General features: G+C 62.1%; 110 protein-coding genes, 1 rRNA gene, 1 other RNA gene and 1 pseudogene (1 of these 113 running past the window's edge). 47 read left to right on the top strand and 66 right to left on the bottom strand.

Features of this window, described 5'->3' with window-relative positions; genetic code table 11:
• Together rrf and JF545_RS00010 are read left to right on the top strand one after the other, a co-directional pair.
• Positions 1–114: ribosomal RNA gene (gene rrf, locus JF545_RS00005) — 5S ribosomal RNA — on the top strand; the annotation flags it as partial.
• Between the two features lie 980 nt (positions 115–1,094).
• Entirely contained in the window at positions 1,095–1,583 is a 489-nt protein-coding gene (locus JF545_RS00010; RefSeq protein WP_206936860.1) for a DUF2938 domain-containing protein, read from the top strand.
• On the opposite strand, the gene JF545_RS00015 is transcribed toward JF545_RS00010, so the two are convergent.
• Both JF545_RS00015 and JF545_RS00020 read right to left on the bottom strand, forming a co-directional pair.
• Positions 1,576–2,319 (bottom strand): hypothetical protein, encoded by a 744-nt coding sequence (locus JF545_RS00015; protein ID WP_206936862.1) that lies wholly within the window; start codon positions 2,317–2,319, stop codon positions 1,576–1,578. The two genes, JF545_RS00010 and JF545_RS00015, sit on opposite strands and share 8 nt — an antisense overlap.
• Before the next feature lie 119 nt (positions 2,320–2,438).
• Positions 2,439–3,386 (bottom strand): LysR family transcriptional regulator, encoded by a 948-nt coding sequence (locus JF545_RS00020; RefSeq protein WP_206936863.1) that lies wholly within the window; start codon positions 3,384–3,386, stop codon positions 2,439–2,441.
• A gap of 246 nt (positions 3,387–3,632) precedes the next feature.
• Between JF545_RS00020 and rhmD the strand changes: the two genes are divergently transcribed.
• The 8 genes from rhmD to JF545_RS00060 all read left to right on the top strand — a co-directional run bounded on the left by rhmD (position 3,633) and on the right by JF545_RS00060 (position 11,456).
• Positions 3,633–4,817 carry an L-rhamnonate dehydratase gene (gene rhmD, locus JF545_RS00025; protein ID WP_206936865.1) on the top strand — a complete coding sequence of 395 codons (1,185 nt, stop codon included), beginning with the start codon at positions 3,633–3,635 and terminating at the stop codon, positions 4,815–4,817.
• Positions 4,818–4,841: 24 nt separating this feature from the next.
• Complete coding sequence (rhaM, locus tag JF545_RS00030; RefSeq protein WP_206936866.1) at positions 4,842–5,171, top strand: L-rhamnose mutarotase; 330 nt, start codon at positions 4,842–4,844, stop codon at positions 5,169–5,171.
• Entirely contained in the window at positions 5,168–6,064 is an 897-nt protein-coding gene (locus JF545_RS00035) for an amidohydrolase family protein (protein WP_206936868.1), read from the top strand. The genes rhaM and JF545_RS00035 overlap by 4 nt, the downstream gene beginning before the upstream one ends.
• Positions 6,065–6,131: 67 nt before the next feature.
• A complete protein-coding gene (locus JF545_RS00040; protein WP_206936869.1) occupies positions 6,132–6,902 on the top strand; it encodes an SDR family NAD(P)-dependent oxidoreductase in 771 nt (256 codons plus the stop codon).
• Between the two features lie 71 nt (positions 6,903–6,973).
• The gene (locus JF545_RS00045; RefSeq protein WP_206936871.1) at positions 6,974–7,783 is read left to right on the top strand and encodes an aldolase/citrate lyase family protein; all 810 of its coding nucleotides are present in this window, start codon (positions 6,974–6,976) and stop codon (positions 7,781–7,783) included.
• 52 nt (positions 7,784–7,835) lie between these two features.
• Positions 7,836–9,272: an aldehyde dehydrogenase gene (aldA, locus tag JF545_RS00050; RefSeq protein WP_206936873.1), complete on the top strand. Its 1,437-nt coding sequence runs from the start codon at positions 7,836–7,838 to the stop codon at positions 9,270–9,272.
• 130 nt (positions 9,273–9,402) lie between these two features.
• On the top strand, positions 9,403–10,758 hold the full coding sequence (locus JF545_RS00055) for a GntP family permease (protein WP_206936875.1): 1,356 nt from the start codon (positions 9,403–9,405) through the stop codon (positions 10,756–10,758).
• Positions 10,759–11,015: 257 nt separating this feature from the next.
• Complete coding sequence (locus JF545_RS00060; protein WP_206936877.1) at positions 11,016–11,456, top strand: hemerythrin domain-containing protein; 441 nt, start codon at positions 11,016–11,018, stop codon at positions 11,454–11,456.
• Between the two features lie 116 nt (positions 11,457–11,572).
• On the opposite strand, the gene cysK is transcribed toward JF545_RS00060, so the two are convergent.
• Together cysK and JF545_RS00070 are read right to left on the bottom strand one after the other, a co-directional pair.
• A complete protein-coding gene (gene cysK, locus JF545_RS00065) occupies positions 11,573–12,544 on the bottom strand; it encodes a cysteine synthase A (RefSeq protein ID WP_206936878.1) in 972 nt (323 codons plus the stop codon).
• Between the two features lie 248 nt (positions 12,545–12,792).
• Positions 12,793–13,731, bottom strand: a complete 939-nt coding sequence (locus JF545_RS00070; RefSeq protein WP_206936880.1) for an alpha/beta fold hydrolase — start codon at positions 13,729–13,731, stop codon at positions 12,793–12,795.
• 394 nt (positions 13,732–14,125) lie between these two features.
• On the opposite strand from JF545_RS00070, the gene JF545_RS00075 reads away from it, so the two are divergent.
• Positions 14,126–14,995 (top strand): oxidoreductase, encoded by an 870-nt coding sequence (locus JF545_RS00075; RefSeq protein WP_206936881.1) that lies wholly within the window; start codon positions 14,126–14,128, stop codon positions 14,993–14,995.
• 136 nt (positions 14,996–15,131) lie between these two features.
• Here the strand turns inward: JF545_RS00075 and JF545_RS00080 are convergent, their stop codons facing one another.
• The 8 genes from JF545_RS00080 to JF545_RS00115 all read right to left on the bottom strand — a co-directional run bounded on the left by JF545_RS00080 (position 15,132) and on the right by JF545_RS00115 (position 23,718).
• Complete coding sequence (locus JF545_RS00080) at positions 15,132–15,938, bottom strand: transporter substrate-binding domain-containing protein (RefSeq protein WP_206936883.1); 807 nt, start codon at positions 15,936–15,938, stop codon at positions 15,132–15,134.
• Positions 15,939–16,061: 123 nt separating this feature from the next.
• Positions 16,062–17,561, bottom strand: a complete 1,500-nt coding sequence (locus JF545_RS00085) for a tripartite tricarboxylate transporter permease (RefSeq protein WP_242520544.1) — start codon at positions 17,559–17,561, stop codon at positions 16,062–16,064.
• Between the two features lie 30 nt (positions 17,562–17,591).
• Positions 17,592–18,155 (bottom strand): tripartite tricarboxylate transporter TctB family protein, encoded by a 564-nt coding sequence (locus JF545_RS00090; protein WP_206936885.1) that lies wholly within the window; start codon positions 18,153–18,155, stop codon positions 17,592–17,594.
• Positions 18,152–19,123, bottom strand: coding sequence for a Bug family tripartite tricarboxylate transporter substrate binding protein (locus JF545_RS00095; protein WP_206936886.1), 972 nt, complete (start codon positions 19,121–19,123; stop codon positions 18,152–18,154). The genes JF545_RS00090 and JF545_RS00095 overlap by 4 nt, the downstream gene beginning before the upstream one ends.
• 100 nt (positions 19,124–19,223) lie before the next feature.
• On the bottom strand, positions 19,224–19,754 hold the full coding sequence (locus tag JF545_RS00100) for a chromate transporter (RefSeq protein ID WP_206936888.1): 531 nt from the start codon (positions 19,752–19,754) through the stop codon (positions 19,224–19,226).
• The gene (locus JF545_RS00105; RefSeq protein WP_206936890.1) at positions 19,751–20,320 is read right to left on the bottom strand and encodes a chromate transporter; all 570 of its coding nucleotides are present in this window, start codon (positions 20,318–20,320) and stop codon (positions 19,751–19,753) included. Before JF545_RS00105 ends, JF545_RS00100 begins: the two co-directional genes overlap by 4 nt.
• A 3-nt stretch (positions 20,321–20,323) precedes the next feature.
• A complete protein-coding gene (locus tag JF545_RS00110) occupies positions 20,324–21,886 on the bottom strand; it encodes a gamma-glutamyltransferase family protein (protein WP_242520583.1) in 1,563 nt (520 codons plus the stop codon).
• A gap of 329 nt (positions 21,887–22,215) precedes the next feature.
• Positions 22,216–23,718 carry a Na+/H+ antiporter NhaC family protein gene (locus JF545_RS00115; protein ID WP_206936893.1) on the bottom strand — a complete coding sequence of 501 codons (1,503 nt, stop codon included), beginning with the start codon at positions 23,716–23,718 and terminating at the stop codon, positions 22,216–22,218.
• 377 nt (positions 23,719–24,095) lie between these two features.
• Here JF545_RS00115 and JF545_RS00120 point away from each other — a divergent pair, with 377 nt between their 5' ends.
• On the top strand, positions 24,096–24,773 hold the full coding sequence (locus JF545_RS00120) for a GntR family transcriptional regulator (protein ID WP_206936895.1): 678 nt from the start codon (positions 24,096–24,098) through the stop codon (positions 24,771–24,773).
• Between the two features lie 52 nt (positions 24,774–24,825).
• On the opposite strand, the gene JF545_RS00125 is transcribed toward JF545_RS00120, so the two are convergent.
• Positions 24,826–25,518, bottom strand: coding sequence for a GntR family transcriptional regulator (locus JF545_RS00125; protein ID WP_206936897.1), 693 nt, complete (start codon positions 25,516–25,518; stop codon positions 24,826–24,828).
• Between the two features lie 124 nt (positions 25,519–25,642).
• Positions 25,643–27,418, bottom strand: coding sequence for an IlvD/Edd family dehydratase (locus JF545_RS00130; protein ID WP_206936898.1), 1,776 nt, complete (start codon positions 27,416–27,418; stop codon positions 25,643–25,645).
• A gap of 339 nt (positions 27,419–27,757) precedes the next feature.
• Here JF545_RS00130 and JF545_RS00135 point away from each other — a divergent pair, with 339 nt between their 5' ends.
• From JF545_RS00135 to JF545_RS00165, 7 genes are all read left to right on the top strand, one after another.
• A complete protein-coding gene (locus JF545_RS00135; protein ID WP_206936900.1) occupies positions 27,758–28,729 on the top strand; it encodes a tripartite tricarboxylate transporter substrate binding protein in 972 nt (323 codons plus the stop codon).
• 59 nt (positions 28,730–28,788) lie between these two features.
• Complete coding sequence (locus JF545_RS00140) at positions 28,789–29,349, top strand: tripartite tricarboxylate transporter TctB family protein (RefSeq protein ID WP_206936902.1); 561 nt, start codon at positions 28,789–28,791, stop codon at positions 29,347–29,349.
• 77 nt (positions 29,350–29,426) lie between these two features.
• The gene (locus JF545_RS00145) at positions 29,427–30,944 is read left to right on the top strand and encodes a tripartite tricarboxylate transporter permease (RefSeq protein ID WP_242520545.1); all 1,518 of its coding nucleotides are present in this window, start codon (positions 29,427–29,429) and stop codon (positions 30,942–30,944) included.
• 164 nt (positions 30,945–31,108) lie between these two features.
• A complete protein-coding gene (locus JF545_RS00150) occupies positions 31,109–32,230 on the top strand; it encodes a mandelate racemase/muconate lactonizing enzyme family protein (protein ID WP_206936904.1) in 1,122 nt (373 codons plus the stop codon).
• 115 nt (positions 32,231–32,345) lie between these two features.
• Entirely contained in the window at positions 32,346–33,284 is a 939-nt protein-coding gene (locus tag JF545_RS00155; protein ID WP_206936905.1) for a dihydrodipicolinate synthase family protein, read from the top strand.
• A gap of 26 nt (positions 33,285–33,310) precedes the next feature.
• Positions 33,311–34,318 carry a 2-hydroxyacid dehydrogenase gene (locus JF545_RS00160; RefSeq protein WP_242520546.1) on the top strand — a complete coding sequence of 336 codons (1,008 nt, stop codon included), beginning with the start codon at positions 33,311–33,313 and terminating at the stop codon, positions 34,316–34,318.
• Positions 34,319–34,341: 23 nt separating this feature from the next.
• On the top strand, positions 34,342–35,502 hold the full coding sequence (locus JF545_RS00165) for an alpha-hydroxy acid oxidase (RefSeq protein ID WP_206936907.1): 1,161 nt from the start codon (positions 34,342–34,344) through the stop codon (positions 35,500–35,502).
• A 135-nt stretch (positions 35,503–35,637) separates the two neighbouring features.
• Here JF545_RS00165 and JF545_RS00170 read toward each other — a convergent pair whose 3' ends face one another.
• Complete coding sequence (locus tag JF545_RS00170; RefSeq protein ID WP_206936909.1) at positions 35,638–36,069, bottom strand: STAS/SEC14 domain-containing protein; 432 nt, start codon at positions 36,067–36,069, stop codon at positions 35,638–35,640.
• Between the two features lie 232 nt (positions 36,070–36,301).
• On the opposite strand from JF545_RS00170, the gene JF545_RS00175 reads away from it, so the two are divergent.
• On the top strand, positions 36,302–36,820 hold the full coding sequence (locus tag JF545_RS00175) for a hypothetical protein (RefSeq protein ID WP_206936910.1): 519 nt from the start codon (positions 36,302–36,304) through the stop codon (positions 36,818–36,820).
• Between the two features lie 201 nt (positions 36,821–37,021).
• Positions 37,022–37,471, top strand: coding sequence for a VOC family protein (locus JF545_RS00180; protein ID WP_242520547.1), 450 nt, complete (start codon positions 37,022–37,024; stop codon positions 37,469–37,471).
• A gap of 105 nt (positions 37,472–37,576) precedes the next feature.
• On the opposite strand, the gene JF545_RS00185 is transcribed toward JF545_RS00180, so the two are convergent.
• Both JF545_RS00185 and JF545_RS00190 read right to left on the bottom strand, forming a co-directional pair.
• Positions 37,577–40,690, bottom strand: coding sequence for an efflux RND transporter permease subunit (locus JF545_RS00185; protein WP_206936912.1), 3,114 nt, complete (start codon positions 40,688–40,690; stop codon positions 37,577–37,579).
• Entirely contained in the window at positions 40,690–41,856 is a 1,167-nt protein-coding gene (locus tag JF545_RS00190) for an efflux RND transporter periplasmic adaptor subunit (protein ID WP_206936914.1), read from the bottom strand. Before JF545_RS00190 ends, JF545_RS00185 begins: the two co-directional genes overlap by 1 nt.
• 330 nt (positions 41,857–42,186) lie before the next feature.
• Between JF545_RS00190 and JF545_RS00195 the strand changes: the two genes are divergently transcribed.
• A complete protein-coding gene (locus JF545_RS00195) occupies positions 42,187–43,362 on the top strand; it encodes an NAD(P)/FAD-dependent oxidoreductase (protein ID WP_206936916.1) in 1,176 nt (391 codons plus the stop codon).
• Between the two features lie 9 nt (positions 43,363–43,371).
• On the opposite strand, the gene JF545_RS00200 is transcribed toward JF545_RS00195, so the two are convergent.
• Positions 43,372–44,274, bottom strand: coding sequence for a LysR family transcriptional regulator (locus JF545_RS00200; protein ID WP_206936918.1), 903 nt, complete (start codon positions 44,272–44,274; stop codon positions 43,372–43,374).
• A gap of 125 nt (positions 44,275–44,399) precedes the next feature.
• Here JF545_RS00200 and JF545_RS00205 point away from each other — a divergent pair, with 125 nt between their 5' ends.
• From JF545_RS00205 to JF545_RS00230, 6 genes are all read left to right on the top strand, one after another.
• On the top strand, positions 44,400–45,464 hold the full coding sequence (locus tag JF545_RS00205) for a tartrate dehydrogenase (RefSeq protein WP_206936919.1): 1,065 nt from the start codon (positions 44,400–44,402) through the stop codon (positions 45,462–45,464).
• A 165-nt stretch (positions 45,465–45,629) separates the two neighbouring features.
• Entirely contained in the window at positions 45,630–46,604 is a 975-nt protein-coding gene (locus JF545_RS00210) for a TAXI family TRAP transporter solute-binding subunit (RefSeq protein ID WP_206936921.1), read from the top strand.
• A 95-nt stretch (positions 46,605–46,699) separates the two neighbouring features.
• On the top strand, positions 46,700–48,898 hold the full coding sequence (locus JF545_RS00215; RefSeq protein ID WP_206936923.1) for a TRAP transporter permease: 2,199 nt from the start codon (positions 46,700–46,702) through the stop codon (positions 48,896–48,898).
• 297 nt (positions 48,899–49,195) lie between these two features.
• Positions 49,196–49,759, top strand: a complete 564-nt coding sequence (locus JF545_RS00220) for an RNA polymerase sigma factor (RefSeq protein WP_206936925.1) — start codon at positions 49,196–49,198, stop codon at positions 49,757–49,759.
• 206 nt (positions 49,760–49,965) lie between these two features.
• On the top strand, positions 49,966–51,753 hold the full coding sequence (locus JF545_RS00225) for a vWA domain-containing protein (RefSeq protein ID WP_206936926.1): 1,788 nt from the start codon (positions 49,966–49,968) through the stop codon (positions 51,751–51,753).
• A gap of 51 nt (positions 51,754–51,804) precedes the next feature.
• Positions 51,805–52,821, top strand: a complete 1,017-nt coding sequence (locus tag JF545_RS00230; protein WP_206936928.1) for a CHAD domain-containing protein — start codon at positions 51,805–51,807, stop codon at positions 52,819–52,821.
• A 39-nt stretch (positions 52,822–52,860) separates the two neighbouring features.
• On the opposite strand, the gene JF545_RS00235 is transcribed toward JF545_RS00230, so the two are convergent.
• The 5 genes from JF545_RS00235 to JF545_RS00255 form a co-directional block, all read right to left on the bottom strand.
• On the bottom strand, positions 52,861–53,595 hold the full coding sequence (locus JF545_RS00235) for a ParA family protein (RefSeq protein ID WP_206936929.1): 735 nt from the start codon (positions 53,593–53,595) through the stop codon (positions 52,861–52,863).
• Positions 53,596–53,882: 287 nt separating this feature from the next.
• Complete coding sequence (locus JF545_RS00240) at positions 53,883–54,176, bottom strand: YqjK-like family protein (RefSeq protein ID WP_206936931.1); 294 nt, start codon at positions 54,174–54,176, stop codon at positions 53,883–53,885.
• Positions 54,173–54,604, bottom strand: coding sequence for a phage holin family protein (locus tag JF545_RS00245; protein ID WP_206936932.1), 432 nt, complete (start codon positions 54,602–54,604; stop codon positions 54,173–54,175). Before JF545_RS00245 ends, JF545_RS00240 begins: the two co-directional genes overlap by 4 nt.
• On the bottom strand, positions 54,604–54,984 hold the full coding sequence (locus JF545_RS00250) for a DUF883 family protein (RefSeq protein ID WP_206936934.1): 381 nt from the start codon (positions 54,982–54,984) through the stop codon (positions 54,604–54,606). Before JF545_RS00250 ends, JF545_RS00245 begins: the two co-directional genes overlap by 1 nt.
• Before the next feature lie 152 nt (positions 54,985–55,136).
• The gene (locus tag JF545_RS00255; RefSeq protein ID WP_206936936.1) at positions 55,137–56,237 is read right to left on the bottom strand and encodes a phospholipase A; all 1,101 of its coding nucleotides are present in this window, start codon (positions 56,235–56,237) and stop codon (positions 55,137–55,139) included.
• 151 nt (positions 56,238–56,388) lie between these two features.
• Here JF545_RS00255 and mscK point away from each other — a divergent pair, with 151 nt between their 5' ends.
• Positions 56,389–59,811: a mechanosensitive channel MscK gene (gene mscK, locus JF545_RS00260; protein WP_206936937.1), complete on the top strand. Its 3,423-nt coding sequence runs from the start codon at positions 56,389–56,391 to the stop codon at positions 59,809–59,811.
• A 35-nt stretch (positions 59,812–59,846) separates the two neighbouring features.
• On the opposite strand, the gene JF545_RS00265 is transcribed toward mscK, so the two are convergent.
• The 3 genes from JF545_RS00265 to JF545_RS00275 form a co-directional block, all read right to left on the bottom strand.
• Positions 59,847–60,605 (bottom strand): TlyA family RNA methyltransferase, encoded by a 759-nt coding sequence (locus JF545_RS00265; RefSeq protein WP_206936939.1) that lies wholly within the window; start codon positions 60,603–60,605, stop codon positions 59,847–59,849.
• 167 nt (positions 60,606–60,772) lie between these two features.
• Complete coding sequence (locus JF545_RS00270; protein WP_206936940.1) at positions 60,773–62,800, bottom strand: hypothetical protein; 2,028 nt, start codon at positions 62,798–62,800, stop codon at positions 60,773–60,775.
• 180 nt (positions 62,801–62,980) lie between these two features.
• Complete coding sequence (locus tag JF545_RS00275; RefSeq protein WP_206936942.1) at positions 62,981–64,204, bottom strand: ATP-grasp domain-containing protein; 1,224 nt, start codon at positions 64,202–64,204, stop codon at positions 62,981–62,983.
• 373 nt (positions 64,205–64,577) lie between these two features.
• Between JF545_RS00275 and ffs the strand changes: the two genes are divergently transcribed.
• Both ffs and JF545_RS20175 read left to right on the top strand, forming a co-directional pair.
• An RNA gene (gene ffs, locus JF545_RS00280) (signal recognition particle sRNA small type) lies at positions 64,578–64,674 on the top strand.
• Between the two features lie 227 nt (positions 64,675–64,901).
• A pseudogene (locus JF545_RS20175) lies at positions 64,902–65,144 on the top strand (DUF6538 domain-containing protein); the annotation flags it as partial.
• Here the strand turns inward: JF545_RS20175 and JF545_RS00285 are convergent.
• Positions 65,101–66,063 carry a hypothetical protein gene (locus JF545_RS00285; RefSeq protein ID WP_206936943.1) on the bottom strand — a complete coding sequence of 321 codons (963 nt, stop codon included), beginning with the start codon at positions 66,061–66,063 and terminating at the stop codon, positions 65,101–65,103. The pseudogene JF545_RS20175 and the gene JF545_RS00285 sit on opposite strands and share 44 nt — an antisense overlap.
• Positions 66,064–66,289: 226 nt before the next feature.
• On the opposite strand from JF545_RS00285, the gene JF545_RS00290 reads away from it, so the two are divergent.
• The 4 genes from JF545_RS00290 to JF545_RS00305 all read left to right on the top strand — a co-directional run bounded on the left by JF545_RS00290 (position 66,290) and on the right by JF545_RS00305 (position 71,295).
• Positions 66,290–67,300 (top strand): aldo/keto reductase, encoded by a 1,011-nt coding sequence (locus JF545_RS00290; RefSeq protein WP_206936945.1) that lies wholly within the window; start codon positions 66,290–66,292, stop codon positions 67,298–67,300.
• A gap of 271 nt (positions 67,301–67,571) precedes the next feature.
• Positions 67,572–68,942, top strand: coding sequence for an NAD-dependent succinate-semialdehyde dehydrogenase (locus JF545_RS00295; RefSeq protein ID WP_206936946.1), 1,371 nt, complete (start codon positions 67,572–67,574; stop codon positions 68,940–68,942).
• A 422-nt stretch (positions 68,943–69,364) separates the two neighbouring features.
• Entirely contained in the window at positions 69,365–70,090 is a 726-nt protein-coding gene (locus tag JF545_RS00300) for a tellurite resistance TerB family protein (RefSeq protein ID WP_206936948.1), read from the top strand.
• Between the two features lie 173 nt (positions 70,091–70,263).
• Positions 70,264–71,295: a histone deacetylase family protein gene (locus JF545_RS00305; RefSeq protein WP_206936950.1), complete on the top strand. Its 1,032-nt coding sequence runs from the start codon at positions 70,264–70,266 to the stop codon at positions 71,293–71,295.
• Positions 71,296–71,402: 107 nt separating this feature from the next.
• On the opposite strand, the gene JF545_RS00310 is transcribed toward JF545_RS00305, so the two are convergent.
• Positions 71,403–72,647, bottom strand: coding sequence for a hypothetical protein (locus tag JF545_RS00310; RefSeq protein ID WP_206936952.1), 1,245 nt, complete (start codon positions 72,645–72,647; stop codon positions 71,403–71,405).
• Positions 72,648–72,902: 255 nt separating this feature from the next.
• Here JF545_RS00310 and dnaX point away from each other — a divergent pair, with 255 nt between their 5' ends.
• The 6 genes from dnaX to JF545_RS00340 all read left to right on the top strand — a co-directional run bounded on the left by dnaX (position 72,903) and on the right by JF545_RS00340 (position 78,372).
• Entirely contained in the window at positions 72,903–75,137 is a 2,235-nt protein-coding gene (gene dnaX / locus JF545_RS00315) for a DNA polymerase III subunit gamma/tau (RefSeq protein ID WP_206936954.1), read from the top strand.
• A 121-nt stretch (positions 75,138–75,258) separates the two neighbouring features.
• Positions 75,259–75,585, top strand: a complete 327-nt coding sequence (locus tag JF545_RS00320; RefSeq protein WP_045993209.1) for a YbaB/EbfC family nucleoid-associated protein — start codon at positions 75,259–75,261, stop codon at positions 75,583–75,585.
• Between the two features lie 95 nt (positions 75,586–75,680).
• Positions 75,681–76,286 carry a recombination mediator RecR gene (gene recR, locus JF545_RS00325; RefSeq protein ID WP_206936955.1) on the top strand — a complete coding sequence of 202 codons (606 nt, stop codon included), beginning with the start codon at positions 75,681–75,683 and terminating at the stop codon, positions 76,284–76,286.
• 36 nt (positions 76,287–76,322) lie between these two features.
• The gene (gene rnd, locus JF545_RS00330; RefSeq protein WP_206936957.1) at positions 76,323–77,456 is read left to right on the top strand and encodes a ribonuclease D; all 1,134 of its coding nucleotides are present in this window, start codon (positions 76,323–76,325) and stop codon (positions 77,454–77,456) included.
• A gap of 115 nt (positions 77,457–77,571) precedes the next feature.
• The gene (locus tag JF545_RS00335; RefSeq protein WP_224908739.1) at positions 77,572–77,874 is read left to right on the top strand and encodes a YcgL domain-containing protein; all 303 of its coding nucleotides are present in this window, start codon (positions 77,572–77,574) and stop codon (positions 77,872–77,874) included.
• A 36-nt stretch (positions 77,875–77,910) separates the two neighbouring features.
• Positions 77,911–78,372 carry a YcgN family cysteine cluster protein gene (locus tag JF545_RS00340; protein WP_206936959.1) on the top strand — a complete coding sequence of 154 codons (462 nt, stop codon included), beginning with the start codon at positions 77,911–77,913 and terminating at the stop codon, positions 78,370–78,372.
• Between the two features lie 24 nt (positions 78,373–78,396).
• Here JF545_RS00340 and JF545_RS00345 read toward each other — a convergent pair whose 3' ends face one another.
• Together JF545_RS00345 and JF545_RS00350 are read right to left on the bottom strand one after the other, a co-directional pair.
• Positions 78,397–79,197, bottom strand: coding sequence for a hypothetical protein (locus tag JF545_RS00345; protein WP_206936961.1), 801 nt, complete (start codon positions 79,195–79,197; stop codon positions 78,397–78,399).
• 76 nt (positions 79,198–79,273) lie between these two features.
• The gene (locus JF545_RS00350) at positions 79,274–81,409 is read right to left on the bottom strand and encodes a S9 family peptidase (RefSeq protein WP_206936962.1); all 2,136 of its coding nucleotides are present in this window, start codon (positions 81,407–81,409) and stop codon (positions 79,274–79,276) included.
• Positions 81,410–81,625: 216 nt separating this feature from the next.
• Between JF545_RS00350 and JF545_RS00355 the strand changes: the two genes are divergently transcribed.
• From JF545_RS00355 to JF545_RS00375, 5 genes are all read left to right on the top strand, one after another.
• Positions 81,626–82,063 carry a hypothetical protein gene (locus JF545_RS00355; RefSeq protein WP_206936964.1) on the top strand — a complete coding sequence of 146 codons (438 nt, stop codon included), beginning with the start codon at positions 81,626–81,628 and terminating at the stop codon, positions 82,061–82,063.
• Positions 82,064–82,157: 94 nt separating this feature from the next.
• On the top strand, positions 82,158–84,011 hold the full coding sequence (locus tag JF545_RS00360; RefSeq protein ID WP_206936966.1) for a VWA domain-containing protein: 1,854 nt from the start codon (positions 82,158–82,160) through the stop codon (positions 84,009–84,011).
• A gap of 235 nt (positions 84,012–84,246) precedes the next feature.
• Complete coding sequence (locus JF545_RS00365) at positions 84,247–84,459, top strand: hypothetical protein (RefSeq protein ID WP_206936967.1); 213 nt, start codon at positions 84,247–84,249, stop codon at positions 84,457–84,459.
• Positions 84,460–84,467: 8 nt separating this feature from the next.
• Positions 84,468–84,764, top strand: a complete 297-nt coding sequence (locus tag JF545_RS00370; protein ID WP_206936969.1) for a hypothetical protein — start codon at positions 84,468–84,470, stop codon at positions 84,762–84,764.
• Positions 84,765–84,813: 49 nt separating this feature from the next.
• Positions 84,814–85,308: a hypothetical protein gene (locus tag JF545_RS00375; RefSeq protein WP_206936971.1), complete on the top strand. Its 495-nt coding sequence runs from the start codon at positions 84,814–84,816 to the stop codon at positions 85,306–85,308.
• A 136-nt stretch (positions 85,309–85,444) separates the two neighbouring features.
• Here the strand turns inward: JF545_RS00375 and JF545_RS20110 are convergent, their stop codons facing one another.
• The 36 genes from JF545_RS20110 to JF545_RS00555 form a co-directional block, all read right to left on the bottom strand.
• Positions 85,445–88,099, bottom strand: a complete 2,655-nt coding sequence (locus JF545_RS20110; RefSeq protein ID WP_206936972.1) for a host specificity factor TipJ family phage tail protein — start codon at positions 88,097–88,099, stop codon at positions 85,445–85,447.
• Positions 88,096–88,491: a phage tail protein gene (locus tag JF545_RS00385; RefSeq protein WP_206936974.1), complete on the bottom strand. Its 396-nt coding sequence runs from the start codon at positions 88,489–88,491 to the stop codon at positions 88,096–88,098. Before JF545_RS00385 ends, JF545_RS20110 begins: the two co-directional genes overlap by 4 nt.
• Before the next feature lie 37 nt (positions 88,492–88,528).
• On the bottom strand, positions 88,529–89,017 hold the full coding sequence (locus tag JF545_RS00390; protein WP_206936976.1) for a DUF1833 family protein: 489 nt from the start codon (positions 89,015–89,017) through the stop codon (positions 88,529–88,531).
• Between the two features lie 21 nt (positions 89,018–89,038).
• Positions 89,039–91,252, bottom strand: a complete 2,214-nt coding sequence (locus JF545_RS00395; protein ID WP_206936977.1) for a hypothetical protein — start codon at positions 91,250–91,252, stop codon at positions 89,039–89,041.
• A gap of 45 nt (positions 91,253–91,297) precedes the next feature.
• On the bottom strand, positions 91,298–91,759 hold the full coding sequence (locus JF545_RS00400; RefSeq protein ID WP_206936979.1) for a hypothetical protein: 462 nt from the start codon (positions 91,757–91,759) through the stop codon (positions 91,298–91,300).
• Entirely contained in the window at positions 91,759–94,122 is a 2,364-nt protein-coding gene (locus tag JF545_RS00405; RefSeq protein WP_206936981.1) for a hypothetical protein, read from the bottom strand. The genes JF545_RS00400 and JF545_RS00405 overlap by 1 nt, the downstream gene beginning before the upstream one ends.
• Before the next feature lie 45 nt (positions 94,123–94,167).
• Entirely contained in the window at positions 94,168–94,425 is a 258-nt protein-coding gene (locus JF545_RS00410) for a phage tail assembly protein T (protein WP_206936982.1), read from the bottom strand.
• Positions 94,425–94,814, bottom strand: a complete 390-nt coding sequence (locus tag JF545_RS00415; protein WP_206936984.1) for a phage tail assembly chaperone family protein, TAC — start codon at positions 94,812–94,814, stop codon at positions 94,425–94,427. Before JF545_RS00415 ends, JF545_RS00410 begins: the two co-directional genes overlap by 1 nt.
• The gene (locus tag JF545_RS00420) at positions 94,811–95,287 is read right to left on the bottom strand and encodes a phage tail tube protein (RefSeq protein ID WP_206936985.1); all 477 of its coding nucleotides are present in this window, start codon (positions 95,285–95,287) and stop codon (positions 94,811–94,813) included. The genes JF545_RS00415 and JF545_RS00420 overlap by 4 nt, the downstream gene beginning before the upstream one ends.
• Positions 95,288–95,397: 110 nt before the next feature.
• Entirely contained in the window at positions 95,398–95,763 is a 366-nt protein-coding gene (locus JF545_RS00425) for a DUF3168 domain-containing protein (protein ID WP_206936987.1), read from the bottom strand.
• Positions 95,763–96,236, bottom strand: a complete 474-nt coding sequence (locus JF545_RS00430; RefSeq protein WP_206936989.1) for an HK97-gp10 family putative phage morphogenesis protein — start codon at positions 96,234–96,236, stop codon at positions 95,763–95,765. Before JF545_RS00430 ends, JF545_RS00425 begins: the two co-directional genes overlap by 1 nt.
• Positions 96,229–96,561, bottom strand: a complete 333-nt coding sequence (locus JF545_RS00435; protein WP_206936991.1) for a phage head closure protein — start codon at positions 96,559–96,561, stop codon at positions 96,229–96,231. The genes JF545_RS00430 and JF545_RS00435 overlap by 8 nt, the downstream gene beginning before the upstream one ends.
• The gene (locus tag JF545_RS00440) at positions 96,558–96,881 is read right to left on the bottom strand and encodes a head-tail connector protein (protein WP_206936992.1); all 324 of its coding nucleotides are present in this window, start codon (positions 96,879–96,881) and stop codon (positions 96,558–96,560) included. Before JF545_RS00440 ends, JF545_RS00435 begins: the two co-directional genes overlap by 4 nt.
• Positions 96,882–96,895: 14 nt before the next feature.
• On the bottom strand, positions 96,896–97,072 hold the full coding sequence (locus JF545_RS00445; RefSeq protein WP_156088606.1) for a hypothetical protein: 177 nt from the start codon (positions 97,070–97,072) through the stop codon (positions 96,896–96,898).
• A 48-nt stretch (positions 97,073–97,120) separates the two neighbouring features.
• Positions 97,121–98,332: a phage major capsid protein gene (locus JF545_RS00450; protein ID WP_206936994.1), complete on the bottom strand. Its 1,212-nt coding sequence runs from the start codon at positions 98,330–98,332 to the stop codon at positions 97,121–97,123.
• Entirely contained in the window at positions 98,325–99,212 is an 888-nt protein-coding gene (locus tag JF545_RS00455) for a head maturation protease, ClpP-related (RefSeq protein WP_206936996.1), read from the bottom strand. The genes JF545_RS00450 and JF545_RS00455 overlap by 8 nt, the downstream gene beginning before the upstream one ends.
• Before the next feature lie 15 nt (positions 99,213–99,227).
• Positions 99,228–100,508 carry a phage portal protein gene (locus JF545_RS00460; RefSeq protein ID WP_206936998.1) on the bottom strand — a complete coding sequence of 427 codons (1,281 nt, stop codon included), beginning with the start codon at positions 100,506–100,508 and terminating at the stop codon, positions 99,228–99,230.
• A complete protein-coding gene (locus tag JF545_RS00465) occupies positions 100,508–102,025 on the bottom strand; it encodes a terminase large subunit (protein WP_206936999.1) in 1,518 nt (505 codons plus the stop codon). The genes JF545_RS00460 and JF545_RS00465 overlap by 1 nt, the downstream gene beginning before the upstream one ends.
• Positions 102,026–102,032: 7 nt before the next feature.
• Positions 102,033–102,509, bottom strand: coding sequence for a hypothetical protein (locus JF545_RS00470; RefSeq protein ID WP_206937001.1), 477 nt, complete (start codon positions 102,507–102,509; stop codon positions 102,033–102,035).
• A gap of 104 nt (positions 102,510–102,613) precedes the next feature.
• Positions 102,614–103,411: an HNH endonuclease gene (locus JF545_RS20180; protein WP_431606252.1), complete on the bottom strand. Its 798-nt coding sequence runs from the start codon at positions 103,409–103,411 to the stop codon at positions 102,614–102,616.
• A 78-nt stretch (positions 103,412–103,489) separates the two neighbouring features.
• The gene (locus JF545_RS00480; RefSeq protein WP_206937013.1) at positions 103,490–103,801 is read right to left on the bottom strand and encodes an HNH endonuclease; all 312 of its coding nucleotides are present in this window, start codon (positions 103,799–103,801) and stop codon (positions 103,490–103,492) included.
• 2 nt (positions 103,802–103,803) lie between these two features.
• On the bottom strand, positions 103,804–103,956 hold the full coding sequence (locus JF545_RS00485; RefSeq protein ID WP_206937014.1) for a hypothetical protein: 153 nt from the start codon (positions 103,954–103,956) through the stop codon (positions 103,804–103,806).
• 179 nt (positions 103,957–104,135) lie between these two features.
• Positions 104,136–104,642: a hypothetical protein gene (locus JF545_RS00490; RefSeq protein WP_206937016.1), complete on the bottom strand. Its 507-nt coding sequence runs from the start codon at positions 104,640–104,642 to the stop codon at positions 104,136–104,138.
• An 80-nt stretch (positions 104,643–104,722) separates the two neighbouring features.
• Positions 104,723–105,037, bottom strand: coding sequence for a hypothetical protein (locus tag JF545_RS00495; protein WP_206937018.1), 315 nt, complete (start codon positions 105,035–105,037; stop codon positions 104,723–104,725).
• Positions 105,038–105,074: 37 nt separating this feature from the next.
• The gene (locus JF545_RS00500) at positions 105,075–105,578 is read right to left on the bottom strand and encodes a lysozyme (protein WP_206937019.1); all 504 of its coding nucleotides are present in this window, start codon (positions 105,576–105,578) and stop codon (positions 105,075–105,077) included.
• Between the two features lie 263 nt (positions 105,579–105,841).
• Complete coding sequence (locus tag JF545_RS00505; RefSeq protein ID WP_206937021.1) at positions 105,842–106,456, bottom strand: hypothetical protein; 615 nt, start codon at positions 106,454–106,456, stop codon at positions 105,842–105,844.
• Between the two features lie 231 nt (positions 106,457–106,687).
• The gene (locus JF545_RS00510; RefSeq protein ID WP_206937022.1) at positions 106,688–107,041 is read right to left on the bottom strand and encodes a RusA family crossover junction endodeoxyribonuclease; all 354 of its coding nucleotides are present in this window, start codon (positions 107,039–107,041) and stop codon (positions 106,688–106,690) included.
• On the bottom strand, positions 107,038–107,448 hold the full coding sequence (locus JF545_RS20040; protein WP_206937024.1) for a dATP/dGTP diphosphohydrolase domain-containing protein: 411 nt from the start codon (positions 107,446–107,448) through the stop codon (positions 107,038–107,040). Before JF545_RS20040 ends, JF545_RS00510 begins: the two co-directional genes overlap by 4 nt.
• The gene (locus JF545_RS00520) at positions 107,445–107,735 is read right to left on the bottom strand and encodes a hypothetical protein (protein WP_206937025.1); all 291 of its coding nucleotides are present in this window, start codon (positions 107,733–107,735) and stop codon (positions 107,445–107,447) included. Before JF545_RS00520 ends, JF545_RS20040 begins: the two co-directional genes overlap by 4 nt.
• Positions 107,732–107,881 carry a hypothetical protein gene (locus JF545_RS00525; RefSeq protein ID WP_206937027.1) on the bottom strand — a complete coding sequence of 50 codons (150 nt, stop codon included), beginning with the start codon at positions 107,879–107,881 and terminating at the stop codon, positions 107,732–107,734. The genes JF545_RS00520 and JF545_RS00525 overlap by 4 nt, the downstream gene beginning before the upstream one ends.
• Positions 107,878–108,336: a hypothetical protein gene (locus JF545_RS00530; protein ID WP_206937029.1), complete on the bottom strand. Its 459-nt coding sequence runs from the start codon at positions 108,334–108,336 to the stop codon at positions 107,878–107,880. Before JF545_RS00530 ends, JF545_RS00525 begins: the two co-directional genes overlap by 4 nt.
• Before the next feature lie 76 nt (positions 108,337–108,412).
• Complete coding sequence (locus JF545_RS00535) at positions 108,413–108,595, bottom strand: hypothetical protein (protein ID WP_206937031.1); 183 nt, start codon at positions 108,593–108,595, stop codon at positions 108,413–108,415.
• Positions 108,592–109,266, bottom strand: coding sequence for a hypothetical protein (locus JF545_RS00540; protein WP_206937032.1), 675 nt, complete (start codon positions 109,264–109,266; stop codon positions 108,592–108,594). Before JF545_RS00540 ends, JF545_RS00535 begins: the two co-directional genes overlap by 4 nt.
• Positions 109,250–110,587, bottom strand: coding sequence for a replicative DNA helicase (locus JF545_RS00545; RefSeq protein ID WP_206937051.1), 1,338 nt, complete (start codon positions 110,585–110,587; stop codon positions 109,250–109,252). The genes JF545_RS00540 and JF545_RS00545 overlap by 17 nt, the downstream gene beginning before the upstream one ends.
• Entirely contained in the window at positions 110,584–111,696 is a 1,113-nt protein-coding gene (locus tag JF545_RS00550; RefSeq protein ID WP_206937053.1) for a replication protein, read from the bottom strand. Before JF545_RS00550 ends, JF545_RS00545 begins: the two co-directional genes overlap by 4 nt.
• Before the next feature lie 64 nt (positions 111,697–111,760).
• Positions 111,761–112,360 (bottom strand): phage regulatory CII family protein, encoded by a 600-nt coding sequence (locus JF545_RS00555; protein ID WP_206937056.1) that lies wholly within the window; start codon positions 112,358–112,360, stop codon positions 111,761–111,763.
• Positions 112,361–112,485: 125 nt separating this feature from the next.
• On the opposite strand from JF545_RS00555, the gene JF545_RS00560 reads away from it, so the two are divergent.
• Positions 112,486–113,168, top strand: partial view of a LexA family protein gene (locus tag JF545_RS00560; protein ID WP_242520548.1) — the 5' portion only. 103 nt of this gene lie beyond the right edge of the window; the window shows 683 of its 786 coding nt (coding positions 1–683); it begins with the start codon at positions 112,486–112,488; the stop codon falls past the right edge of the window.

Genomic DNA, 113,168 nt, shown 5'->3' on the forward strand with positions numbered 1-113,168 from the left:
TGACGACCATAGCGAGTGGGAACCACCTGATCCCTTGCCGAACTCAGAAGTGAAACCGCTCAGCGCCGATGGTAGTGTGGGGTCTCCCCATGCGAGAGTAGGTCATCGTCAGGCATTTACATAAGCAAAAACCCCCGACTCCGAAGGAGTTGGGGGTTTTTGCTTATGTCTGACCGATGACCCTTCCTCGTATGCGAGAGTAGGGTGAGAGCCGCCCGGACAATGCAACGCATTGTCAGGCTCGAACGGGCGAGGGATGTAAAGCCGCTTGCGGCGCCCCGAGCCCAGGCTCAAGGCCACGAAGTGGCCGCAGAGGCGTCAGGCATTTATTCAGAAGAAGCCCGGTTATCGAGAGATAATCGGGCTTTCTTTTGTGTAAAAAGCCGCATGCATGGGCTCTTGATACGTTCAGCCGCTCTTTATTTGTGGGGCCGCGCCGATAACCCCCTCGGCGCGGTCCGGCCGCTCGCAAGCTCGCGTCGTTCGCCACCCCTTGCAGCTTCGCTGCAAAAGCTTGGGGTGACTCACCCCCATGCGAGAGGCAAGCTGCCTGGTTGCTAGTGCCACTGCGGATATCGGGATTTTCCACAAGGTCAAGATCGTTGCCCATAGATGAGTGCGGGTCGATGGCTCCCTCGGCGTGGTCCGGCCTGGCTCTTCTCAAGGGCGGGCTCGTGGCGTTCGCCACCCTTTGCAGCTTCGCTGGAGCCGTTGTAAAGAGCGCCAGGGTGGCTCACCCCCATGCGTGAGTAGGCGGAAGGCCGCCCCGACGTCAGGCATTTATTTAGAAAAGCCCAATTCCGAAAGGAGTTGGGCTTTCTTTATTTAAGAGCCGCATGCATGGACTCTCTATACGTTCAGCCATTTGCTACACGTGGGCGCGCTTAAGCACTATCCGCTGCGCTCCAGTTCGTCGTGATGAGGGGCTGGGCGTCTATGTCCCGGCCTTAGCGCAGCGATCACGGGAGATCCACCCAAAAGAGCATTGTGGAAATGTGTCGACCTATTCGATAGTAGAGCGAACAGGGATGGGCCTAGTGGCTTTTCTCTACTGGATCATCAGGGGGCACGAGTGCCCCGGCAGGGAGGCGAACATGCTGGAAACCTTGGGACTTGCGGTATTGATCGGGCTTGGTGGCACTGCGCTACTCGATGTATGGAACCTGCTGCTGAACAGGACGTTGGGTCAGCCGCTACCGCCCTGGCACCTGATCGGCCGCTGGTTCGCTGGCCTGCCGCGAGGTCAGCTGGTTCATCGTCAAGGTATCTCCTCGTCGGCACCTGTCCGAGGTGAGCTGGCCATCGGATGGTGCATGCACTACGTGGTAGGAATCAGTTTCGCGCTGGTACTTCTGCTGATTTGGGGCCTTGAATGGGCCGCTATGCCGACGTTTGGTCCGGCTCTGCTGGTGGGGCTGGTGACCGTTGGGGCCGGCTGGTTCATCCTGCAGCCGGGACTGGGGGTTGGCGTGGCTTGTTCCAATGCACCGAACCCTGGTCTCGCACGCATGAATAATGTGGTAGGTCATGTGGTGTTCGCGCTCGGCATGTATCTGGCGGCTCGACTCTTTACTGCTATCTGAGCGGCGCTCTGATCAGTGATGCAGGGGTGAAGTGTGGCTCCAGGTAGACCGTGTTGGCGCTAAGGGGCATGCCTTGCAGCGCTGCGGTGAGTGACGATCGAGTAAGATCCGGTGCTGCCAAGGCTACCGCTTCGCCGAGCAGGATGCCCAGGGCATAGCCTCTTAGGGACTCTGGCCCTTGCTCATGGGCAGCGGCCCAGCTGAGTGCTTGCGGATGAGGAATGGCGAGAATCACATCATGTCCGTTGGCGGCCAAGGCTGCGGCGTGATTGCCCAGATGACCAAGGCATCCTGCCAAGGTACGTGGCGTCTGCCGTCGCTCACCGTCTTCCAGCTCTGCCACGATGTCCTCGCTGGTGACCAGTGCAACGTCGGGCGCTGCCGTCACCGGTAATATCATGGTCAGCAGGCGAAAGCGGAACTCATCGCCATCTTGCCCCAGTAGGCCGACCTGCTCGGCGCTGATGCGGCGCACCTCAGCCAAGGCTGCCAGGAGGCAGGCGGTTTTCAGGCGCTCTTTCAACATGGTGTCCAGCTCCACCAGGGTGAACAGGGCATCCTGTCGTGTGGTCATTTCAATCCGATGTGACGAAGGACCCTGCTGGTTGTGGCGGGAAATGGCGGCGCTAAAGCCGATATCAAGATCGGAGCTGCCGGAGATACCGATCAAGACACGCTGATCGTCGGCAGCCGGAGCGGCATTCGCCGCGTAGCTCGGGTGACTGGGGTGACTCAATAGGACAACGCACCCTGCCAGAAGCAGGCTTCGAAGGACGGCTCTCAATAGGAAGGTCCTTGTCGCATGTTGTATTAGCAAACCACCAATAGCGCGAGTGATCAAGCCAGGGATGACTGTCAGCGGGACCCATGCTTGAGCGTTGCGGCCTCTTGCCGCAAGCGTTCCGCCAGGGCGCGAGCCGGCTCGCTCAGTAAGCTGTCTTTGCGAGTGATCAGGCCGAAGGGAGCCAAGGTTCTTGCCAGAGTGACCGGTAGGCGCTGCACGCGCTCCATCTCGAGGTGCTCTCTCAGCACACTTTCTGACATCACCATCAAGCCATCGCTGCGCTGTACCAGCTGCAAGGCAGCAAAGATCGAGCTGCATTCGATCACGTCCCGAGGCGATACCACTCCCAAGGTCTCGAAGGCTTTTTCCAGGGCCTGGCGCGCCGGTGTGCTCATCGGCTGCAGGATCCACGGCCATTCATCCAGCAGGGCCGTCAGTGGCGGAAGGTCGTGTTCCAGTAGCGGATGTCCGCACCGTACTACCGTCAACAGGGTTTCCTCGCCGAGAGGCTCGAAATCAAAGGCATTGTGCTGCAGGACGGAGGTATAGCGTGCGATAGCCAGTTCAATCTTGCCCTGTTCCAGTAGTTCGGCTAGCTGGTCGCTGGTCTCGCCCATCAGGCGTATCTGCAGCAACGGTCGGTCACGTTTGAGGGCGATGATGGCACCAGCGACCAGGTCGGGTGCTGCACCCATGATGGCTCCCACAGCCAGCTGCCCTTGGCCGCCTAGTTGATGACGGCGAACTTCCTCGGCGCAGCGGTCGAGTCGAGCCAGAGCGTTGTCCGCGAAGTCGATCAGCATCTCACCCACGCTGGTGGGCAACATCCCTCTGGACGTTCGCGTGAACAACTGGCTAGCGAAGGTCCGCTCGATTTCGCTCAGCATTCGCGTTGCTGCTGGCTGAGACATGTGCATGGCATCGGCTGTCTGATGGAGATTTCGACGCCGCCCCAGCGTCGAGATCATCATCAGGTGCTTGTAGCGCAAGCGAGACAACAGGGCGTGATGGGTGTCCATCCTGGCTCCCGGAATGCAATGTGATACCCGGAGATTATGGGGTGGCGCGACCAAGTTGATGTTAGACATTGGTCTGTATTACCAAGTTAGGCTTTATCAGGCCAGTACCGACAAACCCCCGCCCATGGGACTTTACGCACTCTGATAATAAAAAGGTATCGCGCAAGCCGGCTTTTTGATTGGTGAGGCTATGCCCGGATTGGCTAGAAAGGTGTCAGTCCAAGTGCATAAGCGAGGAAGCGCTACATGAGTGCGGTCACCATCAAGCAGGTTCGTGCCTTCACCGTTCGCGGTGGGGGTGCCGACTACCACGATCAGGCCGAAGGTCACTGGATCGACGGGCAGATATCCACGCCCATGAGCAAGTATCCCGAATACCGAATGAATCGCCGCAGCTTCGGGCTCAACGTACTGGGCACCCTGGTGGTGGAGGTGGAGGCCAGCGATGGCACGGTAGGTTTTGCTGTGACCACTGCCGGCGATATCGGTGCCTTTATCGTCGAGCGGCACTTGGCGAGGTTTCTCGAGGGTCGCAAGATCACCGAGATCGAGAAGATGTGGGATCAGATGTTCAACGCCACGTTGTTCTATGGGCGCAAGGGCATCGTGATCAATACCATCTCCGGGGTCGACCTGGCCCTCTGGGATCTGCTCGGCAAGGTGCGCGGCGAGCCGGTACATGAACTGCTGGGAGGGGCCGTGCGCGATGAGCTGCAGTTCTACGCCACCGGAGCACGCCCGGACCTGGCCAAGGACATGGGCTTTATAGGTGGCAAGATGCCGCTTGTTCATGGCCCCGCCGAGGGCAATCAGGGGCTGGCCCGCAACCTTGAACATCTGGCCGAGATGCGCTCCCGGGTCGGTGACGACTTCTGGCTGATGTATGACTGCTGGATGAGCCTGGACGTGAACTACGCCACGCGATTGGCTCAGGGGGCTAGCGAGCTTGGCCTCAAGTGGATCGAGGAGGCCCTGCCGCCAGACGATTACTGGGGGTACGCCGAACTCAAGCGCAATGTGCCCAAAGGCATGTTGGTCAACACCGGTGAGCACGAGGCCACTCGCTGGGGCTTCCGCCTGCTGATGGAGATGGACTGCTGTGACGTCATTCAGCCCGACGTGGGCTGGTGTGGTGGGGTGACTGAGCTGATCAAGATCTCCGCGCTGGCCGACGCTCACAACAAGCTGGTCGTGCCGCACGGCTCCTCGGTCTACAGCTATCACTTTGTGATTACCCGCCATAACAGCCCCTTCGCCGAGTTCCTGATGATGGCCCCGAAAGCCGACGAGGTGGTGCCAATGTTCCATCCGTTGCTGCTGGATGAGCCGGTGCCAAGCCAGGGCCGCATGTCGGTATCGGCGCTGGACAAGCCGGGCTTCGGGGTACGCCTCAATCCCGAGTGTGAACTTGCACGCCCATATACTCACTGACGTCGAACGCCTCGAGGAAGCCCTATGGAACTTAGAGCCTTCCGTATGACCCTGAGTCCCGGTCAGCAAGCCGAGTATCGGCGCCGTCACGATGCGCTATGGCCCGAGCTGGGCCAGGCACTGGCTGAGGCCGGAGTGATCGACTATCGCATCTACGTGGACAGCGAACGGAACGCTCTTTTTGCGGTGATGCAGCTGGCCGAGGGGCACACCGTCGATGACTTGCCAAAGCTCCCTGTCATGCGGCGGTGGTGGACGCACATGGCCGATATCATGCAGACCCATCCCGATGATTCGCCGGTGGTGGTGGATCTCGAGGAAGTCTTTACCTTCGGTCCGGGAGCGACGTCATGAGCGTGTTATCGGTCGTTGATCCTCATCTGCATTACTGGTCCCTGGCGAACGGTATCCAGCCATGGTTGAACCGTCCAAAGCCCAACCTACTGGGCGACTACACGCCGATGGCGAAAGATCATCTGCCGAGGGACCTTGAGCGTGCCCGAGGCGCGATCGACATCGAGGCCTGTGTTCATGTGGAAGCCGATGCTGTTGATCCGGTAGCGGAGACTCGCTGGCTGACGCAGGTGGTCGATAGCGGAGCGCCACTGGCACCTGATGCCCTGGTGGTCGGCCTGGATCTGTCGCGACAGGACGTGGAGGCGCGACTCGATGCCCAGAGGGCGATGAGCGACAGGGTTCGCGGCGTGCGCCAGATCCTCAATGTGCATCATGATCCGCTTTACGACTATGTCGGTCGTGACTACCTGAGCGACCCTGTGTGGCGCCGAAATCTGGCGCTGCTGGCCGGCCGAGGACTGTCCTTCGATCTCCAGATCTACCCGAGCCAGATGGCCCAGGCGGCAGCGTTGGCGCGTGAATACGACGACATCCTTTTCGTGCTCAATCACGCGGGCATGTACGTGGACCGCCAGCTTCTCGATGGCTGGCGCCTGTGGAGAGACGGACTGCGTGAGCTGGCGGCCTGCGACAACGTCATGATCAAGCTCAGTGGATTCGGCATGCTCGACCACCAGTGGACGCGTGACTCCCTGACACCACTGGTATGGGAAGCCATCGATGCCTTCGGCGTCGAACGCGCCATGTTCGCCTCCAACTTTCCGGTGGATGGCCTGTACGCCGGTTATGAAGACATCTGGCGAACGTACCTCGAGATCGTGGCTGGCGCTTCTGCGAGTGAACGTGATGCCCTGTTTCGCGACAACGCCAGACGCTGCTATCGGCTGTAAGGGGGCGTCTCGCCGGTGGCCCCAGGCCCGTGGAAACGCTACGTCCCCTCTATTTCAGGAGAACGCGATGTTGCTCAACGACAAGACCGTCATCATTACCGGTGCGTCTCGCGGTATCGGTGCAGCAGCTGCATTGGAATGCGCTCGTCAGGGCGCCAACCTGGTCATCGGCTACAGCGGTAGTCCCACCAGCAAGGGCCAGGTCGATGAGTTGATTCAGCAGATCGAAGCGCAGGGGCGCAAGGCCGTCGCCGTAGGCGCCCCGGCGGAAGATCCTGACACCGGCGCGGCGCTGGTGGCCGCAGCGGTGGAGCACTTCTCCGGGGTCGACGTGTTCGTCAACAATGCCGGCATTTGCCCCTTCCACAGCTTTCTCGACATGCCCCGTGAGACCTACTTGAAGACCGTGGATACCAATCTCAACGGGGCCTACTTCGCGGTCCAGGCGGCGGCCAATCAAATGAAGGAACAGGGCCGAGGTGGAGCCATCATCGCGGTCAGCTCGATCAGCGCCCTGGTGGGGGGCGCCATGCAGACCCACTACACGCCCACAAAGGCTGGCCTGCTGTCGTTGATGCAGTCCTGCGCGGTGGCGCTCGGGCCCTACGGTATTCGCTGCAATGCCGTCCTGCCCGGCACCATCGAGACCGACATCAACCGAGACGATTTGAGCGATACCGACAAACGTCAGTACATGGAGTCGCGCACTCCGCTGGGTCGTCTTGGGCGCCCGGACGACCTGGCCGGTCCTATCGTCTTTCTGGCCTCTGACATGGCCCGCTATGTCACCGGCGCATCGCTGCTGGTGGATGGCGGCATGTTCGTCAACCTGCAGTAGAGCCCGTCCTGACCCTGCATCGTGAGCCCACACCGCGATGCCTTATCCGACCTTGAAGGTGGAGTCTGATCATGCAACTTCCCGACAACCGTTTTCGCGCCGGTCTTGAGCGCGACGCCGTGCAGTACGGTCTCTGGTCTGGCTTTGCCAGCGGCTACTGCGCCGAAATTGAAGCAGGACTTGGCTACGACTGGATGTTGATCGACGGCGAACATGCGCCCAACACGGTGCCGCAGATTCTGGCCCAGCTGCAGGCGGTAGCCGCCTATCCGGTGGCACCGGTGGTGCGCTCAGTCAACCATGACCCCGCCTTGATCAAGCAGCTGCTCGATATCGGGGCCCAGACACTGATGGTGCCGATGGTGGAAACCGAGGCCCAGGCCCGCGCGCTGGTGGCGGCCATGCGCTACCCGCCCCATGGCAAGCGAGGTGTCGGTGGTGGCCTGGTGCGAGCCACGCGCTGGGACGACGTCGACGACTACCTGGCGGTGGCCCACCAGGAGCTATGCCTGATCGTACAGATTGAATCCGTCGCCGGCGTTGATAATGCCGCTGCAATTGCCGCGGTGGAAGGAGTGGACGCGGTGTTCATCGGCCCCGCAGATCTATCGTCGGCGCTGGGACACCCTGGAAACCCGGGGCATCCCCATGTGCAGAAGGCGATTGCCGCCACCATCGAGACCGTCAAGGCGACAGGCAAGGCGGTGGGAATTCTCGCTCCTCAGGAAGATGACGCCCGTCGCTACATTGGCCTTGGCTGTGATTTCGCCGCCGTGTCGATTGACGTCAGCCTGCTGCGCCAGGCGGCGCGAGCATCGCTGGCGAGGTTTGACGAGGCGGCGGGAACCCACTCGACGACTGGCGCGTCACGTACTTACTGATGCGGCTGTGCCCCAGCACAGCATCCGACAACGACAAGACAGGAACACAGACATGAGCCAGATTCCGATTCACCAGAACTATATCAACGGCGCCTTCGTCGACTCGCAAGATCATCTGGAGGTGTTCAACCCGGCCAATGGCGAGCTGCTGTCGCGCATCCCCGAATCCGCCAGTAAGCAGGTCGAGGATGCCATCGCTGCGGCTCGCGCTGCCCAGAAGGGCTGGGCGGCCTTGCCGGCGATCGAGCGGGCCGGCTACCTGCGCCGAATCGCCGAGCGCATTCGCCAGGACGTGCCGCGACTAGCTCGCATGATCACCGAGGAGCAGGGCAAGGTGAGCGGCCTGGCCGAGGTGGAGGTGAACTTCACTGCAGATTACCTGGATTACATGGCCGAGTGGGCGCGGCGCATTGAAGGCGAGGTGATCGAGAGCGATCGGGCCAACGAGACCATCCTGATGCTGCGCAAGCCACTGGGGGTGGTGGCCGGGATACTGCCCTGGAACTTCCCGTTCTTCTTGATCGCCCGCAAGATGGCACCGGCCCTGGTGACCGGCAACACCATCGTCATCAAGCCCAGCGAAGAGACGCCCAACAACTGTTTTGCCTTTGCCCGCATCGTCGAGGAGGTGGGGCTGCCTCGGGGCGTGTTCAACGTGGTCAGTGGCACCGGCGGCAGCGTTGGACAGGCGCTCAGCGATAGTGCACGAGTGGACCTGATCAGCTTTACCGGCAGTGTCGCTACCGGTTCACACATCATGCAAAGCGCCTCGCGCCACCTGACCAAGCTCAATCTTGAACTGGGAGGCAAGGCGCCGGCCATCGTCCTCGGTGACGCCGATCTTGAGCTGGCGGTGAAGGCCATTCGCGCCTCGCGCATTATCAATACCGGCCAGGTCTGCAACTGTGCCGAACGGGTTTACGTCGAGCGCGGCGTGGCCGACGAGTTTATCGAGCGGATGTCCCGGGCGATGGATGCCACCACCTATGGTGATCCTCTGGCCCAGCCTGACGTGGAGATGGGGCCGTTGATCAATCAGGCAGGCCTGACCAAGGTCGATGCCATGGTCAGGCAGGCGGTAGCAGAGGGCGCCGAGGTGATCAGCGGTGGCAGCGTCGCCGATCTGGGCAAAGGACATCATTATCGACCCACGGTACTGGCCGGTTGCCGCGACGACATGGCCATCATGCGTCAGGAGATCTTCGGCCCGGTGCTGCCCATTCAGGTGGTGGAGGACATGGACGAGGCCATCGCCTTGGCCAATGACTCCGAGTACGGCCTGACCTCTTCGATCTATACCCGCAGCCTGACCAACGCCATGCGCGCCTGCCGCGAGATCGATTACGGCGAGACCTACATCAACCGCGAAAACTTCGAGGCCATGCAGGGCTTCCACGCAGGTGTGCGCAAGTCAGGCATTGGTGGTGCCGATGGCAAGCACGGCCTCTACGAGTACACCCACACTCAGGTGGTCTATCTGGAGGCCTGAGGCCTCTCTGCCATCTGTCATCACCCGAGATCGTTACATCCAAGATCTCCGCCAGGGCGGAGGTCAGGGAAGTCGTGTCCCTGTGGCCCCGCTGGAGGGCCTTCAGAGTCCAGAGTGTGAAGGAGTCTTCATGGAAGTGTTGCATCTAGCCGTCGCCATTGGGCTGGTTCTTGGCCTTATTCTCTATGCCAAACTTAATCCGGCCATCGGCCTGGTGATCGGCAGCCTGTATCTCGGGCTTGCCATGGACCTGGGACTGACGTCGACGGTCGATGCCATCGGCGCGGGCTTTGGCGGCATCATGGCGGCCATCGGCCTACCCATAGGTTTTGGTGTAATCATCGGTCAGTTGATGAGCGATTCCCGCGCTGCCCATCGTATCGCTCATAGCCTGGTGGCCGCTGCTCCCAGAGGAATGGGGCTGTACGTGCTTGGCTTGACCGGTTTTCTGTTGTCTATACCGGTATTTTTCGACGTCACCTTCGTGATCTTGATTCCTCTTGGGGTGGCCTTGGCGAAGACCCTCGGCAAGCCCTTGCCCTACGCCGTCGGGGCACTGGTCATCGGTGCAGCCACGTCCCACACCATCGTGCCGCCGACACCTAACCCGCTCGCAGCAGCGTCCATCCTGGGCTTTGATATCGGTCTTATGACCTTCGCTGGACTGACAGTGGGGCTGGCTACCGCGCTGGTGGTGATGAAGCTCTACTTCACGATTCTGGACCTGGGGATCTGGAATCCGGCCAAGGACCAACAGGCGGTGGTAGCAGCAGAGTGCGGTGAGCCTGAACAGACCCCGTCCCAGAGAATTTCCCTGGGTCTGGCGCTGACACCCGTAGCGGTGCTCATTGTGCTGATCCTGTCGGGCACTCTGTATGACTACTTCCAGCAGATTGGTGTGCTGGGGGGAGAGGAGTTACCGCCATTGGTGGCCTTCTTGAGCGACCGTATCGTGGCGCTGATGGCGGGTGCGCTAATGGCTTACGCCGTGGCGTCGCGGGAGATGGATCGCCACGCTCGCGATGAGAGTGCGACGCGGGGGCTGCAGACCGCAGGATTGGTGCTGCTGGTCACCGGCGCGGGAGGGTCGCTTGGCAAGGTGATTCAAGAAACACAGATCGGCAAGATGCTGGTCGACAGCCTGTTTCAAGACAGTCAGTCCGCGCTTGGCACGGTACTGCTGGCCTACGCTCTGGCGGCGGTTTTTCGTATCGCTCAAGGCTCGGGCACGGTCGCCGGCATCACTGCGATGACGATCATGGCAGGTGCCGCCAGCACCGGTGTGGTGGACCCACTGTGGATCGCACTGGCAGCGCTCTCCGGTGGCATCAGTATTGGCCACGTCAATGACAGTGGCTTCTGGATCACTTCTCAACTCGCTGGCTTCACCGTTCGAGGTGGCTTCAAGACCTACACCTTGGGGGAGGCGCTGGTGTCGCTGATGATCCTGGCATTGGCTCTCGTAGGAGCTGTGCTATGGCCTTAGCTTCCTTCTCCTCACTTCTCAACCGGAGCAAGACGCCAACGTAGATGTCGTCGGTGCGGATAGCGCCGTCAGCTCGGTAGACTTCGGCCTCGGCAGGCAGTTGGTTGCAGTTTTCGATCTATGCGTCCATTCTTGTACAAGTTTGGTACATGATGTGGTGCGTTTTGCTACGCACAGTTCGGACCGTGATGTTGCCGGTAATCAGACGCCGCCCACGGCGCGATGCGGGCATCGCTTCAACAAGGAGGAAGAGACCTGTGACCATCTTTGAAGCCCTGCGCGAGAGCCACGATAAACAGCGCCGACTGCTGGAACTGCTGGTGGAGACGGAAGGTAACAGCGAAGGGCGTGACGAGCTGTTCAAGCGACTCAAGGAAGAGCTCGAGAATCATGCCGGTGCGGAAGAGCGAGCGCTGTACGTGCCGATGATGGAATATGACATGACCCAGGAGAAGGCGCGCCATAGCGTGGCCGAGCACCACGAAATCGATGAATTGATCGAGACACTGGAGTCCACGGACTATAGCTCACCAGGCTGGCTGGCCAATGCCAAGAAACTGCAGCATCTGGTCACCCATCATCTGGAAGAAGAAGAGCAGGAGGTCTTTCAGCTGGCAGGCCGTGTATTTGATGATGCCACCAAGGCCAACCTGGCCGAGGAGTACCATCAGGACATGCAGGATCGCGAGGCAGGATAGCGCGGCCTGTCGGGTCCACAGGACTCGTCTGGTGGGAGAGCGAAAGTACGACAGTACAGTGAAGGCGTCGGAGCGAGACTCCGACGCCTTTGTTGTTGAGCGCCGTCTGGCGGAGCTTACTGATTCAGTTCCTGTTCGGTGAACAGTTCCGTGAACAGCGCGGAGGTAAGGTAGCGTTCGGCGCTATCCGGCAGTATCACCACGATGTTCTTGCCGGCGAATTCCGGCAGCTTGGCGATACGAGTGGCGGCCGCAACCGCTGCACCGCACGAGATACCGCACAGGATGCCTTCTTCACGCATCAGCCGGTGGGCCATCTCCATGGCATCATCATTGGTGACCGTTTCGATGCGATCCACCAGACTCATGTCCAGGTTATCCGGGACAAAGCCTGCTCCGATGCCCTGAATCTTGTGGGGGGCAGGAGAGAGAGACTCGCCGTCGCGGGTCTGGGTCAGGATGGGGGAGTCGCTGGGCTCCACCGCCACCGTGGTGATGGCCTTGCCCTGGGTGTTCTTGATATAGCGTGAGACCCCAGTGAGGGTGCCTCCAGTGCCGACACCAGCGACGAAGACGTCGATGGCGCCATCGGTATCCTGCCAGATTTCTGGCCCGGTGGTGGTTTCGTGGATACGCGGGTTGGCCGGATTGGAGAACTGCTGCGGCAGGAAGTAACGCTCGGGGTCCGACTTGGCCAGTTCCTCGGCCTTGGCAATGGCGCCCGGCATGCCCCTGGCAGGATCGGTCAGCACCAGCTCTGCGCCCAGGGCCTTCAGCACCTTGCGCCGCTCCAGACTCATCGAGGCCGGCATGGTCAGCGTCAACGGATAGCCCTTGGCGGCGGCCACGTAGGCCAGGGCAATCCCGGTGTTGCCGCTGGTGGGCTCGATGATGGTCATGCCCGGCTTGAGCACGCCGCGCTCCTCCGCGTCCCAGATCATCGCTGCGCCGATTCGGCACTTGACGCTGTAGGCCGGGTTGCGGCCCTCAATCTTGGCCCAGATGGTAGCGCCTTCATTGACCCGATTCAGTCGTACCAGAGGGGTGTTGCCGATGGCCGTGGCGTTGTCTTCATAGATCCGTGCCATATCAGGGCTCCTTCGCTTGAGGCCCGCCGTCCAGCGCTGTAGCGGAGACCGCCTGTCGCGTGCGGGCTGGGGTGGTCGAGGTATAAGGCGTCTAGGTGTTCTCACTATGCATCAGTATGGCCTCTATCACGAGAGAGCGAGGACTCGCTAACCTTTCAAAGCTATCAGCGCGAGGAAAAGAGCACGCCCGCGCAGGGCGGGCGTGAGGTCGGTGGCGGGAGCCAAGTGCGTGCGTAAGACGCGTGCGCTCACTCACGGTCCCAGCGAACAAAGGCGTCGACCACCTCCTGGGGACGTTCCAGCGGATAGAAATGGCTGGCGTCCAGGTACTCCCAGGTCGCGTGAGGCATGATCCGGGCCAGGGCAACGCCTGAGACGTAGGGGGGCTGGAAGGGATCATGGATCCCCCACAGCAGCATCGCAGGCTTGTTCCACATCACCATCTGGGGGGAGGCTTCAAGGGTCAGGCGATGGTCCATGGCCTTCAAATATTCAATGAAGTGACGCCGGGTGGAGGCGTTCTCTGCATAGTTGCCGTAAAGGTCGTTGAGTATCTCGTCTGTCAGGGTCTCGTCGGGATTCAACAGCCCCGCAGACGCGAAATTCCTGACGATGTCCCGCACATTTTCTTCGTTGAAGATATCTTCCGCCTCATCTGACTTGGCCTTGGCGATAGCCGCGTTGGCCTCAGGGACCGGCCACATGTCCAGCACGGCGGAGTTGCCGATGACGATCTTGCGTACCGCGTTGTGATCTTTCAGCTCAGGATCGGTCACCATGATTTGAGCGATACCACCGCCAAGGTCGTGGCCGAACAGAATATAGGGGCCTGGCATCACCTGATTGGCAAAGGCCGTCATGATCTCTGCCTGGCCCTTGAGGGAATGGTCGGCGTCCATGGGTCCGTCGGTGTAGCTGAGGCCGAGCTGGCCCGGCGCGAACACATGGTAGCCCTGATCTGCCAGCAGCGGACCGACCTTGGAAAACAGCACGCTGTTGAGGGGGATGCCATGGATGAGCATGACAGCAGGATCACCTTCCTGCCCCCACTCCCGATAGGCGACACGGTAGTCGCCCACATCTGCATACTGGCGGCCGGGCATTTCATCGGCCGCGGCGATCTGGGAACCTGCTGCCAGGGGCAGGCAGAGGGCAACAGCAAGAGCGATAGCAGGGATCGTGCGCATCAATTGGCGACTCCTTCAGGGGCGTGGTCTCTTGTGACGCGGGACGAGGTGACGTTGGTCTGCCAGTCCTGAGGGCGTGAGCGGCAGCGTTGGGGCCTCCACTGCCAGCAGTACAGACGCCGTTCGATAGCACCCGGCTTATGCCGTCTGGAGCCCGCGCAGAGAGCACCCAGCGAACGGTTTGTCAGGGACGCTCCAAGTCAGGACCCATCCACGTCAAGAAAAGGCAGTTCATACTCTAGATCAGCGTATGTCGTTTGAGAGTGGGCCTTGCCTATCAGAAGCATGTTTGAGCATAACGTGATGGAAGCAGGCTGATTTCTGCCAAGTGCCAGCTGAGCACAACCGCAACAGGCATGGCGCACTGGCCATCACGAATCAAGGAATCTTGCATATGACCGAGCAATATCAAGCGTCGCCTGGAAAAGGCAGTGTACTGGTGACAGGAGCCTCATCCGGCATCGGCGATGCCATCAGTCGAGCGCTGCTCGAGGAGGGCTTCACCGTCTACGCCGTTGCCAGGCGTACCGAGCGCATGCAGGCATTGGCACAGCAAGGCGCCCACGTCATGGCGCTCGATATCGCCGATGGAGACAGTATTGCCAGGCTGGTAAAGACGCTGAGTGATGACGGAGTGGTACTCGAGGGACTCGTCAATAATGCCGGCTATGGCAGCTATGGGGTGCTGGAAGAAGTCCCCATCGAGGAAGCCCGGCGTCAGTTCGAGGTCAATGTCTTCGGACTGATGGCCTTGACCCAGGCGTTGCTGCCCGGCATGCGCCAGCGTGGCCGTGGTCGCATCGTCAATATCGGTTCCATGGCGGGACGACTATGGATGCCCGTGGGCGGCTGGTATCACGCCACCAAGTTTGCGCTCGAGGCCCTGAGCGATGCGTTGAGGGTCGAGCTGCGACCCTTCGGGATCAAGGTGAGCCTGGTCCAGCCCGGAATGATACGTAGCGAGTGGGCAGACATCGCACGCGCATCCCTGGAGGAGGATACCGCAGGCGCACCCTATGCTCGCATCAAGCGTGGCATGTCCAGGGTGCTGGCCGATCAGCGCCAGGCCGGCGAGCCTGAGCAGATTGCCAGAGTCGTGCTGCACGCGTTGACTTCAGCGCGACCGCGTCGGCGTTACCTGTTGCCGCTGCACGCCAAGATCCTGGTGGGATTGCACTGGTTGCTGCCCACCTGGCTTTACGAACGCTGTGTTCGCGCACTGCTGGCGCGGCAGGGAGCTTCCACGCGAGATCGTCGATCTTAGGAACTCGATTGCCTAACGTCGCTACGTACCGGCACGTGAGGGTGGCATACCCCTGAATGCGACACGCCCCCAGCCGCAAGGTGGGGGCGCGTTTCGTTACGGGCCGACGGTCATGTCAGGCGCCACTCTAAGCGGTTTACAGTCGGCTGGCGGGACGCAGATCGTAGTCGAAGTACTGCTCCATCAGGCGCTCAAAGGTGCCGTCGGCATAGACCTCGTCGAGGGCCTCATTGAAGGTTGCAGCCAGGGCCTCGTCCCGGGGGCGTACGGCGATGGCGTTGCCCCTGCCAAAGATCGACTCCGGTGAATTGATGCGCTCGCCGACTTGGGTGAAGTCGCCGTCTTCCTGCTGGATGGAGAGCGCCTCTATGGCCACCGGGTAGTTGATGAAGGCGAGATCCAGGCGCCCGCTTTCCATATCCAGGGCCACCTCATCGGCGGTGGCGTAGCGCCGGATGTCCAGCACCTCACGATAGCGACCGGTGATGTAGGTGTCCTGGGTGGTGCCGCGCTGCACGCCGACGGTCATGCCCTCGAGGCTTGCCAGATCTTCGGGATCGACCACGGCGTCTCGGCGAGCCACCCAGACCTTGGGTGACATGGCGTAGGGCTCACTGAAGCGCACCTGGCGCTCGCGGGCCTCGGTGATGCGCATGGATGACAGGATGGCGTCGTACTTGCGTGCCAGCAGCCCAGGAATGATGCCGTCCCAGCCTTGCACGATCCATTCGCAGTCGAGTTCAGCGCGGCGGCAAAGCTCGTTGCCCAGATCAATTTCGAAGCCGGCGAGTTCACCGTTGGCATCGCGATATTCAAACGGAGGGTAGGGCACATCCACGGCAATGCGCACCTGGCGGGACTCATCGGCGAGGGAGGGGGCTGCCGCCGCCACCGCGCAGGTAAGGGCAAGGGGAGACAGCAAATACTTGGAGAATGAGCGCATGGAAGACCTTGTCTTGTCGTCGGGGGAGTCTTGATGACGTTGTCGTTATGTGGATCACGGGGGGCTGCTTGCGCCCCCCATGGTCTGTCGGGTGTCGTCTGTCGGGTGTCGTCCGCGCCGGGGTCAGGCCGGCTGCAGGCGTCGGGAGCGACGGTGGTGGCGTATCGCCAGCACAATGGACAGTGCCGCCAGCAACAGCAGTCCTAGTGAGATGGGGCGCGTGAAGAACAGCGTCCAGTTCTCATCGGACATCAGCGCCCGGCGCAGGTTGGTCTCGGCGATGGGGCCCAGGATCACACCCAGCACCAGCGGAGCCAGAGGATAGTCGAGCTTGCTCAGCAGGTAGCCGAAGATGCCGACGCCCAACAGCAGGTAGACGTCAGTGACGCGGTTGTTGAGGGCAAAGGCACCAATCACGCAGCACACCAGCACAACCGGAACAATGATCGACTTGGGCACCTCGGTGACGCGCAGGAACCAGCGCATGCTGAACAGGCACACCACGAGCACCATCACGGCGGCCACCAGCATCGCCATGAACATGCCGTAGACCAGGTCGCCATGGTCCATGATCAGCCGGGGGCCGACGCCGATACCATGCACCATCAACGAGGCCATCAGTACGGCGTCCACGGCACTGCCGGGGATGCCGAGTGCAATCATCGGAATCAGGCCGCCGCCTGAGGTGGCGGAGTTACCGGATTCCGAGGCGATGACCCCCTCGGGGGTGCCCGTTCCGAAGGCTTCCGGTGTCTTGGAGGCACGCTTGGCCTGGTCGTAGGCGAGCAGGTTGGCGATGCTGCCTCCGGCACCGGGAACAGCACCAATGAAGACGCCGACCAGCGAAGAGCGCAGCAGGTTGATCGGATAGCTGATGGTTTCCTTCAACGCCGTGAGCGGGCTGAAGCTGACGCTCTCCGGCATCAACGCCTTACCATGCTTGATGCCGTCTGCGTCCTCTACCTCGGACAGCAGCTGGCTGACCGCAAAGATGCCAATCAGCACCACCAGGAAGGGAAAGCCGTTGGCGAGCAGGTCAGAGTCAAAGGTGAAGCGAGCCACGCCCATCATCGGATCGGAGCCGACAGTCGCGATCAACAGCCCCAGTAGACCAGTCATCAGGCCCTTCAGCATGGACTTGCCGACCAGGCTGGCGACCACCGTCATGGCGAAGATGATCAGGGAGAAGTATTCCCAGGCACCGAGCTTGACGGCGATGATCGCCAGCGGCGGGGCGGCGATGATCAACACCACCACGCTGACCAGGGCTCCGAAGAAGGAGGCCCAGATACCCAGTGCCAAGGCACGACCCGGCTCGCCCTTGCGCGCCATGGGGAAGGCGTCGAAGGTGGTCGCAACCGATGACGGCGTGCCGGGAATGCCGAGCAATGCGGCCGAGATCAGACCGCCGCTGTAGCCGCCGACATACACCGCCAGCATGGTGGCCACGCCTTGCAGCGGCTCCATGGTGAAGGTGAGAGGCAGGGTCAGGACGATGGCCATGGTAATGGTGAAGCCGGGAATGGCCGACGCAATCACACCGGCGATGACACCCAGCAGCATGGCGATCATGGTTGAAACGGTAAAAAGCTGATCCATACCGGACAGCAGCGTATCCATCATGAGAAGTTTCCTCGAGACGTCGTTGCCGGTTTAGCCGAACAGGCCGCGGGGCAGGCTGATGACGAAGACGTCACGGAACAGAGTGTCCACGCCTAGCGAAAAGATCACCGCGATCACCACGGCGATGGCCACCGGCTTTGCGGTGCGGGCACCCAGCATCCATTGACCTGCCAGCAGGAAGCCGAAGGACGCGAGACTAAAGCCCAGCCAGGGCAGCGTGATGATGTAGACCGCAAAGAGTCCTAACACGGCAAAGGCCAGTCGATGCCGCCATATCCAGGTGCCGGCCTGGCCGCGAGCCGCAGCGGGCTGGGCCATGAAGCGGCGGCCTTCCTTGACGGTAATGGCCAGGTTGAGAACGACTAGCGCCGCCAGCACCAGACGCGGGAAACTGCCGGACCCCAGTGGCTCCCACATCGAGGAGGGCAGGTCACGGGCCTGCACATAGAGACCGGTGAACAGCGCCGCCAACCCCAGGTTCAGAAGCACGTGGGCCAGGTGGTCGCCACGTCCCTGGGCGTCCGGCCCCCCCTGGGGGGAGCCGGCTGATGGAGCGGTTGCAGGGGACAGGGTGTCGTCGTGGGAAGCACTCATCGCGCCAGCTTCCCTGATAGACGCTCGATGGTGGCATCGCTGGTCTCGAGGTATTCGGCGAAGGCGTCGGGGCCTTCAAAAACCACGCTGGCGCCAGCGTTGTGCACGGCCTGGGCGAAGGCTTCATCCTGGCTCATGGATTCGAAGGCGGCGGCCAGCACGTCGATACGTTCCTCGGGTGTGCCCTTGGGCGCCAGGATGCCGCGGATGATGTTGAGCTTCAGCTCCGGGTGTCCCAGTTCGGCGAAGGTGGGCACGTCCGGCGCTTCTGGCTGGCGCTCCTCGCTGCCGACGGCCAGGAAGCGCAAGTCACCGTTCTTGACGAATTCGCCGCTGGAAGAGATATCCCCGATGGCGGCATCAATATGACCGCCTACCAGCGCGCGAATGCGAGGGCCGGTGCCTTCGAAGCCGACATAGCGAAACTGCAGGTCCTCGGCTTCCTCCATCATCGCGGCGTGGATATGTGGCACGCCACCCAGGGTCACGCCGAAGCGCACCTCGCCGGGATGCTGCTTGGCGTAGTCGACGAACTCGTCAAAGGTGCTGTAGGGAGCATCGCCGGGCACGGTCAGGTACTGAGGGGACTGAGTGACGGCGGCTACCGCCTCGAAGTCATCGTAGTTCAGAGGAGTGAGGCCGGTGTGGCTGGCGACCATCAGGCCCTCGTGCACCTGCCCGATGGTGTAGCCGTCCGCATCGCGCCGTGAGAGTTCCTTGAGACCGGTAGTCCCGCTGACGCCGGGCATATTGATGACCGGCAGGGGTTGGCCAAGGTAGGTTTCCGCGTGGTTCGCCACCAGCCGCATCAGGGTGTCGCTGCCGCCGCCGGGGGACCAAGGCACGATGAACTCGACGGGGTCTTCTGGAAACGCCTCCTGGGCCATGGCCTGGGGAACAATGGCCATGGAAGCAGCTGCCACGGCAAGGGCGAGGGAGGTAGCGCAACGGCGATGTACAGTGGTCATGTTGATGTCCTGAGCAAGTGATCGTTGTTGATGATTGTTGTGAATGAAGCGTCGGTTGTTATGTGTCGTGGTGTTCACGTCTGTCGTCGGCGTGAGCGGATCAGCCCAGCAGCAAGGCCCCGTAGGCGAGGCCGAAACACACCACTAGGGCCGGATGTACCTTGGTCTTGAGCAGCAGGAAGGCGGCCACTGCGGCGATGATGGCCGTGTGCAGCAGGCCTGACGTCGCCATTCCTTCGCGCAGGAAACTCACCGTCAGATAGGCCATGAGCACCATGACAACAGGTCGGACCCATTGGCTCATGGACTTGACCTTGATCGAATCTCGGTAGCGATACAGGGTGCCCAGGGCGGCCAGCATCAGCAGCAGCGAGGGACCAACGGTGGCCAGCACCGCGACAATGGCACCGCCGGCGCCGGCCACGTCGTAGCCGATGTAGCCTGCCATCTTGGTCGCGATGGGGCTGGGCAGGGCATTGCCCAGAGCGAGAGTCTCGGCAAAGGCCTGATGGGTCATCCAGCCGTAGTGGCCGACGACCTCGTTCTCGATCAGCGGGATGATGGCCGGTCCACCGCCATAGCCGACGATGTTGGGAATGAAGAAGGCCAGAAAGAGCTGCCAGTAGATCATGCAGAGGGCCCTCCCTGAGATGCCTTGCGGCTGGCCTCGGGCCGCAGCAGGGCGGCGACGAGAAGGGCGCCGATGACCAGACCTGGATGTACGCCGAGGCCGTAGATCAGCCCGCCGGCGACCCCGCCAAGCACCAGGGTGGCGATAACGCCGAGACCTGCACGAGACTTGTTGAAGAAGTCAAAGGTCAGCTGGGCCATCATCACCATGACCACCGGTACCACCCCGAGGCCCATGCCCTGGACCCAGCGTTGATCGCCGTAGCGACTGTAGAGCCCAAGCAGGGCGATCATCGCGAAGATCACCGGCACGATGACGGCAACGACGGCGTTGATGGCGCCCAGCACGCCACCGACACGGAAGCCGATATAGCCGGCCATCTTGGTGGCAATCGGGCCCGGTAGGGTATTGCCGATCGCCAGCACATCGGCGAAGGCGTCGTCGTCCATCCAGGCGTGGCGCTTGACCACCTCCTGGTGGACCAGTGGGATCATCGACGGTCCACCGCCGAAGCCGAAGATACCGATGCGAAAGAACGCGGCGAACAGTGAGGCGTGTTGTCCCATGGCTTAGAGCACCGCAATGCTGGAGTCGGTACGCGGCTCGGTACCGCCGCAATAGATGCCGGTGTTCGGGTCTCGCAGGATCATCTGTCCGCGGCCATAGCTGCGGCTGTCGGTGTCGACCTGCATCCGGTGGCCGCGCGCTGCCATGGCGCGAACCAGCGGCGCAGCATAGCTGTGTTCGATACCGATGGTGCGTTCGCCCAGCCACTGCCAGCGTGGGGCATCCAGTGCTGCCTGGGGATTGAGCCCGAAGTCGACCAGATTCATCACGACCTGCACGTGGCCCTGGGGCTGCATGAAGCCGCCCATGACGCCGAACGGCCCCAGCGCCTTGCCATGACGGGTGAGGAAGCCGGGAATAATGGTATGGAACGTCTTCTTGCCAGGCTTGAGGACGTTGTCATGATGCTCGTCCAGGCTGAAATCATGGCCGCGGTTCTGCAAGGAGATACCGGTACCCGGGACCACGATCCCCGAGCCGAAGCCGTGATAGTTGCTCTGAATGAACGACACCATGTTGCCATCGGCGTCGGCCGTGGCCAGGTAGACAGTGCCGCCGGCCTTGGGGTCACCAGGCTCGGGGTCGATGGCCGAGTCGCCAATCAGCGCGCGGCGTGCGTCGGTGTAGTGGTCGGACAGCAGCTCCTCGACCGAGTAGGTCATCGCCTCGGGCTCACTGATGTGCGTCTTGCCGTCGGTGTAGGCCAGTTTCATGGCCTCGAGCTGGCGATGCAGCAGTTCAGGATCGTCGCGATGGGACGGTGCAAAACCGTCGAGCAGGCGCAGCGCCATCAAGGCCACAAGACCCTGCCCATTGGGCGGTATCTCCCACACATCCACGTCACGATAGCGGGCAGAAATGGGGGTGACCCACTCGGGCTGATAGCTCGCCAGATCTTCCTTGTGCAGATAGCCACCGGTACGGCGTGAAAATGCGTCGATGGCCTCAGCCAGCTCACCGCGATAGAAGCTCTCCCCATGGGACGCAGCGATCGCCTCCAAGGTGTCGGCCTGACCGGGGTTGGTAAACCATTCACCCGCCTGCGGGGCACGCCCGTCGAAGGTGAAGGTATCGAACCAGCCCTGGGTGGCCTCACCTTCGAGGTGGCGCTTGAAGGTGGCCGTGTCGCGCTGCCACAGGCTGGCGATAACGGGCGAGACCGGAAACCCTTCCCGGGCCAGGCGAATGGCGGGTGCCAGCAGGCTTGCGAAGTCCAGCTTGCCGAAGCGGCGCGACAGTTCCGCCCAGGCGGACGGCGTACCGGGGACCGTGACAGGGGTCCAGCCGTATAGCGGCACCTTGTCATGACCCGCCTCGACCAGCATCTCTCGAGTCAGCGCCTGGGGGGCGACACCGCTGGCGTTGAGTCCGTGCAGCTCGCCGTTGCCGTTGTCATCGCTGGCGATCCAGACCAGGGCAAAGGCGTCGCCGCCGATGCCGCAACCGGTCGGCTCGACGACCGTCAGTGCCGCTGCCGTGGCGATAGCGGCATCGACTGCATTGCCTCCGCGGGCCAGTACGTCGCGCCCCACCTGGGCCGCCTGGGGCTGCGAAGTGGCCACCATGCCGTGGCGAGAATACGTGGGGCTGCGTCGAGACGGGAAGGGCGTGGCATCGGGATAGGGCGTGGACAGGTGACCGCAAACGGTTGCGGAAGCAGTGCCAGGGATATCGCGCTGGGAAGACATGGCGTCTCTCGTCGAAAGAAAAGGTGGTAATCGGTATTGTGTTTAAAAATCGATTTTGTGCTTTGACTATGCCGTGCGCTGCAGCGAGCGTCAATCCCTGGGCAGGCGACTGACGTCAGTGCCGTGCGGGCTCTCTCCAACCACCGCCCCTGGGCAAGACAGCAGGGGCGCTGGCAACCGGGCTATGGCAACAGAGCTATCGCTTGTCAGCGCAGGGTAGCGGGGTGCTGTTGCGGGAGCTCGTCACTCTCGTGGCCCAGGGTCCAACCGGTCAGGACATACAGCAGGGAAAAGGCGATAGCGCCGTAGCAGAGGATGGCGTAGACAAAGAAGTCCGCCGTGGCGACGCCCAGGGTGGCGGCGGTAAAGGCCCCGGTGACACCCCAGGGCACCAGCGGCGACAGCGTTGTACCGGTATCCTCGAGGATGCGTGACAGGTTCTTGGTAGGGCTGCCGCTGCTGGCGACCAAGGGGCGTAGCAGCGGGCCGAGCAGAGAGAATGTCACGTAGTAGCTGCCGGTCAGCAGAAAGGCCAGGCTGTGCAGTGCCATCGATCCTCCCAATACCTGGCGGCGCGCGGCGGGGCGGCGGGCCAACCAGGCAATGGCGGCGTCCAGGGTGCCGGCGCTCTTGAACGGTGCTCCCAGCACCGCCGCCGCAATCAGCACCGCCACGGTGGACATCATGCCCTGCAGCCCCCCACGAGAGAGCATCTTGTCCACCATCGCCACGCCAGTATCGGCAACAAAGCCTGCGTTCATGGCACTACCGATCTCGGCGAGGCTGGCGCCTTGCAACACCACGGCGATCAGCGCAGCGCTGACGATACCCAGCATGAAGGCGGGCAGCACCGGCTTCTTGGCCAGGATGCAGCCGAACACGACCAGCGGCGGAAGCAGTGTGAGTAGATTGTCGCTGAAGGTAGCGGCCAGGGTGTCGATGATGGCTTGGGTCTGGTCCGACATGCCGTCCGTCGTCATCGCCGCACCGGCTTCGGCGACACCATTGCCGAGCCATGCATAGACGACCAGGGCGATCAGGTACGCCGGTAGGGTCGAATAGAGCATGTGGCGAATGTGACTGATGATGTTGACCTCGCACACCGCTGAGGCCATGACGGTGGTGTCCGACAGGGGCGACAGCTTGTCGCCGAAGAAGGTGCCGGTGACGATGGCTCCTGCGGCGTAGGCGGGCGGAATACCCAGTCCCAGCGCGACGCCCATCAAGGCCACACCGATGGTGCTGAGGGTGCCCCAGGAAGTACCGGCCATGACCGACATCAAGGAGCACGAGAGACACGCCACCACCAGGAACAAACCCGGCGTCAGTGACTCCAGGCCTAATGTCACCATGGCCGGGATGGTGCCGGACAGCATCCAGACCCCCACCATCATGCCGACACTCATCAGGATCAGGATAGGCACCAGCATCGCCTGGATCCCCTTGAGCAGGTCGGCTTCGAGGCGTGACCAGGCGATACCCCACACCAGACACAGGGTCATGGCGATGGCGCCGGCGACGATCAATGCCACCGCCGTGGGAATACCGAGGCCCATGATGCCGACCAGCAGGCTGCCGATGGCGGCCACCAGCAGCAGCGCGTGGCGACGGCCAGAAAGGGAAGCCGCTGGTTCCTGGGCGTCTTCGGGGTGAGAGGGACCACCCGTGGAGGGGGCACGTTCAGCCGCTGAAGAGGAGTGTTGGGACATAGGGCGCTCCAAGGCAAGTTGTTATGGTTGTGTTGTCGAGATCGACGTTTAGAGAGCTGTTCAGATAGCCCTTCAGATAGCCCTTAGGGCCGCTCTTTACGACAGCTCTCTTCACGCAGACCGCCTGGTGACCGTCCCTGCTGAAGGTTCGCGAAGGCTCCAGGTCTGGTTCGGCCTGGACGATGGCGACTGAAGCGTGGCCGAAGGCTGGCTGACGTGCGGTCGATCTCTGATGTTTCTTGGTTGATGTCGCAATTGATGTAAGAAATATCGTCATATGGTGGTAAAATCGATATTTCGGCAAAAGCTATGCCCCGGCGCTTGGCGAACGTCAATTGCCGACGTACCCTGCATCTCTGTCCTTCACGAGTCCTGTCATGACCACGTCCCAACCGGCCGAGGCGGCCACCAGCGGCGAGACCGCCGCCAGCCAGGTATTCCATGCCCTCAAGGTGGATTTGATTCGCGGTCGCTTTGCCGCCGGGGAGAAACTCGCCATCAGCGCCCTGAAGGACCGCTATGAGGTGGGCTTGAGCCCCCTGCGGGAGGCGTTGAACCGGCTTGCCGCCTACGGTTTGTTGGAACAGCACAATCAGCGGGGTTTTCGCGTGCCGCCGCTGTCAGCGGATGAGCTTGAAGACATCGCCAGGCTGCGGGTGCAGCTGGAATGCATGGCACTGACCCAGGCGTTTCAAGAAGGGGATGCGGAGTGGGAGTCACAGCTGCTCGCCGCCAGTCACCGGCTGACGCGTGCCAACAAGGTTCAGGGCGAGGTGGAACAGTGGGAGCAGGCCCACCAGCGATTTCATCGCACCTTGCTGGCGCCCTGTGGCTCTCATTGGCTGCTCCGCTTCATCGAACAACTGCACGATCAGTTCGACCGCTATCGCCGTCTGGCCCCGGGCAATCCTGAGATTCGCGAGCGCCTGGACGCCCAGCACGGTGAATTGGTGACGCTGGCGCTGGAGCGCCGCATTCATGATGCCCGGCATCTGCTGGAGGACCACATCCGTCAGTCCTGGGAAGTGGCCAAGGGCGCCTGCGCTGCCCGCTGATATTGCCCAGGCAGCGCCCTGGTAGCGCCTAAATACGGCCAGTGGTCCAGTGTCAGCGGCGGGTTGGATGCAGCTGAAGGTAGCGATTTTTCGACGGGAGCAGGTGCTGGCGACACAGCTCGCGAAGGGCGTCGCGATCTTGATGGCGGATGGCGTCGATCATCGCTTGGTGCTCATGCCGTGCCCTGGAGAGACTGTCACTATCGGCGATCGCGATAAAGCGAATGCCGTGTGCTTTCTGGGCGAATTCATTGATCGTGTCAGCCAGGTAGGGATTGCCGGTCGCCGCAAACAGGGCCCGATGAAAGGCGATGTTGAGGTGAAAGACACGGCGCAGGTCCTGCGCGTCCACCGCAGCGCTGTAGCGCTGGTGCAGTTCGCTGAGCTCGTCAAGCCATGAGCTCGGAGCCGGCAAGGGCAGGGCGTCGACGCCGGCCAGCTCAAGAATCTCGCGCATGGCGTAGAGGTGTTCCACTTCCTCCGGCGTATAGGCCTTGACGAAGGCGCCGCGATTGCGGATGCGCTCGACCAGTCCGATATCCTCGAGCTGGAACAGCGCCTGACGCACGACATGCCGCTTGCAGTCGAAGCGTTCAATCAGATCCTCTTCCACCAGACGTTCTTTCGGGTGCAGGCGCCCCAGAACAATGTCTTCTTCTACACTGCCGACTATCTCCTCAGCCACACTGGCGGCACTGGGCCGAGTCTCGAGGTCGTCAGCATCCTGCACACTAGATCGGCTCATCTCGCGTCCCCTGCGATGGTGGTGGCGGTCGAGCATCGGCGCGAGGACGATGCTCGTCTAGTCTACCAATAGCGGCGAGCGCCTTCACCGCTGGTCTGGCATTGTCACCGCTGGTCTGGCATTGTCACCGCTGGTCAGGCGTCTGGGCACTGCGGCGCGGCACGCGACAGTGGAGTTCAGGGCGACACACGGCAAAATCACAGCCCTGGTCAGCCTGCAGGATCTGCTCCATGAACAGCCGACGATAGCCGAGCAAAGCGCCCGTGTCCGCAGCGGCTGAGCTGTGCTGCTGACGACGGCTTTCCAGGGTCTGCTCATCGACCTCGAGCGCCAGCCGGTTGGCGGCCACGTCGAGGGTGATGATATCGCCATCGCGCACCAGCCCAAGGGGGCCTCCCTCGGCAGCCTCCGGCGACACATGCAGGACAATAGTGCCGGCGGCGGTGCCACTCATGCGCCCGTCGGAGATCCGTACCATGTCCTTGACCCCTTGGGCGGCAAGCTTTTTTGGAATCGGTATATAGCCCGCCTCCGGCATTCCCGGCGCTCCCTTGGGGCCAATGTTGGCCAGCACCAGCACGTCGTCCGGATTGACGTCGAGCTCAGGGTCATCAATGCGTTGGGCCAGGTCTTCCAGCGAGTGAAACACTACCGCTCGTCCGCGATGCTGCATCAGGCTGGCAGACGCCGCAGACTGCTTGATGATGGCGCCGCTGGGGGCGAGGTTGCCACGCAAGACGGCGATGCCGCCCTGGGCATAGATGGGGCGCGAGCGAGGGCGAACCACCGGCTGATCGATCAGGTGCACGGCCGCCTCGATGTTTTCGCCTAGCGTACGACCGTTGATGGTCGGTGCGTCCAGGTGCAGCAGCGGCCCCAGCTCACGCAGCAAGGTGGGCAAGCCACCCGCCCGGTGAAGGTCTTCCATGTAGCCCTCGCCAGAGGGCTTCAGGTCCACCAGCACGGGGGTCTGCGCGCTCATCTGATCGAAGGCCTCCAGATCGATGTCGATGCCCAGGCGTCCGGCAATGGCCGTCAGGTGAATCAGGGCATTGGTCGAACCACCCAGTGACAGCAGCACCCGCAGGGCATTCTCGAAGGCCTCGGGGGTGAGAATCTGCGATGGCGTGATGCCTTCCTTGGCGAGCCGCACGGCCTCGGCCCCCGACTGCTCCGCGATTCGCTGACGGTCAGCGTAGACCGCCGGAGCGGTCGCACTATTGGGCAGCATCATGCCCATGGTCTCGGCCAGACACGCCATGGTACTGGCGGTCCCCATCACCGAGCAGGTCCCCACCGTCGGCACCAGCTTGTCGTTCACCTCGCTGATTTCCGCATCGTCGATGTCCTGTCCACGGTAGGCCGCCCAGTAACGCCGGCAATCGGTGCAGGCGCCGACACGAGTGCCACGATGGGAGCCGGACAGCATCGGGCCTGTTACCAGCTGGACGGTGGGAATGTCGGCGCTGGCGGCGGCCATCAGCTGGGCCGGCACGGTCTTGTCACAACCACCGATCAGTACGACAGCGTCCATCGGTTGGGCGCGGATCATTTCCTCGGTATCCAGTGCCATCAGGTTGCGCAAGTACATGCTGGTGGGATGGGCAAAGGACTCGTGCAGGGTAATGGTGGGGAACTCCACGGGCAGTCCTCCGGCCAGCATGACCCCGCGCTTGACGCTCTCGACCAGCCCAGGGACGTTGCCGTGGCAGGCGTTGTAGCCGCTGTAGGTATTGGCGATGCCGATAACCGGCCGGGACAGCGCGTCGTCGGTGTAGCCCATGCCCTTGATGAAGGCCTTGCGCAGGAAGAGCGAGAAGTCGGCATCGCCATAATTGGTCAAGCGGTTGGACATGCCCAGGGTGGCACTCTTGTGGTTGTTGTCGGAGTCCTGGCTCATGGTGGGGTCCTCACAGTTCTGGGTGCTGACGGGTGAGCGATAGCGTGCGTTTATCTTGGCGTTGTTATCGCTCCCGAAGGGAGGTGACAGGGAAGGGGGTCACTGGTCCTTCCCGCCTCTCGTTGCAGCAAGATTAGGACGAGAAAAGATGGTTAACAAGATTATTGACAATTTTATTGGCAACCTACTACGTTGATGTTGGCAATCACGATGTGCTCGATGCCGGACCCGATAACACCCAGCGCCCCAGGGCGTGACCAATGCTCGACATCGAACCGCACGCAACAACAAGCGCAACAACAAGCGCAACACAATGACAACAGCACGTGAGGTGCAGCCATGAACAAGCGTGGAGCATACGCCGCCATTCTCCTCTCGACCCTGCTCTTGCCTGGCGCCGCCATGGCGGACTATTCCGCCGGCGACGAGATCAAGGTACTTCAGGGCTTCAAGGCGGGCGGGGGGAGCGATGCCCTGGCCCAGTTGACGCAGCCTTTCCTGCGCGAGCAGCTCGGGGTCGACTTCGTCAACGAGTATCTGCCGGGGGCGACCGGGGCCATCGCCTGGACGCGTCTGGCCAAGCAGACCGAGGCCGACGGCACGACCATCAGTATCACCAATACGCCGATGCTGATGACCAACTACATCATGAACGACAGCATCACCTATTCGATTGATGAGCTGACGCCCATCGCCAACGTCGTGACCGACCCCGGCATCATCGTGGTGCCGGCCGACAGCCCCTACCAGAGCGTTGAGGACTTTCTCGCCGCCGCTGAGCAGAGTCCCGGCGCCATCACGGTCGGCAATTCCGGTGTTGGTGGAGACGACTTTTTCTCGACCATCCTGATCGAGCAGGCCACCGGGCTGAGTTTCCAGAAGGTGCCCTTCCAGGGCGATGGCCCATCGGCCACGGCGGCCATGGGCGGGCAGATCGACGCCAGTTTCAACAATCTTGGCAACGTCTACGGGCATATCCAGTCTGGCAGCCTGCGCCCGCTGGCCGTGTTCTCTCGTGAACGTCTGTCGATGCTGCCGGACGTGCCCACCCTGAGCGAGAAGGGCATCGAGGTGGTGGCCGGGTCGTCGCGAGGCTACAGCGCGCCCGCCGGTATTCCTGACGAGGCACGCCAGCAGCTGATCGATGCCTTCGAGGCGCTCAAGACCAACGACGAGTTCAAGCAGGTCGCCGAGGAGCGCGCCATGAACCTGGATATCCAGACCGGTGACGACTACCAGCGGATGATCGAGGAGATGGAAGGTCAGTTCGAGCAGATCTGGGCCAGCGTCAAGGATGACGTCAACGGTTGATGGCAGGGGGGGAGAGGTCGAGCGCCTCTCCCCCCTCGACATCATCGGGAGAAGACAAGATGAAACTTAGCCGTCTGCTGTTTGGCCTGCTGGCGCTCGGTGTTGCCGCGCTGTTTGGCGTCACCTCGCTGGGATATCCCAGCGCTGCGGCAAGAATGCCGCTGATCTATGCAGTGGTGGTGGCAGCCTTTGCTTTGGCGATGATCGCTCAGGAAGTGCTCGGAGCCAGGCGCGCAAGGACCGCCGAGGCCAGTCATCGACCGACGCGAGAAGGCAGTCAGTTGCAAGATGTGAAGGCCCATGACCCCGCCGCCGTACCAGGTGAAGCTGATACCGCCGACGCTATCGATTCCGCGGGCCTTGCTCAGACCCAGACACCGCCCGCCAAGCCGGTCAAGGCGCTGATGGTGTTCGCGCTGGCTGTCGTCTACGTCCAGGCCATCAACTATCTGGGCTACGTGATCGCGACGGCGGCCTTCATGGGCCTGGCGCTGGTTCTGGTCCGCCACGTATCGCTGCGCTTCAGCCTGATCGGTATCGCAGCGCTGATCACGGTGGTGTGCCTGGTGTTCATCGGCTTTCTGGGCCTGCCCGTGCCGCTGCTGCCGTCGCTGTCATGAGCCGGATAGTGTCCTGCCACTGTGATCCGCTTCGCCGGAGCCTTCAGCGTATCTGAGCGAACCTGGAGCCTGACCCTATGAACGAAAATCTCGTCATGGTGGGGTTGAGCAATGTGCTCACCCTGACCAATGTGTCACTGATCCTCGGCGGTACCTTGCTGGGGCTGTTTGTCGGCGCCATGCCTGGGCTATCCGCCACCATGGCATTGGCCTTGCTGCTGCCACTGACCTTTACCATGGACCCGGCGACCGGGCTTAGCATGCTGGCCTCGTTGTACGTCGGCGCCTCCTACGGTGGCTCCATCGCCGCCATCTTGCTGCGTACCCCTGGCACCCCTTCGGCTGCCGCGACCGTGCTGGACGGATTTCCGCTGTCCCAGCAGGGGCAAGCGGGCAAGGCGCTGGGGATTTCGCTGTTTGCCTCCTTCTTAGGGGGCTTGATGAGCGGCGTCGCGCTGTTGACGGCGGCACCGCTGCTCGGCGTGCTGGTACTCAAGTTCGGCCCGGTCGAGCTGTTTGCCATTGCCGTGCTTGGCATCACCATCATTGGTTCCTTGTCCCAGGGCTCCATCGTCAGCGGCCTGCTGTCGGGGGTGATGGGGCTTCTGCTCAGTACCGTGGGCATGGACCTGATCACCGGCACCCCACGCATGACCTTCGGCAACATCAACCTGTTTTCAGGCATCGAGTTCACGGTGGCGCTGATTGGGCTGTTCTCGATTCCCCAGGCATTGATCCTGCTGGAGAACGCCCACGACAACGATAAGGTGGCAAGCAAGATCACCGACCGTCTGGTACCGCGGTTCAGGGAGCTGCGCCAATTGATGCCGAACATTCTGCGCTCAGGCGGTATCGGGATCGTGACTGGCTTGATCCCAGGCACGGGGGGCGATACCGCCAGCTGGTTTGCCTACAACGAGGCCAAGCGCTTCGCCAAGGACAAGAGCCGTTTCGGCAAGGGTGACATCGCGGGGGTCGCGGCCCCGGAGTCCGCCAACAATGCTGTTGTCGGCGGTGCTCTGATTCCCACCATCGCCCTGGGCATTCCAGGCAGTTCTTCCACCGCGATTCTGCTCGGCGCGCTGATGGTTCAGGGCATTCTGCCTGGCCCCAACCTGCTGACCGACTACGGCGACGTGACCTACACCCTGATCTGGGCGGTGATTCTGGCCAATGTGGGCCTGCTGGCGGTCGGCCTGGCCTTCACCCGTGTCTGCGTGGGCGTGACCAAGGTGCCGGACAGCTTCGTCGCCTGCGCCATCATCACGCTCTGCGTGATCGGCGCCTTCGCGATCAACAACAGTCTGTTCGAGGTAGGGCTGATGCTGGGGTTCGGGCTGTTCGGCTACTGGATGAACAAGGCCGGTATCTCGCCAGCTCCGATGGTCATTGGCCTGATCCTGGGGCCGGTAATGGAAACCAGCTTTCAGCAGTCGATGCTGATTGGTCAAAACAGTCCCGTGATTTTCCTCAACAGTCCCATTGCCATGGTGCTGCTGGGTATCGCGGTGCTGTCGATCCTTCAGGCAACGCCCTTCTTCCGCTGGCTGCGGGGACGACTGACCGGCGCCTCACGCCGGGGCCGCACGGGCTAGCGCCAGAACGTGGCTAGAGCGCCGGGGCACAGTGCCCACCCCCGGCGTTCGTCCTCCAGGGTGGATCGCCGGGTATCGACCCTAGGCACGTTTGAAATAGACACGTCTGAAATAGACACGCCCGAAACAGACAGATCCAACAACAATGTCTCAAGGAGTTCGCCATGACCCGTATTACCGATGTTCGTGCTCGTACCGTCAGCGTTCCATTGGATCACCCCACCAGTTTCTCCAACCGCCAGGTGTTCAAGCGTGACTATGCACTGGTCGAGGTCGAAGGCGATGACGGAGTGGTGGGTATCGGCTTCTGCTACGGCGGCAATAACGCCGGCGCACTGGTGTCACAGGCGGTGCGTGAGTTGCTAAGACCGGTGCTGTTGGGGGCCGACGCCCACGCCACGGAAGGCGTGTGGCAGGCCATGTATCAGGAGTCGTTGCTGCATGGTCGAAGTGGCTCGGTGATGCGAGCCATCAGCATCCTGGATACAGCACTGTGGGACCGCAATGCCCGTGCCGCCGGGCTGCCCTTGTTCAAGTATCTGGGGGCCAGCGACAGCGAGTCGGTCCCGGCCTATGCCAGCGGTGGCTATTACCTGGAGGGCAAGACGCCCGCCTTGCTGGCCGAGGAGATGGCCGGCTATGTGGCGCAGGGTTTCAAGGCGGTGAAGATGAAGGTGGGGCGCGACGATCTCGCCGGCGAGGAGGCCCGACTGGCAGCGGTGCGCGAAGCGGTGGGGCCGAACGTGGCGGTCATGCTCGATGCCAACAATGCCTGGCGAGACCTGCCGTCGGCGCTGGCCTTTATGCGCATGGCGGAGCCCTATGCCCCTTACTGGATCGAGGAACCGTTCAGCCCTGATGACATCGACAACCATCGCCGCCTGGCAGAGCGGACGCCGGTGCCGGTCGCCACCGGCGAGATCGAGGCCGGGCGGTGGCGCTTCAAGGAGCTGCTGGAGCAGGACGCGGCGATGATCCTGCAGACCGACGCCGCCGTCTGTGGCGGCATCACCGAGTTTCGTCGAATCACTGCGACGGCGGCGAGCTTTGGCGTCGAGGTCTATCCCCATTGGTTCCATGACTTGCATGTCCATCTGGTGGCGTCGGCCCCGAACGCGCGCATGGTGGAATTCTTTGCCGACGATCAGGTGCTCAACTTCCGCCGCCTGGTCGATACCCAGCTGGAGTTTGCCGACGGCAACCTGCTGCTGCCCAAGACCCCTGGGCTCGGCTTCAACTTCTGCAGCGATGCGCTGGAGCGTTACGCCAGCGAGCCATGGTCGTGAGACCGGTTCTTGAGACCCGCTCTTGAGGCCCGCTTTTGAGGCACGGTCTAGCCATGGAATAGCGGCATGTGACGTCGTCAATCTGCCGCCCTGTACAGCGTGAGGAATCCACATCATGAACGCGAACCATCCTGAACGCCGGGGCAGCGCCTGGGCGCCGGTCATTACTCCCTTTACATCGTCGCTGAGCGTGGATACGCCGAGGCTGATCGACCACTGTCGTTGGCTCCAGTCCCACGGTGTGGGGCTGGCGGTGTTTGGCACCAACTCCGAGGCCAACTCCCTGAGCGTCACCGAGAAGCGCGACCTTTTAAGCCGTCTGGAGCGAGCCGGGCTGAATCCGGCGCGGATGATGCCTGGTACAGGCCACTGCGCCATCGATGACAGTGTGGCGCTGACCCGTGATGCCGTGCAGATGGGGGCCGCTGGGGTGCTGATGTTGCCTCCGTTCTACTACAAGGGGGTCAGTGATGAAGGGCTGTTTCGTTACTACGCCGAGGTCATCGAGCGGGTCGGCGATTCCCGCTTGAAGATGTACCTCTACCATATTCCGCCGGTGGCGCAGGTCCCGCTGTCGCTGGGGTTGATCGAACGTCTGCGTGAGGCCTTCCCGCAGACGGTGGTCGGCATCAAGGACAGCAGTGGGGACTGGGCTCATACCCTGAACCTGATCGAGCGCTTTGCCGCTGACGGCTTCGAGGTATATGCGGGCAGTGAACGTTTCCTGCTCGATACCTTGCGGGCAGGGGGAGCCGGCTGCATCAGTGCCACGGCCAACGTCAATCCTGCGGCCATCGCAGCGCTTGCCGGTGCGTGGCAAGACGCCGACGCCGACCAGCGTCAGGCTGGCCTCAACCAGGTGCGTGACCTGTTCGAAAGCTACCCGGTGATTCCCGCCATGAAGGCCGCCAAGGCGAGCTTCTCGGGTGTCGACGACTGGCACTGGCTGCGGCCGCCGTTGGTCGAGCTGGATAGCCAGCGCCGGCAGTCCTTGCTGGCGGCGCTCGAGGCTCAGGGGTTCAGCATGCCGGACAGCGAACGTGTGTCCCACTAACAGGATGCGTGAAGGAGGGCATCAACATGGCACACACTATGGCACAACACGACCTCAGGATTGTGGCCCTGCGCAGATTGAGCGAGGCGCACCTGGCCGCGCTGCAGGCGGTGGCCCAGGTCGACTACTTTGATGAGCTGCATGACGGCAATCGTGCCGAGTATGACGCCGCGCTCGCCAGGGCCCATGGCCTGATTGGCGGCAAGCTGGAGCTGGATGACGCGGCACTTGAGCGCGCACCGCAGCTGAAGGTGGTGTCGACCATTTCGGTGGGTTACGACAATCTGCCGCTGGCGGCGATGAATCGTCGCGGTATCCTGCTGTGCAACACGCCGGATGTGCTGACGGAAACCACCGCGGATACAGCGTTCGCCCTGATCATGGCCACCCAACGGCGGCTGGTGGAGCTATCCTGCATGGTGCGCGAGGGGCGCTGGCAGAACCATGTTGGCCCCCATCAATTCGGCCATGACGTGCACGGTAAGGTGCTGGGCATTGTTGGCGCCGGCCGTATCGGGGCGGCCATCGCCAGGCGCGCCGCGCTGGGGTTCAACATGCCGGTCCTGTATGCCGCGTCCACCCCCAAGCCGTCTCTGGAGCAGCAGCTGGGGGCCGAGCGTTGCTCGCTGGACGAGCTGCTGGCGCGTGCCGATATCGTCTGCTTGAGCGTCCCGTATCGGGAGGACACCCACCACCTGATCGACGCCGACGCGCTGGCGCGCATGCAGCCATCGGCCGCCTTGATCAATGTGGCCAGGGGCAAGGTGGTGGACGAGCAGGCGTTGATCGATGCGCTGCAGCGTGGCGTGATTCGCGCGGCTGGGCTGGATGTGTTTGAGCAGGAGCCGCTGAACCCCGACTCACCCCTATGCCGAATGGACAATGTGGTGGTGTTGCCGCACATTGGCTCGGCGACCCATGAGACGCGTGCCGCCATGGCTGGGCGCGCGGTCGCCAATCTGATCAATGCTCTGACGGGACGCGGAGAGGTGGACGCGGTCAATGGCGGTGTCCTGGCCGACGACCCTCGGTGAATAACAAGGAAGGGAGAGAGCGAATGAAGCGGTGTCTCGATGACATCTACAGCCTTGATGACTTCGAGCGGGTGGCCCGTCGTCACTTGCCGCGTCCGCTGTTTGGCTATGTGGCCAGCGTCGCGGAAGAGGGTGCCACGGCGCGTGCCAGTCGCGAGGCCTTCGATCGTTATCAGTGGCTGCCGCGAGCGCTGGTGAATGTCTCGACGACCTCCACCGAAGTGGAGTTGCTGGGACAGCGCTATTCCCAGCCCTTCGGGATTGCCCCGATGGGCATCAGTGCCCTGACTGCCTATCAGGGCGACCGGGTGCTGGCCGATGAAGCCCGCCGAGCAGGGATTCCGATGATCGTCAGCGGCTCGTCGCTGATTCCCATGGAAGCGCTCGCTGAGTCACACGGTGCCGAGTGGTTCCAGGCCTATCTGCCAGGCACCCTGGAAGGCATCGACGCCTTGCTAGAGCGGGTCATACAGGCGGGCTATACCCGTCTGGTGGTCACGGTGGACTATGCGGTGCCGCCCAATCCGGAAAACCACCGCAGAGCGGGCTTCTCCAGCCCCTTGAAGCCCAGTGTCAGGCTCGCCTGGGATGGGGTGACGCGGCCTCGCTGGCTGTTCGGCACCTTCCTGCGAACGCTGTATCGCCATGGCGTGCCTCACTTTGAAAACAACTTTGCCACCCGTGGCGTACCGGTACTGGCCAAGCATGCGGCCCGTGATTTTGCCGGGCGTCGTCATCTTGACTGGTCGACCCTGGAGCACGTGCGCTCACGCTTCCCGGGCAAACTGGTGGTCAAGGGGATTCTGCATCCCGATGATGCGCGTCGGGCGCGGGACATCGGTGCCGATGGGCTGATCGTTTCCAATCACGGAGGGCGCCAGCTGGATGCCACGGTGGCGCCCCTGACCATGCTTCCTGAAGTGCTCGAGGCGACCGAGGGCGCTATCCCGGTCATGATCGATGGCAGCTTTCGGCGCGGTGGCCAGGTGCTGAAAGCACTGGCGCTGGGGGCTGACTTTGTCTTTATCGGCCGCCCCTACAACTACGCCGCCAGCGTCGCAGGACATGCTGGTGTGGCCCACGCCACACGCCTGTTGAGCGAGGAAATCGAGCGCAACATGGCGCTGCTAGGCATCACCCGGCTCGACCAGCTGGGGCTCCACTCATTGAGAGAGAGCGGCTGAACAGGAGATTGTTCCTGTAGTCGGCGGGAAGGCGTAGCGATACAGATACAGTGACAGGGGCGCTCGGCTGAGCGCCCCTGTCCGTTCTGCCTGCTATCTCGAGTAGGCACGGAGCTGGTGTCGGGAGCCGGGCCGTCAGGCGCCGTGATAGCCATCTCGTTCCGGCTCATCCTCGCTTGCTGCGTCAGCGCCTGGCGGCAGCGCAGCGACCCAGGCCATGGCGGCGTCCCGCTCCTTGTGTGAAAAGGTGCGGATCTCGATCTTCTTCACCAGCCGATCTTCCAGATGGGCGACGTGCTTGATCCACTCCTTGTCGGTGATCACGGCGGCGCGATGATAGTGGTCGAGCTCCCCAATCTGCGTCAGCCCGTAGCCAAGGTCTCGCAGCAGCGCGGTCAGCGTCATCCAACGCAGGTCATCAAGCTCGGCCACCATGCTGACCTTGGGGCAGCGCTTCTTGGCGGCTTCGATGAGGTCGATGGCCTGCTGCAGTTCCTGAGCGGTCACGGTGCCACCGGCACGAATGGCCACCACATGATCAGCGGGATGTGGAATCTGCTCGAGCATCGGAAATCTCCTTGTCGGGGGACGGTGGGGGGGCGTAGCCAGGTCGCGGGAGCAAACCTTGAGCACCATGTTCAGCATAGTCGCTGCTGGCCGCGACGGGCGCTGCGCGGGCTTACGTTGGCAAGGCCTGACGTTGTACCTGTAAGGCCCCTTGGTCGGTTGGCGACGACGATGGAGCAGGGCGAAGGCCTCTTGCCTCGCCTTCATCATCATGCAAACGAGGGTGGCCTTTATGCAAGCTCGGGCAATCAGTGTTCACGGCGGCAACAGAGGGTGGTGGGCGAGTTGGGCGTTGGCGCTCGGGTTGGCCGGGACGATCGGCTGGACGGCTCCCGCCCAGGCCGCTGAGTCCCACGCCGCGTCTCCCAGGGTAATCGAGCTGACCCAGGTGGGCTGTCAATTCCTGGAAAGTGAAAACGGCACCCACCATGGTGTCCAACCACGCAGCAAGGCTGACTGCGAGGCCTTTAATGATGAGACGGGCGAGGCACGTCTGACCGCGTCCAAGGTGATCCACCTGCCCCCCGGCGACTACGTCTTTCGGGTCAAGAACGAAGGTGTCCCCTACGAACTTGGCTTTTGGCTGCGCGGGGATGGGCTGGTCAACCGTGCGCGTCTGCCCAGCGTATCAGGGGGCGGGTTGGCCGCCGGACAGACCAAGGACTTTGCCATCAGTCTGGAGCCCGGTGAGTACGTCTATTCCTGCCCGCTGAACCCGACCCTGGACTACACCCTGGTCGTTGAAGGCTGAGCCTGTTTTCAGCACCCAGCCAGGCCGCCGACGGGACCACAGATAATGGCCTAGCCAGACGGCGAAAAACTGAACCACACCGATACCCGACAGATACCCGCTGTGTCATTTCGGCACGGTGGGTGTTTACGCATCCAGCATGCAAGGTTTCCCGTCTAGGCTCTCAGCATGGCGTGTAACGCGTCAGCAATGGAGAGTCGAATGATGCCAAAGGTCGAACCCCGCCCACCGGAGCCACGTATCGGGCTGATTACCCTCGGGGTCCAATCGCTTGATCGTGCCATCGAGTTTTATCAGCACGGACTATGTTGGCCACGTCTAGAGGAGGATGACGCCAAGATCGCTTTCTTCACCCTGCAAGGCACGTGGCTGGCCCTCTATGGCTGGAACGCGCTTGCCGAGGATGTGATGGTCAATGCCGGTGGCGAGGGCTTTCGTGGCGTGACCCTGGCCTATATGGCTCGCGACATTGATGAGGTGAATGCGGTGCTGGCCCAGGCCAAAGCAGCGGGCGGCACGCTGCTCAAACCGGGTCAACAGGTGGTCTGGGGAGGCTACTCGGGCTACTTTGCCGACCCCGACGGACACCTCTGGGAAGTGGCCCATCATCCCTCCTTCTGGCCAGGCCCATCCGGCAAACCGGGTCCGTGAATGCCGCGCCCCCGGGTGCCCTGGCTGCCCACGGATATCCAGGGTGTCGATGCCCTGGAGCGCCTGGCGGGCTGTCTTGAGCAAGCGGGCCTGTGACGCTCTGCTTCAGTGGGCTTCCGGCGATTGTTCCATTTCGCGTTCCAGCTTGCGCGCCACATCCCCGGGAGACCCAGTGCGCCGAGCCAACAGGTCGTAGGCCACCGGTACCACGAACAGCGTAAAGAAAGTGGCGGCGGCGACGCCGGTGAAGATCACCGTGCCGATGACCATTCGGGTCTCGGCGCCGGCGCCGCTGGACAGGATCAGCGGTACGCTGCCGGCAATGGTGGTCACCGAGGTCATCACGATGGGCCGCAAGCGCGTCATGGCGGCTCGCATCAGCGCTTCACGGAAGGCGATGCCTTCATCTCTCAGCTGATTGGCGAATTCGACGATCAGGATACCGTTCTTGGCCGCCAGCCCCACCAGCATGACCAGCCCTACCTGACTGTAGATATTGAGGGACTGTCCCGTCAGCCACAGCCCGAGCAGGGCGCCGCCGATGGCCAGCGGTACTGTCAGCATGATCACCAGGGGGTGGATAAAGCTCTCGAACTGGGCCGCCAGGACCAGGAATACCACCAGCGTCCCGAGCACCAGCAGGAAAGTGGTCGCGCCCGTTGACTCCCGATAGTCACGGGCCGCCCCTTTGACGTCGGTCTGTACGCCCGCTGGCAGCACCTCGTTGACGGCATTTTCGAGATAGTCGAGGGCCTCGCCCATGGAGTAACCGTCGGCCAGGTCGGCCTGAAGCGTCACCGCACGCAGCCGGTTGTAGCGATTGAGCTGGCTGGGGCCGGCGAAGGCTTCCACGGTGACCAGACTTGAGAGCGGAATTAGCTCGCCGCTACGATCGGAGCGCACCCGCACGTTGTCCAGTGAACTGGGGGTAGGGTTGGAGCCGCGTTCACCCTCGAGGATAACGTCGTACTCCTCGCCCTGATCGGTGAAACGGGTCACTGTGCGCCCGCCGAGCAGGGTCTCCAGGGTGCGGCCAATCTCGCTGACGGTGACGCCAAGGTCCGCCGCCCGGGTGTAGTCGATATTGACGTTGAGCTGGGGCTGATTCTCCTCGTAGTCACTTTCCAGGTTGAGCAGGTTGGGGTTGGTCTGGCGGATATGGTCCATCAATGCATCGCGCCAGGTGGCCAGCTGTTCATAGCTGCCGCCGCCCAGCACGAACTGCAGGCCCTGTTCGGTACCCCCACCGAAGCCTTGGCGCATGACCGGGAAGGCACGAATGCCTGGCAGTTCTGCCAGGGATTGGCGAACTTCATTCATGATCGGCCAGGCGGGGCGTCGTTCGGCCCAGTCCGACAGGCCAACGATGCTGAAGCCGGAATTGAAGTTCTCGGTATTGCCGCGGCCCTGGGGGGCGATGATCAACACGCGCTCGACTTCTCCACTGTCGCGCAGCGGAAGCAGTCGGGCCTCCACCTCGTCCATGTAGTCCTCCATATAGGAGAAGGTGGCGCCAGGGGGACCGCTGATGATGACGAAGAAGGTGCCGCGGTCCTCTCTGGGCGTGTACTCGGCGGGTAGCTGGGGGTAGAGCCAGGCGATGCCGGCGAGCATGGCGACGAAGCAGGCCACCACCAGCCAGCGCGCTTTCAGGACCGCCTCGAGGCAGCGCCGATAGACCCCCTGGGCACGCTGCAAGCCTTGATCGACAAGGTGAGCCAGGCGCCCTTCGTGGAGACTCGATGACAGGATCTTGGAGGCCATCATCGGTGTCAGGGTCAGCGCCAGCAGGGTGGAAATGGCCACCGCCGCCGACAGTGTCAGGGCAAATTCGGTGAACAGCTTGCCGACGTCTCCCTGAATGAAGCTCAGCGGCACAAATACGGCGATCAGCACCAGGCTGGTGGCAATCACCGCAAAGGCCAGCTGGCGGGCGCCACGGAAGGCAGCCACCAAGGGCGTTTCGCCGTACAGGTGCATGCGCCTGTGGATGTTCTCGAGCACTACGATGGCGTCGTCCACCACCAGGCCGATGGCCAGCACCAGGGCGAGCAACGTCAGCAGGTTGATGGTAAAGCCCATGGCGGCCAGGGCCGCAAAGGTGCCGATCAGGGTAACCGGCACGGTGACCGCAGGGACCAGGGTGGTGCGCAGGTTGCCGAGAAACACGAAGATCGCCACCACCACCAGGCCAATGGCGATCAACAGGGTACTGACCACCTCGCGGATGGCGCCGGAAACGAAGGTCGAGGCGTCATAGTTGAGCGACAGGCTCATGCCATCGGGCAGGCGAGGGGAGAGGCGCTCCATCTCGGCGCGCACGGCACTGGACAGGGCCATGACGTTGGCGGTGGACTGCTTGACCATGCCGAGCCCCACCACCGTGTTGCCGTTGCCGCGAAACAGCGAGCGCTCCTCCACGGTGCCAAGCTCTACCCGGGCGACATCGGACAGCCTGACCAGATAGCCGCCTTCGCCGCGGTCCAGTACCAGCGCACGGAAGTCTTCCGGGGTCGAGAAGCTGCGCGGCAGGCGTACCATGAACTGGCGATCCTGGGATTCCACCGCGCCCCCGGGCAGCTCCACGTTCTCTGCCCGCAGGGCCGACTCCACGTCGCTGACGGTCAGCCCGCGGGCGGCCAGGGCATCGTTGTCGAGCCACACCCGCATGGCGTATTCCTTGGCGCCGCCGACGAACACCCCGGACACGCCTTCCTGGACAGAAAAGCTGTCCACCAGATAGCGTTCGGCGTAGTCGGTCAGCTCTGCCGTGGTGTAGCCCTCGCCAGACAGCATCAGCCACATCACCACCTCGGAGCTGGTGTCTTCCTTGCGCACCTCCGGTGGGTCGGCTTCATCGGGCAAGTTGTCGGCGGCGCCAGAGATCCGGTCGCGCATGTCGTTGGCGGCGGCGTCGATATCGGTGGACAGGCTGAACTCGACGTTGATGTTCGAATTGCCGTCGGTGGAGGTAGAGGAAATGACCTCGATCCCGGCGATGCCGGCGATACGCTCCTCCAGTACTTGGGTAATGCGGGTCTCGACCACATCGGCTGAGGCGCCAGGGTAAGCGGTGCGAATGCTGACGATGGGCGGGTCGATGGTGGGATATTCCTGCAGCGGCAGGCGGGTCAGGGCAAGCAGGCCAAAGGCGACAATCAGTGCGGCCATGACGGTGGCCAGCACCGGTCGCTGGACGGACACATCGGACAGGCGCATCAGCGGTCGCCCTCCTGGCGCTGCTCAAGCAGGATGTCGCTGACGCTGGTGGTTTCGTCCTCGATGCCGATCAGCTCGACCCGGGAAGCCTCGTGCAGTCGATCGTTGCCGTGGGTCACGACCAGCTCTCCAGCCTCGAGTCCGTCGATGACCTCGACGTCGCCCTCGCGGCGAGAGCCGACTTCGATATCTCGCTGCACCACGTCGCTGTCCTCCCGTGAGGGCAACACCCAGACCCGCTGGCGCTGGCCTTCGGGGACCAGGGCCGACTCGGGAATGACCAGCGCCTGGCGGGGGCTTCGGGCAATGGTCACACGCATCAGCATTCCTGGTCGCAGCAGTCGTTCGTCGTTGTCGAGCAGAGCGCGCACGGTGATGCTGCGACTCACCGGGTCCACTCGAGAATCGATGGTGGCGATCTCGCCCTCGAATACACGCTCTGGATAGGCGGCGGTCGTGGCGGACAGACTAAGACCACGCGATAGCGACCCCAGCTGCACCTCAGGAACGTCGAAGTCGAGCTTCATGCGCGAGATGTCGTCGAGGGTGGTCAGCTCGGTGCCCGGCGTGACCAGGGTACCCACGCTGATATCGCGTACCCCGACCACGCCGTCGAAGGGCGCGCGGACGCGGTAGTTGTCGAGCATGGCTTCGAACCCGGCGATGGTGGCATCCACCTGCTGCAGCTGGGCACGACTGTCTTCTACATCGGCTCGCGGCGCCAGGTTGCGGCTTTGCAGTTGGGCGAACCGGTTGACTGCGTTCTGGCGCTCGGTACGCAAGGCCTGGGCCTCGCGCAGGGCCGCACGCTCTTCGGTATCGGATAGCTCTACCAGAATATCGCCCTGGCTAACTTCTTCACCGCCCTCGAAATTGATCGCCGACACCGTGTCCGTCACCGTGGCCGATAGGGTGACACTCTCATTGGCGGACAGCGTGCCCAGAGATTCCAGCGGGTCTGACCAGTCGTCTAGCACCACCTCTGCAGCGATGATCGGGGTCGGCGGTGGTCCTTGCGGTGTGGCTCCGGGGGCCTGCTGAGCGTGGGAGGGGGTAGCAAAGAGAGCGAGTGCCGGGAGCAGGGCGTTGGCCCATGCCAGGCAGCCTTTCCGGTGCCGTGATGCAGTTTTCGGCAAGAAAGGTGACCGTGGTAAGCGTAGTGGCATGGTAATCGTCCTGATAAACATGGGCGAAGCAGCGGCGTCGACACCCGGCAGCCCTTCGGCGGAGCGTGACAACGAAACGGGTGGGTCACCTTGAGTGACAGAATGTCCGAGTATAGCGACAGCATGCCGGAGACATGGCGTTGATAGCCCGGGCCTGGTGCACTTGCACATTGTTTTCGCAAGTCGTTCGCCGGATAACAACAGAGCGTTGCACACGCCCGTTTCACCCGCGAGACGGCAGAGCGTGACGTCAGGGCGTCGAAGCTGGGCGATTCATGGCGCACTGTTTGCTAGTATTGGCGGCTTTGCCAGGGTGTGGAGAGCAGTCGGATGAAGGTGGATGTGGTCATCATTGGCGCGGGTGCCGCGGGGTTAATGTGTGCGCTCACGGCCGGCTACGCCGGTCGCTCGGTCATGCTGATCGATCACGCCAACAAGCCGGGCAAGAAAATCCTGATGTCAGGCGGCGGCCGCTGCAACTTCACCAATATGGCGACCTCCGCTGCCAACTTCTTTTCCGCGAACCCGCACTTTTGTATTTCGGCTCTCAAGCGCTATCGCCCCGACCATTTTGTCGAGCTGGTAGAGCGGCATGGTCTGGAGTACGTAGAAAAGGCCCCCGGTCAGCTGTTCTGCGCCGACTCCGCCAAGGATCTGCTCAACGTGCTGTTGACCGAGTGTGACTGGGCCGGTGTCGAGCTGTGCTTGAAGACCCGCGTCGAGCGCATCGAACGCCAGGGGGAAGGCATACGCCTGACGACCTCGGCCGGTCGCATCGAGGCGGGAGCCGTGGTCATCGCCACAGGAGGCCTGTCGATTCCGACCATGGGTGCCAGTGGCTTTGGCTACGATATTGCCCGCCAGTTTGGGCTTGAGGTCACCGAGACACGGGCGGCCCTGGTGCCGTTCACCCTGACATCGCAATGGAAGGAGCGGGCTTCGGCGCTGTCGGGTCTGTCGACAGATGTCGTCGCCCGCTGTCGCGGTGGCGAGTACCGCGAGCCGCTGCTGTTCACCCATCGCGGGCTGTCGGGCCCTGCCATGCTGCAGATATCAAGCTATTGGCAGCCCGGCGATGACCTAGAGATTGACCTGCTCCCCGGTGAAGACGCCTTTGAGGCGCTGTGTATCGCCCGCCGAGAGACGCCGAAGCGGCGCTTGTCGACCTGGCTGTCCGAGCGCTACCCGAAGCGCCTGGCTCAGGCGCTGGTGGAGTGGCACGGGGATGATGGCGTGCTGGCCGAGCGTTCCAACGCAAGCCTCGCGTCCTGGGCCGAATCCCTCAACCGCTGGCGCATCAAGCCCGCCGGCACTGAAGGCTGGCGCACAGCGGAAGTGACCATGGGGGGCGTGGCGGTCGACGCCATCTCCTCGAAGACCTTCGAGGTCCAGGGCCTGCCGCAGCTGCGCTTTATCGGTGAGGTCCTGGATGTGACCGGCGAGCTTGGCGGCTACAACTTCCAGTGGGCATGGGCCAGTGCCGTCGCCTGCGGGCAGTCGCTGTAGGCAATCAGCTCAAGTAGCACAGGGCAGAGCTTCCATCTCGCTGACCAGGTGGTCGATAAAGCGACGAATGCGGGTGGGCAGGTGGTCGGCGTAGGGATAGACGGCGTAGATGTCGGCGTTGGGAAGCTGGTAGTCGGGCAGTACCTGTACCAGTCGTCCCTGCGCCAGATGCTCGTGCACGTCCCACTCTGCCCTTACGGCGATGCCGTGTCCGCGCATCGCCCAGGTCAGGACGCTCTCACCGTCGTTGGCGGACAGGTTGCCGCGGACCTTGATCTGATGGTGGCGCTCGCCGCGGGTAAAGCGCCAGTTGCCATAGGTGTCGTCGTTTTGCCTGAGCACGATGCAGTTGTGATCGCTGAGTTCCTCCGGTGTTCGGGGATGGCCGTGTCGGTCCAGATAGGCTGGCGAGGCGCACAGCAGGCGGCGATGTGAGGCGATCTTGCGCGCATGCAGTCCTGAGTCAGGCAGGCTGCCGAAGCGAATGCCGATGTCGAAGGCATTGGCCACCAGGTTGAGCGGGTGGTCCGATAGCTGAAGCTGGCAGTCGATACCGGGATATTGTTCGACAAACGTCGCAACAAAAGGGGCGATATGTCGGCGGCCAAACCCGAAAGGCGCGTTGATCCGAATCTGTCCCGAGGTGTCGTCGGAATTGACCTTCAGGGCGCGTTGTAGTGATGCCATATCGGCCAGCATCCGCTTGGCATAGCGCAGCATCACCACCCCATCCGGCGTCACACTCATCGCACGCGGGGTGCGATAAAACAGCTGAGTCTCCAGCGCTTTCTCCATGTTTGCCAATCGCTTGCTGGCCGCAGCAGGGGTTATGTCCAGGTCCTTGGCGGCGCGGGACAGGCTGCCGGCTTCGCACAGGTAGACAAAGAATTCGAGATCGGCAATGGATTTCATGGTTAACCCTAGGGTCAAGGTAGCTTCAACCGCCAGTCTATTGCCGCTATTTCCTGCTGTCACTTAGCCTTCGTTGACACCATCAATGACCAGGTTTTCTGGTACGTCAACGAGGTCCAAGACAGATGAGAACACACAAGGTAGCGATCATGCCCGGCGATGGGATCGGGCTGGAAGTCATCGAAGCGGGCAAGCAAGTACTGCAGGCTCTGGCCAAGAAAAGTGGCGACTTCGGCTTCGAATTTGAAGACTTTGACTGGAGCTCCAAGCGCTACCTGGAGCAGGGGCAGTACATTCCCGACGGTGGACTGGAGCGTCTGAAGGGCTTCGATGCCATCTATTTCGGTGCTGTGGGCAGCGAAGACGTGCCCGACCACGTGTCACTGTGGGAGCTGCGCCTGGCGATCTGCCAAGGGTTCGATCAGTACGCCAATGTACGTCCGGCCAGAGTGCTGCCGGGGGTCAAGAGTCGCCTGCAAGGCGCCGACAAGATCGACTGGGTGATCGTCCGTGAAAACAGTGAGGGTGAGTATTCCGGCAACGGCGGCCGGGTGCATCAGGGGTTGCCTGACGAGATTGGCACTGAGCTCTCCATCTTTTCGCGCAAGGGCATCGAGCGTATCCATCGCTTTGCCTTCGAGCTGGCCCAGAGCCGCCCGCGCAAGAAGCTGACGCTGGTGACCAAGTCCAATGCCCAGCGTCACGGCATGGTGCTTTGGGACCAGCTGTTCTTCGAAGTGGCCAAGGACTTTCCCGAGGTCGAGATCGACCGGGAGCTGGTGGATGCGGTGACCACCCGCATGGTGCTCAAGCCTGAGACCCTTGACGTGGTGGTGGCCACCAACCTGCACGCTGACATTCTGTCTGATCTGGCGGCGGCGCTGTCCGGCAGCCTGGGCATCGCCCCGACCGCCAACCTGAACCCGGAACGCAACTTTCCATCGATGTTCGAGCCGATCCACGGCTCCGCCTTTGATATCGCAGGCCAAGGCATTGCCAACCCGGTGGGGTCGTTCTGGACGGCCGCGATGATGCTTGAACACCTCGGCGAAACCACTGCCGCAGAACGCCTGATGGCAGCCATCGAACGACTGACAGCCTCCGGCATGCAGACCAGGGATCTGGGCGGTGACGCCACTACCCGAGACGTGACCGCCGCCATCTGTGCAGATATTGAAGCCCAGGGATAAGCCTGACTCCCCCTGGTGCCGTGGCGTCGGGGGGCGATGACGTGACTCGCGCAGCGTCATGTCCACCTGCGTGAGTCTCTGGGGAGTCGGAGACCATCGGCTCTCCGCTCCACAAGCCCAGCAAGAGGCTTGCCAGCAACAATCACAATATCGAGGAGCAACGCCATGAACACCACACCGCTTATTGTCAGCGCACTGATCGCTGCCGCCGCCAGCCCGGTCTTCGCCTCCGACGACTCGGCAGACTGGCCGCAGAGCGTCACCATCGGTACCGGCAGCCAGGGTGCCACCTATTACATCTACGGCAGCGGCTGGGGCAACCTGGTCGGCGAGCGCACGGGCATTTCGTTTGGTGCCGAGGTCACCGGTGGCCCGGTGCAGAACGTCACCATGGTGCAGATGGGCGAGCATGAGTTCGGCATGGTCACCATGGGACCCGCCTATCAGGCCTGGCAAGGCAACAGCCAGCTGGCGCCAGGGGTTGAGCACACCGACGTGCGGGCGGTCTTCCCGATGTACCAGACCGCACTGCAGGTCATTGCGCTCAAGGATTCGGGCATCGATTCTATCGCTGACCTGGACGGCAAGACCATCGGCATCGGGCCTGCCGGTGGAACCGGTGATCTCTACTTCCCGCAGATCTTCGACAAACTGGGTATCGAGGTCGACACCCGCAATGGCGGCGCCGCCGATCAGGCGGGGCAGGTCCAGGATGGCCTGCTCGATGCCTTTGCCTTCGCTTCCGGTATACCGGTTTCCGCGTTCAGTCAGCTCGAGGCGCAAGCCGACGTCAATATCTTCTCGTTCTCCCCGGAGGAAAGCGCGCAGTTCCTGGAGGACTTCCCTGCGTTAAGCGCTTCGTCGATTCCGGCGAGTGCCTATCAGTCGCTGGAACAACCGACCCCAGCCGTGTCGATCTGGAACTTTGCCATCACCCACAAGGACATGCCCGAAGGGCTGGTGTATGAGGTGACAAAGACGGTGATGGAAGAGCACGAGCGCATGCTCAAGGTGCACGGCTCGGCCAAGGAAACCCTGCCGGAGAACGCTTCCCAGAACAGCTTCATGCCCTGGCATCCGGGAGCGGTCCGTTGGTTCGAGGAAAACGGCTACGACATCCCGGACAACCTGGAAGGCTGATGCGCATGGGCCGGCCGATGTAGCGGCTGGCCTTGATGCCCTTGCGCCGAGGCCCTGGGTGGGTCTCGGCGTTGGTGATCTGAGGGACAACTAACATGACCACGACAAGACAAGCGGAGCCCGCTGGCGAGGTGGCTCCTCTGCACACGGTGGTGGCTGAGGGCGCCGACGACCTGCCCCGTGCCCATAATGAGCGCGTGCTTGACGGCCTGGTCGGCCGTACGGTGATGCTGGGGTGCGTGCTGTTTACGGCGATGCATCTCTATGCGCTGAACATTGCGCCGATCGAAACCTGGACCTTTCGCATTCTTCACGTGGCAGGCGGCCTGCTGGTGGGGTTCGCGATCACCGCGGCGATGTCGGTAGACCCTGATGCGGTGACAAGCGGAGCGCGCCGGCCGTCTGGCGCCGAGCGGGCGATGGCCACGCTGACCCTGGCAGCGAGCCTGTATGCGGCGGGTTGTGCCCTGGTGCTGTGGGGACTCAGCGATGCCCGTGGCGCCGCCTTTCACCCTGCTTTACCGGTGCATCTGGCCGTCTCGCTGACGCTTTCCAGTACGCTCGGCGTGCTCGCAAGCTGGGCCTTCTGCCGGGCGCCGAGCAGTCGAGGGGACCGGATTCACTGGCCGGACCTGGCGTTGATGGTGTCGGCACTGGTGGTGGCCGCTTACCTGATCTTTGTCTTGGGCCGTTGGCGCATGGCGGCGGGAACACCATTGGTCGGCACCGCTGAGTGGCTGGTCGCGGCCAGCGGTATCCTGCTGATCATGGAGCTTACGCGGCGTATCGCGGGACTGGCGCTGATCGTCATCACTAGCGTCTTTCTGGTCTATGCCTTCGCCGGCCCCTACCTGCCCGGCATCCTGGCCCACGACGGCTACACCGCCAAGCGCTTCTTCACTTATCTGTACACCGACAGTGGGGTGCTTGGGCCGACCACGGCGGTATCGTCGACCTACATCATTCTGTTCATCACCTTTGCCGCCTTCTTGCAGGCGTCCAAGGTGGGCGACTACTTCGTCAACTTTGCCTTTGCCATGGCCGGGCGCTCCAGGGGTGGGCCCGCCAAGGTAGCCGTCTTTGCCTCGGGGCTGATGGGCATGATCAACGGCACCTCTGCCGGCAATGTGGTGGCGACCGGGTCGCTGACCATTCCGCTGATGAAGCGGGTCGGCTATCACCCGCTGAGTGCCGGGGGAATCGAGGCGGCGGCCTCCACCGGTGGCCAGATCGTGCCGCCGATCATGGGTGCCGGGGCCTTCATCATGGCCGAGATTACCGGTATCCCGTATACCGAGATTGCCTTTGCCGCGCTGATTCCGGCGGCGTTGTACTTCCTCGCCATCTACCTGATGGTCGACCTGGAAGCGCGCCGGGATGGCATGCAGGGCCTGCCCAGGGAGCAGCTGCCCCAGGTGGGGGAGATGGTCAAGCGGGTCTACCTGTTCCTGCCGATCATCATCCTGATCGCCACGCTGTTCATGGGGTATTCGGTCATCCGTGCGGGCACGCTGGCCATGGTCAGCGCCGCCGTGGTGTCCTGGCTGACGCCGCACTGGATGGGGCCGAAGGCCTTGCTCAGGGCGCTGGAGCTGGGCGCGCGGATGTCGGTGCCGTTGATCGCGGTGTGTGCCTGCGCCGGGATTATCGTCGGCGTCATCTCGCTGACCGGGGTGGGCGCGCGCTTTGCGTCCATGCTGCTGGGAATTGCCGATACCAGCCATTTCCTGGCGCTGTTCTTCGCCATGTGCATCTCGATCCTGCTGGGCATGGGCATGCCCACCACGGCAGCGTACGCGGTGGCCGCCTCGGTGGTGGCGCCAGGACTTCAGCAGATTGGCATCTCACCGCTGGTGTCCCATTTCTTCGTGTTCTACTACGCGGTGTTGTCGGCGATCACGCCGCCAGTGGCGTTGGCGGGCTACGCGGCGGCAGCGATCTCCAACACCAATGCGCTGAAGACCGCGGCCACCTCATTCAAGTTCGGCCTGGCCGCCTTTATCGTGCCTTTCATGTTCTTCTACAGCCCTGCGCTGCTGATGCAAGGAGCCTGGTGGGAGATCGTCAGGGTGGCGGTCACCGCCAGCATCGGTATCTATCTGCTGGCGGCGGCGCTTCAGGGCTACTTCCTGGCAGCACCTGTGGGCTTGGTGGCAAGGCTGGTACTGGGAGTGGCTGCCCTGGCGATGATTGCTGGCGGACTGGTGACCGATCTGGTGGGGCTGGGGCTCGGTGCGACGATCTGGGGCGCCCAACGCTTGCGCCACAAGAGCGCCGGCACGCTGCCCTCCTGAGTCGCTACGCTGCCCTGTCAAGAACGGCAAGGCAGCGAAGACAGGGCGCAGCGATACCTGGCGTCTTGAAGCAGAGCGCAAGCCCGGGTGGCAAAGCGCGGGGAGGCGGCCTACGGGCCGCCTCTTTTTTATGCTACTACCTTGCACAGACGTGGAGGCTTCCTGTTCAAGGGATGCTGCCTGCGGTTTTTTTTCTCGGCCGCCCAAGGATCAGGGCATCAGCGACGTCTTTACATGAAGACGCCCCCCTGTGGGGTGATGTGATTTTCCGAGAGTCCGACCGCGAGGAGCGGCCACTTGTCGATTCAACAGCCCGAAGCCCGGGTACCAACGGATATAGAACTGGTGAAGGGCGCTGCCGGAGGCGAGCGTGAGGCCTTCGCGCGCCTGCTGTCTCGCCACTACGATCGGCTGTTTGCGCTGGCCTGGCGGCTGACCGGAAGCCGCGCCGAGGCCGAGGATCTGACCCAGGACATCTGTCTGGCACTACCCGATAAATTGCCGAGTTTTGACGGGCGTGCTGCCTTTTCCACCTGGCTGTATCGGGTCGCGGTCAACGCCGCCCATGATCGCCGCCGGCAGCAGGCTACTCGGCGCAAGGCTGCCGAGGGCTGGGAGGCTTGGGAGCAAGACCGACATCGGCGCAATCGACAGCGCGACGATGAGCATCGCTGGCTCGCCAGGGCGATGGCGACGCTGTCGATGGAGCTGCGTGACACCGTGGCGCTGTCGCTGGGTGAAGGCATGACCCAGGCCCAGGTGGCCGAGGTGCTGGAGGTACCTGAGGGCACCGTAGCCTGGCGCATGAGTGAGGTGAAACGACAATTGAGCGCGCTGGCCCGGGGGGAGGAGGAAAGATGAGTGATGAGCTTAAGCGCCTCGAACGGGCTCTGTCATCGGCACCCGCGCCAGAGGCGGAGGTGAAGTCCGGGCATTTGAAGGCGGCGCTTGATCGGTTCGATCAATGTCAGGCCACCGACCAAGAGTCCAGGGACGAGCCACGTCTCTCGGGGGAAGGTCGCGACGACACCAGGTCGCGGCCACGTTTCCCCCGGAGGGATACCCCTATGAATCGATCAAGCACACATCGACCCTTGCACCGTCGACCATCGGTGGCTGCCGCCGCCTCGCTGGCGGCGCTGTCACTGGGGCTTTACCTGCTGTGGCCCCAGGGCCAGGACGTCGACGTCGTGACGGGGTCCGAGCCGAGCCAGGATGCCGAGATGGTCGTCGCGCCACCTCGAACGGCCAGCAAGTCCGAGGCCGCCCTTGAGTCGACCGAGCGTGGACGTCTGGCTTCTTCACCATCGGCGTCGCTCTCTCCTGCGACATCGACATCGACATCGACATCGACGGCGATGCGCGGCCTGATGCCGAGTCAGGAGGTCGCTCGGATAGCGGCCGTGCCGAGCCCGGGGCCTTCGGCCCGGGTGTCTACCGTCACCACGGAAGCCTATCCCGAGTTCGATGCCTCAAGCCTCAGGGTGACCGCCGAGGCGCCGGTGTCGACCTTTTCGGTGGACGTGGACACGGCGAGCTACGCGGTGGTGCGCTCGTCGCTGATGCAGGGACAGTTGCCGCCGCCCCAGGCGGTGCGCATCGAGGAGATGATCAATTACTTCAGCTACGACTACCCGCAGCCTGACGCAGAGGCCTTTCTCCCGATCGTTGACGTCTTTGCCTCGCCATGGAACTCCGGGCGCCAACTGGTACGAGTAGCGCTTCAGGGCAGGGCGGCCACGCCAGGCCCCCGCCCGCCGGTCAATCTGGTGTTGCTGATCGATACGTCTGGCTCGATGCACTCGCCGGATAAGCTGCCCTTGCTCAAGCGATCCATGGCGCTTCTGTTGGGTGAACTGGAAGACGACGACGAGATCGCCATCGTCACCTACGCTGGCAGCGCCGGTATAGCACTGAAGCCGACCAGGGTCGCCCAGCGTGATGACATCATCAGCGCACTGGAGCGTCTGACGTCGGGTGGTGGCACCGCCGGTGAGGCGGGTTTGCGTCAGGCCTACCGAGTGGCGAGGCGGATGAGCGGCGAAGGCGAGACGACCCGAGTGGTGCTGGCCACCGATGGCGATTTCAATCTGGGCATCAGCGACCCCGAAGCGCTGGAGCGCTTTATCGCCGACCAGCGCGACGATGGCGCCTACCTGTCGGTGTTGGGCTTCGGGCGCGGCAATCTTGACGATGCCGTGATGCAGTCCCTTGCCCAGCATGGCAACGGCCAGGCGGCCTACATCGACAGCTTGGCCGAGGCGCAGAAGGTGCTGGTAGATCAACTGTCGGCATCGCTTGAGCCCATCGCCAATGACGTCAAGGTGCGTGTCGAGTTCAATCCGGCGCGGGTGCAGGAGTACCGCTTGATCGGCTATGAAACCCGGGGGCTGAGGCCTGAGGACTTCCGCAATGACCGGGTAGATGCCGGCGATATAGGCGCAGGGCACCAGGTCACCGCACTTTACGAGATCACCCCGGTGGGGTCCCATGCCGCCATGAGCGAACCGCGGCGCTACGCCAAGGAGGATCACAGCCCGGCGGGTCCCTACAGCGACGAGCTCGGCCATTTGGCGCTTCGCTACAAGGTGCCGGGGGGCGATCGCAGCCGTCTGATCGAGATGCCGATCAAGGCGCCGACGGGAGCAGCCTGGCAGCTGCCCGATAGCGAAGCGTCCTTCGCCGCCGCCATCGCTGGCTTTGGCCAGTTACTCAGTGATGACCGTTATCTCGGTGACTGGGGCTGGGACGATGCCATCGCTCTGGCGGAGGGCAACAGGGGCGAAGATCGCTTTGGCTATCGTGCCGAGGCAGTACGCCTGATGCGACTGGCCAGAGACCTGTCGGAGCGCTGAGGTTTTACGCTACGCTTGGATGTATCACAACTTTCTTGTTCAGGAGGGGGCATGGCCAAGGCGTTGGGGCGACGGCGTGTAAATGCGGCCATGGCGTCCATCATCAGCGCTCTTCTCGATGAGGCGCGCCAGGCCTACCCGCGTATTCGCCAACCCCATGAGCCGGAAGGGCTTCACGATTTCCGGGTGGCCCTGCGTCGCCTACGCTCCTTGCTCAAGGATTTCCGCTCACAGCCCGGCGTGGCTGTCGATAAAGAGCTCTATCGACAGCTGACAGCGCTGGCGCGTGCGACCAACGACGCGCGTGACAGCGAGGTCATGCTGGCTTGGCTGGACGAACAGGTGGCGACCAGTGGAGCCGCTGAGCGGGGCGCACTCGGTTGGTGGCGTGAGCGCCTGGCGCCTCAGGTCGACAGGCATTACGCCAGGCTGGATGCGCCGATCGCGAGCTTCCCTATGCTCGATGCCAAGCTGCGCGAGGCGGCCAATCGAGCGCGGGGTAAACGGGCGGCACTGGGCACCAGCGCCAAGCGGAAGTCGACGCGCAAGCAGGATGTGCGTGAAGCCCCCCGTTTTGGGGTTGCCAGTGCTGAGGTCCTGGAGCGCCTGCGAGACCAGTGGCTGGCGGAGCTTGCCCAGGTGCGCGTTGGCGCTGAAGAGGAAGCGCTGCATCGTCCGCGTATCACCGGCAAGCGATTGCGCTATCTGCTGAAACCCTGGCGAGAACAGGGCAGTGCTTTTGTTGAACTGGAAGAGGAGATGAAGCGCTTTCAGGATGCCTTCGGCGATCTCCACGATGACCTGGTGCGGGCAGATGCCCTGACGGCCGCAGCACTGCGACACGCCGAAGATGAAACATTAGACCGACTGGCAAGTGCTGTGACGGATGCGCCACTGCGGGCTAGCGCTCCCCGCCATCTGCGCGGATTTATGCTGTTGCATGGACGCCAGCAAGAGCAGACTGAGGTGCATTTGACCCGTGTCATGACCCTGTGTCGCAAGCCGCAGCTTGAACGTCTGGCGACCAGGTTCGAAGAAGCCGCTCAGCAGATGAGGGCATCGTCCTGACCTCAGCATCGTTCTGACGGCTGCAATGGCCTGACAGTACTACTGCAGACGCTGGGACACTTCCCTCCACAGGCCAGCGTAAGCGTGAGCAGCCGGGCTTGCTGGGGCAAAGTGACGGATCGGGGCACGCTCAAGCCCCATGCGCTCGACCGCACTTGCCGCCGGAATCACCGTCGACAGTCGCAGTGGCCAGCGCTTGTCGAAGCTATCGATGACCTCCCGATGCAGGCTTCTGCGCCGGTCCGCCAGGGTCAGGAAGGGCCATAGTGGGCAGGTAAGATGGCGATCATCGAGGAATGTCTCGAGCTGCTCAAGGGTGCGCAGAGAAAGGGTCGACGGCACGACCGGCACCAGTAAGGCATCGACACTGGTGAACATGTTTTCCGACATGTGCGAAAGGGTAGGCGGGCAGTCGAGGATGACCAGGTCGTATTCGTCTCTTACCCGAGCCAGTATCTGGCGTAGGTGGCTGGTCCCCTGATGCTCCAGCAGGTGGTCCATTTCCCTCGAGTCCAGCGATGCCGGGAGCACATCGAGACCGTCCACATTGGTCGCGCGAATGACCTTGTTGAAAGCGGCCTTGCCTTTGACCAGCTTCTCGACGCCACCGCGAATCTTTGGCTTCACCTTGAGATAGAAGGTGGTGGCCGCCTGAGGATCCAGGTCCCACAGCAGCACGCGCAGGCCTGATCCAGCGGCTTCACTGGCGAGATTGACGGCGGACGCGGTCTTGCCTACGCCGCCTTTGATGCTGTAGAGCGACAGCATTCGCATCGCCGATTATCCCTGATAATTGATGACGTTATCGAAGGACTCTAACACAGCTTTAGCAGCTTCGCTGTGTCAAGGAACGGAGGTTGAGTCTTCCGTCAGCAACGCGCAGATTGCACGGCCGAGTCGTTGTAGGATAAGCCCATGTCGGGCTGGCCAAAGGCTGGCGCTCGCTAGAGGTAGACGTTGGGACCAGGTTGAAGGCGGAGCAGAGGAAGCGGGGCAGAGGGAGGCAGAAAGAGTCGGTCAGGGACAGCGTGGCAAGAAAATGCCAGGCAAGGACCACCAGGCTAGCGCTGGATCAGGCGTCTGACCCGCTGCACGGCCAGCGCGGTCACGACCAGCTTGCGTCCCCAGCGTGTCAGTCGACCTGGGTGGCGCAGAACCGGAATGAGCGCGGCACCAGCCCCAAGCAACACCGGGGTGCGGTAGCGGCTCACGGCCTGCCAACCAGCGTCGATGCGTTGGCCGGCCTGCTGGTAGCGGTGGGCGGCCAGCAGAATGTCCAGCCGCTGCTGCTCGATAGTGGCTTCGAGCGCTGCCTTGCGCTGCGCTCGAGTGGCAGAAGGTTGATCACGGTTCATGCCGAGGGCCCTCGCATATCCCGATGCGCGCCAGGATCGTCGTTGAGCGATGACTCTGCCAGTTCGCGATCCAGCGCCAGGTGTTTCAAGGTGCTGACCAGCAGGGTGCGCTGGCGTGCCATGCGCATGGCCACCAGGGCCATGCCCACTCCCGACAGCAGCAGGACGGCCGCACTGACGGCGATGGCGGTCAGCCGATACGAATCCCAGAAGACAATAATCACGAACGCCGTCAGGGTCGCGATGCCCAGCATCAGCAGTACCATGCTGAGGCCCAGCAGCAGTGCCATGGTGACCAGTCTGGCGCGTTCTTCTTCCAGCTCAAGCACGGCGAGACGCAGACGCGTCTCGCCGGTGGCGATCAGGCTGGAAAGGACACGCTTCCCTGCGCCGAACAGTCGCTGTGCCGGTCCTTGGCTGTCAGACATCAGCGACGCCCGAGCAGCATGCCGATCACGACGCCAGCGGCGGCGCCGATACCGATGCTCTTCCACGGGTTGTCGTGGACATAGCGGTCGCAGGCATCCACTTGCTCGGTCACGCTGTCACGGGTCTGGCGATAGACTCGCTCACCGGTGGCCTCGAGACGAGCGCGGGTATCCTTGAGGCGCGCTTCGGCCTTGCTGCGCCATTCCTTCACCGCTTCACTGGAGTCATCGGCGGTGGCGCTGAGCAGATCCTCCAGTGTGGTGGACAGCTGCTTCAGGTCTGCGCGCAGCTGCTCCGTGGAGGCGCTTGAAGAAGCGGCTTCGGCGGCATCGGCTTTGGCGTTGGTCTTGCTGGTGGTGCTGGAGCTTCGTGTAGCCATCATGTCTTCCTTTGACGTGGGTGGACAGACGCTGAAGAGGCATCAGCCATCTTCTTTATGCTCGCATTAGAGTAGCAGGTGCCGCAATGGCCTTGGCGCCTGGCAAGGCGGCTCGCCAGGGCGCCGGACCTGCGACTCACGCTAGCACCTTATCAGGGACTGAAGCTTCCCGCTGAAAACAGCGGGTTCAAGCTGAAGCCAATCCCCAAGCGGTTGGTACGCTCATCATAGTCGATCAGGCTTTCGCCGTAGCCGTAGTAGTACTGCAGGTGGCCACGCACCTTGCCGAACAGCGGCCAGGAGTAATCCAGCTGGCTGCCGTAGTTACCTTCGTCAGGGTTGCCCCTCATCATCAGGCTAGCTTCATGGGTTCCGAACATTTGCCGCGCCACGGTGATATCGGCGTAGCCCATGTAGTCCTCGATGTCTGGGTTGTCATCGTCGTTATCGTCTTCCGGCACGCGCCAGTAGGGTGCGACGGCCACTGCCCACTCGTCGTTGACCCAGGCGGTGGTGCCGATGACGCGGTTCCAGCTGCGCGACAGCGGATCGGAGCGGCCGTTGGACTGGTGGTTGAGGGAAATACGGTTGCTGACGTTGGTCCAGCCCCAGAGCTTGTAGTCGTTCTGGAATTCGAGGAAGAACTCCGGCTCGTAGTTGGTCTCACGGAAGGGCGATGACTCATCACCGTTGTAGGCCTGCCACCAGCTCTTCTGGGTGTAGGCGAAATACAGATCGCCATTGTCGAACACGAGATCTTCCGCCAGGTTGAACTTGGCACTGAACTGGAACTTCAGTTCGGTGTTGTCCATGTTCGGGTCGTCGTCGTCCGCGCGGAATGCATCCTCGTTGGGGCTGCTGTTGTAGGTCACCGGCAAGATGTAGTTGCGGCGGTGGGTGGTGATCGCGAAGGGGTTGCTCGCGGACTCACGTTCCAGCAGGCGACGCTGTTCAACCGTCTCTTCAATAGGTTTGCCGGACGCCTGGGCGACGATTTCTTCAGAGGCTGGCAAGCCAGTGGTATCCGGAGCCTCACCGGCCGTGCCCGTCAGGGCCTGGGCGGTCTCCTGCTGGGCTTCATCGTCGTTGAGCTCGCTTTCCAGCCTGGCAAGTTCGGCCTTGAGCGCTTCAACGCGGGCTTCCTTGGCCGAGCGTTCTGCCTCAGTCAGGCTTGCCGCCTGGGCCGACTGCCCAGCGATGGCAAGCACCAGCAGGGTGGGTAGCAAGGATAAATGGAGGGCGGGGCGGCTCATAGGATGATCCAATGGACAGGTTGAGGCGTTGTTCTACCATGGCGGCAGCACGAGTCAACTTCATGAAAGAATCTTGCACTGGATTGCCATACTGACACACTGGGTTGAAAATCGCGCCTTTCACCCCGTTGCGACAGGAAATTTCCTTAAGATGCCAAGCCCTCGTTCCGCGCTGTTTGTGCTGCTGTCCTGCTTGCTCTGCCTGGCGCTTGCGGCCTTTCCGGTGGCCGCTCAGGAAGCTCCCGACAGGGGTCTTCCCGATAAGCAGGAGCTGCAGTCCCGCCTGGACGAGCGTATCGCCAATGCCAGTGATCCCCCCAGTGCTGCGGCGCAACAGGATATCGATGCGTTGACCTCGGCGATTGACTCCCTGGAGAAGCTTGAGGACGTCAAGCGAGACATGGCGAGTCTCGAGCGACGCCTGGAGGAGGCCCCCGAACGTCTGGCGGCGCTGGAGCAGGCGTTGCGCCAGCGAGAGGAAGATGAGTCCCATGACCTGTCGGAGCTGGAAGGGCTGCAGATACCTGCCGTGGAGCAGCGTCTGAGTGATGCAGCGCGGGTGCTTCAGTCGACCCAGGACACGCTCACCAGCGTGCAGAGTCAGCTGTTGGGTGCCCAGACGCTTCCGGAGCGCGCGCAACAGGCCATCACGGAGGCCAACCAGGCCATGGACGATGCGCGTCTGTCGCTGGAGGAGCTGAACCGTCGTGATCTACCGGACGATGCTCCACAGCGCCTGGCGGCGAGAGCCCAGCAGGCACTGGCCGACGCACAGCTGGATTTTCATCAGCGTCAGTTGACGACCAACACGCGGATGCGCGAAGTGCTGCAGCAGCGCCTGGAGCTGCTCGAACTGGAAGCCGCCAGCGAGGAAGCCTGGGTGTCCGCGCTACAGGGACGACTCGATCAGCTGCGTCGCGAGCAGACCGAGCGAGCGATTGCCGATGCGGTGCGTGACGAGCCTGAGGCAGTGTCGCAGCATCCGGTTATTCAGGCGGCCCAGGTCACCAATCGGGAGCTGTCGAGGGACTTGCTCAATGCGACGTCCCGGGCCAATGATCTGGTGCGGGATGGGCTCGAAGTCAGGCGTCAGCTTGAAAGGGTGCGTCGCCTGCAGCAGGGGCTCAGTCAGAACATCGAAGCCGTGCGCGGCAGTATTCTGCTGTCTCGCATTCTCCGCGAGCAGCGTCAGTCACTGCCCGAAGTGCAGCCGCGCCCCGGGCTTCGTGATGAGATTGCCGATGTGCGCCTAGCCCAGTTCGAGCTGGATAGCGAGCGAGAGGCACTGCGATCCCCCGAGAGCATGGCACGCAAGGCGCTTGACGAGGCTGCTGTAGACAAGCCGGAGCCCCTGGTTCAGCCCCTTGTGCAGCTGCTGGACTCCCGTCGGGAGCTGATCAACCAGCTGGAACCCACCTACGGTCAAATCCTGAGTGCGGCCATCGACCTGCAGCTCAACCAGCAACAGCTGCTGGATATCAGTGCTGAGCTGCGCTCGAGTATCGACGAACAGCTGTTCTGGGTCGCCAACGCCCGCCCCATCGACCTGGGGTGGATGATGAAGATTCCCCAGAACTTGCTGATGGAGTGGCGCGAGGGGGAATGGCGGCAGGTGCTGCCGACACACTGGCAGTGGCCCGGACCTGGGGGATGGATAGCGGCGCCGGTGCTGCTGGTCGTGGCACTGCTGCTGTTGCTGCGCCGGGCCATTCTGCGCAGGCTAGGCGAAATTCATGAACAGATCGGCCGCCTGCGCTTCGATAGCCAGCTGCACACGCCGAGGGCGATTGCCCTCAACGCCTTGATTGCCGCGCCGGGGCCACTGTGCCTGGTGGCGTTTGGGCTGCTGCTGACGCTGGGCGGGTCTGAGGTGGCGGTGGATATCGGTCACTCCGTACTGCAGCTGTCGCTGGCCTGGGGCGTGGTGGCCTGGTCGCGCCGTCTGCTGGTGAACGACGGGGTCGCGACCCGGCATTTCCATTGGCCGGTCAAGTACGCCGCCAAGCTGCGCTGGTGGATGCTGTGGCTGGGGGTGAGCTTGGCCCCGGTGCTGCTGATTGCTCCCCACGCCCGGGATGCCGCGCTGACCTTCAATCAGCGTCCGCTGGGGCTCGGGTTACTGCTGGTGGGGCTGCTCGGCATGAGCGTGGCCCTGTCCAAGCTGATCCTGGCGCATACGCCATTCTTCGGGGTCAAGCTGTTCCGGTTGGTGCTCGGGCTTGCCCTGGCGTTGGTGCCGATTGCGCTGGCTGGGGCGGTGCTCTACGGCTACGTCTACTCTTCGCTCAGCTTGATCAGCCGTTTCGTGATCTCCCTGTATCTGCTCGGTGTGTGGATACTGGTCGAGGCGACCGTGGTCCGCGGCTTGGCCGTGGCGGCCAGGCGGCTGGCGTACCGCCGCGCCTTGGCGCGGCGGCGGGCCTTGAGCCAGGATGACAGCGGCCTGGATATCGTCGAGGAACCACCGCTCGACATGGAACAGGTCAACCAGCAATCGCTGCGGCTGTCCAAGCTGCTGTTGACCATCGGCTTCGCCGCCATGCTGTATGTGGTGTGGGCTGACTTTCTGGCGGTCATCGGGTATCTCGATAATGTCACCCTGGTCGAGGGTGCCATGGGCGAAGGCGGCGAGGCGCTGGAGGACAACCTCAGCGTGGGCGACGTGCTGGTCGCGCTGTTTATCGCCGGTATTACCATGATGCTGGCACGCAACCTGCCGGGTCTGCTCGAGGTGATGGTGCTGTCGCGGCTGGAACTGAAGCAGGGCAGTGCCTATGCCATCAGTTCGCTGTTGTCCTACGTGATTGTCGGTACCGGCTCGGTGATGACGCTGGGTGCCCTCGGCGTGTCCTGGTCCAAGCTGCAGTGGCTGGTGGCTGCGCTTGGTGTGGGTCTTGGTTTCGGTCTGCAGGAGATCTTTGCCAACTTTATCTCGGGCCTGATCATCCTGTTTGAACGCCCGGTACGTATCGGCGACACCATTACGTTGGGGAACCTGACGGGTACCGTCAGTCGTATTCGCATCCGTGCGACCACGGTGACGGACTTTGATCGCAAGGAAATCATCATCCCCAACAAGACCTTTGTCACCGATCAACTGATCAACTGGTCGTTGTCAGATAGCGTGACGCGGGTCACCCTGAAATACGGGGTCAGTCATGACGCGGATCGCAGTCTGGTGCATCGTCTGCTGGAGCAGGCGGCCCAGGAGAACGAGCGGGTGCTGACCGATCCGCCTCCAGAGATCTATTTTATGGCGTACACCGCCAGCACCATGGAATACGAGCTGCGTATCTACGTGAATGCGCTGGGGGACCGTCTGCTCGCCACGGATGAGCTGAACGGTCGCATCGGGGACCTGTTTGCCGAAAACGGTATTCGTATCGCCTTCGATCAACTCGATGTGCATATACGGCGGTCGGGCCAGCGAGACGTGTGGAAAGGTATTCAGCGCCAGTATGCCGACCCTAGCGATGGTCACCCCCCTCCCGGCGCCAAGGGGGACCCAGGGGATGTCGGTATCGGCGGTGGAGAGGGTGGCGCAGATGGCGGTGGCGATGCCGGGGGGCGCTGATCGCGAGCGCGCAGTGTGGATTCAGGCCCTTGCCGTCACCGGCGTCGGGCCTGAAGCAGGAATTCACGGTTACCGTCGCCGCCAAGGATCGGGCTCTCCTGCCAGTGCAGGATGTCGAATCCGTGCAGGTCGCAGCAGCGGCGAATCCGCTGTTCGACGTCGGCGTAGCGGCGCGGGTCGCTGACCAGTCCACGCTGATCGACCGCGCCTGGCCCCAGCTCGAACTGCGGCTTGACCAGTGACAGTAGCAGGGCGTCGGACGCTAGGAGCTTGGCCAGCTCCGGTAGAATCAGCGTCTGCGAGATGAAGGATACGTCCATCACGGCGACGTCCGGGCGCCCATCCCTTTCCAAAAGCTCGAGCAGCGGCGCGGCGCTTGCCATGTGGCGGGCATTGAGGCCCTCAAGGCAGGTGACCCGGCTGTCGGCGCGCAGGCTGGCATCCAGCTGATCATGGCCGACTTCGACACCCACCACGTGCCGCGCCCCGGCTGCCAGTGCGCAGTCGGTAAAGCCGCCGGTCGATTGGCCCACATCCAGTACGCGAAGGCCTTCCAGAGATAACCCGAGGGTCTGTAGCACGGCTTCCAGCTTGAGTCCTGCCCGTGAGACGTAGCGATCTTCCGGATCCTGCTCCACCTGGAGTGCCAGGTCCTCAGGGCACTTCTCACCAGGGCGGGTGAGCACCTTGCCATCTGACAGGCGGCTGACGCGGCCGTGGCGTATCAAGCGCTGCGCGCGGGTACGAGAGCGGGCGAACCCCTGGCTCACGAGAAGCTGGTCGAGACGAAGCATGGCGATAGAACGTTCCTGACGTGAGATGCGGCGGCATTATGCCATGGGCGCCGCCACTCTCACGACGGGTGCGCCCACGGTTTGAACGAGAGGTTGCTCGAGAGGTCGCTTGAGGGATTAACCAAAAGGCCGGTCAGGAGATGGGGCAGAATTCACCGTGCTGCGTGTCACCCAGGGTTGCTGCTGTCCACGGCCTGCAGGCCGCCGGCCGGAATCCTGTCTGCCCCCCAGCTCTCTTGAATCATGGCGATGACCCGGTCCAGCTCTTCTTGCCTCACCTGGGCGAGCTCGCCATGCTCCAGTGGATCGTAGTGGTAGATGTAGAGGCGTGAGGCAAACTGTTCGAAGGACAGTGAGGCTTCACCGAAGCGCTCGCCCTGGCCAGAGGTGCTGACCTTGACGCCCAGGCCCCAGTCCTGACCACTGTCGTTATTGGGGTTGAAAAAGTAGACCCGCATGTCGCCGGCGGGATCGAGGGAGGCGCGCAGGATGGTGATGGCGTGCCAGCCAATGAAGCGGCCGGCGCTGTCGGTGACCGCGATGCCGGCAGGTTGCGGGTGAATCAGCGGTTGGTTGCCGTTGTAGTAGGGGTGGTAGCTGGCATAGAAGTGGCGCAAAAAGGTGTCCACATCGGCTAGTTGCCCGGTGGCGACGTCGACGTTGATGCCAAAGCCGCGGCCGGCCCACCAGCCGTGAAATTCCGGATTGACCCAGCGGTGGGGGTCTCCCTCGCGACCGATACAGCGGCGCCCCATTTCCGCATAGATGCGATCGAGGTGGGGAACGACCAGCAATGACACTGGGTCGAGATCCAGCGGCAAGGTCTGGGCAACCCCTGACTCGCTGTCGCGGGACGAGATGGGCTGGCCCTCGAAGTGCATGATGATTTCATCATCCCTGGCTGCCCAGGTCACCATCTGCAGCAGGTAGTCCGGATCGTTGTAGGCCCACATGGACAGGGCGCGAGCGGACTGGCAGGTGGGGTTGTTGCCCTGGCCGACCCCCAGGGGCAGGCCCAGCATGCACAGCACGCCCTCCATCAGTCGGGCGCGGTGTGACACTGCGTCCCCGAAGGCGGCATGCAGGCGCGCCTCTGACCAGTCCGACAAGGTGAGACCCAATTGCCTCCACAGGGCGGGGGCCACGGGGGGCTGATAGAGAATGCCGCGCTCCAGGGTCAGGGCCAGGCCGTAGACCGCCTGGGCCGTCTGGGGATGAATCGCGGTGCGAATCATGCTGTGCACCAGGTCCCGATAGCACAGCAGACAATCACGCCCGGTCGACGACAGGCCAAGGGCTTCCGACAGCAGGTTGTCGCCCAGGTCCAGCAGGTGCCTGAGCAGGACCGGGTGATAGGGTGACACCAGTCCCGTGTCATGCATGGCCCGGGCAAAGCCGCTGGCTTCGTATTGCAGTGCCCTGGCATCCATGGCGGTCAGGCGCTCCCGATAGACCTCCACGCCGGGGTCTTCGCGACAGCCCTGGGTCGGGCCGAACAGCGAACTGACCAGGCGGTCCGCGCCTTGGCCACTGGCGCCCAGATCAATACTCGGGTTGGCCTGGCAGAGCGCAATCTGGGTCACCATCTGCTTGACCGGCTCGACCTGAATCGGCCGCTGTTGGAGTATCCGCCAGATTTCGCTGATCAGCTCGTCGATGACGTGTTCGTAACCGACCCGGTTGGCCAGGTGCTGGAACAGCGCGCGAGGGATCTGGGCCAGTCGTCCCTGGTTTTCCCGCTCCGCTTCGCTGGGGGCCGAGAACAGCAGCGGCAGGTTGATGGCCATGACCTGGGTCAGATAGCGGTGAGCCCCTTCACTCGAGATCAAGGGGTGTCGGTACTGCTGCTTGGCCACTGCCAGCATACGCAGCTCGCTCAGCACCTCGATCACCACCAGCTGCGCGTCAGCACTCTTGAGCGAGTGGCTGGTCAGCGACGGGATGAGAATGTGGGGGTAGGCCCAGTCGGAACCGTCAAAGACACCGGCCTGCTCCAGGCGCTGTGCTCGCGTTTCCAGCTGCGCACAACCATCGGGCTGCAGCAGCACCCGGCGGCAGCTGTCGAGCACACGGGGGAGCTTGCCTGGTTTGGCGAACGCGGCAGCGGCCTCAAGACCAGCGATGGCATCGTCCAACTTGACCAGCAGTCCCTTCAGCTTGTCGTTGTCGGTGGGGGAGATGTCAGGGGAGGTCACTCCGGCTCCTGGGCGGTTGGTGGGCGAGGGCGTCTAGCCGTTCCGGTATGATGCGTGACGCTGGCGCAAATGTGCAACGCCGCCGCGTGCCACGGTGTCGTTGTGCAGGCATCGGCACCGTGGACGGGGGCGAGGGGCAATAACGCGTGGTGAGGCCTTTATGAACGGTTGGCCCGGCGCCTAGACGTAGTAGTCCTCGTCTTCCTGGGCTTTCAGCAGGTCTCGAAGGGTGTGCGCATCGTCACCCCGGAAGTACACCAGTCCCCAGTGGGTGCCAAAGGCGGTGCGCTTGGTCACCGTCTCTTCCAGGGGCGCAGTCAGTTCGTGGGACTCGAAGTAGGGGTGGTCCTCCACCGACTCCGGGATTTCCAGACGGCTGACCACACGGCGACGGGGATAAACGCCAAAGCAGCCTGCGAATCCGTTGGCGTCGACCACCTCTTTGGGGAAGAAGTCCGCGACTTCCTCGGCCGTTGTCTTGGGGTCGAAGACCAGCATGCTGGCCTGATAGGCGTTGAAGCCGTAAACCCGCTCCAGCAGTTCGAACACCTTGAAGCCAGGGGGACGATAAGCCACTTCACCGAAGTACATCTCGCCGTCGCTGGTGACGAAGTATTCCGGGTGAATCAGGCCGAAGTCGATATCGAAGGCCTTGATCAGCTTTTCGATCTGTACCCGGATCTGCTCCCGGTAGCGCTCCAGCTCCGGTGAGGCCGGGACAAACACGGAGTAGCCCAAGGTCACGTATTCGGAAATGTTGAGGAATGCGATCTTGCCGTTGTGAATCCATGCCTCGACGGCGAACTCCCAGCCATCCAGGTGGGACTCCATCAGGACCGGGAATTCTTCCTCCGGGATGGTGTCCACCTCGTCTGGCGTGCGAATGACCCGATGCCCCAGGCAGCCCGCCTTGTCGAAGGCCTTGAGATGGATGGGGTCGTTGGGGTCGCCATCAAGCTTGAGCAAGGTCTGGTTGACGCGCTTGAGGAAGCGAATCACGTCCTGGTGATCGTGGGCCTCTTCGAAGATGCCGACGCGGATGCCCCCAAGCTGGGCGCGACGCTTCATCAGTGCCTTGTCGCGCAGCAGCAGCGACTGGCCGTAGAGGCGGGGGTTGTCCAGCAATACCGAGTTGATGGCGCCAGACCATTCGACCGTTTCCTCGAACAGCGGAATGGCGACGTCCACGCCCATGTCTCGCAAGGTCTCGGCGATTTCCATGGAGCGATCATTGAGTCGCTCAAAGTTCCAGGAGACATAGGGGATGTCGTGCTGCTTGCAGTAGTCCTCGGCCCAGTCCGGCGCCACCACAACGTAGCGGCGATCAAAGTTCTCGGCGGCTTCAATGGCATTCAAGCTCCAGCCGAGCAGGGCGATGTAGCCTTTATTAGGGTCCTTGTTCATGCAGCGCCTCCTGTAACAGGCATGTAGGTGCGTGAGGTCGGAATCGTCGGTCGTCGTTATCCTCAAATGACGGTCCCCGGAAAGGTGTGCTCCCAGGCAATAAGAGGCTTTCACCATACAGCTTTAGGGGGGAAGTCTCACATATCGGCCGTCTTTAGGCCGGAAAGGCAAAGTCTACTGGGTTTACCCTTGTGGCCAAGGCGCGACCTTGGTATAGTGCACGCGCTCTGAGGCAAGAGGCTGATTTCGAAGGTCTTGTCCTTGAGGTGTTCACCAAAAGAGTACCTCTTGAAAGGCAAGACGAGAGAGTTCAGCATGCCAGCGCTTCAGGCACAGGCAGTAGAGTCGTTACTCTGCCTCGCTGTGGTGGCCCCGTCGGTCCTCCCGCAACGCTAGACCGCAAACCCCGCCAGGCCCGGAAGGGAGCAACGGTAGTGGTGGACGCGTGTGCCGGGATGTGGCTGTCGGGGCCGCCTCCATTTCAGGCCTCCATCTTTGATGATTCGCAGGTTTTCCCCTCTTTGACCCGCAGTGGTACAACGAGGTGGTACAACGATGCCCGAATCAGCGCCTTCCTCTGTTGAAAAGCCAAAAGACCAACATTCTCTGAAGCCCTGCCCATCAAAGCCTCGGCCATTTTCTCGGTAGCGCAAGAGCCCCAGCATGCTCTACCTGTTTAGATCCCCGTCATGGGGGCTGGTACTGTCGCGTTGTTGTGCCTCTACGGGCAAGGGCGGCCATCGGCAAGACCGAGATTCGACGTTCGCTGAGGACTACTGGCCAATGCTCATGCTCAGCGGTATGCATGGGGGCAAAGGCACCCCTCCTGACGCTGGCGATAGCCGGCGAGGCTCAGAAGGGGGCATGTCAGGTATGGCCCTGGTGGGGCGGGAGAATCAGCGAATCTCGCGGTCGAGGGCGAAGTAGTCGTCTGACTTGAGCTTTTGAATTTCTGCCGAGAGGGTAGTGCCCTCGTTACGGGCCAGCAGCACACTCGCCACGGCACTCAGCGAGCACAGGACTTCCTTGCACTCGGTACGAGTCCGCTGGATCGACTGACGCGCCAACAGCAGGCACATGGCCTGTGGTCGAGCGGGGTGTTTCAGCAGGCTCCCGTAGAGGTTGCCGATGACCTGGCCGCTTAGCTCGCGGTCCTGAATTTCCCGATTGTCGTACTCCCGGTAAAAGGCCTCTTCCTGACCATCGGGAATAAAGTAGTGGGTGAAGTCCTTGTAGTCTGGATCGTAGGCGATGCTACTGACGGCGTTGACCAGCTTTTTCTTGATCTCGGGGTGCTGAGCGTCATCCTCATCGGTGGCCTGCAGCTCTGCCGCCAGGGCCACGGCGGTCTCGAGTTCACGCATCAGGTGAGCGTAGCCGGAGTTGATTTCGTCGTGGCAGCGGGCGATGTCATCAAAGTCCCGCTTGACGCTGGCGACCATCTCGTCTCCTTCGGGTAAGCTTCCGAGCACGGGAAACAGCAGATACTTGTGAACGTGGCAGCTCTCGTAGTAGCGAGACACCTCGCCCTTGAAGTCCTGGAGGTCGCTGCTGACATCCTGCAGGTAGCTGTCATTGTTCTCGATATGCCGTTGCACGGCATCGACGCCATCCTGCTTCCACAGCCGATTCAATCGACGCTCGATCTTGCCAGCGATAGTGATCATGCTGTTGAAGTCTTTTGACAGCTGAATGGTGGTTTCCTGAACCTTGGTGACCGCGATGGCGCGCGCCTGGTCATTGATGCCGACCTCTCTGGCCATGCGGCGTTGGCGATGGTTATCCAGGGTCCAGGAGACAAAGGCACCGAGAATCGCCAGGCTGGTGGCGATGTCCACGCCGATCGAGAAGTTTTCCACTGCGTTGCTATCCTTTGGTGGGGGTTCGTTTTTTTTCTGTTGGAGGCGCGTTATCTTCGTCGGGCACAGGGCGTTGCCGATGCTTCGCTGATCCTGGGGGCCGTGGGACGTGTCTGTTGCGCGACAGCCATATGGTAGGGGCGAAATGATTCGCCTAGAAGGATTAATATCAGCATCGTACGATGAGCGTTCTGTTACCTTTTCATGACCAATCCATGGAGCCGACATGTCTTACGTGGTTCAGCGCCTTGCCCGCTTGAGTGCACCAGCGATCGGTCTGGGCTGTATGAACGTCTCCCATGCCTACGGCAGTCCCTTGCCGGAGGCCCGTGCGGTAGAGGTGATTCGTGAGGCATTCGACGCCGGATATCGGCACTTCGATACCGCCACGCTTTACGGCAAGACACGCAATGAGCAGGTCGTGGGGCAGGCGCTGAAGGGACTGCGAGAAGAGGTCTTTCTTGCCAGCAAATGCGGCATGGCCTTCGATGCATCGATTGGCGCCAAGCGCATCGACGGACGCCCAGAGACTCTGCGACGCCAGTGCGAGCAGAGCCTCGCACGGCTCGGTACGGATCATCTGGATCTCTACTACCTCCATCGGCTGGATCGCCAGGTGCCGGTGGAGGAGAGTGTCGGGGAGCTGGGGCGGCTTGAGCAGGAAGGCAAGATTGGCGGGGTAGGCTTGTCCGAGGTATCCGCCACGACGCTTCGGCGTGCCCAGGCGGAGCATCCGGTGGCGGCGGTCCAGTCCGAGTATTCGCTGTGGACGCGAAACCCCGAGATTGCACTGCTCGACGCCTGTCGCGAGGCTGGCACGGTGCTGGTGGCCTTCAGCCCGCTGGGACGTGCCTTCCTCACCGGTCGCCTACGCCATCCTGAGGACCTGGAAGAGGGCGATATGCGGCGTGGCATGCCGCGCTTCTCCAGCGCCAACTATGCACACAACCTGTCGCTGCTGACGTCTTTTGAAGATATCGCCATGCAGCAGGGCTGCACCCCTGCGCAGCTTGCGCTGGCATGGCTGAGAGGTCAGGGGGCGGATGTCATCCCGATCCCGGGTTCCCGTGACCCGTCGCATCAGCGAGAAAATCTGGCCGCCGAGGCGCTGAGCCTGGATGCAGGCGTGCTCGCCTTGCTCAACGCCATGCTGACCCCCGACCAGGTAGCAGGGCGACGCTACAGTGACGTCCAGCAGGCCGATATCGATACTGAGGAATTCGATCCTGCCGGCTGACCTGAGCGGCGTGATGGTGAAGGCCGGTGCCAGGTTCACAAGGTCTATGCCAGGTTCAGAGGGTTTATACCAAGTTCAAGAGTATTGTCTGGCGGCGGCGTCGAACTCTGGTGGATTCGACCTGTCAACGCCACAAGGCCCCGGCTATGCTGTTGGGTCTTGATATCACTAGAGCGCTTCTGGTCTAGCGTCGGATAGCTCGGTTCACGGTTAACACAGATCTCTTTTACCCCAAGTCATTACCAACACCACGTTGAAAGGAGAAGCCTCAATGAGTCACTACAAGGTCACCAACCCCGCCACGGGAGAGGTAGAGGCGACCTATCCGGATGCCAGCGACGCCCAGATTGCTGAGGCTGTCGAACTGGCCCAGCAAGCCTATCTGGCATGGCGTGGCGTCACCCCGGCTGAGCGTGCAGCCCTGCTCCACCGTGTGGCTGACCTGCATGAGGAACGTCGTGATGCGCTGGCGGACATTATCGTGCGTGAGATGGGTAAGCCGAAGTCCCAGGCGTTGGGAGAGATGTCGGTCGTAGTCGATATCTATCGTTACTACGCCGACAATGGTCCGGCCTGGCTCGAGCCAGAGCCCATCGTGACGGCAGGCGCCAAGGCCGAAGTGCGCAAGCAGGGTCTGGGCGTGCTGTTGGGCATCATGCCCTGGAATTTCCCGTACTATCAGGTGGCGCGGTTTGCCGCCCCTAACGTGCTCAATGGCAATACCATCCTGCTGAAACATGCGCCCCAGTGCCCCGAGTCGGCCAAGGCCATCGAAGACATTTTCCACGAAGCAGGGGCGCCGAAAGGTCTCTACACCAATCTGTATGCCAGCAACGAGCAGGTTGGTGAGCTGATCGGGGACAGTCGCGTGCAGGGCGTGTCGCTGACCGGTTCGGAGCGAGCGGGTGCCGCAGTGGCCGAGCAAGCTGGTCGTCAGCTCAAGAAGGTCGTACTGGAGCTAGGTGGCTCCGATCCCTTCCTGGTACTGCCCGATGCCGACCTGGATCAGGCGGTCAAGCAGGCGGTGCAGGGACGTTTCGGTAACTGCGGCCAGGCCTGCAACGCGGCCAAGCGGATCATTGTTGATGCCTCGGTGCATGACGAGTTTCTGGCGGCCTTCCGTCAGGCGGTCGAGAACATCAAGGTCGGTGATCCGATGGCGGATGACACCGTGATGGGACCGATGTCCTCCCAGCAGGCGCTGGAGAACCTTGATGCCCAGGTGCAGGATGCCGTCAGCCAAGGCGCCACCTTGGTGACCGGTGGCAAGCGCCTGGACAAGGCGGGCGCCTGGTACGCGCCCACCCTGCTGACCGGGGTGACCCGGGACATGCGTATCTTCCAGGAAGAGCTGTTCGGACCGGTCGCCGTGGTCTATCGCGCTGCTGACCTGGAAGAGGCCATCGACCTGGCCAACGACACGCCCTACGGACTGGGCGCGGTGATCCAGACCACCAATCCCGAGGCGGCGCTGGACCTGGCCAACCGCCTGGAAGTGGGCATGGTGCACATCAACGAGCCGCCCGGCAGCGAGGCTGAGCTTCCGTTCGGTGGGGTCAAGCGCTCTGGCTTCGGGCGTGAGCTTGGCAAGGATGGCATGGACGAGTTCGTCAACCGCCAGATGGTGAAGATGGCGCGTTGAGCGTTCTGTCCTGAACCATCCTGCGCTGTCACGCGCGAAGGAGCGTGAGGCAGCGTGAGGCAGCCGCCTCTCAGGCCCCGTCGAGCTAACTGGCTCGACGGGGCCTGTTTACTAGGAGCCTGCTGACAGGGGGCTGCTGACAGGGGGCTGCTGACAGGGGGCTGCTGACAGGGACTGTTGATACGGAGCGCATGTGCAGGATGTGTCGCTGGGGTGACGGGTGTAGGGTGCAAGGAAGGACCCGGGCTCCCCCTTGGCGTCAAGAGTGCGGCGCAGCGGTTGCCGGAGGCGGTTAGGGTGAACCTGGCTGCACCGGAGATTCAGGCTCCAGTGATGAGCCCGTTCACGCAGCTTGCGGGGAACCTCATCGCGCTGGAGTATTCCAACGAAGACACGGTTGTCTCACGACCAAGGAGAGCGTCATGAATGCCAAGTTCCTGCTGGACCAGCTGATGAAACAGGCGGGCGGAGGATCTTCATCGTCCGGGTCTTCGCGCGGTGGCTTCGATGTACAGGGGTTGATCAATAGCGTGTCGTCCCAGCTGTCGGGCGGATCGTCCTCCCGCGGGGGGATGGACATGAAAAGCCTGTTGGGAGGTGGTGCGCTGGGCATGCTGATGGGCTCCAAGCGGGGACGCAGCATGGGTGGCAAGGCGATCAAGTACGGTGCCATTGCAGGAGTCGGCATGCTGGCATGGAAGGCGTGGCAGGCATCCCGTTCCGGAAGTACCGATGCGACTCACACAGCGTCGGCTCAGGAAGGCGCCCCACTGGAGGAGCTCAATGGGGCGGCTCAAGAACAGCGTAGTCTCGAGGTGTTGCAGGCCGTGATCATGGCGGCGCGCGCCGATGGCCATATTGACGCTCAGGAGCGCGCCCTGATCAGCGAACAGATGCAGCAGCTAGGGGCGGATGACGAGCTGCATGCCTGGGTCGAGCAGCAGCTCACGGCTCCGCTGGATGCCGAGGCACTGGCTCGCCAGGCAGATTCTCCGCAGGCTGCCAGAGAAATGTACCTGGCCAGCGCCGCCGTGATCGATGAGCAGAATGCCATGGAGCGGGCCTGGCTGGAGGAGTTGGGTACGGCTCTGGGGCTGGACGAGTCGATGCGGCGTGAGCTGGAGCGGCAGCTGGAAAGCCTGAACTGACGGCCTGACCTGCTTCTGCGATCAGCGATTCGCGTTTGCTATCAGCGCCCGACCGCTTGCCACTGCAACGGGTCGGGCGTTGCTTTACCCTCCGATGTCTTGCCTTCCACGGTGTGCGCTGGGCTCACACCGCAGAACAGTGAGCTCACCCGATCATAAGGATAAGGTTTTCCATGCAGGTGTTTCACAGCGAAGCGACCAAATTGCGTCGCGCCAAGACCGAGCTTCACGACGGTCAATTGATGACGCCGTTCGAGTGCCCCGAGCGGGTAGACCTGGTGCTGGAGCAAATACGTCAGCACGAGGTAGGGCAGGTGAGTGAGCCGCAAACCTTCGGTCGCGATCCCGTTGATGCCGTTCACGACGCCGCCTATGTGGACTTTGTGGCCAACTGCTGGGATGACTGGCAGGCAGCGGGCTATCAGGGCGAGGCGATACCGACCACCTGGCCTACGCGAACCATGCGCGATGACCGTATCCCTGGCCATATTGGGGGCAAGCTTGGCTACTATGCACTCGGTGGGGATACCTCGATCTCCCAGGGCAGCTTCGAGGCGGCGATGGCGAGCAAGGACGTGGCGCTTTCTGCCTACCGGCACACGGCTGCCAGTGGCGAGCCCAGCTTTGGCCTGTGTCGGCCGCCTGGCCACCACGCCGCCACGGATCAGTTCGGCGGCTACTGCTTCTTCAACAATGCCGCCATCGTGGCCCAGCGCGCGCTCGACGACGGCCATGGCCGGGTGGCGATCCTCGACGTGGACTTCCATCACGGCAACGGCACCCAGCAGATCTTCTACGCCCGTGACGACGTCCTGACACAGTCGATCCACGGTGACCCGGACCAGTGCTTCCCCTACTTCCTTGGGCATGCCGACGAGCGAGGTGAAGGGCCAGGTCTCGGCTTTAACGTCAACTATCCCTTGCCGCCAGGCACCGACTACACCACCTGGTGTGAGCAGCTGGAGCTGGCGCTGGGCGAGATTCGCCGTCACCAGGCTTCACTGCTGGTGGTGTCCCTGGGGGTCGACACCTTCGAAGGCGACCCGATCTCCAGCTTCCGCCTGAAGAGTGACGATTTCCACGATATGGGGCGGCGCCTGGCCAGCCTGGAGCTGCCCACCGTCATCCTGTTGGAGGGCGGTTACGCGGTGAAGGAGATCGGTATCAACGTGGTCAAGGTGCTGAAGGGATTCGAGCAGCGCTGATGCGACACAATGATGCCCGCCACACCGAGCAAGAGGTGTGGCGGGCATCGTTACATCTTTAGCGGTGTTGCGGAGAGGTGTTTATTCCACGACCCCATGGCAGAGGTTCAGCGTCTGTCGTCTTGGTCGCGATCTGTCCCAGGGGCGGGCAGCATCGGCAAGGGTTGCGGGGGCCGAGCGTAAAGCGCGCGAAACAGCTTCATGCCGAGCCACAGAAATAGCAGGGGAATGACCAGGGTACGCAGTACGAACAGCGCCATCAGCTCCAGAATGGCATTGGTACCAGACTCCACGCGGCTTTGGATGGCCGCCAGACTGAGGCTGTCGGTCAAGGCGGAGAAGCGCTGACTGAGGCTAGCCAGCAGGCCTTGGTCTTCCCCTGCCAAGCGACTGCTCAAGGCGTCTCGCCGGCGGTCCAGTTCGGCGAGTTGTTTAAGCTGATGCTCGCGCTGTTCCGTCAGCGCTGCGAGTGAGTCGCGGCGCTCTGCCAGCTGCTGCTGCAGGCGGTCGATCTCGGGGTTGTCATGGAAGGGATTAAGGCGTTCCTTCAGGCTGAGGCGAGCAGTCAGCAGCGACAGGCGTCCACGGCTCTGCTCGACGCCTTGTTCTGCCAGGGCGATCCGACGGTTGAGCGTGATCAGCCCGCCACGCAGCTGGTCGCGCTGGTCCTCGGCGGACGCCAATTCGCGTTCGATCTGTTCGCGTTGCTCCGCAGGCAGGCCATCATCGGTGTGGGCTTCGCTGGTGGCCTGCACGTCCTCGGACAGGCGTTGGACCTCCTCCATGCTGTTCGTGGTGCGCTCGTCGAGGAAGGCGTGATCGACCAGCGCGCTGGCGGCCAGGGTCAACAGCAGCAGGAAACGGCCCAGGCCGATGAGGGCGAAGGCGCGCCAGGCCATTGCTGTCGTCGGCCAGCCGCGCCAGAGACTGAGCAGCAGCCACAGGCCGGCAGCGGTGAAGGCCACCTTGAATGCCAGCGTGGCCGTGATCTCGAGCAGCAGGGTCTGGCCTATCAGCGAGCCGATGGCCAGCTTCATCACGCTGGCATAGTCCTCCACCAGGTCGTTGATCGGGTCCAGCACCTCGAAGGGATGGGTCGAGGCTGCCACCACCCCCACTTCGGTGGACTGCAGGACGGATATCCCCGCGTTGAGGCCCCTCGCCGCAGCGAAGGCGAGCAAGGCTTGTGTGGTGGCGCCTTCTACCTGGCGCTGGGTGGCGCGGTCGAGTATCCCAAGCCATGACACGGTGATGATGGCCGCAATGGCGAGGGTCATGATCAACTTCAAGCGTGAACCCGTCAGCAGGAGCAAGGGGCGACCGGAGCGCGGGCCGGGGAGGTTGTCAGGCATAAGGTGTTCCGTCGGATGGCGAGGGCGGCAGTCGTGAGTGGCGTGTCATGGCGTGTCGATGATAGCCGCCTTGGCCTGTCGACCGGCGCCGGTGACGGTGTCATGGGTCACGGCCTTTGCGGCGTGAGTCCCACCCGGTAGAATGCCACGACCATCGAGCGGGAAATACTGTTGCGTGCCCGTCACGCCTTGCCCCCGCCTTGTTGACATAGCGGGTCGTCAGGCCCGAAGCCCAGCCGCAGGAAATGACGTTCAATGAGCTATCAGGTTCTGGCCCGCAAGTGGCGGCCTCGCACCTTCCATGAACTGGTGGGGCAGGAGCATGTCCAGCGAGCCTTGGTCAATGCCCTCGACCAAGGGCGGCTGCACCATGCCTACCTGTTCACGGGCACCCGTGGCGTGGGCAAGACCACACTGGCCAGGATTCTGGCAAAGTGTCTGAACTGCACCGACAAGGGCGAGGGTGACGACGGCGTGACGTCGACCCCCTGTGGGCGCTGTGATAGCTGTCAGTCCATCGATCAGGGGCGTTTTGTCGACCTGATCGAGGTCGACGCCGCTTCGCGAACCAAGGTGGAAGACACCCGCGAGCTGCTCGACAATGTGCAGTACGCGCCGACTCAGGGCCGCTACAAGGTGTACCTCATCGACGAGGTGCACATGCTGTCGACCAGCAGCTTCAACGCCCTGTTGAAGACCCTTGAGGAGCCGCCGCCCCACGTCAAGTTCCTGCTGGCCACCACCGATCCGCAGAAGCTTCCGCCGACGGTGCTGTCACGCTGTCTGCAATTTACCCTGAAGCACATGCCTCCTGAGCGCATCGTTGGCCATCTGTCGAAGGTGCTGGAGGCGGAGCAGGTACCTTACGAGGAATCCGCGCTGTGGCTCTTGGGCAAGGCTGCCGCGGGCTCCATGCGTGACGCCATGAGCCTGACGGACCAGTCGATCGCCTTTGGCCAGGGCGAAGTGCGTCACGCTGACGTGGCGGCCATGCTCGGAACGCTGGATCATCGTCATGTGCTGGCGCTGATCGAAGCGCTGGCCGAGGTCGATGCGGCAAGGGTGCTGCGCGAGGTGGCGAGCCTGGCTGAGCAGGGCCCTGATTTTGGTGCCGTGCTCGATGACTTGACCTCGGTGATGCATCGCCTGGCGATCGGTCAGATGGTGCCGTCGGCGCTGGATAATGGCCACGGTGATCGCGAAGCGTTGCTGGCACTTGCCGCGCAGTTTGCGGCTGAAGATATCCAGCTGTACTACCAGATCGGCGTGCAGGGGCGGGCTGACATGGCCCATGCACCGGACGCCCGCACCGCACTGGAAATGACGCTGCTGCGGATGCTGGCCTTTCGTCCTCAGGGCGTGCCGCGACCTGCCAAGACACCGTTGCCGATGCGCGGGGAGCCCGAGCAGCCCCAGCCAGCAAGGGCCGAGCAGCCTCCACAGCCTGAACCCGAGCAGCCATCGTCTTACGAGGAGCCTTCGGCAGGCTCAGCGCAGGTCGCTGCTCCCATGGATGCTCCGCCCCCCGGTCCGAGTGAGCCGAGTGGGCCGAGCCAGCCGGTGGCCGATCATGAGCCGGCCACCGCTGCTGACAGCCTTCCGCCCTGGGAGGGCGGCGTTCCCGAGGACCCTACGTCGGGCGCTGATGCGCCCGCAGAAAGCCGAGAGCCCGCTGATGCGCCCGCAGACAGCCGAGAGCCCGCTGAGGCGCCCGCAGACAGCGTAGCGATCGCAGAGGCGCTGCCTCAGGAGGGCATGGGTGCCGAGGGGCCCCACGAGCCCCAGGCGCCGATGCCAGACGCAAGCCCAGCCGCCCCCGCTGCCTCTGCCGAGGCGTTGTCAGCGTCCCAGGTCGATGCCGCGGCGGCGGAGGTCGTGGCAACGTCTGCTGGCGAGTTCAAGCAGGAAGGCGTGTCCACCGCCGCCGCTGGCAGGCCGACGGACAGCAGTGGGGCCACCTCGGAGGTTGCTACTGAGGCCGCTACAGAAGCCGCTGGAGAGGCGACGACAGACGCCACTAATGAGGCCACGACAGAAGCCAAGGCTGAGGCGGTCACGACTGCGCCAGTCGACGGGCAGCGACTGACCCACGCACTGTGGCTGGAGCACTTCGACGATCTGGCCATTTCCGGGCTTACCAGGAACTTGGCGGCGCACTGCATCGTGGCCGGAGATGATGGCGAACGGCTGCACCTTCAGCTGGACCCGTCGCAATCTGCGATGAATGCCGACGTCCACCAGAATCGCATTCGTGATGCGCTGGAGGCCCTTGGCTATGCCCGTCGGCTGGAGGTCGACGTTGTCGAGCTGGATGGTCACGTCGAGACCCCGCGCCAGATGGCCGAGCGCTTGGCTGCGGAACGCCATGCACAAGCGGTTGAGGCATTGAAGCGTGATCCCCATATTCAGCAGTTGCAGCAGACTTTTGGCGCCAGGCTGGTGGAGTCCACCGTGACTCCCGCTGGCGAGACGCGCAAGGCCCGGCGCTGATGACAGACATCGCCGCCGCATTGATCAGAATGTGTTCTTTGCTGGGCCCGGAATCTATTTCTGCCAGGTAACGTACCTGGCAAACGCTTTGCTAAACCGTGTCGTTTGAGAGGATCAGATCATGATGAAAGGTGGAATGGGCAACCTGATGAAGCAGGCCCAGGAAATGCAGGACAAGATGCAGCGCGTTCAGGAGGAGATCGCCAAGGCCGAGGTGCTGGGTGAAGCGGGTGCCGGCATGGTCAAGGTCACCATGAACGGCCGTCACGACGTCAGCAAGGTCGAGATTGACCCCTCCGTCATGGAAGAGGACAAGGAGCTGCTCGAGGACCTGCTGGCAGCGGCGGTCAATGACGCCGTTCGCAAGGTGGAAACCAGCTCCAAGGCCAAGATGGAAGAGGTAACATCTGGCCTCAACCTGCCGCCTGGTTTCAAGATGCCGTTCTGATTCGGCGTCCACCTGCGGCGTTCCGGGCCTTGGCGGGCCCGGACAATATCTGACTGGCGGGGGGCGCTTGCGGCCCCGCCCCGGACGAGACTGTCATGAGTTTTTCTCCCCTGGTCGAGCAACTGATGGACGCCCTGCGCGTGCTGCCCGGCGTCGGCCCCAAGACCGCCCAGCGCATGGCCATGCACCTGCTGGAACGCCAGCGTGAAGGCGGTAGATGCCTCGCTGAGGTGATGCTTGAGGCCGTGGAGCAGGTGGGCTACTGCCAGCGTTGTAGAACGCTGACGGAGGAGCCGCTTTGCGGTCTCTGCCAGAGCGCGCGACGTGACGACAGCGTGCTGTGCGTGGTCGAGTCTCCCGCGGATATGCTCGCCATCGAGGAAGCTGGTGGCTTCCAGGGACGCTATTTCGTGCTGCACGGGCATCTGTCGCCGCTGGACGGGATCGGTCCGGAAGACATCGGTCTCGACCAGCTTGAGGCGCGCATGGATGAGGGGCTGGTCAAGGAAGTGGTGCTGGCAACCAACCCCACCGTGGAAGGTGAAGCAACGGCGCACTACATCGCCACTCAAATCAAGCGCCACGGTGCGCGCCTGTCTCGCCTGGCCTATGGTGTGCCCATGGGCGGCGAACTCGAGTACGTCGACGGGGGAACCCTGAGCCGTGCCTTTTCTGGCCGCCTGCCTTTCGATAGCGAATGACCTAGGCCCGTGCCGTTGACTGAATTGGAAGCCTGAATGCCTGTTACCCCCGATATTCGATGGATCGATAACGACGCCGCACTTGATGAGGCCTGCAAGGCCCTGTCCCAGGCGCCTGTGCTGGCGCTGGACACAGAGTTCTTCAGGGAGAAGACCTTTCATCCGGTGCCAGCACTGATTCAGATCTATGGCGGCGAGGCCACCTACCTGATCGACCCGTTGGAAGTGGCCTGTAGTGACGCCTGTCGCGAGTTGCTGACCAATGACGCCTTGAAGCTGTTGCACGCCTGTAGCGAGGATCTTGAGGTGTTTGCCCATTGGGCGGGTGTGGCACCGACGCCACTGGTCGATACCCAGGTCGCCCAGGGCCTGCTGGGTGAAGACGCCGCCATGGGGTATCAACGTCTGGTGGAGTTCTGGGTGGGCGAGACCCTGCCCAAGGAAGAAACCCGTTCCAACTGGCTCGAACGCCCGCTGAGTGACGCACAGTTGAGCTATGCCGCCCTCGACGTGGTCTACCTGTTGATGGTCTGGCAACTGCAGCGAGAGTCTCTTGAACGGCATGGTCGCCTGGAGTGGGTGCTCGAAGACTGCGCCGATCTGGTAGCCCAGTCGGAGCGCTCCAGCGACAGCGATGGCCAGTGGTATCTGCGTCATCGCCAGCTGTGGCGCCTGGCGCCGCGCCAAGTGGAGGCGTATCGCCTGATGACCACCTGGCGCGAGGGGGAGGCGCGGTCGCGAAATCTGCCGCGCAACTGGATTGTGCAGGATCGCGTGCTCTACGCTATTGCAGAGAAACTGCCGGCCAACCGCCATGAGCTGTCCCGCGTCGAGGGCGTCAAGCCTCCACTGATCAAGCGCGAGGGCGATGTGTTGCTGGCGTTGGTCAAGCAAGCCGCCCACGCCGATGCGGCAGCGTTGGCGCCGGTGCCACTGGCGCCAACGCTGCCGCCCTTCAAGGCGCGCATGAAGGCGTTGAAGAAGGTGGTCAATGGCGAAGCAGAATCCCTTGGAGTGGCCCCTGAGGTGCTGCTGCGGCGCCGAGAGCTTGAAGCGCTGGTGACGGCCAGCATGCGCAATGCGCCGTTACCGCTGGCTTCCGGCTGGCGCGGTGAGCGACTCAACCCAGGCCTGCAGGCCGCCCTGGGCGACCTGGCCCAGGCGGGGTGACATAGGCGGGCTGGCATACCCCGGCTGACGGGGGACGCCGCCTGCTGCCCTCCACTGACAGGGATGCACCCAACCACACCCGTGACAGGGCCCATCAGGGCCCGATGAGACAGCCATGACGACAATGCAAGGCAAGCTGTTGTGCGAAGTGTTCAAGAGTTCGCGCAAGGAAGAGATGTATCTTTACGTGGACAAGCGCCAGGGGCTTGAGCGGATACCGGAACCGCTGCTGGAGCGCTTTGGTGCGCCGGTATCGGTGATGACGATGATCCTGACCCCTGAGAAGACGCTGGCACGTACCAGCGGCGCCGACGTGATGGCGGCGATCGAGGAGAAGGGGTTCTACCTGCAGATGCCGCCGGCCAAGGACGAGTATCTGCTGGACCTGTACCGCACGCCCACGGAAGCTCGCTATTAAACGATTACCTCCAGAGGGAGGAAGACAGAGGTCGGTTTGGAAACATCGCTGAGAGAGCGCTTCTGGGAGCGTTATTCATTGCATGAGCTCAATCCCCAGGAGTGGGAGGCGCTGTGCGATGGCTGTGGCCAATGCTGCCTGCGCAAGCTCGAGGATGAGGACACCGGTGACCTGGCGGTACTGGGGCTAGCCTGCCGTCTGCTCGATGTCCACAGCTGTCGCTGCAGCGACTATGAAAACCGCTTCGCCAAGGTGCCAGACTGTACTCAGCTCACCCCGGAGCTGGCCCACCAGTTCACATGGCTGCCGCACTCATGTGCCTACCGGAGGCTGGCCGAAGGGCGCAAGCTGGCAGGCTGGCACCACCTGATCTGTGGAGATCGCGAACGGGTGCACCGCAAGGGCATCAGCGTGCGCAGCTTCGCCATTTCCGAGACCGAGGTCGACGAAGCCGACTTCGAGGATCACATTATCGCGGTGATCCCCGTAGACGGTTGACCGCCAGCCTGACGAGGCTGAGGGCTATATGTTGGTCTCTGTGCTCTCGGCCTGGGCCTCATCAGTCCCGTTTTCTTCCGCCGCTGACGTGTCATCTGGGTCCGTATCCTCGTCGTCAGAGGTCGTCATGGCCTCCATCTCGCCTTCCATGGACCCCGTGATCTCGGCGTCGCCATCGAACAGTGGACGCGCGTCCGCGAGGCTACCGAAGTCTGCGATAAGGGTCTCGCCGGCAGGGTCAGCGGTCGCTTGTTCGTCTTGGGTCTCGACGTAGCTGTTGCCGTCAAAGCGCAGGCGAACGGTCTGGGCAGGCTCATCGGCGGCGACGTGGCGCCGGACCAGCAGGTCCTGCCAGCCTTCGTGGGCGGCGTCGCTCAGTTGAATGGGAGGTTGGGTGGTGGGCTGGGCGCTGATGACGCGATAGGTGTCCCCCTGGGCCTCAAGGATCAGCGTGTCACAGCCGCCGGTGCCACAGACCATGGGGCCCACGACGTGGACGATGGCTTCTTCCCGGCCATCATCGTTGAGGTCGCTCCAGCCAATCAGGTAGCGCACCTCGCCGAGCTGCGGGTCGAAGTTGGCCTTGAGCGAGTCCTCGAGGGCGGCGCGACGCGCATCCCCTGACAGCGCCGGTTCAGCATCGTTAGTGCCTTGTTCCGCGGTGTCGTTGTCGGCAGAACTGGCGGCAGCGCCGTCGGCCGCAGCACTGTCGCTGTGTGTCGCCGCACTGTCCTGGCCGTCCGTGTCACTGTCATCGGAGCAACCGGTCAGTGCAGTGCCGAGCCAAAGGGCGGCGGTGAGGGCGAGCATGGGTTTGGCGTTCATGAAAATCCTTGTCATTTCAGTGGCCGCACGCAGCGGCCAGTGGGTATTCCGTCCTACTACCATATCAGCGTGCCGATCAGCGCGCAGGGGTGTCTGTTGTGGGCGCGGGTGCGTCGCCTTCGTCGGCCAGCCCCAACGCCCAGAGGATGAAGGCGTCTTGCTGCGCCCCATCGCGCCAAGCCTTGAAGCGGCCGGATGCGCCGCCATGGCCGGAGTCCATATCCGTCTTCAGTAGTGTCACCCGGTTCGACAGGGCGGGGCTGGCGATGTTCGCCAGGCTAAGCCGTGCGTACAGCTTGGCGGGCTCCCAGTAGGGCACCCGACTATCGTGCCAGCTGCCTTGCAGGAACACCGGTGGCCAGGCGTCTTCCTGCAGGTTGTCGAGGGGTGAGTAACTGCCGATACGGCGGGCATCGGCGGCATGATTGGGGTTGCCCCACTCGGTATATTCGGCGGTGGTCAGCGGTAGGTCGGGGTTTTCCATGGTGCGTAGAACATCCACGAAAGGCACGTCGAGTACCGCTGCGCAGAAGGCCTGGGGCGATTGGTTGAGGCTGGCCCCGACCAGCAGGCCACCGGCGCTGGCGCCGTAGGCGACGATCCGGTCCGGGGCCGATTGGCCGGCGTCGACCAGGGCATCCCGAGCGGCCAGGAAATCCTCGAAGCTGTTGGGTTTGTGCTCCAGCTTTCCGGCCAGGTACCAGGGTTCCCCTCGCTCGCCGCCGCCACGCACATGGGCCACCGCAAAGGCGACACCGCGGGCCAGCAACTCAAGGCGAGCCACCGAGAACCAGGGATCCAGCGCTTCACCGTAGGCCCCATAGCCGTAAAGCAGAGTGGGTAGCGCCTGATCTGCCAAGTCCTTGCGACAGACCACGGATACCGGCACCTGCTCCCCATCATGGGAGACCGCCCACAGCCTTCGACAGCTCAGGTCTTCGGGCATCAGGTCACCGTGCAGCGGCTGGCGCTTGAGCAGCTGTCGCTGGCCACTGTCCAGGTCCAGTGACCACCAGCTGGAAGGACTGCAAAAGGACTCTTCGCGCAGACGCAACACGCGGTCATCGAAATGCGGGCTATCCCCCAGGTTGAGGCTGAGGGGACCTGGCGAGCAGGGCAGCGCTGCGTCCAGCGTCAACCGGTGGTCGCCATCGAACTCAAGGCGGCGCAGCCTGACTTGGGCCTCTCGGTGGTCACGTTCGGCCACGACCAGTCCCCAGGCGTAGGCGTCGATGCCTTCCAGCGTGCTGTTCTCGCGGTGACCGATCACCACCTGGCGCGATCCGGGGCGGTGCTCTTCTTCTACTTCCAGCTGAAAATGCTTGGCGCCTTGGTTATGCAGGATATAGAAGTAGCCGGGTCGATGATCGATGGCATATTCGACCCCGGTTTCCCGCACCTGGTAGCAGCGGGGCGCAACATGGGGCGTGTGAGCGGGGACCACATGGGTCTCGCTGGTGTCCTTGGAGGCCGCTTCTATGGTCAGCCAGGCGCGGGAACGCGTCTTGCCAAGTCCGATCCAGAACTCGGGGTCGTCCTCGCGCAGCACGAGCTGCTCCTGCTCCACCGACGCTGTCGCGTCAGCGGTATTCAGCGCAAGGCGCAGCCGCCAGGCACTGTCGGGTCGCTGGGTGGCATCGTAGCGAGTGAACAGCAGAGTGCAGTGGTCTTCCGCCCAGCACAGCTCCGGACCGATATCGTCCAGCAAGGGGATGGCCTGCCCGTCCGGCAGGCGCTTGATGAACAGGCGATACGTCTCGTCACCCTGGGTGTCTTCGGTCCAAGCCAGCCACTCTTCGTTCGGCGACAGAGCCATGTCACCCAGCTCCAGGAAGGACTGCTCCCGAGCGCGTGCTTCCAGATCAAAGAACGTCTCGCGCTGATCGGGCGCGTCGTTGGGGTGGCGCCACCACACCGGGTAGTCGGCATCAGCGGCGGTCTCGCTCCACAGCGTGTAGTGATCCAGGCGGCTGGGTAGCCCGGTCACGGCAAGTTCGCGCCGGGCCAGGTGACCCGCATAGAGGCGCTCTACCAGCGGATCCAGAGGCCTGAACCACTGGTCCGTCTGTGTATTGGCGGCATCCAGAAATCCGCGTACCGCGGGCTCGTCTCTCTCCTCAAGCCAATGCCAGGCCGCGTCATCTTGACGAAGATAGGTAGTGGCGGGGGCAGCCTGTGGGGCGGCTGTTGCATTTGGCGGCTGTGCTTTCATGGTGCGAGATGTACCATACTCGGAACGAGTGTCGTCATGTGCGTTGATGTCGGGAAAAACGGCAATGATGTGAACGGATGACGGGGCAGGGAACCGACCCACCTGCGTGGCTGTCCCAGCGGTCTGGCGATCGGCCTCTGGTGCCAGGCTACCGGCCACGCTGGCATCGCGGTGTCATCTATGCAGTCTTTCCTTAACAGTTGATGGGAGCAAGTAATGTTGATTTCGGATTCCATGTCCACGCTGTGGTTGATCTACGCAGCATTGTCGCTGGTCGTACTGCTGACTGGCTACCTCGGACTGGCATTTTTACCGCGCATGCCAAGGCTGGTAGTGACCTGGGCCGTGGCGGGTGTGATGTGGATGCCGTCGGCATTTGACCTGCCCCTGGTGGAAGAAGGGCAGGTCTACAACGGTCAGGCTCCTGCCATCATGGTGGCCGCAGTTGCGTTCATGGATGGGCGTCAGGGCGTGATGCTGCCGGCGGCCACACGAGTGATCATCGGTGCTGCCATCGGTGCGGTGTTTGGCCTGGCGCTGTGGTGGGCCGGACGTCGCCGTCGCGTGCGCAAGGCAGCAGAGGCCGCCTCTCGCCAGCAGCAGCAAGAGGGCGGTCAAGAACAGCACGAACGTCAGGAGCCTGTATTGAGGTGAGCGGTCGGCGGCGATGGGCGCCATCGCCGTCTAGCGAGACTCGCCTCTCATCGCAACACGCTACCACGCCATGCTGCCGACTCCAGGAGCTGCCATGAAGAAGCCGAACCCCTCGATGTCCGTGCTGGTCGCCGGCTTGGCGGCCGGCGCCATGGCGTTCACGCTGGCGTCTTCGGTCATGGCGCAGGACGTGGGTGATGACGCCTGGACGGAGCAGCCTCCCGATGTGCGCGTCATCGTGGACGTCTCGGGCAGCATGAAGACCAATGATCCGAACAAACTCGCCGGCAGCGCGCTGGACATGTTGGTGGCCCTGCTGCCAGGGGGCGTCAATGCCGGGATCTGGACGTTCGGCCAGAGCGTCGATAATCCGTTGCCCCCGGCCCGCGTGGACGCCCAGTGGCGCGAGCGCGCGCTGGCCTTGCCGCCTGCGCTGGAGCAGTACCAGCAGTACACCGACATTGAAGCGGCGCTGAGCACCGCCGCGGCCGCCGAAGCAGAAGGCTGGCGTCATCTGGTGCTGCTGACGGATGGGGTGATTGATCTAGCGCCGGGCAATGGCAGCAAGCCAGAGATCGATCTTGCCTCGCGTGCCCGCCTTGTCGACAGCGTGGTGCCCGCGCTGGCGGACCAGGGAGTGGCGATCCACGCCATCGCCTTTTCTGACGGGGCTGATGTGGCATTGGTGGAACGGCTGGCGCAGCGAACCGGCGGCCTGGCAGCGGTGGCAGAGACGCCGAACGCGCTGCTGGGGGCCTTCCTCGACATCGTCGAGCGTATTTTTCCGGTGGACCAGGTGCCGCTGCAGGATCAGCGCTTCACCGTGGATGCCAGCGTCGACGACTTCTCCGCCTTGGTGTTTCACGAGCCCGGACAGGGCGAGGTGACGCTGGTGGCGCCGGATGGACGTCGCTATACCCGCGATACTGCCCCAGCGGGGGTCCGCTGGCAGCGGGAGCCCCGTTTCGATCTGATTCAGGTGCCTCGGCCCGAGCAGGGGGAGTGGCGCATCGAGGGCCCTGTGGCGGACGATTCTCGGGTGACGGTGAACAGTGACCGGCAGCTGGTGACCGGGGCACTCCCCGCGACGCTGTATTCGGGCTTCTCGGTGCCGCTCAGCGTCAGGGTGGAGCAGGGCGATGACGTGATGGTGCCGGAGGGGCTGCAGGTCACGGCGGAACTGACCGGCGAGGCCGTGGAAGGCTCCCATGTCGTCTCCCTGGTCAATCAGCAAGGCGTATTTCGCGCAGACCTGGCCGCGCCGGCAGGTGTCGGAGCCGCCCGCTTGGTGATCACCGCCGAGGCAGATGACTTTCATCGCCAGCGGGTTCAGGCCGTCAACGTGTTGCCCGCCATCGGGGTCGCTCTAGATCGACAGCAGCGCAGCGTGTCGCTGGTCGCCGAGCATCCTCGCCTGGAGCATGGGAACACTCGGTTTGAGGCCGAGCTCACCGGGCAGCCGTTGGAGGTAACGCCTGCCGGTGATCGTCGCTGGACGCTGCAGCTGCCCGAGCTTGAGGATGACGTGCGCCGGCCAATACGCATCGTGGCAACGGCCGAACTCGACGGTGATGAGACCCGTTGGGAGCTGCCGACGGTGTGGATCAATGCCGACGGTGAGGTAGGGATCGATCGTGCTCTGGCGGGACCCACCTTGAGCGGAGAGCGTTTCGCGTCGGCCAGTGAGGACACCGCTGCGCCTGCCCAGCAGGCCCCCCTGGCAGATCGCTTTGTGGCGTTGGTCAATGAAGGGCCAAAGCGGCTGGTGCAGTGGTGGCGCGATGGTCGTCCTGGACTGGCCCCGGCGATGGAACAGGCCCGCAGCGATCCGCGCGTGCTGGTGTCGCTGGTCGTGGTGTTGGTGGTCTGCGTTGTACTGTATCTATGGCGACGCCGCAGGCAGCGTCAGCCCGAACGTGAATCAACAAGAGAAGAGCCGCATGTGTGAGCACCAAAAATCCCCGTTTTTTACCCTAAAATCAACTATATAGAGTGATCTTGGCGTCTCACAAGGTTCTCGGATTGCCCTAGATAACGCATTGTTTCGGCGTGTCTATCCTCGATGGCGTGAGACAGCAAATCGGCGGCCATGGCCACCCTATGGCAGGTCGTGTTGAGCGGATCGTCTATTGTGCTGTTCTGTTCTAAGCTGAACCCTATCACTAGGCTTGCAGGGGACAGGGATGCTCACGCAGATGATCCGCTACCAAGTTGTGGAGGGTGGCCTGGAAATGCGCTGCCTGATCTGCCAAGCCGTCGAATTTCGGGGGACGGGGCGGCAAGGCTGGACGCATTTCGAGGTGGTTCCCGACGGCCCCTATGGGCGCTGCTTCATAATCAAGTGCAAAGCTTGTGGCCACCAGAACCTGCGCGCCTCAATGCAACCTGATTGGTGAGTGCGTAGGTGAACGACTACCAGATCACTCAGTGGCGCAAGCGCCTTGAGCGCAAAGGCTGGCTCAGCCTGAGCCGTGCAACGCCGCCGATCGACAAGCTGGTCGAATACCATGTCGTTTGGAAGGGGTGGCTGATCAGCGGACGGTGCGTACTGGGCAAGGAGATCAAGGACGACTGGTGGCAACCCGGCACGCCTCAGTATCTGCTGTCACGCAAGCACGAGGTCAGCGAGGGCGTGTGGCGCTTGGCGAAGGATCCGGGGGCAGAGGTGGGGCAGGTGAGGAAAAGGCTTGTGCGATCCTGACATATGACAGCGCCATGGCCTAACAATTTTTACCACTGAGGATTTATCATTGTTTTCATGGATTGATGTGATAAAGGTTTTTGTTGCCGGAACGACAACTTTTGCTTTTTCATATATGTTAAAGCCTTTGTTTTTGTTGGGGCGCGATTATGCTTTATGGGCGTACATTGATCGCAAAGTAATAACAAAGGAACTCAGAGTTTCTGCTGACAGGCACGCTTTAGCCTATCTCGATCTTACCAAGAAGTATACTCATCTAACATCTATAGAAGCAAGCAGAGAAGTGACCCGATATTACATAGGAGATACTGAGGTATACAATGATGAGTATTGCTCTTATGTTTCTTCTCGCAATAGGGCTATAAAGAGATTCTATAAAGAAAAGGATTTCCTTAATCGGCGAGCAATTTTGCTAAATGGGCTGATTCGTCATTATGATCAAAATGAAAATTCTTTAATTGAGAATATTGTTGAAGAGTGTATAGAGAGAAGTGAATCACTGACGGTATATGCGGAGCCCTATAGGATTCGTGGGATTAATTAAGTTACGTTCAGTGGCCAGCTTAGTTTCAATGAATGTGAAGTCGAACAGGCCATCCCTGGCTCTCTCCTCACTCCCAACTGATCGCCTCCACCGTGTCGGGGGCCTTCTCCTGATCCTTAAGAGCCCGGCGCTGCAGTCACGCTGGCACGCTGTCGTCATCCAGGTAGACCCTAGGGTCATATCCCACAGCCTTCACATCGACTGACTCAAATCCGTTCGGGTCAATATCAGTGATCAGCACGTCATGACTCCATGACGAAGTGGGGCCGAAATAGACGTGCGGCGGCTCCATGTCAGGGTAGATCACCGGCACGTCTTCCTCAGCGTTGACGCCCTGCATGATCACCTCATCCTTGGCACTACCCTGGGCAGCTGCGAATGGGCCAGCCATGGTGCCGTCAGCACGGCGCCAGGCAACGACGTGCGCGCCACCTGCAGTCCAGTCCAGCGGCTCGGTCACGAACAGCCGGTAGTCGCCCACGCCCATTTCCTCGAATCCCTCAAGCAGCATTGACTGTCCCTGGCCAGGCACATCGGTGATCAGCGCATTGCGGCGCATGTACCGCGAGTTGAGCGCATCCAGTTCGGTGGAGAAGGTGAACTCCTTGCGCCGATACTTGAGCTCCCGACGGCGGCGCATACCGATCTGATATGCCTGAGTGCGCGACGTTACTCCATCCAAGCGAAGCTTCTCGGCCTTAAAGCCCTGGTCGCCGGGCAGGCGGCATTGCAGCTCGTCCTCCTCCCACGTCGTCTCGTTGATGAACTCCACATCGACACCATCATGGTCGTCAGGCCGAGGCATGGTAATGCCGAAAGAGATGTCGCTCACCACGTTCTGAGCGCTGTATGAGTGCTCCACGTCCGCTTGTGGCTCGTCCCTTGCGGGGCTCAGCTTGCCAGCGGCAATGGTCAGCTCGGCCATGCCAGCGATCAGGCACCGGTTCAGGGATTCCTTGGCGGTAGAGTCGTCGGCCTCGATGAAGTTGAACTGATCGCCGCGGGCTTTCCAGATAGCGTCGAGCCGGTCCAGTTCATCCAGGTCGATCTCGGCGTCGGTGTAGCCCACGCTGCGGGCAACGTGAGCGAACCAAGGGGCGATGTCGCGGGTTGGCCGTGGCGCTGTCCACGCGCCTTTCTCGCGCACAGGGAGCTTGCGTGTGGCCACCACTGAAACCTGGTTCTCGGTCTGGCTGGCAATGGCGTCGGAACCAGTCACTGTTAGCGCGATCACCGTCACACCTTCATACCGGCTCGGCGCATTGTCGAACCTGGCGCGCAGGCCATACCACTCCAAGCGGTCAACGATCTGGATGTCGTTGGACTCAGCTTTCACGCGACGTACCTGCACCTCAGGACGCATGGCGTAGGGCAGTGTCAGCCTGAACGTCCACCCGATCTGGTCTCGCGTGCGCCCCGTTACTGACTGGCCGAGCGTGGTCCAGGTGGTGCCTCCGACAGGCCGGTAGCGGACTTCGATGTCGCGGTACAGCCGGTAGATGTTCCCGCTCGACTCGCCGATCTCGCACAGCCCTTGGGGCGCGAAGATGTCCCACTCGAGAGTGTTGGTCACCTCTCCCGCAGGACAGGCGGTAAACGGCAAGGACCAGTAACCAACCAGCTCAGTACTGGAAAGGGTTACGGATGCGTTACTGGTCGTGATGGTGGGGAACCCTGGCCAGCCAGTGGTGCCTCGTGCAGTCATCCGAAGGCCATCGGCTACGGTCTCTACGACCTCGTAGTCATAACCGGCACGGGTGATAGTGATGGTGCGGCTACCAGTCGGCAGGCCTGTTGCAGGCTGCCAACCCTGATTGATCACGAAGACCTCAAGCTTCAGCTGGCCTGACGTGTAGCTGAGAACACGGTAGGAGCCATCATACAAGCCATCAATCTCAATGGCCATGCCAGAGGTCAGCATCAAATAGTCAAAATCACCCTGGATGATGTCAGCGCCTGATCCTGGGTCTGTGATCGTGACAGACTGGGGAATCGCAATATCGACCACTGCGCCAGAAAGCCACCCGTTTGGAGTGTCCCCTGCCGACGTGATCTCGTCGCCATCAAAGGACAGCTCACCTTCCCAGGACTTATCAGCGTCTCGGTTGGATGGAAGACGTATTCCTGCTGCGCCTACGCTGGGCCCGACCTCAGGGGCGTTGTACCAGTTCTGATGTGCAGAGTGGCCGGTAACCGTCTCGCCTGGGCCAAAAATCTGATAGTCCACAGCCGATGATATGGCCCCGATCTGGGTATTGCCGATGCGGATCTCGTCTGGATCAATCTCGTACTCCCCCTTGCCGACGCACAGCAGAAGATCCAGGGCCTGCACCTTGGGCTCCACAAAGCGCCGGCGAGGGGCGGTGAGGTAGTCGGGGAAACGCCGGTGCCTGCCGGCCAGCTCGGGTATTACATCGCCCGTCTTGACCTTGTTGCCCGTGGCCGAGGCCTCGAGCAGCGAGCCCCCTTTACCGCCAGACTTGTTCGACTGGCTCGGCAGGGAGGGCTTGAGCAGGAACGTGGCCGCGACCGCCACGACAGCCGCAATAGTGGCGGCAATAAGCGTGGCGGGCTCGCCAGGTTGAGGACGAATCTCAACCTCGTGCCAGTGATGCAGTGTGATTGCAGCCCACTCGCCCTTGTCGATCAGTTGTCCATCGACCTTGACGGTGATCCGCTCGCGGGCCACTTCGGGCACTCGGGCGTCGACCCATTCGCGCACCGACTGACCGCGCGGCTCGTCAATGATCAATGGCTCGCCGGGTAGGACGCTGGGATAGAAGCGGATCACGAATAGTACCTCACGGTCATGTACTTGCTCTCGAAGTCGGCGATGCTCAGCCAGCGGCAGCCGATCTTGCGGCCGGTCTCCAGCACCCCGAGGCGCCCATTGACCTCGACGCACACGCCAACGTGTACGCAAAGCCTGAATTTCCAAACGGTGGCGATCGCCCCAGGCACAGGCTTGCCTTCGGCAAAAGCATCGACCTCGGCCTGATAGGCGTCCGTCAGTCCGCGCTTGTCGTCGGGCGAGATGGCACCGTAGCTTGGCAGCAGCGGGAGTCCGAACAGCTCGTTACGCACAGCGCGGACGAGCCCCCAACAGTCGAATGCCAGGCGTCCGGACACGGCTTCGCCACGCCCACCATCACGGTAGACGCTCATCAGATAGGGCTGGATCATGGGGCACCAACGAAAAGCCCCGCTCAGCGGCGGGGCGTTAGAGGTATTTCAAGCCGGGAGAAAAATCGGTCGTGTACCGGTCCCGCGGCCAGGCCATGTTGATGATGTCGAGGTAGGAGCAGACCACCTGCATGGTCGCTCCCTTGAACTCCGGAGCCACCAACACCATCCGTAGCGGCGGCTCAGCCGGCTCCGACAGGTCGCTCGACAGGTACATGCGATAAATCACCGTCACCGGCTCAGGGTCGTCGCTGTCGATCACAGCCAGGATGGCGTTCTGCGCCTGACCGGTGACGTTCTCGATGGCGAACTGCAGGTTCTGTTGGCCCGTAGCGTCGCGGGCCGGCAGGGACACGTCCAGGGCTGAGGCCTTGAACGTGGCTACTTCGCCGGTCTCGAGCGTTACGGTCTGATCGACAAAGCCTGAGCACGTCCGGATAGCCGGGAACGAGGTGTGCGTGATCTCGAGGGTGGATACATGCACCTCGCCCGCAGGGGCTGAAGCTCGGTATTTTGAGATAGTCACGCCGATAGACCCTCAGCTTTTTCAGATGAACGGATCAAACTGAATCAGTCCGTCTTGGCTGCCAGGATTTCTGGAAAGCTGTGATTCATAGTACCTTACCAGAGCCTGGGGATCTCCGTCTCCCTGAATAGCAATGTTGAGGTCGTACTCACCCCCACTTGACTTAACGCCAATAAGGTATGCGTGCATCCTGTTTGCGTCTATACCATCGGAATAGAAGTCAAAGTTCCTAGGTGCAGATGGCTTGACGCTGTTGTATGAGCTAACACCAACCATCAGGGAGCTGGTGTTGGCACCTACATCTGGGACGTTTGGCCCCTTATTTTCATAGTATTCCCCATTGATTCTAATGATGCTACCGCCTTGGTGCATGGTAGAGCCATTATGAACCTCGTCCGGAGTTGCGTCTCCGCCATTATTTCTGCCTTTACAGTTCATCTCAAATGCCTGAGGGAACTGTGCTCCGTACTCGTGATAATTGAATCCATCTTTGTAATTTCTGGCAGCTTCGCAATCAAAACAGAAAGACCTTACACCTTCTGTTCTAAAACCTCCTGCTCCACCTGAAATTCCAGATGTGGTTGAGCTGTATTTAAACTTGCAGTTTTTGGCAACCACATTCGTCTTCTCACCGCCAGCCGGGCTCCTGAAGACAAGATCCTGTAGACCCTCAAACTCCAGGTTTTCTAAGAAAATTGTGCCACCATTACCGTTAGTTCCAGAGCCAACTCTCAGAAAGACAAGAATATCGTCATCTGGAGCCCGGTCATCAAATGTCCGCAAGTAGACTTTTGATCCGCTGGAGAAGTAGCTTCCTGGGAAGCCAGAAACTGCTGACACGGAACCTACTTGCACATACCCCTTATAATCACCATTGAGGTCCTCAAATTTCGCATCTCTCACTGCATCGTTTGGCGCGACTTGGTCTCTTGATGCTTCATAGACGTTTGCATATGTGGCGTTCTGTGTCCACGATAACGGGGAGGAGCCACGCAGCTTCGCTATACCGTCACGGCATACTATAGATACCGAACGAGACATATTATATGATCCCCACGAGGCCAGTCCACGGTCGTGAGCACCTGGAGCTATAACTATCTCGTCAACATCGCTTTTCGAAAGAGCTCCTGCAATACTGCCCAAGCTTTGAGTTGGCGTCAATCCGCTGTTCGTGTCAGATGCACCAGGATATCCAACGTAATAGGTCTTAGACACACCTGGCTTTAACCGGTATGGGTCAATGCCGCAAGACCCGGTGCCGTCAGCATTGTAATAAATATCATACTCGAACCAAGAAAATTCGCTCGGGGTGTTGATTTTTCCGAATTTGTGGTGAGAGAAAACCGGGCACTTCCCTTTACTGAATCCGCAAGATTCCCCGATCCAGCGGACAGAGCCCATGTCGTTAATATTGTCGATCTTGTAATATCGCCCTGTCTCTAGCTCAACCGCCTTGTATCCCGATGCAAGGATCGTTTGAATTACAGCGGTGTTGTCTGTTCCTGAAAAGGTTTCAACGTCATAATCACCGACCGCGCCCCACCATTGGATCTTTGGATTCCCTGAAAACTGTCGCACCCATCCATTAAAAATGGTTCCGCCATCGCTATCGCTCGATTTTGAGGCATCATAGACGAATTGGCCGCCACGGGCACTTTCTGTGACGATGGCCATAAGGCCGCTTTTAGCAGGCAGGCTATTCAAATCATCCAGTTCTGCCACATATATAGGAGCCGATCCGACCAACAGGGCACCTTGCTCGCCGCCTAGCTCTTGGCGCAGTGCAGCATCTCCCACTACAACCATATTGACCCCGTCAGTCGCCCAGGTGCTAGTGGTGTAGGGCATCAACTGGTCGGGTTTTAGGCGGTAGAAATCGCCGTCCTTGGTGAAGATCTGATTGAGGGCATCAATGGTCAGCGGGCCATCGGCGTCATAGTCCTCATATGCACCACCAGCGCCGGTGCCGGTGTACCCACTACTGGCCAGGAACTGCTGGAAGTCCTGTTCCATGCCATGCCACGTCTTGCGCGGAGCGCCTAAGCGGTCGGGGTGTTCATTCTTGGTCGGATGGTTCAGAAGGATGTCGAGATTTTGGGCGTTGTCATACAGGTCTTTCGGAGACTCGGAGCCAATAGGGTTTCCAGTGCTATACGTAGTCATGCTAGAGCTCACCGTGTAGGGGTAGGCGGCGGACAGGACCAGCCCGCCTTTTAGGAATGAGCGACGACGCATAAGGCACCTCTTGATTAGGGATGCCAAAAGCGTATCAAAATTGAATCAATTAGGCTTCGGCCATTCGCGATTCATGGCCTTGTCGAAGATGCTGTTGCCGAGAATGAAGTCGGGAGCGATCTCGATCCAGTCGGCTGGCATGAGCGGCCGCTCGAACAGCTCGACCTGAGCGGTGAAGCGCCACGAGTCGAGGCCAACGAGCTGCGGCCCGCTGTACATCTGCATGAAACGAGCCTCGTACTTCTTGAGGCCCATCGGCGTGAGCGTCGGCCAATCGAACCACTCGGTGCCGCTCTTGAGAGTGTGGGCGTGCCAGCCCTCGAACAGCTGCGCCTCGGGCGTCGTGAGCAGCCACGAGACGCTGACCCTGGACGGCACTGACGTGAACCGCTGCCGCATGCGGGATCGCCCGCTGGCCATGTCGGTGCGCTGCACAGGGTCGACGTGATTGAGGCCGTATCCCTCGCGCAGCGGCAGGGGAAGGCCCTTGGGGTATTCGATAGCCATCAGCGCCCCTTGGTGCTCAGTGCGTATTTGGATGAGATCGCCTTATGGATCTTGCCGTCACCGGCGATGTCGGCCACAACCACATCAATGACGTTCTTGCCGTCAGCGTCTTGTCGCTCATTGACCTGGCCAGCACGGCTGGCGTCCTCGATAACGTTGACGGTGGTGCCACCTCCATCAGATCGATTGCGCTGAACGTCATCCAGCGTTCGGTCCAGCTTCGCGCTGGTGTCTGCGGTAGTGACCCGCTCACCTTTTTTGAGGTACCAGGTGCCATCCTCTGGCACCGAATTGATACCTTCGTGAGCCATGCCGTCGGGCCCAGCGATAGAGGCAATGTTGGAGACGATGCCGGCTGTCGCTGATGCGACTGATGCCATCGCCGCCAGGTTGTAGGGGAAGGGGTTGGCGGCCGCCATGGCAATGCCTTGCTGAATTGCTACCAAGGACTGCGCGATAGCGGCCGCCTTTTGCACGGCAAACATGGCTTTGTAGATGCCAGACTGCTCTCCCGCGAATGTGCGGGTGACGTCTGCCAGGTCGCCGAATACGCTCTCCGCTGCCACGAGCTGCGCCTGCTGCCGGGCATGCTCGATCTTGAGCAGCTGGTCTTGATGCTGCTGCTGGATTTCCTGCTCACGCTCATCCCATTCTGAGTTGAGGTCAGCTCGCGCCTCACGGAACTCCGCCAGCATCTCGAGTTGCGTTTCGTACCAGGACTCGAGAGCCTCCTGAGCCTCGTCGATCTTGGCGATCTCACCGAATGCGCCGCCTACGCTTCCATCTAGGCCTGCGTAGTCAGGGGCATCCTCCATACCGGACGCGACTTGCTCGGCACTGGCTTCTCTCAGCCGGCGCTGAGCGTCGGCCAGGTCATCCACCTCGCCCGCCTTGGCGGCAAGGTCAAGCAGTTCCATCTCCTCGCGGAATTCACGCTGTGACGCCTGGAGGGGGTACAGCTCATCGAGCAATCCACGGTATGCGTCTCGCTGCCGTTCGATCTCTCTGGCGGCCTCCTTGGCTGCCTGGGCTGCTTCTTTCGCTGCGGCAGCCTGAGCCTTCTGCGCCGCCTCGCGCTCCTTGGCGTTAGGTAGAGCGCTGCCAGTTACCGTCATGCCTGGCAGGGCAATGTCGGCTTCTAACTCATCCGTGCTGCTGCGTACTTGGCTTAGCCACTCATCGATGACCGTTTTCGGCAGCGGCTCGTTGAACGCCTCAACAAACTCCTGGCGCGCATCTTCGCCAAGACCAGCCATCTCGTCGCGCAGCGCTCGGATGCCCTGGGCGTAGCCGCTGTTTTGGAAAGAGCTGATCAGCGGGATGTCATCGACACCCGGTATGTGGTTGATGCCGTCGATAACGGTGTTGATCGCGCCGGCCACTTGATCCATCAGGAACGTGGCGGCATCGGTTATCTCGGCAAACACGGCAGTGTATGCCTGGCCGACCGAGAAAGCGGCAGCTCGCATGCCCTTCATTACCACTTCGATGCCGTGCAGGGCGTTGCTCAGATAGCCGATCACCTCGAGTGATGATTCGACGGCGTTGCGCACTGACTCGCCAAAACCGTCGCCGTCAGCGGCAAGCTCTACCAGGTCGTCACCAATGGTGGACAGGTAGGGCGATAACTCGGCGGCGATCAACTGGCCGGTGGTGGCGAGGATTCCATTGACTCGATCGAACTGGCGCCCAAACTCATTGAGCTTGGCGATGTCCAGCTCTGACAGCACGATCCCCAGTTCGTCAGCCTCGGCAGCCATGTCGGCGAATCCCTGGCCACCATCGCGAAGCAGAGGGATCAGCGCAGTGGTGTCGCTGGCGATGGCCTCGAGGTAGAACGTCATATCCTGCTGGGACAGGTTCGCTCTCTCCAAGCTGTCGTAGTAAAGCTGGAGCGCCTGGGGCCCTGACAGATTCCTGAACTGATCGGCGGTCACGCCAACCTGAGGCGCGATGTTCTCGAAGAAATCCGCCATCTCCCCGCCACCGCTTTGCATGAAGTCGCCGACACGGTCGTTGACGTCTTGCAGGATCTGCGAGAGCTTGTCTTGCTCGATCTGCACTGACTGGGTGGCGTATGCCATGCGCTGGAATTCTTCGACGCTGGCATTGGCTACTTGAGCCTGGTTCTGCAGCGTCCGGGCGTTATCAGCAGCCGTCTTGGTCAGAGCCACGATTGCGCCGCCCGCGGCAGCCACGGTGCCCGCAGTTGCTGTGATAGCAGTCGCAGCCCCTTTGAACGACTTGGCAATATCCGCCATGTCCTTTTTGGCGGCCCGGGACGCCTGATCCATGGGGCCGGTAAATCCGCCCACCCGGGCCACCAAGTCGAGCGTGAGTTGTCCGAGTGAGCGAACGGCCATGTTTTCTCCAGGCAAAAGAAAGCCCCGCTCAGTGGCGAGGCTTGATTACTTCCAGGCTTCCATGGCCTGCTCGACAGTGATCGGCGGCTCGTCCATGTGCGGCATGAAGTCGAAAATCTTGTGGCCGCCTTTCTTGCTGTGGATGTTTGCAAGCGTAGAGGCCACTAGGGCGGCGCCGTGCTCAATCCGCATCCCAACGTGCAGCGATCCTCGTTTGTGGCGGAAAGCCACCCAGCGGCGAAACTCGCGGTAGCTCAAACGGTCTTGAGCCTCGGCGACCGTGCGGCCGCCGATGCCATTCATCACGAGCTCGTGCCAGACTTCTTCTTCGTCACCGAGCGGCTCTTGCTCTTTCCCAATCCATTGGCCCTCCCGATGACCTCGAGCAGAGCCATGGTCAGGCTGTGATTGAGCGGCCCGCGCTCTGGGTCAGACTCGCCGGTGATGTCGCCCACGCTGAACACCGGCTCGCCAGCTTCATCGCAGATGCTGGCAGCGATGCGCGCTGCAAGGGCGTCTGTGTTTTCGCGGCTGGCCACCATCTCCGAGACTGCGGTGATGTAGGAAAGCGGCTTGATGAACACCGTAGCGCTGACATCTTCGCCGTCTTGGCGCCAGGTCACGGTTTCCTCGGCCAGGTCAACGGGGGCGAAGGCCCCCATCTCCTGCAGGCTTTCAAGACTTAGCTTCATACCTTCGGAATCCAAGCTGATCCACCAGAGCGCTGGATGGTGACCTCGGACGTCACCACGCTGTTCTGCTGGAAATCGAACGGGAAGTCGGAGACGTACCCCTCGAAGGTGAACCAGGTGCGCGTATCCGGAAGCTCGAAGTCATCTCCTACGCCCAGGGTGGGGGCATCAGATCCGTCCGAGAAACCGATGGCCCATTTGACGGTGGGCGAGGGGTTCATCTGCGACAGCTCGTGAAGCGTGACGTGGCTTGCATTCGTGGGGTCGGAGTTGAGCCCCAGTGTGGCCTGGCCAGGGGTGCGCAAGCCGGGCTTGTAGCTGCGCTCGAAGTCTTCGAGACAGGTGTCCTCAATTTGGTCAGCTGGGTTGCCGCCCGGGCTAAAGCTGGTGGCGCATTGCACCTGGACCACTTGAGGCGTGCCGTCGTTGGGGTCGATGAAGTAGACGTGAGTGCCTTGTGCCAATACAGACATGGTTCAGATTCCTCTGAGTTGCGGGCATGATAAAGCCCGCACATCGGCGGGCGAGGGTGGAAAAGAAAAGCCCCGGCGGATGCCAGGGCTTGGGTGCTGCGTTGCGTCGGTTATCTCGGCACGAGCCAGTCGACGTCGAACGAGATACGTCTCCGCCCTGTATCCGGGTCAGTCTCTTGACCGCCCCAGCGAACGACATAAGCCTTGTCCTCGATGGCGTTGCGGATGGCTTCGGCAACATCGGTGGCTGTGCTGCCCGTGTCGGCGTAGACGTCCACCTGGAGCGTGAAGGCGTCTATGTCCGGTCGCTGCGCCAGGTAGTTTTCGGGCGCTCCGTTAACCACTTGCCATACCGCATACGGAGTGGCCACGCCTTGAGGCGCTTCACCCCAGGGGTAAAGGCGGGTAGGGCTTGAGCCGATAAGCGCTGTGACCGCCGGGTTAGAGGCGCAGACAATGAAGATCGGTGGTTGCATCATCTGCTCCGGTTGGCTCGCTTGATGGCTCTGACCAGAGCCTTGTCGAATTGGCGTAGGAATTCGTCGGTGGCTGGCTCAATTGATTCCTGCAGCGCTGGGCGCATGAAAGGATCGGCGCGCATTTTCTCAGTGCCAAACTCTTTAAACCGCCAGTAATACGTATCACCGCCAGGGTTATTGGTGTTCTTGGCCTTCGACGTAGAGCCCCCAAGTACGCCGACGCTCATTTTCAGATCGCCGTGCTGTCGGAAATGCTGGTTATCGAACCGGACCACGATGTTGTCGGCAATGGTGTTGGCTGTATCAGGATCATCAATGCTTAGAGCGCCCATCTTTGCGCTTTCACGAACAAGGTTCGCCGCCTTGCGCAGGGCAAAGCGGGTCGCCTTCTTCTTCGGTAGATCCTGAACTTCCTTCATCTTCGCCAGCGCCTCATCGACACCGGAGAGGTTGAACGACAGATCAGCCATCGTTGACGCCCTCGGAGACCGGAATGGTCAGGTAGTGCAGGCCGCTTTTCGGATCGGGCAGTACGCCCTGGATGTTGTAGACCTTGCCGCGGTGAACGATGCGCATGTCCGGAGCGATGTCGTCGCGGTGTCGAATGACGATCTTGGCCGACAGTTCTGCCTGGTCGGCGCCGGCAGCAATGAACTCTCTGGCGCTTAACGGTTCGACGGAGGCCCAGACTGTCTTGACCTTTTGCCACCCAGGGATCATCTCGCCTGTTGCAGGGTCTTGTGTGAGTCCCGGGCGCTCGATAGTCACCCGGTGCCGCAGGTTGCCGATTCTCATACGCCATAGATCCTGTAGGGCTGAATCAGGGCCTCCACGGCCATGGGAACCTCTGCCGTTATGGTCCCCACAACGACCGCCTCACGGTTTTCGTACCAATGGCCGATCAACAGCAACATGGCTGTTCGCACGCTTCCGTCCATTACCAGGGGGCATTCGTCCTCGTCAGGCACGGAATCACTGTCCGCATACAGGGTTCGGTCGGTTTGGTTTTCGATGAACCGTGACGCAGCCTGAGAATAGACCTCGAGAAGGTCATCCTCCTCGGTGTAATCGGGGTCAAGCCGGCAATGCAGCTTGATGGTAGGGAGGTCCAGCATGTTGGGGCCTCCTGTCAGTCAGTGGAGCCGCTTCGTTTCGTGGTCCGCTTTTTCTCAGGCGCTTCTTCGTACTGGCGAGCGTAGCCCTTGCGGATCAATTCGCGGCCATGGGGCTCAGTCGTCTCCATCGAGCCGCCGGCCAGCACCACGCCGCCCTTGAAAGCGATGGGATAGTTAGTGATCAGCTTCATTGTGCTCTCCTGGTGAGCATGGGGGCGCGAGCCCCCATGCCGTTAGGCTTACGGTGCCGGGACGGTGAAGTCGCCGTAGATGAACGCCTCGGGACGCTTAACGGCCAGCGCCAGGCGCTCCTCGCAACGAATCGAGATCATGTTCTTCTCGAAGTCGTCGGCGTTCTCGGTGGACACCACCACGTTGGCATCTTCGCGATCGAAGATTTGCGCGCCGGCGTTGAAGGCACCAGTCAGGAACTTGCCCTGGAACGCAGCTGCTTCGGTCGCGACAACCGGCAGGCCCCAGAGCGTCGGGCCGGTCAGGCCGGCGGGGTTGGCCAGGATGTAACGCCCCATGCTGTCCTTGGTCAGCTCGATCTTGGCCCAATCGATGAAGTGCAGGACGTGGCCGCTGGCAGGGAACCGGGCAAGCTGTGCCTGAAGCATCGCCAGGCGCAGATCGTCGATGCCGTTCTGCTCATCCACTGCGAAGGCCGCGGAGTAAGCGGACGCCTGGGGGACGATGCCTTCCAGGTTTTGGCCGGTGCCGTCGCCGAACAGGATCTGTTGCTCCTCGACGTACTTGAGGCCGTAGCGCAGCTCAGCATCCACCATGGACTGTAGTTGCGGCATGTCATCGAGGATCTGCTTGGACGCCTTGAACAGGTGGGCCAGGGTGCGCACCGGGGTGATCTTCTCAGCGAACTCGATATCGCTGTACGGCTTGGTGGTGTTTTCCGCCACCGGCGCCGCGTTGTTGGTGAAGCCGGTCTGCTGTACCCAGTAGATGGTTTTCGACGCGGTACGGCCGGGGGCGATCAGGTCTCGAATGAACAGGCGCTGCTTGGGCGCGACGTCGATGCCTGGCTGTCGATCAGGGGCAATGATGTCACCACCAACGTCGGGCGAGGTCAGGACGTTGACCGGAACGCTGACGCGGCGGCCAGACTGCACGTCGGCAGCAAATGCCTTGAGGGCGTCAGACTCGGCCACCATGCTGCCGGCGCTCTTGGCGGCACCCATGGCGCGATCCAGCGGCATGCGGGCGTATTCCTGCTCGAGCTCGCCCAGGCTGGCCTTGAGGGTGTTGACCGACTCCTGCAGACCGTTCTGAGTGGTCATGAGGCGGTCAACAGCCTCTTTGGTTTCGGCAGAGAGCTGCCCGCTACGGGACGCCTCGGTCAGAGCGCGCTCGGATTTTTGATTCAGCTCGTCCTGCACCTTCTCGAGTTGCTTGGTGGCGTCGGCGAGCAGCTGGGCGTTTGTCTTGTCAGTCATGGTTTTCTCCGGTGACTGTAGTGAGTTGCGCGACCATCTTCTGGAAGTCGGCGTAGGCTTCGGCCATTCCGGCCTCGTGATCGGCAGCGCTAGGCGTACCGGAGTCGGCAGCGCTTGGCGTACCGGACTTGAGTGCTTGCATAAGCGAGCGTCGCTTGCTGCGTGGCACGCCCGCTTTTGCCATGACCACATCCATCTCTCGGGCGGCCAGGCGTGAGTCGAGTTGGTTGTTGGGATCGTCGGTCTCGACCATGTCGGAGGGCAGGTAGTCATCCGCCCATCCCATCTCGACGGCTTCGGTACCGCCGATCCATGTTTCGGCGTCGAGCTGGTCTTTGATGTCGTCGATCGGCAGCCCAGTTCGTGCGGCATAGATGTCGGCCAGGGTGTGATCGAATGGCTCCAGCCAGTCGGCCACCTCTCGCAGTTCGTTGCGGTTGCCCATCGCCATGACCCAGGCGTTGTGGATCATGAAGAATGCGGCCCGGCCGATACGGATCTCGTCGGCAGCCATGGCGATGAACGATGCGGCTGAGGCTGCCAAGCCCATCACGTTGACGGTGACTTTCCCGCGGTGGTCGCGTAGGAGGTTGTAGATGGCTAGGCCCTCGAAGACGTCGCCGCCGGGGGAGTTGATGTTGACTGTTACATCCTTGCCCGGACCAATATTCCGCAGAGCGCCGGCAATTCGCTTGGCGGTGACACCGTCGCCGAAGAAGTCCGCGCCGATTGGGTCGTAGATGCTGATGGTGTTCTCGGCTTCCTGCTCAGCGGCGTGCAGGCCCGGGTTCCAGGCTTCCAGCGCCTTCGGCAGCAGATCACACTGAACGCCCGCGCACGGGCGAGCCTCCGGCGCTGCCGGAAGTTGCTTGATGGTCATGGTTAGCTCCGAAGGTTAGGAGGGGGCTTCTTGGTTGAGCCAGTTGCGCAGCGCGGTACGGGCATTCTCGCCATCGCCGCCATCCTGGCCGACCTGATCGAGCGCCATCATGTTGGATTGGACGGTGAGGGTGTCGCCGCCTTCTACCTGTGGCAGGTTCTCTAGCCGGCGGACTTCGTTTCTCGACATCACCCCGTTCTGCAGGAGTGTGTTGTAGTAGTTCGCCCGGCCAGTGCTGTCAGCTCGCAGCAGCCCCTCGACGCTGAACTCCACGTAGTAGCGGTCGGTATTGCCCAGCAGGCACCGGTCGATCTCTTGTTCGATGTTCTCGAGAATCGGCCGCAGAGTGTTGGTCAGGAACTGCAGGTTCATGCCCTCGACGCTGGACGCCCAAGACGACTGCTTGTCCATGTGCCCGACCATGAACGGTGGCACACGGAACCAGCGGCAGATCTCCTCAACGCTGAAGTTTCGAGTCTCCAGCATCTGCGCGGCCTCGGGATTCATGGTGATGGCCTGGTACTTCATGCCGGCCTCGGTGACCATCACCTTGCCGGCATTGGTGGACCCCATGAATCGCTCAAGGTGCTTCTGCAGGCGGTCACGCTGCTCTTGCTTGAGGGGGCTGTCGCCGCTCAAGATGCCGGAGGCCTGCATGCCCTGGGCGAACACCTTGTTTGCCGCCTCGTCTGCGGACATGGCGCCTCCGAAAACATCGCGCCCAGCGCTCACCGGCTGCATGCCGCAGATTCCATCAAGACCGAAGCCTCGGATGTGCATCATGTCCTTCTCGGCAATCTCGCGATCCTTCCCAGTCACCGGATCAAGGTACTTGTACTGCAGGGCGCCATTGTCGCCGCGCTTCACTGTCATGCGTTGAGGAAGCAGGGGCTCCAGTGCCACCACCCGCGAGCCGACTTTTCGCTTCTCCACAAATGCGTTGCCCCAGAGGCACAGGCTGGCAACGATCATCAGCATGTACCGGGACGGCGTCATCTCGCGGTTAGGTGCGCGGGTGATCAGTGAGTGCATCGGGTGGCTGGTAGCGGCGACCCTGGAACCATCAGACTGCCGTTCGTACAGCTTGAGGGGCAGCGTAGAGATGGTTTCGGACAGTAGCCGGACACAGGCCCAGGCAGCAGAGAGCTGAAGCGTGGCGTTGACGGTGACGTCCTTGCCACTCGATGAGCGTCCATTCCATTCCTTCCAGAACTCGCCCGAGGTCAAGTGGATCGGGACACCAAGCCAGTCCAGCAGGGCCGACTTGACGCGACCCGGTTTATCTTTTCGCGCCATCAGACACCTACCATGATCATGTTGTCGATAAAGTCGTCGTAGTCCTCAGCCACCTCGCCAGCGCCCGCGCAGCCTAGGGCCATGGCCAACGCCACCATACCGTCGATGCGGCCGGTCGCCTTGTGTTTGTCGAGCTTGCGGTTTCCCGCGGCGTCTTTCGTGACCACCGCGTTGGCGGCACACATGGTGAGCACCGGGTGGTTGCCGTGCCGGATGCGGCCGTTGAGTAGATCCGCCTCGAGGATGTCCAGGGCAGGGCTCATGTCTTTGAAGCCCTGGCCGAAGGGTGCCAGCGGAAACTCCATGCCGAGGTGCTCGGCATCCTTCTTGAAGACGTCGATGCGCCACCGGTCGAAGGCCACCAGCTCGACGTCAAGGTCGGCCATGATCTCGGCCATCTCGGCGGCCACAAAGGAGTAGTCCACCGTTGCTCCCGGCGTGGTTCGCAACCACCCGTCTCGCACCCAGGCGTCGTAGGGCACTCGGTCGGTCTTGGCTCGTTCGTGAAGCCCTTTCTCCGGCGTCCAGAAGTAGGGCCAGACGTGAGCCACGCCGTCGGCGTCCCGGCCCACGATCACGCAAGCGGTCAAGTCGGTTCGGGCTGACAGGTCCAGTCCGGAATAGGCGACAAGGCCTTCGAGGCGCTCAGGGTCACCACCGCACGCCTTCCAGGCATCTGGCGATACGAAGGGCGAGACCGTCGACACGCGCTGGTTAAGGTTCAGGTTTCGGAAAGTGTTCTCGGCTGACGGCATCCGCTTGGCGCGGTTCGCCTGCTTCTCCATGTCCGCCCTGGAGCGGAACAGATCAAGCGCCGGGTTGGCCGCCTTCCAGGCCGACTCGTCGTCCAGCTCGGCATCCTTGGGCGCCGCATAGACGTGACTGACGATATGAGGATCGCCAGAGCGCTCGGCGTCATCCAGCCACACCGAGAGGAGGTCGGCGTCGGTGGCTGCCTGCGTACTGATCGCCAGCAGGAGCGGTGCGTCGTGGGCGCCCTGGGCAGTCGTAATCGCGTCGATGAAATCATCCTGCGGGCCTCGCACCTGGCCGACCTCATCGAGGATCGCGAGGATCGGCGAAAGGCCGTGGGTGGTCTTGCCCTCGGCGGCCAGTGCCTTGTACTCGACGTTGCAGGGCAGGCCGATCAGCGTCTTGCTGCTCGGCACAACATGGATGATGTCTTGAAGCTTCGGATTCAGGTTGACCATCTTCCAGGCCAGCTTGAACACGATACCCGCCTGCTCGCGGCTCATGGCGCCCGATACGATCTGGCTGTTCTGCTTGGCCTCGGGGCCGACCAGGTGGGCCAGCAGGATGCCGGCAATCAGACCCGTTTTGCCGTTCTTGCGGGCGATGCTCAGGTAACCGTCTGTGGTGCCGACTGGGTTGTCGTAGACATCGAGGATGAAGCGCTTCTGGAAGTCGGCCAGGTTGATCGGCTGGCCTATCAGCTTGCCCTCGGGAACCTTGCAGAAGGTCTCGATGAAGCTGATCACCTTCTCGCCACGGGTCATGGGCACCTCAGTGCATTGGGCGCGCAATCAGGTCGTCGGCAGCGCTCATGGTTCGTTGCGCCTCGGCATGCAGCCCGTTGCGCTTCTGCTGGTCGCGTGATTCGCCCTGAGTAGCCCGGGCATGGATTTGCAGAGAGCGGGACAAGGACAGCGCCTGCGCGGAAAGGTCGGTCAGGATCTTGTGGACTGGGTGGATCTTCGACACACCGGCCTGGTCGGCCATCAGTCGCGTCTCATCCTCAGCCACCTTGGTGTAATGCTCGATGTCGGCGTTCACCCTGGCCAGATGGGCAGCCAGCACCAGATCGCCAGGCGTCCAAGAGTCGGCGGCTCGGGTCTGCATGATGGCGTCCCAGAATGGCCGGGCCGCTGTCGGCAGGTGAACGTGCTTCGGCGGCTCGATGATTCCGGCCGCCGCTGACGCAACCGCCGACTGAGCGGCAGCCGCGCTGTCGCTACGCTTGCGGCGATTACTTTTCGTCATGTTGTCAAGCCTGAATATGAGAAAAACTGGGTTAGCGTTAAAGAAAAAGGGCCGCTACGGTCCGAGGCAAATAGCCGTGAGGTTTGACCCCACCCCTACACCCTCTAGCCAATCTCAAGCCGGAGCTGGCCGCGCGATGCAGCGCCCTTCTCGTGATTGCACTTGCGACATGAGCACGCGACGTTGCCCCAGGTATGGGTGCCACCATCGGCCAGAGAGACGATGTGCTCTAGCTCAGGGGCTCGATCCGCACTGGTGCCTCGAAGGCTGGGCAGCGTCGTGATACCGCATAGATGGCATCGCCACTTATCTCGCTCGAACACCTGAAGGGGATCAATAGCGTCGGCATCGACGCTCCTCATCAGGGCTCGTCGCTTGGCCTTGGCGACACGCCGGACGCGGCGCTCTGTCTCTACTGCCTGCTCCCGACGACACTCAAGGGAGCAATAGCGGAACCAGCGTCTGGCGCGCCTTGCCTTCTTCCCGCATCGGTCGCAGATGATGACCTTTGATGGAAGGTTCACTCGCGAGGCAATTCGCTTGAGCGCATCAATCTCTGGCTGTACTCGTGCCCGCCATTCGCGGGACAGGGTTTTGCGTCTCGCACGACCTATGCGGCGAAGACCTTCGATCTCGGCGGCGATGAACCGGTGATGCGTTGTGTAGCATGCGTGGGAGCAGAACCGACGACCGTACTGTCTGGCTCGAGGCACTGCACCGTAGAACTGGAGGCAAGACGCACAGAAGCGGCGCACTGAGCGATTACGGTCGCGCAACTTGTTGTAGCAAGAGCGGGAGCACGTGTGATGCTTCGTCTTGTACGGCGTACCGTCCTTGTTGCGCCTCGGTTGGTACTCGCAGTTGCACACTTCACAGATATGGGGAGAATGAGGGTCAGCCATCAGCCTGCTCCTATCAGGTTGCTGGTGAGAGCCGTCGAGGTGTTGGTGGCACCTTGGCGGCTCGTTTCATTCTAGCACTCAGGACCTGTTCCAGTGGCTGTTCGGATCCAGCGGCCATCCATCCTCACCACACCCCACCAGATGACCTGACCTCTCCTGTTTCTGCTTCACACTGTCGTGGCACTGCTTGTCCAGGCTTTGCAGGTTGCCAGGATCGAAGAACAGCGCCTCGTCGCCCTTATGGGGGATGATGTGGTCGACCACCGTGGCCGGGCTGACTCTCCCCATCTGCTGACACATACGGCACAGGGGCTCATCACGCAGCTGTGCAGCGCGTAGTCGATACCATGCCTTGGTGTTGTACAGGCGGCGCCAGGGGCGTTCCTTCATGGTCACCTCGCAGGCGTGCCATCCAGGTAGGTGGTAGGGGGGGCGTCGGGGTCAGCCTCGTCGGCCAGGGCTTGGATCAGCAGGGCCAGTAGTTCGTTGGTCCGTCTCTGCTCCAGCAGTATCTCGCGGAGCAAAGATTCGCTTGGCTCGCTCATGGGCGACAGCCCTCCATTTCTTGATGCGCTCACGTCGAGCTGCACAGCCTGAACATGCCATGCTGACCTCATCGAATAGGGCCCTTGGGAGCTTTCTCCGAAGGGCGGTCACCGGGTGAATCGTCTATCGACGCCGGGCCTTGGTAGCCAAGGGATCACCTTCCTGCGGCTGTGGGTGTCTATCGGGTCTTGATCGCGTCCATGAACGTGCGGGGCGCTCGGCTCTCTTGCCGCTGCCGGCTGCCGAGGAAGAAGCCCATCACACTGCTGACCAGGCCTGCGGCAATGCCCGTCACCGCAATGTCGGCATACCGCTCACCGGTGGGCGTCAGCTCCACGAACGTCACTGCGCCGATGTAGGCGAACACTGCGACGATCACTAGAGTGCCGAGCAGGTACACGAAGTTGCGTGCCAGCCAACCGGCGTTATCAGCCTGAAGCGTGGCGACCTGCATCGCCCTGGCATCCTGACGGTCATGCAGATAGAGGCGCGTCAGCTCGATGTCGAGCTCGCGCAGCTTGATCTTGGCCGCCTGTGGGTCAGCCTGCACCTTGCTCACTACCGCTTGCGGCGCGACCTCAGTGCCCAAAGCGTCAGCGACGCGCTTACCCAGAGCAGCACCGACCAGAGCACCAGCGCCAGGTACAACGGCATTGCCAGCCGCTGTAGCGGCAACCTGCGCCATACCAGGGGCAGCCTCTTTGAGCGCTTGGCCCACGCTCGGTGCGATCTCGGATAGGAATCCACCAACGTCGCTCCAGTTCATTACCGGTTCTCCAGGCGCGACACCCGGGCACCCAGGGCATCGATTCGGCTGTTGATCTGATCGCGGTACATGGCCGCGTCGTTGATCGTCATGTAGTCGTTGCCGACCTCACGCAGATCTGCACGAAGTTGTTCGGTCAATGTGATCAGCTGGGATATACGCTCGTCCTGGCGCGCTGATGTCTCGATCAGGGTCAGGGTGGTGTTGCCTGACCAGGCGAGCAGGCCGACGACGAGGGCTAAGAGCACGGTTTGGACGTGCCTCTCGAGAATAGGCTTGGCCTTCAAGGCAGTATCGGGACTCGTTTGTGACATCCCGCCTCCTGGGTGGGCCTGCGTAGACAATACGGATTTACGGCTTCGAGACTCTGACGGTCTCGTCAAGCCAGTGAAACTGGACGCTCTCGGGCGTCAGGAATAACTCGCGCTCAGCCTTGCGTCGCCGGGTCAGTCCAGCCAGTACGCGACCACCGGCCTTGTTCCAGCGCGGTAGCTCGTCCGCTGCGCCACGGTAATCGCCCGTATTCAGCTTGCGCAGCAGGGTAGAGGTCTCGAGAGCACTGGGGCCGACGTTGTAGGTGAACGAGACCAGGGCGTCGAACTGGTTCTGGTTGAGCGGTACAACCACCAGGCGCTCGACGTCATCCTCGAAACGGGAAACGTCATGGCGGAGAAGGGCGAAGGCCTCATCCTCGGTGATCGTGTCGCCGGGCTGAACGCCGGAGCCATCGGGGTAACGGGTCGTACCCAGGCCGATTGTCCAAGGATGGCCGCCAGTACCGGGATCTGGATATGACTCAAGCTCAAGCCCCTCGAACTCGGCGACCAGGTTCAGTCCGCGCTGACTGGTCTTCATGGCGACACCTCGGGGAATAAAACAGCCCGCAGGAACGGGCAAGGACGCCAGGCAGCGGCGTTTTCAGGAAAGGGTGCCGCCCGACCAGGGCGAGGGAAGGCTCGCAGGGCGGCATAACGAACTACGCCACGGCGTGAGGCCAGGGCGCAGGAACGAAAAAGCCCCGCCGATGAGGGCGAGGCTTTGATATGTGGTAGCTGTTTTGGCGTAAGCCGTCCAGCTTACAGATAAGCTATCTGAGCGGGCGCAAGAAAGCAAGCACTTTATGCAGCCTTTCTGATATTTCTCACCATATCGCCGATCGTCTCGCTGATTGGCTCCATGGCTTCGCCCTCCCAGTGGCTGATTGCCGCCTGAATGGCAGCCCAGACAGGCAGCCAGTCGCGTGCCCAGTCCCTGGTGGTGATCGCCACGCCGTACCACTCGGCCATCATGACCCCGATGCGCTCAGGACCCCATGCCGGCTGCTCGTTTGACAGGTTGCGCTGCCGCTCAAGCAGCGCGACGTGGATCAAGTAGTGCACGCGCTCTTTCTTCGCAGGGCGCCAGGCTCGGCCATCACTCCAGTTCGGGATGTTGGCTATCACCTTGCCCTGGACGGCTTCCACAGCGTCATCTAGGTATGCATTCGCCTGCTCGGTAGAGGGATGGCACAGCACATGCCCGATGGCGGCCAGCGTGGGTTGCTCGCGCTCCAAGCGGCAGATGCGCGCATAAACAGGCCCGTACTCGATGCCGTGTGCAGCGCCGGTGCCACCTTTCTTGGTGAACTGCACGCCGCCACCGCTTTCCAGCTCCTCGAGGATGGGGCCCATCTGAGAGCGAACACCGGTATCGAGTGCCATGGCCCATGCCAGTTTCGGATCAGTCGTAATCATGCCGCGCTCTCCCGTTTTGCTCGTGCCTTGGCTTCGTTCGCCGTACTGTGTTCGCTGATGCTTTGAAACCCTCGCCAGAGGGTGTAGCGGTCGACGCCGCTGTGAGTTGTCCTACAGATCACGAATTCGCCGCTCTGTATCGAGTAGGCGCTTTTCCGTGACCACTTCACGACCGACGCCGGGGATCGTTGTGGTAGCGCCGATCTGGCGGGCGCTCGCTCTGCTTGTCGCTCATGCGGCCTCCTTGATCTCGACCAGGCACTGGCCGCCAGCCATGCGCTCGCCTCGGATGATCGTCAGCCGGTCAATCTGCTCGTCGTCTAGCCAGATGCCCGCGTGGGTCAGCGCGTCGAGAAGCGCCTTGCCGCCGTGGTTATCGATATCCCGCTTGCGGCGGTCGGGCGGCAGTAGTGTGACGACAACATCCAGCCGGGCGGCCAGTGGGTCGCCCTGGTGCTGCCCGGCGACGGCGGTGGCCACGTCTTTGCGGTACTGTCGCCCCTTGCGGGACAGCAGCGTGCGGCCATGGACGTTGCGCCAGACGGTGTTGGTGCTGGGCGGCCAGGGAAGGGTGAGGGTGATCATCGGGCAGCCTCCCGCATCGCCAGCTCAAGCCGGAACAGGACGCAGCAGGCGACGTGCGCCAGGTGGTGAACGCCCGTCTCAGGATCATTCTGCTCACCCCTGGCGAGAGCCATCTCGTGGCGAAGCGCGGCGGCCAGGTATCGGCTGTCAGCGTTCTCGACGTACTGCCAGTTGCCGGGGGAATACTTCTCGGCACCGAAGGTCAGAACCTGACTGACAGCCTCAAGCGCTCGTGGCATGTCGCTGATCAGAAGGTCGGTGCGGGGCTTCTCGCTGTCGTACTTGAGGCCAGCGATCTCGGTCTCCGGCACTGTGTAGCTGGGGTCGGGATCGACGCCCTCAGTGTTCTGGAGCTGAACCCATCCGGCCTCATGCCTTATCAGCGCGTTGTCGATGTGGTCAGTCACTTGGCGGCCTCCAGCAGCCCGCGGCGGGCAAGTTGGTCTATGGTCAGGACGATGGCGCGGTCCATGCGCGCCCGGCGCTCTTGCTTGTCCATGTCGCGCCCGTTGTCGATGTCGTGGTGGCAAGCCGGGCACAGAGCCGCGCATAGGCAGTCACTGGCTTTTTGGCCCATGCCCCGGTCTTGATTCGAGTGGGCGGCCTGAATGCCCCAGGCGCCGCAGAGGACGCACTGGTCGAGCTGGTGGACGTTGGCCAGCCACTGACGGGAGCGATAGGGCTTGAGCCTCATGAATCCCTCCTGTCGATCCTGTCCAACAGCTCCTGGATGGACTCGCGGGCCCGGCGCTTCTCCTCGCGCTGTGACCAAGCCAGGGCGGCACAGGCGCCGAGGCAGGACACGATGGCGAAGGCGAATAGGGCGAATGTCGGGTTCATGCGGCCTCCCCAAATTCTCTGGCAAGCTCCATGTATTCGCTGTCGAACGGATGAGTAAGAGGGATGCCGTACTCCGCTGCCCAGGCGTCAATCTTGGTCATGAACTGGTGCATCTCACCTGCGTCCAGATCACTCGTCTTGCGCAGTTCGTAGCGCTTCTCGATGACGCCGGTGCGCAGGTCGATGTCGCTGACCTCCTCGTGACCGAGAAACGTGCGCTTTAGGTTTCGCTTCACGGCGTCCTTGGTCATTGCTGAGCCGTCGGCGAATGAGGCCTTACCCTTGGCAACGAAGAAGCCTGCAACCTCCTCGCACCACTTGTGGAATAGGGCATTCTGCGGGAGCGACCGGCGCGTGCCGGTCAGCTTTACGTTGCACGGGAACCCCTTCTCTTGGAGGGCGCACTTGAGCCGCGAGAGGTCGGCAATGCCGTTCAGCCGGATGTTGATGCTCATCCCTTGCCTCCCGCGATCACTGCCAGGGTGAGAACGCCCAGGGAGGCCCCAATGAACAGGCCGATCAGAAATAGGGTCATGCCGCGCCCTCCACTGGACTGATGGCCTCAAGGATGTCCCGGCGCTCGAACCAGGCATCGCTGTAGCTCATGACCGTAAGGCCTTCCTCGCACCTGACGATGGCCTGCGGCCTGCCTTCCTGCTCGGCAAGCCAAACAGCCTCGTCAACAGCTGCTGCGGAATCTGTAAAGATGGTCATGCGGCGGCCCTCCTGGCGCTCTGCTTATTGATGAACGCCATGCACTCCCTCTCTGCCAGCGATGGCTCGCGTGGTAGAGCAGAAATCTTGGCGGCATTGACCGGTGCGTTGTGGTCATAGATGGCGCGGCAGCGACGGCCCATCTTGTCGCTCAGCTCATACAGAAACTTGACGGCATATGGGCCGATCGGCTGGGTGCTAGTCGCGCCAGAGTTGGCAACGGCACTGACAAAGAGCTCGCCGGCGATGCGCCCTCCCAGGTGGTAGATCGCGCGGCAGATCAGGTTCAGCGAGATGGATCCCCAGCGCCCGGCGACCAGCAGGCGTGGCTGCCAGGACACTTCGATACGGGTGTATCCGTCCAAGTGGTCGTGATGCATGAATTTGTCGGGCCGGCCATGCACCAATAGAACCGGGCAGCCTGTCGCTTCGTGCAAGCGCTCACACTTTTCGATCTCACCCCGCGTCGGCTCGGCGCCTTTCACCTCGATGAAGGCATCCAGAGCGGGGAGATAGAAGTCGGGCAGATAGCCATGGAAGTTGTAGGGCATGTGCTCATACAGGTAGGAGATGCCCAGGCATGAGAGCATGCCGGCTACGCGCGATTCGGCCAGCGAGCGCATGATGTAGCCGTCGAAAGCGCACCACGTGGATTCAAGCGAACGGGTCATTGGTCGCCTCCTGTGCCTGGACTTGCTGGCGGTCGCTGAACGCAAGATCGCCGAAGGCGTACATGCGCAGATTGGCTTTGGTGAACACGGTCCCGGTCGGGCCGCCGCGGTGCTTTCGGACGATGACCTCGGCGACGCCCTTCTGGTCGCTGTGCTCGTTGTAGATCTCGTCGCGGTAGAGCATCAGGATCTTGTTGGCGTCCTGCTCCAAGGATCCTGATTCGCGCAGATCGGCCATCAATGGGCGCTTGTCGGGACGCTTCTCCACGTCACGGTTGAGCTGGGACAGGGCGAGGACCGGGCAGCCCAGGGACATGGCCAGCATCTTGAGGGCGCGGCTGTACTCGCCGACCTCTTGGGTGCGGTTGCCGAAGCGGCCAGCGTTGCGGGAGCTGATCAGCTGCAAGTAGTCGACCACCACCAGATCAAGCGGGCGCTGCTGGTGAAGCGAACGGCACTTGGCGACGATCCCTTCGATGTCGAAGATGTTGTCGAAGACAGTCAGCGACGCGGTCTTGAGCGCGCTGACCGCCTTTGCCATGCGGTGGATGTCATCATCGTGGCCCTTGGGATTGGCGAACCAGTCCGCCGGGAACTCGCCTCGCTGCACCAGGAAGCGGTCGAACATCTCGTCCTCGTCCATCTCCAGGTTGAAGACGGCGACGTTCTTGCCATGGTCACAGGCCGCCTGCTGGGCGATCTGGAGGGCCAGGGCGGACTTGCCCATCGCAGGGCGTGCAGCCAGCAGGATCAGCTCGGACGGCTTGAAGCCGTAGATCTTGTCGTCTAGGTCTCGCAGACCGGTAGTCAGCCCGATATGGCTTTCCTCGCCGTTCATGCGGCGGTCGAGTGCAGCGAGGCGGTCCTTCAGGATCTCGTTGGCAGAGCGCTTCGTCTGGACGGCGTCGCTCTCGATACCCATCAGCATGTCGCGGGCCTGGCCCAGCAGGGCGTCGGCGTCGGCGCCTTTCTCCTGAGCGCTATTGAGCACATCGGCCAGGCCGGTCGTCAGACGGTGGATCCGCGCTTTCTGGCGAACGATGTTGACCCAGGTGGCTACCGAGTTGGCGTCGTGGCTGTAGGTGCCGCGCACCCATTCGGCCAGCAGGTCGATGGCCAGGCCGCTGGCTTCTGACAGCGTCACCACGTCGGTGGGCTTGCCTTCACGCCACAGCTTCTGGAGGGATCCCCAGGCGATCTGCTGATTGGCCCCGGCGAAGTCTTCGGCGTGGAGCTGTTCACCGACCTTGATCATCAGGCTGGAGTCCAGGGTCACGGCGCCGATGATCTGGTTTTCGTACTGGATGACTTCATTGTTCATCGGACAGCCCCCCCTTGCTCGCGGAGGCTGCCGTTGACGGCGAGGCTGAACGTGTCCGGGTTGAACAGGTTGCTCAGGGTGACGTCGGACTGCAGGAAGTTGCGGCTGCCAGCGAGGTGCTTGAACACCGATGACCACCACTGGACACCAGACTCGACGCTGTCATAGCGCACGGCGCCGGATGGGTTCTTCGCGTTCCAGCACTTGGCCCAGAGCGCTTCCAGCTTTCCGGCCATGCGAGTGCCTTCCCAGTCGACAGGAGCCGGAGCGCGCCCCTTCTTGGCGGCCAGATGACGGTCCCACTCGGCCAGGATGGCGCCATGAGGGCAGGCGGGCACGTCGGGGTTGGTGACGGGCTTATCTGCGCCACGATTGCGCAGCCAGTCGGTGCGGACGGTCTTCCATCCGGCGCCGATGGCTTCATCGATCGCTTGTTCCGCAGTGATGCCAAGCTCGCTCGCTGCCTTGGTAGCTGACATCACCGTCAGCTCAATGGCGCGCTGCGTGAGCGGGGATCGGAGTGCACGGCGGTGGTCGGCAAACGCCTGCAGGGTCTCGATGGAAACCTGGTCCGCAAAAGCATTCAGGTCGAGGCGCTGCCGGCGAGTTTTTGGCGCCTCTCTCTCTACGTCAGTAGAGAGAGTGTCTTTCTGTCTTTTGTGTGACTCTGTTTTAGAGACACTTTTTGTCTCTGCTTTAGAGACACTGTCTCTAGTTTGTTTCAGGTTGTCTTTCTCGGGACGGGCAGTGAAGTCCCACTCGACGTATGCCTTGTTGACACCTAGCTTCTGACCGTCAGTGAACAACACGTTCATCGCTAGAAGCTCACGCTTTGCGGCATTCACGTTCTGGCGACTGATCCCGGTAGCTGCAGCCAGCTGGCTGTCGCTAATCCTGTCAGTCTTCTTGTTGAACCCATAGGTCTTGCGGATCACAGACAGGACAATCCGCATTTGGCGAAGGGTGATCGGGCAGGTGTGCGAGTTGGTCACTGCCTCGAAAAGCTCATTGGCAATGCGGGTGTATCCGTCTTCCACCTGCGGGCCTCGCTTTTCCCTGGGCGCCTCGGGCGCGCTTGGGAACTGGAATATCTGAGCGGTATCTGTCATGATTCACCTACTGTTTGTGATGAAGCCCGGTCCTTGCTCCCCAGCACGCCGGGCTTCTTTGCATTTACTGCCCGACTGATCTCAGGGCTGGTTTTTTCATCGAAGCCAGGTCGGCTTTCAACTTGGCTGTCGCTGCCTCAATAGCGCGGAACTGCGCATCCAGACTTGCTGCCTCTTCTTCGTCCACCTCGCCGTCGGCGATCACTTGGTGGATCAGGCCTGCCAGGCGACCGGATTCTGTTTGGCTGTCCAGAACTGAACCCAGCACGTCACCACGGCTCACCCCCGCCTCTGTGCGCTGCACTGCGACCATCCCCATGTCATCCAGGAACGGTTGAATCATTTCCTTGCGCGACTCTTCGTCGACACTCCAGAAGATCGAGACGAAGTCCACGAAGCGCAGTGGCATCGCGTCGTTGTCATCTAGGCGGCGGTAAAGACTTTTGGCAGACATGCCGACATTCACCGCCAGAGCCTTGATGCAGTTGCTGAACGCCGCTTCATGCACCGGATCGATAAAGGCATCCATGTCGCGCACTGGTTGTTTATCCATGGGGAAAATCTCCTGATCGATTCCGTGCCGCTCGTGCTCTTGGCTGTTTAATATGTGGTTGTGGTTACGCAGCTCGCTTTGAGCGGCTAACCCGGCGGTAAAGGCGCTCAATTTCTCGTCCGGTGCTGTAGCGGATGTCGACGCCTTGCGCAGCGCGCCAGATAGTCGGCTGGTTTGTCCCGCAAGCCTGAGCAATGGATGCCTGGCTGTGACCGGATTCGAGGAGAGCTTCCACCATGTCTTTAAGTTGCATCGCCAGCTCCAATACTCAAATTCATGATCCAATAATACGCACGGGTATTGAATCGCGCAATACAATTTTCAATTCGAATTCGTATTGCGGGGAATTGCTGATGGAGACCTTGGGCGAGAGGCTGAGGCGGAAACTGAATGAGCTCGGCTGGTCCGAGGGAGAGCTGTCAAGGCGATCCAAGGTCAAGCAGCCCACCATTCATAGGATCATGTCTGGCCAGAGTAAGGATCCACGGCAGGGAAACATTGAGAAGCTGGCTTTCGCGCTGGGAGTGGACGCGACGTGGCTCAGGAACGGGAAGGGTGACGAGGCTCGCGGGGGCAGCAACGTCGGTGCGCCGTCACCCGTTGGCGAGTCGTACCACTACCCTGTAGTGTCATGGGTGGCGGCTGGTCACTGGAGCGAAGCTATCACACCGTACGATCCGGGCTGCGAGCAGTCCTTTGAAGAAACCGACTACAAGGCCAAGGGGCGCGCCTTCTGGCTGGAAGTGCAGGGGGATTCGATGACGGCACCGACTGGCGTCAGCATCCCCCAAGGCATGATGATCCTGGTTGACCCCGAGGTTGAGGCCAACAATGGGAGCCTGGTCGTTGCCCAACTCGATGGCGGCGACGAAGCGACCTTCAAGAAACTCGTGATCGACGGCGGCATGCGCTACCTCAA

Source organism: Halomonas litopenaei, assembly GCF_017303055.1.
Taxonomy (GTDB): Bacteria; Pseudomonadota; Gammaproteobacteria; order Pseudomonadales; family Halomonadaceae; genus Halomonas; species Halomonas litopenaei_A.

Bases quoted from the DNA above. Each gene is read 5' to 3' on its own strand.
- JF545_RS00010 (WP_206936860.1), top strand. From the start codon at position 1,095: ATGCTGGAAACCTTGGGACTTGCGGTATTGATCGGGCTTGGTGGCACT.
- JF545_RS00020 (WP_206936863.1), bottom strand. From the start codon at position 3,386: ATGGACACCCATCACGCCCTGTTGTCTCGCTTGCGCTACAAGCACCTG.
- rhmD (WP_206936865.1), top strand. From the start codon at position 3,633: ATGAGTGCGGTCACCATCAAGCAGGTTCGTGCCTTCACCGTTCGCGGT.
- rhaM (WP_206936866.1), top strand. From the start codon at position 4,842: ATGGAACTTAGAGCCTTCCGTATGACCCTGAGTCCCGGTCAGCAAGCC.
- JF545_RS00035 (WP_206936868.1), top strand. From the start codon at position 5,168: ATGAGCGTGTTATCGGTCGTTGATCCTCATCTGCATTACTGGTCCCTG.
- JF545_RS00040 (WP_206936869.1), top strand. From the start codon at position 6,132: ATGTTGCTCAACGACAAGACCGTCATCATTACCGGTGCGTCTCGCGGT.
- JF545_RS00045 (WP_206936871.1), top strand. From the start codon at position 6,974: ATGCAACTTCCCGACAACCGTTTTCGCGCCGGTCTTGAGCGCGACGCC.
- aldA (WP_206936873.1), top strand. From the start codon at position 7,836: ATGAGCCAGATTCCGATTCACCAGAACTATATCAACGGCGCCTTCGTC.
- JF545_RS00055 (WP_206936875.1), top strand. From the start codon at position 9,403: ATGGAAGTGTTGCATCTAGCCGTCGCCATTGGGCTGGTTCTTGGCCTT.
- cysK (WP_206936878.1), bottom strand. From the start codon at position 12,544: ATGGCACGGATCTATGAAGACAACGCCACGGCCATCGGCAACACCCCT.
- JF545_RS00070 (WP_206936880.1), bottom strand. From the start codon at position 13,731: ATGCGCACGATCCCTGCTATCGCTCTTGCTGTTGCCCTCTGCCTGCCC.
- JF545_RS00075 (WP_206936881.1), top strand. From the start codon at position 14,126: ATGACCGAGCAATATCAAGCGTCGCCTGGAAAAGGCAGTGTACTGGTG.
- JF545_RS00080 (WP_206936883.1), bottom strand. From the start codon at position 15,938: ATGCGCTCATTCTCCAAGTATTTGCTGTCTCCCCTTGCCCTTACCTGC.
- JF545_RS00085 (WP_242520544.1), bottom strand. From the start codon at position 17,561: ATGATGGATACGCTGCTGTCCGGTATGGATCAGCTTTTTACCGTTTCA.
- JF545_RS00090 (WP_206936885.1), bottom strand. From the start codon at position 18,155: ATGAGTGCTTCCCACGACGACACCCTGTCCCCTGCAACCGCTCCATCA.
- JF545_RS00095 (WP_206936886.1), bottom strand. From the start codon at position 19,123: ATGACCACTGTACATCGCCGTTGCGCTACCTCCCTCGCCCTTGCCGTG.
- JF545_RS00100 (WP_206936888.1), bottom strand. From the start codon at position 19,754: ATGATCTACTGGCAGCTCTTTCTGGCCTTCTTCATTCCCAACATCGTC.
- JF545_RS00105 (WP_206936890.1), bottom strand. From the start codon at position 20,320: ATGGGACAACACGCCTCACTGTTCGCCGCGTTCTTTCGCATCGGTATC.
- JF545_RS00110 (WP_242520583.1), bottom strand. From the start codon at position 21,886: ATGGTGGCCACTTCGCAGCCCCAGGCGGCCCAGGTGGGGCGCGACGTA.
- JF545_RS00115 (WP_206936893.1), bottom strand. From the start codon at position 23,718: ATGTCCCAACACTCCTCTTCAGCGGCTGAACGTGCCCCCTCCACGGGT.
- JF545_RS00120 (WP_206936895.1), top strand. From the start codon at position 24,096: ATGACCACGTCCCAACCGGCCGAGGCGGCCACCAGCGGCGAGACCGCC.
- JF545_RS00125 (WP_206936897.1), bottom strand. From the start codon at position 25,518: ATGAGCCGATCTAGTGTGCAGGATGCTGACGACCTCGAGACTCGGCCC.
- JF545_RS00130 (WP_206936898.1), bottom strand. From the start codon at position 27,418: ATGAGCCAGGACTCCGACAACAACCACAAGAGTGCCACCCTGGGCATG.
- JF545_RS00135 (WP_206936900.1), top strand. From the start codon at position 27,758: ATGAACAAGCGTGGAGCATACGCCGCCATTCTCCTCTCGACCCTGCTC.
- JF545_RS00140 (WP_206936902.1), top strand. From the start codon at position 28,789: ATGAAACTTAGCCGTCTGCTGTTTGGCCTGCTGGCGCTCGGTGTTGCC.
- JF545_RS00145 (WP_242520545.1), top strand. From the start codon at position 29,427: ATGAACGAAAATCTCGTCATGGTGGGGTTGAGCAATGTGCTCACCCTG.
- JF545_RS00150 (WP_206936904.1), top strand. From the start codon at position 31,109: ATGACCCGTATTACCGATGTTCGTGCTCGTACCGTCAGCGTTCCATTG.
- JF545_RS00155 (WP_206936905.1), top strand. From the start codon at position 32,346: ATGAACGCGAACCATCCTGAACGCCGGGGCAGCGCCTGGGCGCCGGTC.
- JF545_RS00160 (WP_242520546.1), top strand. From the start codon at position 33,311: ATGGCACACACTATGGCACAACACGACCTCAGGATTGTGGCCCTGCGC.
- JF545_RS00165 (WP_206936907.1), top strand. From the start codon at position 34,342: ATGAAGCGGTGTCTCGATGACATCTACAGCCTTGATGACTTCGAGCGG.
- JF545_RS00170 (WP_206936909.1), bottom strand. From the start codon at position 36,069: ATGCTCGAGCAGATTCCACATCCCGCTGATCATGTGGTGGCCATTCGT.
- JF545_RS00175 (WP_206936910.1), top strand. From the start codon at position 36,302: ATGCAAGCTCGGGCAATCAGTGTTCACGGCGGCAACAGAGGGTGGTGG.
- JF545_RS00180 (WP_242520547.1), top strand. From the start codon at position 37,022: ATGATGCCAAAGGTCGAACCCCGCCCACCGGAGCCACGTATCGGGCTG.
- JF545_RS00185 (WP_206936912.1), bottom strand. From the start codon at position 40,690: ATGCGCCTGTCCGATGTGTCCGTCCAGCGACCGGTGCTGGCCACCGTC.
- JF545_RS00190 (WP_206936914.1), bottom strand. From the start codon at position 41,856: ATGCCACTACGCTTACCACGGTCACCTTTCTTGCCGAAAACTGCATCA.
- JF545_RS00195 (WP_206936916.1), top strand. From the start codon at position 42,187: ATGAAGGTGGATGTGGTCATCATTGGCGCGGGTGCCGCGGGGTTAATG.
- JF545_RS00200 (WP_206936918.1), bottom strand. From the start codon at position 44,274: ATGAAATCCATTGCCGATCTCGAATTCTTTGTCTACCTGTGCGAAGCC.
- JF545_RS00205 (WP_206936919.1), top strand. From the start codon at position 44,400: ATGAGAACACACAAGGTAGCGATCATGCCCGGCGATGGGATCGGGCTG.
- JF545_RS00210 (WP_206936921.1), top strand. From the start codon at position 45,630: ATGAACACCACACCGCTTATTGTCAGCGCACTGATCGCTGCCGCCGCC.
- JF545_RS00215 (WP_206936923.1), top strand. From the start codon at position 46,700: ATGACCACGACAAGACAAGCGGAGCCCGCTGGCGAGGTGGCTCCTCTG.
- JF545_RS00225 (WP_206936926.1), top strand. From the start codon at position 49,966: ATGAATCGATCAAGCACACATCGACCCTTGCACCGTCGACCATCGGTG.
- JF545_RS00230 (WP_206936928.1), top strand. From the start codon at position 51,805: ATGGCCAAGGCGTTGGGGCGACGGCGTGTAAATGCGGCCATGGCGTCC.
- JF545_RS00235 (WP_206936929.1), bottom strand. From the start codon at position 53,595: ATGCGAATGCTGTCGCTCTACAGCATCAAAGGCGGCGTAGGCAAGACC.
- JF545_RS00240 (WP_206936931.1), bottom strand. From the start codon at position 54,176: ATGAACCGTGATCAACCTTCTGCCACTCGAGCGCAGCGCAAGGCAGCG.
- JF545_RS00245 (WP_206936932.1), bottom strand. From the start codon at position 54,604: ATGTCTGACAGCCAAGGACCGGCACAGCGACTGTTCGGCGCAGGGAAG.
- JF545_RS00250 (WP_206936934.1), bottom strand. From the start codon at position 54,984: ATGGCTACACGAAGCTCCAGCACCACCAGCAAGACCAACGCCAAAGCC.
- JF545_RS00255 (WP_206936936.1), bottom strand. From the start codon at position 56,237: ATGAGCCGCCCCGCCCTCCATTTATCCTTGCTACCCACCCTGCTGGTG.
- mscK (WP_206936937.1), top strand. From the start codon at position 56,389: ATGCCAAGCCCTCGTTCCGCGCTGTTTGTGCTGCTGTCCTGCTTGCTC.
- JF545_RS00265 (WP_206936939.1), bottom strand. From the start codon at position 60,605: ATGCTTCGTCTCGACCAGCTTCTCGTGAGCCAGGGGTTCGCCCGCTCT.
- JF545_RS00275 (WP_206936942.1), bottom strand. From the start codon at position 64,204: ATGAACAAGGACCCTAATAAAGGCTACATCGCCCTGCTCGGCTGGAGC.
- JF545_RS00290 (WP_206936945.1), top strand. From the start codon at position 66,290: ATGTCTTACGTGGTTCAGCGCCTTGCCCGCTTGAGTGCACCAGCGATC.
- JF545_RS00295 (WP_206936946.1), top strand. From the start codon at position 67,572: ATGAGTCACTACAAGGTCACCAACCCCGCCACGGGAGAGGTAGAGGCG.
- JF545_RS00300 (WP_206936948.1), top strand. From the start codon at position 69,365: ATGAATGCCAAGTTCCTGCTGGACCAGCTGATGAAACAGGCGGGCGGA.
- JF545_RS00305 (WP_206936950.1), top strand. From the start codon at position 70,264: ATGCAGGTGTTTCACAGCGAAGCGACCAAATTGCGTCGCGCCAAGACC.
- JF545_RS00310 (WP_206936952.1), bottom strand. From the start codon at position 72,647: ATGCCTGACAACCTCCCCGGCCCGCGCTCCGGTCGCCCCTTGCTCCTG.
- dnaX (WP_206936954.1), top strand. From the start codon at position 72,903: ATGAGCTATCAGGTTCTGGCCCGCAAGTGGCGGCCTCGCACCTTCCAT.
- JF545_RS00320 (WP_045993209.1), top strand. From the start codon at position 75,259: ATGATGAAAGGTGGAATGGGCAACCTGATGAAGCAGGCCCAGGAAATG.
- recR (WP_206936955.1), top strand. From the start codon at position 75,681: ATGAGTTTTTCTCCCCTGGTCGAGCAACTGATGGACGCCCTGCGCGTG.
- rnd (WP_206936957.1), top strand. From the start codon at position 76,323: ATGCCTGTTACCCCCGATATTCGATGGATCGATAACGACGCCGCACTT.
- JF545_RS00335 (WP_224908739.1), top strand. From the start codon at position 77,572: ATGACGACAATGCAAGGCAAGCTGTTGTGCGAAGTGTTCAAGAGTTCG.
- JF545_RS00345 (WP_206936961.1), bottom strand. From the start codon at position 79,197: ATGAACGCCAAACCCATGCTCGCCCTCACCGCCGCCCTTTGGCTCGGC.
- JF545_RS00350 (WP_206936962.1), bottom strand. From the start codon at position 81,409: ATGAAAGCACAGCCGCCAAATGCAACAGCCGCCCCACAGGCTGCCCCC.
- JF545_RS00355 (WP_206936964.1), top strand. From the start codon at position 81,626: ATGTTGATTTCGGATTCCATGTCCACGCTGTGGTTGATCTACGCAGCA.
- JF545_RS00360 (WP_206936966.1), top strand. From the start codon at position 82,158: ATGAAGAAGCCGAACCCCTCGATGTCCGTGCTGGTCGCCGGCTTGGCG.
- JF545_RS00365 (WP_206936967.1), top strand. From the start codon at position 84,247: ATGCTCACGCAGATGATCCGCTACCAAGTTGTGGAGGGTGGCCTGGAA.
- JF545_RS00385 (WP_206936974.1), bottom strand. From the start codon at position 88,491: ATGATCCAGCCCTATCTGATGAGCGTCTACCGTGATGGTGGGCGTGGC.
- JF545_RS00395 (WP_206936977.1), bottom strand. From the start codon at position 91,252: ATGCGTCGTCGCTCATTCCTAAAAGGCGGGCTGGTCCTGTCCGCCGCC.
- JF545_RS00400 (WP_206936979.1), bottom strand. From the start codon at position 91,759: ATGGCTATCGAATACCCCAAGGGCCTTCCCCTGCCGCTGCGCGAGGGA.
- JF545_RS00405 (WP_206936981.1), bottom strand. From the start codon at position 94,122: ATGGCCGTTCGCTCACTCGGACAACTCACGCTCGACTTGGTGGCCCGG.
- JF545_RS00410 (WP_206936982.1), bottom strand. From the start codon at position 94,425: ATGAATGGCATCGGCGGCCGCACGGTCGCCGAGGCTCAAGACCGTTTG.
- JF545_RS00415 (WP_206936984.1), bottom strand. From the start codon at position 94,814: ATGAAGCTAAGTCTTGAAAGCCTGCAGGAGATGGGGGCCTTCGCCCCC.
- JF545_RS00420 (WP_206936985.1), bottom strand. From the start codon at position 95,287: ATGTCTGTATTGGCACAAGGCACTCACGTCTACTTCATCGACCCCAAC.
- JF545_RS00425 (WP_206936987.1), bottom strand. From the start codon at position 95,763: ATGCAACCACCGATCTTCATTGTCTGCGCCTCTAACCCGGCGGTCACA.
- JF545_RS00430 (WP_206936989.1), bottom strand. From the start codon at position 96,236: ATGGCTGATCTGTCGTTCAACCTCTCCGGTGTCGATGAGGCGCTGGCG.
- JF545_RS00435 (WP_206936991.1), bottom strand. From the start codon at position 96,561: ATGAGAATCGGCAACCTGCGGCACCGGGTGACTATCGAGCGCCCGGGA.
- JF545_RS00440 (WP_206936992.1), bottom strand. From the start codon at position 96,881: ATGCTGGACCTCCCTACCATCAAGCTGCATTGCCGGCTTGACCCCGAT.
- JF545_RS00445 (WP_156088606.1), bottom strand. From the start codon at position 97,072: ATGAAGCTGATCACTAACTATCCCATCGCTTTCAAGGGCGGCGTGGTG.
- JF545_RS00450 (WP_206936994.1), bottom strand. From the start codon at position 98,332: ATGACTGACAAGACAAACGCCCAGCTGCTCGCCGACGCCACCAAGCAA.
- JF545_RS00455 (WP_206936996.1), bottom strand. From the start codon at position 99,212: ATGACCATCAAGCAACTTCCGGCAGCGCCGGAGGCTCGCCCGTGCGCG.
- JF545_RS00460 (WP_206936998.1), bottom strand. From the start codon at position 100,508: ATGGCGCGAAAAGATAAACCGGGTCGCGTCAAGTCGGCCCTGCTGGAC.
- JF545_RS00465 (WP_206936999.1), bottom strand. From the start codon at position 102,025: ATGACCCGTGGCGAGAAGGTGATCAGCTTCATCGAGACCTTCTGCAAG.
- JF545_RS00470 (WP_206937001.1), bottom strand. From the start codon at position 102,509: ATGACGAAAAGTAATCGCCGCAAGCGTAGCGACAGCGCGGCTGCCGCT.
- JF545_RS20180 (WP_431606252.1), bottom strand. From the start codon at position 103,411: ATGGCTGACCCTCATTCTCCCCATATCTGTGAAGTGTGCAACTGCGAG.
- JF545_RS00480 (WP_206937013.1), bottom strand. From the start codon at position 103,801: ATGAAGGAACGCCCCTGGCGCCGCCTGTACAACACCAAGGCATGGTAT.
- JF545_RS00485 (WP_206937014.1), bottom strand. From the start codon at position 103,956: ATGAGCGAGCCAAGCGAATCTTTGCTCCGCGAGATACTGCTGGAGCAG.
- JF545_RS00490 (WP_206937016.1), bottom strand. From the start codon at position 104,642: ATGGCGCAGGTTGCCGCTACAGCGGCTGGCAATGCCGTTGTACCTGGC.
- JF545_RS00495 (WP_206937018.1), bottom strand. From the start codon at position 105,037: ATGTCACAAACGAGTCCCGATACTGCCTTGAAGGCCAAGCCTATTCTC.
- JF545_RS00500 (WP_206937019.1), bottom strand. From the start codon at position 105,578: ATGAAGACCAGTCAGCGCGGACTGAACCTGGTCGCCGAGTTCGAGGGG.
- JF545_RS00505 (WP_206937021.1), bottom strand. From the start codon at position 106,456: ATGATTACGACTGATCCGAAACTGGCATGGGCCATGGCACTCGATACC.
- JF545_RS00510 (WP_206937022.1), bottom strand. From the start codon at position 107,041: ATGATCACCCTCACCCTTCCCTGGCCGCCCAGCACCAACACCGTCTGG.
- JF545_RS00520 (WP_206937025.1), bottom strand. From the start codon at position 107,735: ATGAGGCTCAAGCCCTATCGCTCCCGTCAGTGGCTGGCCAACGTCCAC.
- JF545_RS00525 (WP_206937027.1), bottom strand. From the start codon at position 107,881: ATGAACCCGACATTCGCCCTATTCGCCTTCGCCATCGTGTCCTGCCTC.
- JF545_RS00530 (WP_206937029.1), bottom strand. From the start codon at position 108,336: ATGAGCATCAACATCCGGCTGAACGGCATTGCCGACCTCTCGCGGCTC.
- JF545_RS00535 (WP_206937031.1), bottom strand. From the start codon at position 108,595: ATGACCATCTTTACAGATTCCGCAGCAGCTGTTGACGAGGCTGTTTGG.
- JF545_RS00540 (WP_206937032.1), bottom strand. From the start codon at position 109,266: ATGACCCGTTCGCTTGAATCCACGTGGTGCGCTTTCGACGGCTACATC.
- JF545_RS00545 (WP_206937051.1), bottom strand. From the start codon at position 110,587: ATGAACAATGAAGTCATCCAGTACGAAAACCAGATCATCGGCGCCGTG.
- JF545_RS00550 (WP_206937053.1), bottom strand. From the start codon at position 111,696: ATGACAGATACCGCTCAGATATTCCAGTTCCCAAGCGCGCCCGAGGCG.